The organism is Flavobacterium sp. RHBU_24 (genome assembly GCF_046613695.1).
In the GTDB taxonomy this organism is placed as follows: Bacteria; Bacteroidota; Bacteroidia; order Flavobacteriales; family Flavobacteriaceae; genus Flavobacterium.
On the sequence record NZ_JBKJHD010000004.1, the window covers coordinates 114,728 to 230,070 of the forward strand.

At 44.3% G+C, this 115,343-nt stretch carries 91 protein-coding genes, 3 tRNA genes, 1 other RNA gene, 1 pseudogene and 1 riboswitch (2 of these 97 running past the window's edge); of the genes and pseudogenes, 57 read left to right on the forward strand and 39 right to left on the reverse strand.

What is annotated here, in order from left to right:
- The 3 genes from secA to ACLI09_RS06245 all read left to right on the forward strand — a co-directional run.
- A protein-coding gene (gene secA, locus ACLI09_RS06235) for a preprotein translocase subunit SecA (protein ID WP_411418738.1) crosses the window boundary here: on the forward strand, window positions 1–2,383 show its 3' portion. 1,001 nt of this gene lie to the left of the window's left edge; the window shows 2,383 of its 3,384 coding nt (coding positions 1,002–3,384); its start codon lies off the left edge, out of view; its stop codon occupies window positions 2,381–2,383.
- 213 nt (window positions 2,384–2,596) lie between these two features.
- A complete protein-coding gene (locus tag ACLI09_RS06240; protein WP_411418739.1) occupies window positions 2,597–2,809 on the forward strand; it encodes a hypothetical protein in 213 nt (70 codons plus the stop codon).
- 8 nt (window positions 2,810–2,817) lie between these two features.
- A complete protein-coding gene (locus tag ACLI09_RS06245) occupies window positions 2,818–3,231 on the forward strand; it encodes a hypothetical protein (protein WP_411418740.1) in 414 nt (137 codons plus the stop codon).
- Window positions 3,232–3,375: 144 nt separating this feature from the next.
- Here the strand turns inward: ACLI09_RS06245 and ACLI09_RS06250 are convergent, their stop codons facing one another.
- The 4 genes from ACLI09_RS06250 to ACLI09_RS06265 all read right to left on the reverse strand — a co-directional run bounded on the left by ACLI09_RS06250 (window position 3,376) and on the right by ACLI09_RS06265 (window position 7,332).
- Window positions 3,376–4,467 carry a YncE family protein gene (locus ACLI09_RS06250; RefSeq protein ID WP_411418741.1) on the reverse strand — a complete coding sequence of 364 codons (1,092 nt, stop codon included), beginning with the start codon at window positions 4,465–4,467 and terminating at the stop codon, window positions 3,376–3,378.
- Window positions 4,468–4,486: 19 nt separating this feature from the next.
- Window positions 4,487–6,310, reverse strand: coding sequence for a TonB-dependent receptor plug domain-containing protein (locus ACLI09_RS06255; protein ID WP_411418742.1), 1,824 nt, complete (start codon window positions 6,308–6,310; stop codon window positions 4,487–4,489).
- Window positions 6,311–6,337: 27 nt separating this feature from the next.
- Window positions 6,338–6,549: riboswitch (cobalamin riboswitch) on the reverse strand.
- A gap of 94 nt (window positions 6,550–6,643) precedes the next feature.
- Window positions 6,644–7,069, reverse strand: coding sequence for a hypothetical protein (locus tag ACLI09_RS06260; RefSeq protein WP_411418743.1), 426 nt, complete (start codon window positions 7,067–7,069; stop codon window positions 6,644–6,646).
- Window positions 7,066–7,332, reverse strand: a complete 267-nt coding sequence (locus tag ACLI09_RS06265) for a hypothetical protein (RefSeq protein ID WP_411418744.1) — start codon at window positions 7,330–7,332, stop codon at window positions 7,066–7,068. Before ACLI09_RS06265 ends, ACLI09_RS06260 begins: the two co-directional genes overlap by 4 nt.
- 113 nt (window positions 7,333–7,445) lie before the next feature.
- Here ACLI09_RS06265 and ACLI09_RS06270 point away from each other — a divergent pair, with 113 nt between their 5' ends.
- The 3 genes from ACLI09_RS06270 (at window position 7,446) to ACLI09_RS06280 (ending at window position 10,649) form a co-directional block, all read left to right on the forward strand.
- Window positions 7,446–8,591, forward strand: coding sequence for an ABC transporter substrate-binding protein (locus ACLI09_RS06270; RefSeq protein ID WP_411418745.1), 1,146 nt, complete (start codon window positions 7,446–7,448; stop codon window positions 8,589–8,591).
- A gap of 244 nt (window positions 8,592–8,835) precedes the next feature.
- A complete protein-coding gene (locus ACLI09_RS06275) occupies window positions 8,836–9,867 on the forward strand; it encodes an iron chelate uptake ABC transporter family permease subunit (RefSeq protein WP_411418746.1) in 1,032 nt (343 codons plus the stop codon).
- Window positions 9,867–10,649, forward strand: a complete 783-nt coding sequence (locus ACLI09_RS06280; protein WP_411418747.1) for an ABC transporter ATP-binding protein — start codon at window positions 9,867–9,869, stop codon at window positions 10,647–10,649. Before ACLI09_RS06275 ends, ACLI09_RS06280 begins: the two co-directional genes overlap by 1 nt.
- 105 nt (window positions 10,650–10,754) lie before the next feature.
- On the opposite strand, the gene ACLI09_RS06285 is transcribed toward ACLI09_RS06280, so the two are convergent.
- Complete coding sequence (locus tag ACLI09_RS06285; protein WP_411418748.1) at window positions 10,755–11,519, reverse strand: LuxR C-terminal-related transcriptional regulator; 765 nt, start codon at window positions 11,517–11,519, stop codon at window positions 10,755–10,757.
- 196 nt (window positions 11,520–11,715) lie between these two features.
- Here ACLI09_RS06285 and ACLI09_RS06290 point away from each other — a divergent pair, with 196 nt between their 5' ends.
- Genes ACLI09_RS06290 through ACLI09_RS06300 form a run of 3 tightly spaced genes read left to right on the forward strand, consistent with a single transcriptional unit; the run spans window position 11,716 to window position 12,904 of the window.
- Window positions 11,716–11,976: a hypothetical protein gene (locus ACLI09_RS06290; protein ID WP_411418749.1), complete on the forward strand. Its 261-nt coding sequence runs from the start codon at window positions 11,716–11,718 to the stop codon at window positions 11,974–11,976.
- Window positions 11,977–11,978: 2 nt separating this feature from the next.
- Window positions 11,979–12,491 carry a hypothetical protein gene (locus tag ACLI09_RS06295; RefSeq protein ID WP_411418750.1) on the forward strand — a complete coding sequence of 171 codons (513 nt, stop codon included), beginning with the start codon at window positions 11,979–11,981 and terminating at the stop codon, window positions 12,489–12,491.
- Between the two features lie 8 nt (window positions 12,492–12,499).
- Window positions 12,500–12,904, forward strand: coding sequence for a hypothetical protein (locus ACLI09_RS06300; RefSeq protein ID WP_411418751.1), 405 nt, complete (start codon window positions 12,500–12,502; stop codon window positions 12,902–12,904).
- A gap of 117 nt (window positions 12,905–13,021) precedes the next feature.
- Here the strand turns inward: ACLI09_RS06300 and ACLI09_RS06305 are convergent, their stop codons facing one another.
- The gene (locus tag ACLI09_RS06305) at window positions 13,022–13,561 is read right to left on the reverse strand and encodes a YceI family protein (RefSeq protein ID WP_411418752.1); all 540 of its coding nucleotides are present in this window, start codon (window positions 13,559–13,561) and stop codon (window positions 13,022–13,024) included.
- 302 nt (window positions 13,562–13,863) lie between these two features.
- On the opposite strand from ACLI09_RS06305, the gene ACLI09_RS06310 reads away from it, so the two are divergent.
- Together ACLI09_RS06310 and ACLI09_RS06315 are read left to right on the forward strand one after the other, a co-directional pair.
- Window positions 13,864–14,058 (forward strand): hypothetical protein, encoded by a 195-nt coding sequence (locus ACLI09_RS06310; RefSeq protein WP_411418753.1) that lies wholly within the window; start codon window positions 13,864–13,866, stop codon window positions 14,056–14,058.
- An 18-nt stretch (window positions 14,059–14,076) separates the two neighbouring features.
- Entirely contained in the window at window positions 14,077–14,397 is a 321-nt protein-coding gene (locus ACLI09_RS06315; RefSeq protein WP_411418754.1) for a hypothetical protein, read from the forward strand.
- Window positions 14,398–14,592: 195 nt separating this feature from the next.
- Here ACLI09_RS06315 and ACLI09_RS06320 read toward each other — a convergent pair whose 3' ends face one another.
- The gene (locus ACLI09_RS06320) at window positions 14,593–16,746 is read right to left on the reverse strand and encodes a carboxypeptidase-like regulatory domain-containing protein (RefSeq protein ID WP_411418755.1); all 2,154 of its coding nucleotides are present in this window, start codon (window positions 16,744–16,746) and stop codon (window positions 14,593–14,595) included.
- A gap of 199 nt (window positions 16,747–16,945) precedes the next feature.
- On the opposite strand from ACLI09_RS06320, the gene ACLI09_RS06325 reads away from it, so the two are divergent.
- The 13 genes and pseudogenes from ACLI09_RS06325 (at window position 16,946) to ACLI09_RS06385 (ending at window position 30,545) form a co-directional block, all read left to right on the forward strand.
- Window positions 16,946–17,347 (forward strand): hypothetical protein, encoded by a 402-nt coding sequence (locus tag ACLI09_RS06325; RefSeq protein ID WP_411418756.1) that lies wholly within the window; start codon window positions 16,946–16,948, stop codon window positions 17,345–17,347.
- A 100-nt stretch (window positions 17,348–17,447) separates the two neighbouring features.
- Window positions 17,448–17,825: a VOC family protein gene (locus ACLI09_RS06330; protein ID WP_411418757.1), complete on the forward strand. Its 378-nt coding sequence runs from the start codon at window positions 17,448–17,450 to the stop codon at window positions 17,823–17,825.
- A 9-nt stretch (window positions 17,826–17,834) separates the two neighbouring features.
- Window positions 17,835–18,227, forward strand: a complete 393-nt coding sequence (locus tag ACLI09_RS06335; protein ID WP_411418758.1) for a VOC family protein — start codon at window positions 17,835–17,837, stop codon at window positions 18,225–18,227.
- Complete coding sequence (locus tag ACLI09_RS06340) at window positions 18,224–19,141, forward strand: hypothetical protein (RefSeq protein ID WP_411418759.1); 918 nt, start codon at window positions 18,224–18,226, stop codon at window positions 19,139–19,141. The genes ACLI09_RS06335 and ACLI09_RS06340 overlap by 4 nt, the downstream gene beginning before the upstream one ends.
- Before the next feature lie 84 nt (window positions 19,142–19,225).
- The gene (locus ACLI09_RS06345; RefSeq protein ID WP_411418832.1) at window positions 19,226–19,771 is read left to right on the forward strand and encodes an IS1096 element passenger TnpR family protein; all 546 of its coding nucleotides are present in this window, start codon (window positions 19,226–19,228) and stop codon (window positions 19,769–19,771) included.
- Between the two features lie 121 nt (window positions 19,772–19,892).
- Window positions 19,893–20,203: pseudogene (locus tag ACLI09_RS06350) on the forward strand (four helix bundle protein).
- A 64-nt stretch (window positions 20,204–20,267) separates the two neighbouring features.
- Window positions 20,268–21,326: a nucleoid-associated protein gene (locus ACLI09_RS06355; protein ID WP_411418760.1), complete on the forward strand. Its 1,059-nt coding sequence runs from the start codon at window positions 20,268–20,270 to the stop codon at window positions 21,324–21,326.
- Between the two features lie 152 nt (window positions 21,327–21,478).
- Window positions 21,479–23,341, forward strand: a complete 1,863-nt coding sequence (locus tag ACLI09_RS06360; protein WP_411418761.1) for a hypothetical protein — start codon at window positions 21,479–21,481, stop codon at window positions 23,339–23,341.
- A gap of 111 nt (window positions 23,342–23,452) precedes the next feature.
- The gene (locus ACLI09_RS06365; protein ID WP_411418762.1) at window positions 23,453–23,818 is read left to right on the forward strand and encodes a glyoxalase; all 366 of its coding nucleotides are present in this window, start codon (window positions 23,453–23,455) and stop codon (window positions 23,816–23,818) included.
- A 148-nt stretch (window positions 23,819–23,966) separates the two neighbouring features.
- Window positions 23,967–24,866, forward strand: coding sequence for an ABC transporter ATP-binding protein (locus ACLI09_RS06370; protein ID WP_411418763.1), 900 nt, complete (start codon window positions 23,967–23,969; stop codon window positions 24,864–24,866).
- An 11-nt stretch (window positions 24,867–24,877) separates the two neighbouring features.
- Window positions 24,878–25,717: an ABC transporter permease gene (locus ACLI09_RS06375; protein WP_411418764.1), complete on the forward strand. Its 840-nt coding sequence runs from the start codon at window positions 24,878–24,880 to the stop codon at window positions 25,715–25,717.
- A 151-nt stretch (window positions 25,718–25,868) separates the two neighbouring features.
- Entirely contained in the window at window positions 25,869–28,169 is a 2,301-nt protein-coding gene (locus ACLI09_RS06380; protein WP_411418765.1) for a choice-of-anchor L domain-containing protein, read from the forward strand.
- Window positions 28,170–28,271: 102 nt separating this feature from the next.
- Window positions 28,272–30,545, forward strand: a complete 2,274-nt coding sequence (locus tag ACLI09_RS06385) for a choice-of-anchor L domain-containing protein (protein ID WP_411418766.1) — start codon at window positions 28,272–28,274, stop codon at window positions 30,543–30,545.
- 40 nt (window positions 30,546–30,585) lie between these two features.
- Here ACLI09_RS06385 and ACLI09_RS06390 read toward each other — a convergent pair whose 3' ends face one another.
- The gene (locus ACLI09_RS06390) at window positions 30,586–31,929 is read right to left on the reverse strand and encodes a T9SS type A sorting domain-containing protein (protein ID WP_411418767.1); all 1,344 of its coding nucleotides are present in this window, start codon (window positions 31,927–31,929) and stop codon (window positions 30,586–30,588) included.
- A gap of 412 nt (window positions 31,930–32,341) precedes the next feature.
- On the reverse strand, window positions 32,342–32,884 hold the full coding sequence (locus ACLI09_RS06395; protein ID WP_411418768.1) for a DUF2892 domain-containing protein: 543 nt from the start codon (window positions 32,882–32,884) through the stop codon (window positions 32,342–32,344).
- 169 nt (window positions 32,885–33,053) lie between these two features.
- On the opposite strand from ACLI09_RS06395, the gene rpmH reads away from it, so the two are divergent.
- The 3 genes from rpmH (at window position 33,054) to ACLI09_RS06410 (ending at window position 37,592) form a co-directional block, all read left to right on the forward strand.
- A complete protein-coding gene (rpmH, locus tag ACLI09_RS06400) occupies window positions 33,054–33,215 on the forward strand; it encodes a 50S ribosomal protein L34 (RefSeq protein ID WP_008464848.1) in 162 nt (53 codons plus the stop codon).
- Between the two features lie 312 nt (window positions 33,216–33,527).
- A complete protein-coding gene (carB, locus tag ACLI09_RS06405) occupies window positions 33,528–36,380 on the forward strand; it encodes a carbamoyl-phosphate synthase large subunit (RefSeq protein ID WP_411418769.1) in 2,853 nt (950 codons plus the stop codon).
- Between the two features lie 183 nt (window positions 36,381–36,563).
- A complete protein-coding gene (locus tag ACLI09_RS06410; protein ID WP_411418770.1) occupies window positions 36,564–37,592 on the forward strand; it encodes a hypothetical protein in 1,029 nt (342 codons plus the stop codon).
- A 50-nt stretch (window positions 37,593–37,642) separates the two neighbouring features.
- Here the strand turns inward: ACLI09_RS06410 and ACLI09_RS06415 are convergent, their stop codons facing one another.
- Window positions 37,643–38,080 carry a response regulator gene (locus tag ACLI09_RS06415; RefSeq protein ID WP_411418771.1) on the reverse strand — a complete coding sequence of 146 codons (438 nt, stop codon included), beginning with the start codon at window positions 38,078–38,080 and terminating at the stop codon, window positions 37,643–37,645.
- A gap of 238 nt (window positions 38,081–38,318) precedes the next feature.
- Between ACLI09_RS06415 and ACLI09_RS06420 the strand changes: the two genes are divergently transcribed.
- Entirely contained in the window at window positions 38,319–40,367 is a 2,049-nt protein-coding gene (locus tag ACLI09_RS06420) for a CotH kinase family protein (protein WP_411418772.1), read from the forward strand.
- Between the two features lie 106 nt (window positions 40,368–40,473).
- Here ACLI09_RS06420 and typA read toward each other — a convergent pair whose 3' ends face one another.
- A complete protein-coding gene (typA, locus tag ACLI09_RS06425) occupies window positions 40,474–42,273 on the reverse strand; it encodes a translational GTPase TypA (RefSeq protein WP_411418773.1) in 1,800 nt (599 codons plus the stop codon).
- Window positions 42,274–42,542: 269 nt separating this feature from the next.
- On the opposite strand from typA, the gene ACLI09_RS06430 reads away from it, so the two are divergent.
- The 5 genes from ACLI09_RS06430 to ACLI09_RS06450 are packed head-to-tail and all read left to right on the forward strand — an operon-like array spanning window position 42,543 to window position 46,941.
- Window positions 42,543–43,442, forward strand: a complete 900-nt coding sequence (locus ACLI09_RS06430; protein ID WP_411418774.1) for a MerR family transcriptional regulator — start codon at window positions 42,543–42,545, stop codon at window positions 43,440–43,442.
- Between the two features lie 60 nt (window positions 43,443–43,502).
- On the forward strand, window positions 43,503–44,999 hold the full coding sequence (locus ACLI09_RS06435) for a phytoene desaturase family protein (protein WP_411418775.1): 1,497 nt from the start codon (window positions 43,503–43,505) through the stop codon (window positions 44,997–44,999).
- Window positions 44,996–45,835, forward strand: a complete 840-nt coding sequence (locus ACLI09_RS06440) for a phytoene/squalene synthase family protein (RefSeq protein ID WP_411418776.1) — start codon at window positions 44,996–44,998, stop codon at window positions 45,833–45,835. Before ACLI09_RS06435 ends, ACLI09_RS06440 begins: the two co-directional genes overlap by 4 nt.
- A 9-nt stretch (window positions 45,836–45,844) precedes the next feature.
- Window positions 45,845–46,294, forward strand: coding sequence for a beta-carotene hydroxylase (locus tag ACLI09_RS06445; RefSeq protein ID WP_411418777.1), 450 nt, complete (start codon window positions 45,845–45,847; stop codon window positions 46,292–46,294).
- Window positions 46,295–46,341: 47 nt separating this feature from the next.
- A complete protein-coding gene (locus ACLI09_RS06450) occupies window positions 46,342–46,941 on the forward strand; it encodes a hypothetical protein (protein WP_411418778.1) in 600 nt (199 codons plus the stop codon).
- An 83-nt stretch (window positions 46,942–47,024) separates the two neighbouring features.
- On the opposite strand, the gene ACLI09_RS06455 is transcribed toward ACLI09_RS06450, so the two are convergent.
- Entirely contained in the window at window positions 47,025–47,993 is a 969-nt protein-coding gene (locus tag ACLI09_RS06455; protein ID WP_411418779.1) for an ion channel, read from the reverse strand.
- A gap of 450 nt (window positions 47,994–48,443) precedes the next feature.
- Between ACLI09_RS06455 and ACLI09_RS06460 the strand changes: the two genes are divergently transcribed.
- Genes ACLI09_RS06460 through ACLI09_RS06470 form a run of 3 tightly spaced genes read left to right on the forward strand, consistent with a single transcriptional unit; the run spans window position 48,444 to window position 50,265 of the window.
- Window positions 48,444–49,142, forward strand: a complete 699-nt coding sequence (locus tag ACLI09_RS06460) for a TlpA family protein disulfide reductase (protein ID WP_411418780.1) — start codon at window positions 48,444–48,446, stop codon at window positions 49,140–49,142.
- Between the two features lie 41 nt (window positions 49,143–49,183).
- Window positions 49,184–49,936: a hypothetical protein gene (locus ACLI09_RS06465; RefSeq protein ID WP_411418781.1), complete on the forward strand. Its 753-nt coding sequence runs from the start codon at window positions 49,184–49,186 to the stop codon at window positions 49,934–49,936.
- Window positions 49,937–49,983: 47 nt separating this feature from the next.
- Window positions 49,984–50,265 carry a hypothetical protein gene (locus ACLI09_RS06470; RefSeq protein WP_411418782.1) on the forward strand — a complete coding sequence of 94 codons (282 nt, stop codon included), beginning with the start codon at window positions 49,984–49,986 and terminating at the stop codon, window positions 50,263–50,265.
- A gap of 46 nt (window positions 50,266–50,311) precedes the next feature.
- On the opposite strand, the gene ilvA is transcribed toward ACLI09_RS06470, so the two are convergent.
- The 8 genes from ilvA to ACLI09_RS06510 form a co-directional block, all read right to left on the reverse strand.
- Entirely contained in the window at window positions 50,312–51,574 is a 1,263-nt protein-coding gene (gene ilvA, locus ACLI09_RS06475; protein ID WP_411418783.1) for a threonine ammonia-lyase IlvA, read from the reverse strand.
- A gap of 135 nt (window positions 51,575–51,709) precedes the next feature.
- Window positions 51,710–52,756 carry a ketol-acid reductoisomerase gene (gene ilvC, locus ACLI09_RS06480; protein ID WP_411418784.1) on the reverse strand — a complete coding sequence of 349 codons (1,047 nt, stop codon included), beginning with the start codon at window positions 52,754–52,756 and terminating at the stop codon, window positions 51,710–51,712.
- Window positions 52,757–52,971: 215 nt separating this feature from the next.
- A complete protein-coding gene (gene ilvN, locus ACLI09_RS06485; RefSeq protein ID WP_411418785.1) occupies window positions 52,972–53,559 on the reverse strand; it encodes an acetolactate synthase small subunit in 588 nt (195 codons plus the stop codon).
- 171 nt (window positions 53,560–53,730) lie between these two features.
- Entirely contained in the window at window positions 53,731–55,491 is a 1,761-nt protein-coding gene (gene ilvB, locus ACLI09_RS06490) for a biosynthetic-type acetolactate synthase large subunit (protein WP_411418786.1), read from the reverse strand.
- Between the two features lie 185 nt (window positions 55,492–55,676).
- Window positions 55,677–57,356, reverse strand: a complete 1,680-nt coding sequence (ilvD, locus tag ACLI09_RS06495) for a dihydroxy-acid dehydratase (RefSeq protein WP_411418787.1) — start codon at window positions 57,354–57,356, stop codon at window positions 55,677–55,679.
- A 195-nt stretch (window positions 57,357–57,551) separates the two neighbouring features.
- Entirely contained in the window at window positions 57,552–58,463 is a 912-nt protein-coding gene (locus ACLI09_RS06500) for a branched-chain amino acid transaminase (RefSeq protein ID WP_411418788.1), read from the reverse strand.
- Between the two features lie 476 nt (window positions 58,464–58,939).
- Complete coding sequence (locus tag ACLI09_RS06505; protein ID WP_411418789.1) at window positions 58,940–59,839, reverse strand: lytic transglycosylase domain-containing protein; 900 nt, start codon at window positions 59,837–59,839, stop codon at window positions 58,940–58,942.
- 159 nt (window positions 59,840–59,998) lie between these two features.
- Entirely contained in the window at window positions 59,999–60,664 is a 666-nt protein-coding gene (locus ACLI09_RS06510) for an alpha/beta fold hydrolase (protein WP_411418790.1), read from the reverse strand.
- Window positions 60,665–60,785: 121 nt separating this feature from the next.
- Here ACLI09_RS06510 and ACLI09_RS06515 point away from each other — a divergent pair, with 121 nt between their 5' ends.
- The 5 genes from ACLI09_RS06515 (at window position 60,786) to ACLI09_RS06535 (ending at window position 63,543) form a co-directional block, all read left to right on the forward strand.
- On the forward strand, window positions 60,786–61,511 hold the full coding sequence (locus ACLI09_RS06515; RefSeq protein WP_411418791.1) for a pirin family protein: 726 nt from the start codon (window positions 60,786–60,788) through the stop codon (window positions 61,509–61,511).
- A 2-nt stretch (window positions 61,512–61,513) separates the two neighbouring features.
- Entirely contained in the window at window positions 61,514–61,801 is a 288-nt protein-coding gene (locus ACLI09_RS06520; protein WP_411418792.1) for a GNAT family N-acetyltransferase, read from the forward strand.
- A gap of 114 nt (window positions 61,802–61,915) precedes the next feature.
- Window positions 61,916–62,632 carry a 3-ketoacyl-ACP reductase gene (locus tag ACLI09_RS06525; protein ID WP_411418793.1) on the forward strand — a complete coding sequence of 239 codons (717 nt, stop codon included), beginning with the start codon at window positions 61,916–61,918 and terminating at the stop codon, window positions 62,630–62,632.
- Between the two features lie 6 nt (window positions 62,633–62,638).
- A complete protein-coding gene (locus ACLI09_RS06530) occupies window positions 62,639–63,274 on the forward strand; it encodes a class I SAM-dependent methyltransferase (protein WP_411418794.1) in 636 nt (211 codons plus the stop codon).
- A gap of 32 nt (window positions 63,275–63,306) precedes the next feature.
- Window positions 63,307–63,543 carry a hypothetical protein gene (locus ACLI09_RS06535; protein ID WP_411418795.1) on the forward strand — a complete coding sequence of 79 codons (237 nt, stop codon included), beginning with the start codon at window positions 63,307–63,309 and terminating at the stop codon, window positions 63,541–63,543.
- 293 nt (window positions 63,544–63,836) lie between these two features.
- Here the strand turns inward: ACLI09_RS06535 and mtaB are convergent, their stop codons facing one another.
- The 4 genes from mtaB to gltB form a co-directional block, all read right to left on the reverse strand.
- A complete protein-coding gene (gene mtaB / locus ACLI09_RS06540; protein WP_411418796.1) occupies window positions 63,837–65,171 on the reverse strand; it encodes a tRNA (N(6)-L-threonylcarbamoyladenosine(37)-C(2))-methylthiotransferase MtaB in 1,335 nt (444 codons plus the stop codon).
- A gap of 188 nt (window positions 65,172–65,359) precedes the next feature.
- On the reverse strand, window positions 65,360–66,877 hold the full coding sequence (locus tag ACLI09_RS06545) for a glutamate synthase subunit beta (RefSeq protein WP_411418797.1): 1,518 nt from the start codon (window positions 66,875–66,877) through the stop codon (window positions 65,360–65,362).
- Window positions 66,874–67,143, reverse strand: a complete 270-nt coding sequence (locus ACLI09_RS06550) for a hypothetical protein (RefSeq protein WP_411418798.1) — start codon at window positions 67,141–67,143, stop codon at window positions 66,874–66,876. The genes ACLI09_RS06545 and ACLI09_RS06550 overlap by 4 nt, the downstream gene beginning before the upstream one ends.
- 85 nt (window positions 67,144–67,228) lie before the next feature.
- Window positions 67,229–71,755, reverse strand: coding sequence for a glutamate synthase large subunit (gene gltB / locus ACLI09_RS06555; RefSeq protein ID WP_411418799.1), 4,527 nt, complete (start codon window positions 71,753–71,755; stop codon window positions 67,229–67,231).
- Between the two features lie 235 nt (window positions 71,756–71,990).
- Here gltB and ACLI09_RS06560 point away from each other — a divergent pair, with 235 nt between their 5' ends.
- Entirely contained in the window at window positions 71,991–73,592 is a 1,602-nt protein-coding gene (locus ACLI09_RS06560) for an ABC transporter substrate-binding protein (RefSeq protein WP_411418800.1), read from the forward strand.
- 198 nt (window positions 73,593–73,790) lie between these two features.
- Here the strand turns inward: ACLI09_RS06560 and ACLI09_RS06565 are convergent, their stop codons facing one another.
- From ACLI09_RS06565 to ACLI09_RS06595, 7 genes are all read right to left on the reverse strand, one after another.
- Window positions 73,791–74,396, reverse strand: coding sequence for a thermonuclease family protein (locus ACLI09_RS06565; RefSeq protein ID WP_411418801.1), 606 nt, complete (start codon window positions 74,394–74,396; stop codon window positions 73,791–73,793).
- Between the two features lie 2 nt (window positions 74,397–74,398).
- The gene (locus ACLI09_RS06570; RefSeq protein WP_411418802.1) at window positions 74,399–75,574 is read right to left on the reverse strand and encodes a GlmU family protein; all 1,176 of its coding nucleotides are present in this window, start codon (window positions 75,572–75,574) and stop codon (window positions 74,399–74,401) included.
- Window positions 75,575–75,893: 319 nt separating this feature from the next.
- A tRNA-Arg gene (locus ACLI09_RS06575) sits at window positions 75,894–75,967 on the reverse strand.
- Window positions 75,968–76,544: 577 nt separating this feature from the next.
- Window positions 76,545–77,276, reverse strand: a complete 732-nt coding sequence (locus ACLI09_RS06580; RefSeq protein WP_411418803.1) for a LytR/AlgR family response regulator transcription factor — start codon at window positions 77,274–77,276, stop codon at window positions 76,545–76,547.
- Window positions 77,277–77,285: 9 nt separating this feature from the next.
- Window positions 77,286–78,374 (reverse strand): sensor histidine kinase, encoded by a 1,089-nt coding sequence (locus ACLI09_RS06585; RefSeq protein WP_411418804.1) that lies wholly within the window; start codon window positions 78,372–78,374, stop codon window positions 77,286–77,288.
- 53 nt (window positions 78,375–78,427) lie between these two features.
- Window positions 78,428–79,348, reverse strand: coding sequence for a YybH family protein (locus ACLI09_RS06590; RefSeq protein ID WP_411418805.1), 921 nt, complete (start codon window positions 79,346–79,348; stop codon window positions 78,428–78,430).
- 12 nt (window positions 79,349–79,360) lie between these two features.
- Window positions 79,361–80,419, reverse strand: coding sequence for an alpha/beta hydrolase (locus ACLI09_RS06595; RefSeq protein ID WP_411418806.1), 1,059 nt, complete (start codon window positions 80,417–80,419; stop codon window positions 79,361–79,363).
- An 849-nt stretch (window positions 80,420–81,268) separates the two neighbouring features.
- Between ACLI09_RS06595 and ACLI09_RS06600 the strand changes: the two genes are divergently transcribed.
- From ACLI09_RS06600 to ACLI09_RS06610, 3 genes are all read left to right on the forward strand, one after another.
- Window positions 81,269–84,355, forward strand: coding sequence for a gliding motility-associated C-terminal domain-containing protein (locus tag ACLI09_RS06600; protein WP_411418807.1), 3,087 nt, complete (start codon window positions 81,269–81,271; stop codon window positions 84,353–84,355).
- A gap of 110 nt (window positions 84,356–84,465) precedes the next feature.
- Window positions 84,466–90,546 (forward strand): T9SS type B sorting domain-containing protein, encoded by a 6,081-nt coding sequence (locus ACLI09_RS06605; protein ID WP_411418808.1) that lies wholly within the window; start codon window positions 84,466–84,468, stop codon window positions 90,544–90,546.
- A gap of 197 nt (window positions 90,547–90,743) precedes the next feature.
- Window positions 90,744–95,072, forward strand: coding sequence for a GEVED domain-containing protein (locus ACLI09_RS06610; protein WP_411418809.1), 4,329 nt, complete (start codon window positions 90,744–90,746; stop codon window positions 95,070–95,072).
- Between the two features lie 560 nt (window positions 95,073–95,632).
- Here ACLI09_RS06610 and ACLI09_RS06615 read toward each other — a convergent pair.
- The 3 genes from ACLI09_RS06615 to ACLI09_RS06625 form a co-directional block, all read right to left on the reverse strand.
- Window positions 95,633–95,710, reverse strand: a tRNA-Pro gene (locus ACLI09_RS06615).
- Between the two features lie 7 nt (window positions 95,711–95,717).
- A tRNA-Ser gene (locus ACLI09_RS06620) sits at window positions 95,718–95,801 on the reverse strand.
- Between the two features lie 160 nt (window positions 95,802–95,961).
- Window positions 95,962–96,540 (reverse strand): hypothetical protein, encoded by a 579-nt coding sequence (locus tag ACLI09_RS06625; RefSeq protein ID WP_411418810.1) that lies wholly within the window; start codon window positions 96,538–96,540, stop codon window positions 95,962–95,964.
- Window positions 96,541–96,694: 154 nt separating this feature from the next.
- Between ACLI09_RS06625 and ACLI09_RS06630 the strand changes: the two genes are divergently transcribed.
- The 8 genes from ACLI09_RS06630 (at window position 96,695) to ACLI09_RS06665 (ending at window position 103,091) form a co-directional block, all read left to right on the forward strand.
- Window positions 96,695–98,131, forward strand: a complete 1,437-nt coding sequence (locus tag ACLI09_RS06630; RefSeq protein WP_411418811.1) for a PQQ-dependent sugar dehydrogenase — start codon at window positions 96,695–96,697, stop codon at window positions 98,129–98,131.
- Window positions 98,132–98,492: 361 nt separating this feature from the next.
- On the forward strand, window positions 98,493–99,095 hold the full coding sequence (locus tag ACLI09_RS06635) for a hypothetical protein (RefSeq protein WP_411418812.1): 603 nt from the start codon (window positions 98,493–98,495) through the stop codon (window positions 99,093–99,095).
- Window positions 99,096–99,097: 2 nt separating this feature from the next.
- Window positions 99,098–99,394: a winged helix-turn-helix domain-containing protein gene (locus ACLI09_RS06640; protein WP_411418813.1), complete on the forward strand. Its 297-nt coding sequence runs from the start codon at window positions 99,098–99,100 to the stop codon at window positions 99,392–99,394.
- 55 nt (window positions 99,395–99,449) lie between these two features.
- Window positions 99,450–100,112: a DUF1361 domain-containing protein gene (locus ACLI09_RS06645; RefSeq protein WP_411418814.1), complete on the forward strand. Its 663-nt coding sequence runs from the start codon at window positions 99,450–99,452 to the stop codon at window positions 100,110–100,112.
- Window positions 100,113–100,254: 142 nt separating this feature from the next.
- Window positions 100,255–100,689 carry a hypothetical protein gene (locus ACLI09_RS06650; protein ID WP_411418815.1) on the forward strand — a complete coding sequence of 145 codons (435 nt, stop codon included), beginning with the start codon at window positions 100,255–100,257 and terminating at the stop codon, window positions 100,687–100,689.
- A gap of 9 nt (window positions 100,690–100,698) precedes the next feature.
- Window positions 100,699–101,247, forward strand: a complete 549-nt coding sequence (locus ACLI09_RS06655) for a sugar transferase (protein ID WP_411418816.1) — start codon at window positions 100,699–100,701, stop codon at window positions 101,245–101,247.
- 70 nt (window positions 101,248–101,317) lie between these two features.
- Window positions 101,318–101,644: a hypothetical protein gene (locus ACLI09_RS06660; RefSeq protein ID WP_411418817.1), complete on the forward strand. Its 327-nt coding sequence runs from the start codon at window positions 101,318–101,320 to the stop codon at window positions 101,642–101,644.
- A gap of 25 nt (window positions 101,645–101,669) precedes the next feature.
- The gene (locus ACLI09_RS06665; protein WP_411418818.1) at window positions 101,670–103,091 is read left to right on the forward strand and encodes a B12-binding domain-containing radical SAM protein; all 1,422 of its coding nucleotides are present in this window, start codon (window positions 101,670–101,672) and stop codon (window positions 103,089–103,091) included.
- 525 nt (window positions 103,092–103,616) lie between these two features.
- Here the strand turns inward: ACLI09_RS06665 and ACLI09_RS06670 are convergent.
- Entirely contained in the window at window positions 103,617–104,327 is a 711-nt protein-coding gene (locus ACLI09_RS06670) for a DUF1080 domain-containing protein (RefSeq protein ID WP_411418819.1), read from the reverse strand.
- Window positions 104,328–104,670: 343 nt separating this feature from the next.
- Window positions 104,671–105,070, reverse strand: a transfer-messenger RNA (tmRNA) gene (gene ssrA, locus ACLI09_RS06675).
- Between the two features lie 197 nt (window positions 105,071–105,267).
- On the opposite strand from ssrA, the gene ACLI09_RS06680 reads away from it, so the two are divergent.
- The 4 genes from ACLI09_RS06680 to ACLI09_RS06695 all read left to right on the forward strand — a co-directional run bounded on the left by ACLI09_RS06680 (window position 105,268) and on the right by ACLI09_RS06695 (window position 111,049).
- Window positions 105,268–106,485, forward strand: coding sequence for an NAD(P)-dependent oxidoreductase (locus ACLI09_RS06680; RefSeq protein WP_411418820.1), 1,218 nt, complete (start codon window positions 105,268–105,270; stop codon window positions 106,483–106,485).
- 190 nt (window positions 106,486–106,675) lie between these two features.
- Window positions 106,676–108,772 (forward strand): glycoside hydrolase family 97 protein, encoded by a 2,097-nt coding sequence (locus ACLI09_RS06685; protein ID WP_411418821.1) that lies wholly within the window; start codon window positions 106,676–106,678, stop codon window positions 108,770–108,772.
- 304 nt (window positions 108,773–109,076) lie between these two features.
- Entirely contained in the window at window positions 109,077–110,519 is a 1,443-nt protein-coding gene (locus ACLI09_RS06690; protein WP_411418822.1) for an MFS transporter, read from the forward strand.
- Between the two features lie 122 nt (window positions 110,520–110,641).
- Complete coding sequence (locus tag ACLI09_RS06695; protein WP_411418823.1) at window positions 110,642–111,049, forward strand: OB-fold nucleic acid binding domain-containing protein; 408 nt, start codon at window positions 110,642–110,644, stop codon at window positions 111,047–111,049.
- Between the two features lie 64 nt (window positions 111,050–111,113).
- On the opposite strand, the gene ACLI09_RS06700 is transcribed toward ACLI09_RS06695, so the two are convergent.
- The 3 genes in view from ACLI09_RS06700 to ACLI09_RS06710 are tightly spaced (at most 27 nt apart) and all read right to left on the reverse strand, a layout consistent with a single transcriptional unit that may run on beyond the window.
- Window positions 111,114–111,803: a hypothetical protein gene (locus ACLI09_RS06700; protein WP_411418824.1), complete on the reverse strand. Its 690-nt coding sequence runs from the start codon at window positions 111,801–111,803 to the stop codon at window positions 111,114–111,116.
- Window positions 111,800–115,063, reverse strand: coding sequence for a carbohydrate-binding protein (locus ACLI09_RS06705; protein WP_411418825.1), 3,264 nt, complete (start codon window positions 115,061–115,063; stop codon window positions 111,800–111,802). The genes ACLI09_RS06700 and ACLI09_RS06705 overlap by 4 nt, the downstream gene beginning before the upstream one ends.
- Window positions 115,064–115,090: 27 nt before the next feature.
- Window positions 115,091–115,343 carry the 3' portion of a glycoside hydrolase family 30 protein gene (locus ACLI09_RS06710; RefSeq protein WP_411418826.1) on the reverse strand. It continues 1,196 nt past the right edge of the window, so 253 of the gene's 1,449 nt are visible here — the last part of the coding sequence; its start codon lies beyond the right edge, outside the window; the stop codon is at window positions 115,091–115,093.

The window sequence follows — 115,343 nt, forward strand, 5'->3', positions numbered from 1 at the left end:
GGTAGACAACCTTGTAAACCTGCAACGCACGTTACTAAACGGAGTATTGGCCGAAGCCAAAAAACTGATAAAAGAAGGCAAGACCAAAGAAGGCGGCTTCCTGCTGCTTAGGGTATACCGCGGCCTTCCTAAAAATAAGGCGCTTATTAAATTCCTGAGTGAGGAAGGCGTAAAACAGCTGCTGCAGAAAACCGAAAACCAGTACATGGCGGATAACAACCGCGAAATGCACAAGGTTGATGAGGCACTGTACTTTGTCATCGAAGAAAAAAACAACCAGGTAGAACTTACCGATAACGGTATCAAATTCCTGAGCCAGGATACTACTGACGGCGACTTCTTCGTGCTTCCGGATATCGGGACGGAAATTGCCAATATAGAAAAACTAAAGCTTCCTAAAGAGGAAGAAACTACCAAGAAAGAAGAATTATTTGCTGATTTTTCTATCAAGAGCGAGCGCATCCATACCCTTACGCAGCTGTTAAAGGCCTACACGCTTTTTGAAAAAGACGTGGAGTATGTAATCATGGATAACAAAATTATGATTGTAGACGAGCAAACCGGCCGTATTATGGACGGGCGCCGCTATTCAGACGGGCTCCACCAGGCTATCGAGGCTAAGGAGAACGTTAAGATTGAGGCCGCTACACAAACCTTTGCTACCATTACCCTGCAAAATTACTTCAGGATGTACAGCAAGCTGGGCGGCATGACGGGTACTGCGGTAACCGAAGCCGGCGAGTTCTGGGAAATTTATAAGCTCGATGTGGTAGAGATACCTACTAACAGGCCTATTTCGCGCAAAGACCAGGAAGACCTTATCTACAAAACCACACGCGAAAAATTCAACGCCGTAATAGAAGATACCGTAAAACTTGCAAATGCAGGGAGGCCGGTACTTATAGGTACAACATCGGTAGAAATATCAGAACTGCTGAGCCGTATGCTTAAGATGCGTGGCATTAACCATAATGTACTGAATGCAAAGCTCCATAAAAAAGAGGCCGACATTGTAGCCGAAGCCGGTAAGCCGGGCATTGTTACCATAGCCACCAACATGGCCGGGCGTGGTACCGATATTAAGCTTACACCCGAGGTAAAAGCCGCCGGTGGCCTTGCTATTGTAGGTACAGAGCGCCACGACTCACGCCGTGTAGACCGCCAGCTGCGGGGCCGTGCAGGCCGCCAGGGCGACCCGGGAAGCTCGCAGTTTTATGTGTCGCTGGAAGATAACCTGATGCGCCTTTTTGGTTCAGACAGGGTAGCTAAAGTTATGGACCGTATGGGCCTTAAGGAAGGCGAGGTAATACAGCACTCGATGATGACAAAATCGATAGAGCGTGCGCAGAAAAAAGTAGAGGAAAACAACTTTGGCCAGCGCAAGCGCCTGCTTGAGTATGACGACGTGATGAACAAGCAGCGTGAAAACGTATACAAAAAACGCAGGCACGCCCTCTTTGGCGACAGGCTGAAAGTAGATATTGCCGACATGATGTATGATATGGCCGAGAGCCTTGTAGCAAGCAACAAGCTTACTAACGACTATAAGAACTTTGATTTCGACCTTATCCGCATCTTCTCTATAAGCGCGCCGGTAACAGAGGCGGAGTTTAAAAAACTTGGCGAAAATGAACTTACGGGCAAAATATACAAAGCGGTTTATGAAGCTTATATCGACAAGAACAAGCGCAACAGCGCGGAGGCATTCCTGGTTATAAAAAACGTTTATGAAAACAACAACGGCCAGTATGAGCGTATTGTGGTGCCGTTTACCGACGGTGTAAAAACACTTAACGTGGTTACTAACCTTGAAAAAGCCTACCAGACCGAGGGCGCTACCCTTATAGATGATTTTGAAAAAAACATCACCCTGGCCATAGTAGACGAAGCCTGGAAAAAGCACCTCCGCAAAATGGATGAGCTTAAGCAATCCGTGCAGCTTGCGGTACACGAGCAAAAAGACCCCCTGCTTATTTATAAGGAAGAGGCCTACAAGCTGTTCCGCAAAACGCTGAACGAGATTAATAAGGACGTGCTTTCGTTCCTGTTTAAAGCCGACCTGCCTTCGCAAAACGCGAATACAATACAGGAGGCAAGGCAGCAACAGCGCGCGCCGCAGGAAAAATATACCGAAATTAAGGAAGAGGTACTAAATACGGATGAAATGGCTGCCGCAGCCCGCGAGGTATCGCAGCAAAGCCAGCAGCGCCAGCCGGTAACCGAAACCATTACACGCGATGCTCCTAAAATTAACCGTAACGACAATGTTACCGTTAAGCACGTTATGAGCGGCAAAACCGAAACCATGAAGTATAAAAAGGCCGAAAGCCTGTTGAATACCGGCGAATGGATACTTACCGCAAGTGAGCCAGCCTCTGAATAGTTTGCAGTTTGCAGTGGTCAGTCAGACAATTAGTAGTTAACTGCTTAATATAGCAAAAGCCCGGGCAGTGATGTTCCGGGCTTTTTTGTTATAAACACGAGCAAATATTTTCGCTGTTGTTAGCACTATGCACGTTAAGGGGCGGTCAGTGTTTACCTTTTGTTAATCTTAAAAAAAGATACATCCTGCCGATAATTTAATTATATTTGATATATGCAAGTTGAAAGAACCAATAACGAAATCCTCATCCGGCTGTCTGCTGATACAGATATTAGCGGGCTGCAGCGCATTTTAGATTATTTAAAATTCAGGGAAATAACAGCTAAAAGCCAGGCTACACAAGACAGTATAAATGAGTTAGCTAATGAATCTAAATCAGATTGGTGGCTAAAGAATAAAAGCCGGTTTCTCATAACTAATCCTTAAAAAACATAATGGAAATTACGGGGCTAATCGTCGGTATTATAGGCGTTATTGTTGCTATCGCTACGTATAACAGACAATTCAATCAACCTCCGCCAGTATTTGAAGAACCTGAACCTATAGCTGAAAAAAATAATTTGAAAGTTCACTTCCAAATGACAAAAAAGTTGTCTTTAGAAGTACAAAACTTGATTCAGAAACATATTGATAAAGGTAATGCAAACAGAATGATGTTTGAAGGAATTACATTTCAGCAATATTTAAACATGCAAAAAGCAGAATTTGATAAATGCTTTTCTGATGAGTTATACAATAATATTGATTTACTCCCGTATAGTAAACAAAATATTGAGAGTATGCTAAACTCAATTAACGGGCAATTTGGAGCTTTACAACAAATGAAATATCAAATGGAACTATTGTAGCTTAACATCAGCGTATACATAATGGGAAGAATTACAAATCCACGCTATATCTACTACTTTCCAATAAAAAATTCAAAATAGAAAATCAAAAAACCCCGCCTGTATAATACAAACGGGGTTACCCTAAAATAAAAGAATTACAACTTATTCGTTAAAATAAAAGCCGGATGGTATTACACCTACGGTAAAGGTATTTTCTAAAGTGCCGGTAAGCGAGTAAATATATACCTTTCCGGCAGCGGTATAATTTCCGGCATCGCCTACATAAATGTGGCCCTCATTAACCTCCATGGCATATACGCCATACACACCCTGGGGGGTAGTGCTAAATATAGCATGCGGCGCAGCAGGCAAATCTGCACCCGGCGAAAAACTAAAAATTTCAGAGTCTACCGTGCAATATATCTTGTCGCCCTCAATGTTAAGGTTTTGCGGGTGTACCATACCGTCAAAAGCAACAGTACCCATTATTGTATTTGTATTCAGGTTAATAACGCTAAGGCTACCCGCTGTTTCGTTCAGCAACGGGTCTACCTGGTTTACATAACTCGGTAAGCCCTCATTAAGCACATATAGTTTATTGCCCTCAACCTCAAGCGAACCCGGTACATCGCCCACCGTAATGGTAGTGGTAACTGTATTTTGCTCGCCGTTAATAACCGTTATTTTATTGCCATAACCGTAACCGCCTTTGTGGGCTACATACAGTTTGCCGTTTTCGGCTATAATAGCTTCAGGGCCTTCCGCTACGGGTATGGTAGTGGTTACCGCGTTTGTAGCCAGGTTTATTACCGCCACATAATCATCGGTTGCAACGCCCCCATCGCCCCAGTTCGTCACGTAGGCTTTACCGCCCTCAAAAGCAATATAGCGCGGGTTAACCAGGCCGGTTATAATACTGGCTACATGGGCAAAGGTGTAACGGTTAACCACCTCAATTTTGTTTGAGGCATTAAGCACGATATAGGCATACTGCCCGTGCAGGCCAATGTCCTGTCCGGTATCGCCAAGTACAGCGCCGCCGTTGTTAGCCGCATAAATATTGTTTTGAAGCGACAGCGTATCAGAGATAAACGATACCGATGCGTTGCCCGCGCCAAAACCGCCTTCGTTAAGCACCAGGATACCATTGTCATACGCGCCCTGCGGGCCGTTGTTTGTGTCATCATCATTATTACACGATACCAGCAAAGCCGATCCTGCAAATAAAGCCACCATTAGTTTGTTAAGTTTCATAAGAGTTATTTCTGTGTTATTAAAATTTAAGGGTAAGATATACATTGTAGTTCCTGCCAGGCATGGGGCGCACGGCCACGTTTTGGTAGGCCTCCCCATACAGGTTGTTTACCTGCCCGCCCAGGCTTAGGCCACTAAACAGGTTAAAGCTGTACTGCGCCCCAATACCTGATACGTTATAAGCATCGAGTTCGGCGCTCATATCGGTAGTGGTGTAAACCAAACCGGTAAACAGGTGGCGATAGTATGCCGAAATATTTTTATGAGAATAGGCCACGCTTGCCGTTGCCTTATGCTTAGGCACATACATCATTTGTGCGGTGCTGCCCGCGCGCTGCGAAATGGTGTACGCATACGTACCGCTAAAGGTAAAAGTGCCTATGGCTGTTTTTTTATTCCAGTTCAGCAGCGCTTCCCCGCCGTAGGTTTTTGCCTCATCTACATTTTCCGGCCTCCAGATACCATCGGTACCGGGAATCCAGCGCAGCATATCGGTTAGTTTTATGTAGTAGCCGGTCAGGCTCAGCGTGGCGTTTTTCTGGGTAAACACATTACCCAGCTCTGCCTGGTAGCTGCTCTCGGGCTTCAGGTTAGGGTTGCCGCTGCCCTGCCAGTACAAATCATTAAACGTAGGTGCACGGAAGTTGCGCGACGCATTGGCCTTTACCGTATAAAAGCTACTCACGGCTATTTTGGCCCCGGCCGAAAACAGTAACGGGCTGCTATACGCACTCCCCAACTCTTTACGGATGCCTGCTTCATAGCCAAAGGTAGTTGTAACCTGGTGCTTAAGCAGTAATGCCCCGGAGCCCGTGTTGCGCTTGTGGGAATTAAGGTCGCTGCCTTCGCCTTTGTTTTGCGTAAAGTCAGCTATGGCGTTAAGTTTTATATTCGCATTAAAATCATAGGTAGCATCGTAGCGTGCAATGTAGCTGCGCACCCGCCCCGATGAATAATTATTTGTGGCAAAGTTTTCAAAATACTTATATTTTTCGTTAAGAAATGCGGCTTTAAGGCGTGAGGTAAAGTTACCATACCGGCCCGTCCATTCTATTAAATTACGCGTGTTTAAATCCTGGTACTTACTGCGTGACGGTGCCGCAAGCGTGCGGCTAAAGTGCCGTTCCCCATCAAACAAATAGCTGTAAAAGCGCAGTATATTTTTATCGGAAAGCTTGTAGCCAAAGGCGGCATTAAGGCTGGTATTTTTATACTGGCCGTTATCGTTATAAATATCATATCCGGGAAACCGGAAGTTGTTATCGCTGCTGTTATGGCTTACGGAGGCATTGGCACTGAACTTTTCGGTTCCGGCGGCCAATTTATAATTCGCGCCAAGCGTATTGTAGCTGCCGTAATCGGTACGGAGGGTGTTAGTAAACTGCTTTGCAAAAACAAGCTTATCATCAAGGTGGATGCTTCCCCCGATAGCGCTGCTGCCATAAGCTATACTCCCCCCCCCTGCACGTACCGATATGTCCTGAAAATCCCGGGCGTTAAGGGTATTAAAATCCGTTTGCCCGTTTAACTGTGAATTGATGTTGATGCCGTTCCACACCACGGCGGTTTGCTGGGCGGTGGTACCCCTGAAGGATGGCGACGAAACCATCCCGGGGCCATTTTCCTTAAAATAAATAGTGCTATTGTAAAGTAATAAGGACGTTAATGAGGGTGCGCTGCGGCTGATTACCGAGTCAGAAAGCTGTATAACTGATTGCGTAGCCGAAAAATCGCGCAATTGCGTATCGGCTATCAGCACTTCTTTAAGCGCAATGGTGTCCTGCTGTGCATGGGCAAGGCCGCACAGGAGTAAAATGAGTAAATACTGCTTTCCAAAAGTCATATCCGGTAAGCCTTTTTTCCCGAAGGCCACGTTTTATACACTCTGGGCAGGTCTCCTGGCTTGCGTGCGGTTGTTTACCTTCCCATGCGCCGTGGCGCACAGTGGTTTTGCAGTTAACAACCGCCCCCGCCGTGGCGGGTAAGCGTACAGTTGCGGGAACAGCCCGGGATTTAAACCCGATTCCCTTTTAATGCCGGTGCATGGTGCATGCACAGGCAACCCTGAATGTGGTGCAAAGATAAACGTTTTACTGAAAATATAGGTTAATCAATTTCCATTAGTTATAAATAAAGAAACTATCAAAAATAAACCCATCGTTTGATGGAGCATATGTTATTCATTATCCTTAGCGGTTATGGGTATTTCCGCATTTCCGGGATTTTCCATCAGATAATGGTATATATTTTGGCTACCTGTGGTTATCGCATAAGCATCAACAAAATTCCACCCCAGTGACTTCATGTAATTTAATGCGTCCATTACCGACCGAAAAATTATCTTTTTCCCATTTTTATCTCTTACGGTTTTATCTTCAAAGAATGTAGCATCCTGGCCATAGTCAATTCGTATATCTACTTTATTAGAAAATAGTCGGCCAGTAGCAACAATCAAACAATATGCAGGAGGATAATTTAAGGTATCACGAGTTTGAACTAATCCTTTGCGCTCATTTAATGTCTGTTGACGCTCTTCTTTGGTCTTCTTTTGAGAAAAACATACTATGGGTAGTAATAAGCAAAGTGTTAATAACTTATTCATAGCTTCTTATAAATTTGCCTGATATTTTTTTCATCGCCGACATAATTACCCGTAGGCCGTTCTTCTATAACATCAATTATTTTTTGTATAGAATCGCTGTCAACTCCTTTTAGCTCAGCTATTTTTAAAATAGCGAGAGTTTGAGCTTTTTGATACTTTAAAAACTTGGGGATACTAAATATTGCTCTTGTTATTGCAATACAAATTAGAGAAGCCAAGACGCAACTTGCAATTAGCGGTAAATTTTCTTTTAAATCATTCATAATTTATTGGTGGTTAAATATTAAGGTGATTGTTTGGATTATATATTGGAAAACAAATATATGAAGTAGCAACGATATATAATTTATAACTTTGCATTCACTGAATATTTTTTATGAAGCACCTCATTACCCTTATTTTCATTGCGGTTTTCGCACTCAGCGGATGCAAAAACAAAACCGCCGAAAAAGCTGAAACCGTTGCCACAAACCATCCTGCAACCAACGCCATTAAATATGCCAAAGGCCTCCGGCTTTATAAATATGACGGTTATACCATCGTAAAAGTTACACAGCCTTGGCCGGGCGCCAAGGAGAGCTTTACCTATGTAATGCAGCAAAAGGGCGCGATAGTGCCGGATAGCCTTAAGCAATATCCCCTGATAAACGTACCTGTTAAAAGCATAGTGGTAACCAGCACTACCCACATCCCGTCGCTGGAAATGCTGGGGGTGGAAAATACGCTGGTGGGTTTCCCCGATACTAAATTTGTGTCGTCAGAAAAAACGAGGGCGCTTATTGATGCCGGAAAAGTAAGGGAAGCCGGGCAAAACGAGAGTCTGAACACCGAAGTAATCATCGACCTTGCCCCTGATGCCGTGGTAGCCTTTGGTATAAACAGCACTAACAAAACCCTTGAAAGCCTGCAACAGGCGGGAATTAAAGTACTATATAACGCCGACTGGACCGAGCAATCGCCCTTGGGTAAAGCCGAGTGGATAAAGTTTTTTGGTGCCCTTTACGGGATGGATGAAAAGGCGGATGCCTTGTTTACAAAAATAGAAAATGATTACGCTTCCGCGAAAGCGCTGCTGCAAAATGTAAAAACCAAACCCACAATTGTGGCGGGTGCCATGCTAAACGACCAGTGGTACTTACCACAGGGCGGCAGTTGGGCAGCCCTGTTTATGCAGGATGCGGGTGGCGACTACCTATGGGCCTATAGCGAAGGCACAGGGAGCCTGAGCCTTTCCTTTGAAACGGTTTTTGAAAAAGCACAAAACGCTGAGTTCTGGATTGGCCCCAGCCAATATACCTCATTGGCGGAAATGGAAAAGGTCAACCCGCATTACAAGGAATTTAAGGCATTTAAAAACAGGCAGGTATATTCTTTTAGTACCAAAACAGGTAAAACCGGCGGGCTGATTTATTATGAGTTGGCCAATAACCATCCTGATTTGGTGCTCAAAGACCTCATCGCAATATTGCACCCGGAATTGATGCAGGGGTATAAATTGCAGTTTTTTGAACGGCTGAAATAGAACGGTTTTACTATAAAGATTTTTTACCACAAAGCGCACAAAGACTTTTCACAAGGTTCACTATGAAAACCGCCTTCGGCGGGAGGTACACACCCGAGGGCTATGCCCGAACTGACGAAGTAAAGCTTTGTGCTCTTACCGGTGCTTAAAAGATTTCCATACGGCTTTGTGCACTTAGTGTAAAATCTTTGTGCACCTTGTGGTAAAAATTTCATTTACATTTAAATATCTTTGAAACCACAAAATGCACAACCGCTCCCGAAATACCATCCTCTTTATCATCATGGGCATTGCCCTGGTGGCGTTGTTCCTGGTAAACATCAGCCTGGGCGCGGTTAAAATCCCCACACAGGATGTAGCGAACGCACTCACCGGAAACGCTACCTCAAAACCCGCCTGGGATTACATCATACTCAATTACCGCCTGCCAAAGGCACTCGTAGCGGTATTGTCCGGCATGGGCTTATCCATAGGCGGGCTACTCATGCAAACCCTTTTTCGCAACCCGCTTGCAGGGCCCGACGTGCTGGGGCTTAGCAGCGGATCGAGCCTGGGCGTGGCCTTTGTAATTATGGGCGCGGGCTTTATACCGGGGGCATTTGGTTTATTTTTAATTTCGGGGTATGGCGTGGTGCTGGCATCAGTTGCGGGCAGTTTTGCGGTGCTGTTGCTGGTATTGGCGGTAGCACAACGCCTGCGAGACACCATGGCCATACTCATCACCGGCATTATGTTCGGCAGTTTTACCGGGGCCATTGTGGGGGTACTCTCCTACTTCAGCACCGCCGAGCAACTGCAAAAATATACTTTTTGGGCACTAGGCAGCCTGGGCAATTTACCTTGGGAACACGTCACTCTACTGGCTGTTATAACCTTTATAGGAATAGCACTGGCTATAACCCGCATCAAAGCGCTGGACGGCCTGCTCCTCGGCGAACGCTATGCCATAAGCCTGGGCATCAACATTAACCGCACACGAATAATCATTATACTCGCGGCCAGCCTGCTTACGGGGGTGGTTACCGCCTTTGCCGGACCTATAGCTTTTGTAGGGCTGGTAGTACCTCATATAGCGCGGCTAATTTTAAAGGCAGGAAGCCACCGCATACTCTTTTGGGGTACGCTGCTTACGGGCGGTATCCTCATGCTGCTGTGCGATATATGTACCCAGATACCCGGCAGCGGCGTGGTGCTACCCATAAACGGCATTACATCTATAATTGGCGCGCCGGTAGTAATAGGGCTGTTATTGCAAAAACGAAAATCCGCTTACTAATGGAAAACACACCTGTTATACTAAGCGCTAACATTAGCATTGGCTACGGCGGTAAAAAGCCGGTAACCGTTGCCGACAACCTTTCGCTTGCGCTGAAAAAAGGCACGTTAACCGCATTGATAGGTGCTAACGGCATTGGTAAAAGTACCTTGCTGCGCACACTAAGCGGGCTGCAAAAACCGCTGAAGGGCGAAGTTTTAATCGGCAATAAAAACCTCAGCAGCTATTCCCGATCAGCGTTAGCGCAGCAGCTTTCACTCGTGCTTACTGAAAGCCCCAATGCAGGTAACCTTACGGTGTTTGAGCTTGTATCACTGGGCAGGCAACCGTACACCAACTGGCTGGGCAGCCTCACGCCCAACGATATTGCCAAAATAAACCAGGCGCTTGCGCTGACCCAAACCCAGCACCTGGCAGATAAAAAATACTTTGAAATTAGCGACGGGCAACTGCAAAACGTAATGATAGCCCGTGCCCTGGCGCAGGATACGCCTGTAATAATTTTAGATGAACCTACCACCCACCTGGACCTTCCGCATAAAATACGCTTGATAAAGCTGCTTAAAAAACTGGCTGCCGAAGAGAATAAATGCATCCTGTTCAGCACGCACGACCTTGATTTGGCACTGCAAATGGCAGACGAACTGGTAATTATGAAAAAGGGCTGCCTTGTACAGGGCAGCCCCGAAACACTGATTAACAGTAATGGAGTTAATAATATTTTTGATGACGAAAGCATCGTTTTTGATACTGAAAAAAGGATGTTCGTGGTAAAGGGATAAGTTTATTGCACTAAGTCGGAAAAGGACTAAAAGCCTGAATTGCTAATTATGCCGCAGGTGGTTTTTATTTTTCTCCGTGATATTTTGTGTAGCCACAAAAAACTGTCAAATCCAGCCTTCCCGCAATGCTTTCATTACCAGTTCTGCCGCGCTTGCCGAACCAGTCTTGTTCAGCATATTGCGGCGGTGCGTTACCACGGTTTGCTTGCTTATGCTTATAATATCGGCAATTTCTTTACTCTTATAGCCCTGCACCATATAAGACAGTACCTGTTTTTCGCGGCGGGTAAGTATTTCTTTAGTGGGTTCATATACTTTGTGCACTGCCACATTATGGTAAGACGGCGCGCCGTCACTCCCTATAAACGAGAGTTGCGGCACTCCTTCGGCTTTTAAATAGGTAATATCGGTATGTACCCCCATGGTGCGCAGCACGGCGCCATTGTCGTCGCTCTGTATGGTAATTACCTGTTGCAGCAGCCGTATATAATTGCCGCCCGCTGTTTTTACACGGTAGTCATAACGCACCTTATACTTAAACACGTCTTCGGGTTTAAGTTTCGCGAAAAAATTGACTACCTCGTGTTCAAAATTCATAAAATAGGGCAGGTCATCGGGGTGCATGTTGTGCAGTAGCAGCTCTACGCTAAACTCGTCCGGTTTATACCCCAGCACCTCATGCACATTATCGCTTACCGATTCTATAGTGCCGGTAATACAGTTAAATATATAATGGTAATAACTGCCCACCTGGAAGATATTCAGGAATCTGGCGTGCAATTCTGCATCGGTGGGCATCTCTATATTCTGGTCGGTACGGGCTATCCGCTGCCATATTTTGCGGGCTTCGTTGTAGTGTACAATATCCATAAGGCATATACTCCCGGTAAGGGTTAATTAATCGGCTGGTATGTGTAATGTAAAAATAATAAATATAAGATTACCCATTTATCCCCATCAGTGGGTATTTTTTTAGTAAAACTTTAGCTGCTGCGTTAACATAAGTTAAACACAGTTGCCTGCTTATAATGGGTATCTTTATGCAATAACGCTAAATAATAAAACAATGAGCAGTCAATTCACCGTAAAATATCCCGGCGATAAGCAGGAATTACTCAATAAGATAAGGAATACAGTAGGCAGTAAAGGCACGCTTAATGGTAACGAGCAGCAGGGCAGCTTTGAGGGCAGTACACCCATAGGCAGCTTTGAAGGCTCGTATGTAATTACAGGCGACGAAATTACTGTTACCATAGATAAAAAACCGTTTTTGGTTAGTAACGGCCGTATACAGGAGGAGTTTGAAAAAGCCCTTAAAAAAACGTAACCGTGAAAAAGCTATGGGCCATACTGTTATTATGCCACGCTGTTACGGCACTGGCACAAACACCCGTGCTGCAACTTACACCGCGTGGTTTTGAGCCGGTTACCTACACCCTGCCGCGTATAGAGGGTGGCAAGTTTGTTGACCTTGCCAGGGCATGGGTAACAGAGCAAAAACGCAGGCACGGGCAGTTTGACCTGAGTAATGTGGGCGCTGGCACGCTCACTATAAGCGGAATTGAAAAAAATGCTTTTTTTTACCGCAGCCGTGGCGAAACCTTTCAGCATAAGGCCAAGCTGGTTATGAAGGTTGATTTTACTCCAACAGGATATACCCTTACGCTAACCGTACCTGAAATTTATGCTGAGGGCGACACGCCTACGCAATATACACTGCCCGATTATTTTGACAGCAACGGGAATATTAAGGAGGGTTATGACGGGCTTAAAACATCAATAGAAGCTACAGCTAACGACATTGCCCTTAACTATTATAACTTTATTATAAACTATAAATAAAAATAACTATGGCACCAGGAACCGACGACCCTAAAGACCTTGGCGATAAAAAAATAGGCAATGCCGAAAAACAATCTGACGTAAACGAAGGTTTTAGCGGCGAAAACCTGCCTAAAAACTACAACCCTTCTAAAGATAAGCTGGATATGGAACTTGAAAAGACAAAAAACGGTACTACCGTTACCCAACAGCGCGCCCGGGATGTAGACGAGAAGCAGGCGCCACCCGTAGACAGCCGGGGCGATGACACTACCCGTGCTGATGGTAAAAAAGTAGACAAAAGCCGCGGGACAGCTAACGAAAAGGAAGCGATGGAAACCGCAGAGAACCGGGATTTTAACTCTGATATCGAGAAAGGCCGGGATAATAAAGATGAAACAACGGTACGCGGTAACACACACTTTGGCGGGTAATTACCTGAGTTATTTCATAGAGTGACAACACACAATTTAAATAGGGGCTCACAGGGAAGAATGTACTTCAATGCTGTGGGCCCCTTTACTATAATCCCATTTGCTCTTTTGAAACTCCTACTCTGTTTCGTTAATAAACTGTATACCTGCCTGCAGTTTTATATCTTCCCCCAGCACGAGTATTCCATCCGGCGTAACGCTATCGGCATGTATGCCAAAGTCTTTGCGATTAATAAGCCCGCTTATTTCAAAACCGGCACGCTGTATGCCAAAGCCATCTTTAGCTTCCCCGCCAAAAAGTACATCAAGGGTTACCGTTTTTGTAATCCCTTTTAAGGTAAGTTCTCCGGTAAGGGTATGTTTGTCGCCTTCAATCTTTTTAAATTCAGTACTCAGGAACGTTATTTCAGGAAAAGCGTCGGCATTAAAGAAGTCGGGCGATTTCAGGTGCTCGTCCCGGTCGCGGTTGTTTGTATCAATGCTGTATACATCAATAGTAAGGGTAATATACGCATCCGAAAAATCATCATGCACCGGCGTTACCATCCTTCCGCTAAAAATACGGAAGTGCCCGTTTACGCTTGCGATAAGAAGGTTGCGCACTTTAAATTGTATGTCAGAATGTGCAGGGTCTATAACCCAGTGTCGTGTAGCCATAGGTATAAAATAGGTAGTATTAAACATTATTGTAAACCAGGCTCTGCAGCGGCTGTAAGTAATGCCGTGTTAAGCCCGTACTAATGTAACTAAAAACCCGCCATGCGCGGGCTACGGGGGCGTGAATTGTTTGTTAAACTTTTACGCAGGGTAACTGAAGTAATTTAATAAATAACTAAAAATCAAAACATTAAACATTATTTTTAAAAATTGTAAGAAACGGATGCCGAAAGCTTCGTTAATTGATATACGGATTAGCTAACCTTGTACGTAACTTTACAATACTTCAAAATCAAACAGTTATGTCAAACCGAGATAAGAGCCAGACACCGGCACCTAAGGTGTCTCATGATAAAGACCCAAGTGAAGAAAAAAGCAGTAACCTGCTAAAGCATATTGCCCAGGGTAAAGACGGCGCGGAAACAAATCCGGATGCCACTAAAACGCCCGAAAAAATTAAGGAGGGCAACCTTAGTGAACAAAAGCGAGAATATTAATAACTAAAAGCTATAACTATGAATACTCCATATAACAACACTCTTTTTGCCGGTACTACCGATAAAAACACCCACCCTGATCACTATAAAAATACCGATAAGAACCATGACCCGGACAGCCAGACCTTTAATGAAGATGAGGAGTCATGGAAAAATAAGCAGGGCAACCAGGGTACACCGGGCAACAACTGGGATGCCAATAACCCGGTAGAACGCTCTAATGAAAAAAAGTATGACGAGGAGCAACGTGATGCCACTGATTACATAAACAGCGACCACAGCGACTATAACCGTGGCAACAGCCGCTTCGGCTGGTATGATTCCGAAGAAAATTTTTAAGGCGAAAGTCGTAATTTCATAACGTTTAAAGGTCAGACGTACGAATTTTTATAGTTCAGAACCTGATCTAAAAAGAAGCGGGATAGTTTTTAATAACTGTCCCGCTTTTGTATTTTGGTCCGAAGTCCGATGCCGGAAGTCCGACGCGCCATCGTCACTTCTTAATACTTGATAATTAATACTTTATACCCGACACTACAAATTATCAAGGTTATTCGCTTTCTTGTCATCGCTTATCGTCCAGAAAAAGCCCACAAAAAAGAAACGGCTGGCGGGCTGGGTTATAGCCTGGCGGGCAAACTGCCCATCGTTGCCGGCAGTAGTAGCATAAGTATAGCCAAATACATTATCATAACCCAACACATTTGATACCGAAAAAAAGAGTATTTTCTGCTGGCTTAGCAGGTAGGCCCAGCTAACGCTCAGGTTGTTATAGCTTTTAGTGCGGCCTGCCATAAAGGCGCTTTCGTTGGGGTTGTCATAAGGGCGGCCACTGTTATAGCTGTAGGTAACACCCAGCTGCGAGCGCATGCTGTTTATCCAGTACTTGGTAACAATAGAAAAGTTATGCTTCGCTATATAGGAGGGTGTTACTTTGGCCTCATAATTTTTATAATCGCGCCGGCTGTCTATATACGAATATGATATCCAGTAATCAAGGTTACCTATGCTCCGGCTGTCGCGGTAAAAGAGGTCAATCCCCCGGGCAAACCCGTTTCCGTCATTATTGTAGGCACTGTTATATACCGGGGCGGGTGTATCATATTTTACAAGGTTTGCGTAGTCCTTATAATAGGCCTCGGCCCTAAAGGTTTTACCGGCGCTGTTATACATATAATTAAAGATGTAATGCGCGGTTTTTTCAAACTCAAAATCTTTAAAGTACTTCAGGTAGTCGGCCCTGGGGGTTTGGTGGAAATCCCCATACGCGAGCGAAAACTGCCCTTTTTTTCCCGCTTTGTAGGCCAGCGCCACGCGGGGGTCAATATTGCCCTTAGTGAGCAGGCTGCTGTATGTAGCCCTCACCCCTGCCTTTAATGCAAAACTTTTAGAAAAAACAAAATCAGCTTCGGTATAGGCGGCAGTAATGTTATTGTAGTAGCCACTATTAAAGCTAAGGCCTTCCGGCTCCTTATATTCCTCATTAAAATCGGTTGTAAAATGCTCTGCCCCGGCCGATAGTTTAATCATATTACTAAATGTTTTGGTAAGCTTTACCTTTAGGTGGGCGCTGTGCTCAGCATTATCCACGCTGTTTTGGTCAAGGCCAATGTTGTTGCGGCTGTAACCGTAAGCAACGCCGGTTTGCAGGGTATATTGCGCGCCAAACGACCCTTTATAACTGCTGTTTGCATAAAAATTATCATTGGTTATAGCGGTGCGCACGGGTTCCGGCAGGTTGATGTCTTTGGCATTAATGCTAAAATCGGCATGGTCAAAAGCGGCATAAAACTTAAACAGGCCGTTGTTAAACTTATAGCGGTACACGCTTTCGCCCGATAGCGACTGGTAGGGCTTGTTCCAGCTTACATCCTGCGGTATAAGCCATTGGTAGGGCTGCAGGTTAACGTAAGACGTGTTTACCGTAAGCGAACTTTTACCCCATTTTTGTGTATTGGCAAGGCCCAGGCCCACCGTCATTAACGATATTTCTGTTTTTTCCTGGTCTTCTTCGTCAATGGTATTCAGCAAAAGTACACTGCTCAGCGCTTCGCCAAATTCTGCCGAATAGCCGCCTGTAGAAAATGTCATCCCCTTAAACAAAAAAGGCGAAAAACGTCCCCGTGTAGGCAGGTTGTTTGCGGTAGCACCATAAGGTTGCGCCACACGCAGGCCGTCTACAAAAGTCTGTGTTTCATCGGCCTCGCCGCCACGCACAAACAGCCTTCCGCTTTCGCCCACCGTTTGTGTGCCGGGCAGGGTTTGCAACGCTGCAACAATATTGCCCACGCTGCCTGCCGTGGTAACTATATCCAGCGGTTTCAGCGCGTTTATCTTGGTATTATCCCCCGCGCTGAATGCCCCTGCAGATATTACCACGCCGTCCATTAGGTTTACGTTTTCCTGCAGCTTAAATTGTTTTGGCACGTAAGCCTCTATAATTATGGGTTCCTTAACGTCATCAAAGCCCAGTGCGGTAATTACTAAAACCTGGCTCCCGGTAACATCGGTACTAAAGCTGAAGGTACCGTCTTCGGCGGTTATTGCACCATCATAAGTGCCGTCGATATATACGTTTGCGGCAGCGGCGGGCTTCCCGGTATGGTCGGTTATGGTGCCGCTCAGGGTGGTTTGCGCATGCATGGTAAATGCCACCAGAAAGACTAATAAAGTAAATGTTGATTTCATGCCCTATTGATTTATTGATAGGGCAAAGATGCCCCTGTGGTTACAACTTTGCTAAAAAACATAACCCAACTGTAAAATGGCATGGATGAATTGTTATGGTTAAAATTAGGGGCAAACGTTTTCGTTTTAAGAAAATTTTAATAACTTAGCCATCCTAAAACAACACAATTAACTGAATTTGAACTAAATAACCCCGATTATGAAGCTAAAGGTTTTGTTTTTCGCGTTAACGGCCTGCCTGGCTACAGCGTGTAGCGAAGATCCGGAAGGCAACAGCTACAATGGCACCTGGAAACTTACAAACGCCACGGTTACCGAAGGCCCATCGCTGGAGTATACACCCGGCGAAGTAATATGGACATTTGATGAAGACAGCCACAGGCTCACGGTACATAATAATGTAGTAACCCTGGGGCCTGAAAATATTTATTCGGGGCTCGCATCAGGTGTTTACAGCTACACGGTTCATAAAACTGATGGTATAAATGTGCTGTATGTAGACGGTATAAAGCAGGGCGATATGGCAAATACCAGCGAAAACCTTGTTATAAGCAGCGAAACCCAGATGGATGAAGGGCTCAAAAAAGTATTCAGCAGGTAATATAAAAACGTAATTTTCACAGCCGCTCATTCTGTAAAGTTGGGCGGCTTTTTTTGTAAAAAATTACTACATTTACACCATTACCCAATCAAAAAACATTATGAAAATACCAGAAAATTACCTGCCGGTAATGCCGTACATTATTATTGATGATGCAGCAGCATTTCTTGACTTTACTAAAAAAGTATTTGGCGCCGCCGAGCAGCTTATTGTTCCCGGAGAAGGCGGCAGTATAATGCACGGCGAAATAAAAATAGGCGGTGCCGTACTGATGTTTGCCAACAGTAGCGAAAACTGGGGCAGCAAAACAAGTGGTATGTTTATATATGTGGAAGATGCTGACAAAGTGTATGAAACCGCACTGGAAAGCGGCGCTGCATCATTAATGCAGCCCGTAAAGCAGGACTATGGCTACAGCGGCGGCTTTGAAGACCCTTTTGGCAACCACTGGTGGATATGCCAGGGTGAATACCTGTAATCCTAACGAATGAATATTACTAAAATACACCACACCGCCATAATCTGTTCTGATTATGAGGTATCAAAACAGTTTTATACCGAAATACTGGGCCTAACCGTCATAGCAGAAAACTACCGGGCTGAGCGCGAATCATATAAGCTTGACCTCGCACTAAATGGCGACTATGTTATTGAGCTTTTTTCATTCCCTGATTGCCTTCCACGCCCCTCAAGGCCTGAAGCGCGCGGGCTGCGCCATATGGCATTCCAGGTGCCGGAGATAGATGTTGCCATAGCCTGGCTTAACCAAAATGGCGTGGCCACAGAGCCGGTACGCACAGACGAATTTACCGGCTGCCGCTTTACCTTTTTTGAAGACCCGGACGGATTACCACTGGAATTTTATGAAGTAAGAGAATGAAGAATTTTTTAGCCGTTATAGTACTTGTATCGCTGTGCAGCTGCAACTTTGGCCAGAGCCAGAATAGAAACCTGCAACAGGTAACGCCACGTAAAGAAAACTCATCTTTTAAAAAAGTAGCAGATGAGCTAAACGCCCTTACCGATACCTATGCAGGCATCTACCCGTATCGGCAAGACATAGTACTGCTTAAGGATTATGGCCTAACTTATAAAGATTTCCCCAAAGATACTGAAGAACATATATATTCAGAATCATTTTCGGCCAATAAAGATTCGATAGATGTCTTTTCGCTACAGGAATATTACCAAGGGAAAATTCGACAAAAACTAGCCGAACTCACTTCCTATCCCGATTTTGGCAAAGCCAATAATGAAAAACTGGTGAATATTTTTGCTACAAAATCGGCAGACAATAAAATGTATAATTTTGCGTACGACGAAAATACCGGCGGCAGTTACAAGAGTCGGATATCATATATTTATTATACAGGCCAAAAGGGCGACCAAGACCAGGATATTTACAACCCCGACGGTTATGACACCATAATTCCCCTAAAATCAAAATCCGCTACCCGCTATCTTATGATGGGTGAAATCATAGGCTGCAACAGCTGCATGGGCCATTATGCTAAAGTAGTGCATTATGAAAAAGGGCAACCGGTGGTAGATTTTGAGTATGAGCTGGGCACCGGCATGGGCTATGAAAACGCTATAGAGTATAACCCCGCTACAAAAACTCTTTGGGTACATTACACTACCGACGACCATACGCAATACTGTTACTGCAATAACGGAGACAAAAAAGAGTATACGGATGAAGAAGTGCCTGAACACCACTGTTCCTGCACGTTTAAGTTTAACGGCACTACATTTGAACTGACGGGGCAAAAAGATGAACCGGTAAAACAGTAAGCCCCCTTACCTAAAATTTCTAAAAATCCAAAAGGCAGTTTTTAAAATAATCATTTACCTTTGGCATATTAAAACAGTATTATGATGGTTTATAAATTTAGGGTAATACTCGATGCTGAAGAAGATGTTTTCAGGGATATTGCTATATTAGAAGAAGATACGCTTGAAGACCTGCACAATGCCATAGTAAATGCCTTTGGATTTGACGGGCTTGAGGTGGCTTCGTTTTACACCTGCGACGACGACTGGACGCAGGATGAGGAAATTCCGCTTTTTGATACCGGCGATACACCCGGTGAAATGAAAACGATGTCCGATTATACCCTTCGTACCACCCTTACCGAGGAGGACAACAAAATTATATACGTATACGATTTTTTAAATATGTTTACGTTTTTTGTAGAACTGGCCGCTATTGAAGAAGTGGAAGCGGGCGTAACCTACCCGGACCTGTTGTTCTCTCATGGCGAAACGCCCGCAGGCTCGCAGGACCTTGCCTTTAGCGCAGAGGGTGCTGATGACGACCTGTATGGCGAGTTTGACGACGACTACGATGAAGAAGACCTTGACATGTTTAGCGACGACAGTTTTGAAGACCTGGGCCTTGATGACTCCCATAATTGGAATTAGTGCGTAAGCAACTTAGCTACTAGGCCTCTGAGCTGCTAAGCCCCTAATGGCTGGGAAACTCACAGCTAAAAATAAAAAACCTATGGGAAATTTTAGGAACCTGCTTATCTGGCAAAAGTCGATGGTGCTTGTTACGCACATATATGAAGTAACCAGGACATTCCCTAAAGATGAAGTGTATGGCTTAACATCTCAGATTAGGAGATGCAGTGTATCAATACCCAGTAACATTGCCGAAGGTTATGGCCGTGGTGGTGATGTAGAACTAAAACGGTTTTTAGCATTACCCTCGGGTCACTTTTTGAATTGCAAACCCAAATAGAAATAGCCTACAACATAAAATACCTTAACGAAGATACTTTTAAACAATTATACGAAAACACACGTGAGCTTGAAATAATGCTTACGTCATTTATCAATAAAATAAAATAAAACAAAGTAACTAAGCGGCCCCAGGCTCAGAAGCTAAGCAGCTCAGTAACTCAGAAGCTCTAAAATGATCAACTTATTCAATACCAATATCGACAGCCTTTCGGTACACCGTGTAGGCAACAAAAGCCGTAGTGAGGCCCTGTTTTTATCTGAAGCGCCCTATAAGCCAAACGACGAGATAATGCCGTTACTTAAAGAGTACTTCTTTCGCCCGTTCAGGGAAAAGGAAGAAAACTACTTTCAGTTTGCGCATGATGTGCATTTAGATTACCACGACATGTACAACTATGCCACCGAGATTTTTACCAATCCCGGCAGCGCGCATGAGGTTTCTAAAAAGATAACCAAACACCTTTTTGAGCAGAGCAACCACCCCCACATTAAAAACGGCGAGGTATATGTGGCTTACCTTACACATCTTACCATAGACAACAACCCGGTTGATGCCGTAGGTATTTTTAAAAGCGAGATAAAAACCGACTTCCTTCAGTTTGAAGAAAAAGAAAGCAATATAGAGGTATTATTGCAGCAGGGCATTAACCTGAACAAGCTCGATAAAGGCTGCATTATCTTTAATTATAAGAAGGAAGAAGGCTATAAGATACTCACTGTAGACCATAACCGCTATGATGCCCGCTACTGGCTGGAGCATTTCCTATCGGTAGACGCGTTTCAGGATGAAAACTTTATGACCAAAAAGTACATGAAGTTTGTGCAGGATTTCGCCAAAGACGTGGTGCTGCCCGCCGAAGATAAAAAGGAGGAAGTAATGTTTATGAACCGCTCTGTAAACTACTTTGCCAAGAACGACGAGTTTGAAGAAACGGCGTTCCTTAATGAGGTGCTTGACAACCCTGACCTGATACCGGAGTTTAAAAACTACAAAGTAGAAAAAGCGCCTAAGTACAGTATAGAGGATGTTACCTCATTCCCCATTGCGAATGCAGCGGTGACAGACGCGCGTAAAAAGATAAAAAACGTTATAAACCTGGATACCAACATACAGATAAAACTGGATTTTGTAAACCCCGAAAGTGCCGAAAAGTTTGTAGAAAAAGGCTGGGATGAAGAAAAACAGATGTATTACTACCTTGTTTACTTTAATAAAGAAGAGAAGAGCTAATACGTTCTGTATATCATATTCTTATCGGGGCATTACGCCCCGATTTTTTTTTCGTTAAAACTTTGGTAAATCCCAATCCTGAATCTCCTTTTTAAGATTTATTTGGGTTTAAAACTTTAATTTCCCACATTATAAAAATTGCACACAAAAAAATGAACTTCGTTTACAGGCTGCTTATCATTATGGCACTATGTGCCATTGCCCCGGCATGGGGGCAGGTAAAACCTGTAAACCGCGATTCAATAAAAGAGCATAATGACTCTATTTACCAAAAAATACAGGATTACAGCCGTAAGCGCAAGTTTACAAAAATGGTGCATAAGTTAATGTTCCGGCCTGTGCAGCCCAAAAAGCCATCGCAGGCCCGGCGGAAGGTTAAAGAGCGTACACCCGAAATGCAAAATACCTTTAACAATTATGAAGGTAAAATAGTGCGCCGCATTGTGGTACAAACCTTAGACCCGTTTGGCTATTCCATTACCGATACACTACGTAAACCGAACAACTGGGTCCAGAATTTTGGTAACCGGGTACACTTAAAAACAAAAGAGTTTACCATTAAAAACCTCCTGCTCTTTAAGCGGAATGAACCGCTGGATTCATTATTGGTTAAAGACTCTGAACGCTTAATAAGGGCACAGCGGTATGTGCGCAGGGTAGCCATTACGCCTCAGCGCATAAGTGCGAAGAGCGACTCTGTAGATGTGTACATAAGGGTGCTCGACTCGTGGAGCCTTTTACCTAACGGAAGCGCGTCTGGCTCAGGCACCTCGTTTACCCTTACCGAGCGGAATTTTATGGGGCTTGGGCACCAGTTTGAAAACGATTTTGATAAACGTTTTAACACCGGGGAAACGGCTTACCTTGCACGCTATACGGTACCTAACATTATGAATACCTATATTAACTCCACCATTACCTACCAGATATGGAGGAGCGAAAACTCGCTTAAAAGCTTTGGCGCCGAGCGCGACTTTTACAGTGCTTTTACAAAACTGGCCGGGGGCATTTACGTAGAGTCACGCTTTCAGCGGGATACGCTTCCTAATGCACAGCAGGAATGGGACTGGCAAAACTTTAAATCGAGCGCGCAGGACTACTGGGCAGGCTATGCCTTTAAATTTTATAACGGTAACGATGAAGAGGCGCGCACTACAAGGCTCATAACCAGCCTGCGGTACTTTAACCGAAAATATACAGAAACCCCTACTATTGAGTATGACTCGATAGGTTTTTACAGCAGCGAAAAGCTATACCTGGCAAGCGTGGGTATTACCTCCCGGAAATTTGTGCAGGACAAATTCCTTTTTAATTATGACATTGTAGAAGATATACCCATAGGCAAGCTGTATTCGGTAACCTTTGGCATGCAGGACAAAAACAACCGGCACCGCGCTTACGTGGGCGGGCGCTACGCCTTTGGTAATTACTACAAGTGGGGCTTCCTGAGTACTAACCTTGAGCTGGGTTCTTATTTTTATCGCGACCTTACCCAGCAAACCACCCTAAGGGTAGATGCCCTTTATTTTACCAATATAAAAACGCTGGGCAGCTGGCGCCTGCGGCATTTTATAAAGCCTGTGCTCGTTTTTGGCGACAACCGCCTGCCTATATATACTGACCAGCTTAACATTAATAACGAAAATGGTATAGACGGCTTTAGCAGCCGCGACCTGAGGGGTACAAAAAAACTGCTCCTTACGCTGCAGACACAAAGCTTTTCACCGTGGAATTTAGCCGGTTTCCGCATTAACCCGTTCGCTAACCTTACACTGGGGGTAATAGGCAACGAGCAGCACAAGTTGTATGACGGCCCTGTTTATGCTAAAATTGGGATGGGCATATTACTGTATAACGATTACCTTGTGTTTAACAGTTTTCAGCTGTCGCTGGCCTACTACCCTAACATACCGGATAATGGCTATAATATATTTAAAACAAACGGTACCCAAAATAACGACATAACGCTGCCCGACTTCCAGGTGGGCGAACCCATGGTGGTGCCTTATCAGTAGTAGTGGTTGTTGGTTTTTTAGTTGTCGGCACTAAGAATGCCCACTGACCAATGAGCAGTGATAACCGAACACTGAATAATTTTCCTTAACTTCGCTTAAAACAAATAACCTATGGAACTCAACGCCAAATCCATCCGACCTTTTATAGGCTCAAAAGATTTTGAAGTATCCCGCAGTTTTTACCGCGACCTGGGGTTTACAGAAACAGTGCTTAGCACCCAGCTTTCGGTTTTCAAAACGCCGTCGATAGCCTTTTACCTGCAAAATGCCTATATGGAAGAGTGGATAGCCAACACCATGGTTTTTGTAGAAGTAGGTAACACCCAGGACTATTATGATGCGCTTGCCGCGCTCAACCTGCCTTCAAAATATGAAGGCGTAAAGCTAGTGCCCATACGCGATAACGACTGGGGCCGCGAATGCTTTCTGCACGACCCAAGCGGTATACTGTGGCATTTTGGTGAATTTTATAAGTAATTTCAAATTAGAAGTTACGAATTACGAATTGTAGATTATAAATGTAATTCGTAATTCGTAATTCGTAATTCGTAATTCTTAAATTTTCCTCGTAACAAAACACATTGCTTGTCGTCTAACCTTTAGAACCACGTAAAGCAATACGATTTTGGATACAATTCTTTCTATCAGCAACCTGCACAAAAAGTTTAAAAAAGTACACGCTGTAAACGACGTTACTTTTGAAATACAAAAAGGCAATGTATATGGCATCCTTGGGCCTAACGGCAGTGGCAAGAGTACCACACTGGGCATTATACTTAATGTGGTAAACCGCACATCGGGCAGCTACAGCTGGTTTGGCGGTACTATAGAAACCCACGAAGCCCTTAAAAAAGTAGGCGCCATTATAGAGCGGCCAAACTTTTACCCCTACATGACGGCCTATGACAACCTTAAGCTGGTATGCAAAATAAAGGGTACCCCCTATTCTAAAATTGACGAAAAGCTGGAGCTTACCGGCCTGCTGGAGCGTAAAGACAGTAAGTTCAAAACCTTTTCACTGGGTATGAAGCAGCGACTTGCCATAGCATCGGCCATGCTTAACGACCCGGAGATATTGATACTTGATGAACCTACAAACGGCCTTGACCCTCAGGGCATACACAAAATACGCGAACTCATAACAAATATTGCCGCGCAGGGCACCACCATACTACTGGCCAGCCACCTGCTGGATGAAGTAGAAAAAGTATGCAGCCATGCTGTAGTGCTGCGCAAGGGCCTGATATTATATTCAGGCACGGTGCAGGGGATGCTGAGCAACGAAGGCTTTTTTGAGCTTGATGCAGATGATACTGATAAATTAACCGAACTGTTAATGGCACACGCATCGGTAGATAAGGTAGAACAGGGCAAAGGCAGGCTTACGGTTTATTTAAAAGCGCCGCTGGAGCCGGCAGAACTCAACAAGTACCTGTTTACAAACGGCATATCGCTTAGCCACCTTGTAAAACGTACTAACAGCCTCGAAGAACAATTTATCAAGCTAACCGGTAAAACACAATAATCGCCTTACCCATGAAACGACTACTTAGCATAGAACTGCAAAAATTATGGCTTAACCGCAGCAGCCGCATCCTTATCATATCATATTTTGTAATCTTGTCTTTTATCGCCTTTATGGCATCTATAGAAATCCCGCTTTTTGGGCAAAAAATAAAACTGGCCGACCAGGGTATATTTAACTTTCCGTTTATCTGGCATTTTAACAGCTACATCGCGGTACTGCTTAAAGGTTTCCTGGGTATTGTAATTGTGTCTATGATGGCTAACGAATATACCTACGGCACCCTCAAGCAAAACCTTATAGACGGGCTTAGCAAAAAAGAATTTATAGCTTCTAAAATACTTACTGTAGCACTCTTTGCAGCGGCATCAACAGCATTTATTTTTGTTATGACGCTAATACTCGGCTACTGCCACTCATCATTTACAGAGGCTTCTATAGTATTTTCAGACCTGCATTTTATAGTCGCTTACTTTTTTAACCTGCTGGGCTTCTTTTCGCTTTGCCTTTTTGCAGGAATACTCATTAAAAGATCGGCATTCGCGCTTGGGTTCATTATTGTGCTGTTTATTGTAGAATGGCTTTTGTGGCTATTGATGCGTTTTGGGATAGGGCTGGATGAAGAAACTACCTGGAACATATTCCAGTTCTTCCCAATGGAATCGTTCAGTGAGCTACTGGTAATGCCGTGGGAACGTTTAAGCGCCATACGTACATTAAACACGATTGCAGGAGGCGAAAGCCTTAGCGACAACTACAGCATACAGTGGTATACCTTTGCCATTGCCATAACCTGGACAGCCGTTTTCATGTATTTGTCATACAAGACGCTTAAAAAACGCGATTTGTAACAGGGTGGTTTTTTGCTATGCTTTAAAAAACAATACGCCTCAATAATATAACGATTGAGTCAAATAGTATTTATTTTATTAAATAAACGTTAAGGTTTTAACACTTTAATACATCATTAAAGCAGTAACTTGTAGTATCTTTGGCGCACTTATGAAAAGAAGCGCCCTTTATACCCTTGCTCTGCTGCTGATTACCCTTTCGGCAAACGCCCAGTATATACAGGTAGACAATACCTATACCGCGCAAGAACTGGTAGACGCGCTTATGGCCAACTCCTGCACACAGGTAAGTAATGCAACAGTTAACGGCGCTCCTTCCAGTGTGGCCAGCTACGGCTATTTTAACGCTGGTTCTTCCACCTTTCCGTTTACCGGTGGGGTGGTTTTAACTTCCGGTTTTGCAAATTCTGCACCCGGGCCCAATTTAACTACATTAAGCGAGGGCTTAAACAACTGGGGGGGCGATAACGACCTTGAAAATGCTATTAATACCACGGCCACTAAAAACGCAACCGTGCTGGAGTTTGATTTTATTCCCCTTACAAACAACATCAGCTTTGATTATATTTTCACATCAGAAGAATACCTGCAAAACGCGCCGGAGGGCTGGTGCAACTACAGCGATGGCTTTGCGTTCCTGATAAGGCCGGTGGGCAGTAGCGCCCCCTATGAAAACCTTGCCGTAATACCGGGCACAAACACACCCATAAAAGTTACCAGCGTGCGTGGCCCCGGCTCCTGCCCTACCGCAAACGCAGAGTATTTTGGCAGCTACAATACCGTTGCAAGCCCTATAAATTTTAACGGGCAAACGGTAGCGCTAACCGCCGCTACCACCGTAGTGGCAGGTACCGCCTACCATATAAAGCTGGTAATTGCAGACCAGGACGATACCCAGTTTGATTCGGCAATATTTTTAGGCGAAGGCAGTTTTAACGCCGGAACCGATATTGGCGAAGACAGGCTGCTTACAGCGGGCAACCCACTGTGCGCCGGGGAAACGTTAGTGCTTGACGGAACCGTTTCAAACGCTGTATCCTACCAGTGGTTTAAAAATAATGCCGCTATAGCCGGCGCTGTAAACGCGCAATATACCGTAAACACAGCAGGCGATTACCGTGTAGAAATAACCCTTGCAGGCGGCTGTTCAAGCTCCGGTACCATAACTATTGAATATGCACCTGTACCCAATACCGCCACCATTAGAGCCTATCAGTGTGACGACGACAGCGATGGCATAACCGATTATTATTTTTCGCAAATCTCGGCGCAGGTAGCAGCCCGGCCTGATAATTACACCGTGCTTTCTTACCACACCACCCAGCCCGATGCCGCCGCCGATGTTAATCCTATACTACTTGCAACCCCCGATGCACCTTACCGCAACCTCACCCCCGGGCAGCTTATTTATGCACGTGCGCAAAATACCTACGGCTGTGCCTTTACCATACCTGTAGTGCTTGATGTACCCGTACCTGTTACCGCCACATGGGGTATTGTAGGGCGTTGTGACAGTACCGATGGCGCAGATGATGGCTTTGTGCAGTTTAACCTAAACGATATCGCGGCAGGCATGCAGGCGGCTTACCCCACTACAGCCTCAGTAAAATTTTATGCATCTTATGATGAGGCTTTAAAGCTGGGCGCCACATTACCCCTGCAATATACAAATACCATTGCCCTGGCCGAAACCATTTATGCCCGCTTAGACGATGCTGCCGGTTGTAACACGGTAGTAGCGGTACCATTGCGTGTATACAGCTTTGGCGATGCCCTTGCCCCGCAAGAAGATTTTGTATGTGATGGCCATACCCTTACCTTTGATGCGGGCACCGGCTATGCAGCTTACTCATGGAATACTACGCCGGTACAAACAACGCAAACGCTAACCGTAACGCAGGGCGGTACCTATACCGTAACCCTTACCACAAATGAAGGCTGCGTGGGTACAAAAACCTTTACGGCAGTACGCTCCGGTGCCGCTACCGGCGCAACATATCAAATTAACGATTTTAGGGGTAGCAGCAATTCCGTTACCATTATGGCAGAAGGGAGCGGCAGGTACCACTACTCTTTAGATGGCCAAACCTACCAGGAGAGCCCTGAATTTGTTAACCTGCCCTCTGGCCTGTATACCTATTACATTATGGATGTAAACGGGTGTAGCCCCGTATATTCAAAATCATTTTATATACTGGATTACCCCAAATTCTTTACGCCTAACAGCGACGGCTATAAAGACACCTGGCGTATACCGTATATGAGCACACGGCCCACTATTGCAGTAACCATATTCGACCGTTTCGGGCAGCTCATTACCGGGTTTACCGGCGCATCATCCGGATGGGATGGAACGCTTAACGGCCATCCTTTGCCTGCAGGAGACTATTGGTTTGCCATAAACCTTGAAAACGGGGAAGTGGTAAAAGGGCATTTTTCGCTCATCAGGTAGTTAACATTTAACACATGTTAACGGGAGGGTTGCCGCATATTTTGCAGTATCTTTGCACCCGCCATGATCTTCAGGAAATTACATTTCGCATTTGTTATATTCATGCTGGTAATCACATCAGCATCAGCCCAGTATATATTGGTAAATGATAGCTTTACCCCCCATGACCTTGTTAATACTATATTAGTTAATAACACCTGCGTATCGGTAAGCAATGTTACGGTTTCCGGCTTGTCGGATGATTTTTCGGGTGAGCAGAGTTATGGCAGTTTTAATGCCAATGGCGGCAGCTTCCCTTTCCAGGATGGTATTATACTGAGCACCGGCAGGGCGGTCTTGGCCCAGGGGCCTAATACCTCACTGCTTGATGACGGCAACCTGCCCGGGTGGGGTGGCGATAACGACCTTGAGGCGGCATTAGGCATTAACAACTCTGTAAATGCCACCCTGTTAGAATTTGATTTTATCCCTATAGCCAATACCATCAGTTTTGAGTATATGCTTTCCAGCGAAGAATACCACGACAATGCCCCCTGCCGCTATTCAGATGGTTTTGCCTTTTTACTGAAGGAAGCCGGCACTAACAATCCGTACACTAACCTTGCAGTAATTCCGGGTACCGATATACCGGTAAAAGTTACATCCGTACATCCGTTAATAGGTGGTAATAACGGATGCCCCGCTCAAAATGAAGCCTACTTTGATGCCTTTAACGGTACCCAACACCCCACAAACTTTAACGGGCAAACCAAGGTACTTACCGCTTTTTCTTACGTTACACCCGGCACCCAATACCATATAAAGCTGGTAATTGCCGATGAGGGCAATTACCGGTACGATTCCGCCATCTTTTTGGGTGGAGGCAGTTTTACCGCTAAGGTAGACCTGGGCCCGGACAGGGTTTTTGCCAATAACAGCCCACTATGCAGCGGCGAGGCCTATCCGCTTGATGCTACTGTACCGGGCGCCACAGGGTACCAGTGGTACAAAAATGGCAGCGCCCTTACCGGGGAGACCACAGCGGCTTACACTGCTACGTCGGCGGGGGATTATAGCGTTACAGTGCAGTTTACGGCAGGTTGCACCGCTGAGGGCGATGTAACCCTGGAGTATGACGCCCCGTTAAACTTTGGCAGCTTTACATTGCTGCAATGCGATGAAGACGGCGATGGGCTCACACAGTATAACCTGGCGCTGGCCGGTGTATTGGCACAAAACGGCAATGCAAACCTGCAGGCCACTGCCTATTACCTTAGCCCTGCCGATGCCGCAAACGACGTACCGATACCTAATGCTGATAATTTTGCCAATACAACGCCCAACCAGCCCATATATGTAAAGCTGGAAAACCAGTACCGATGCAGTGGTATTGCCACGGTAGTGATTTCTACGTCTGCTAATACGGTTACCAGCCCCGCCCCTTTTGAAGTGTGCGATACCGATGGTAGTGACGACGGCCTTTTTACATTCAGCATTACCCCGCTCGACGCGGAGATAACAAGCGGCCTGCCCACAGGTTTGCAGATAAAGTATTATACTACATACCAGGATGCCCTTTTGTATGATAACCCTGTTACAAACCCCGCAGCATTTACTAATACTATACCTTATAGCCAGACTATCTATGCCCGTATAAACCAGGGCGGCGACTGTTATGGCATTGCCGAAGTACCGCTTGTAATACATAGCTTTGGCGATGCCCAAAACGATGAAACCGTATACCTGTGCGAGGGCAGCCCTTTAACCCTTGACGCGGGAGATTATAAAAGTTATACCTGGGCTACTGTACCCGTGCAAACCACACGTGAAGTAGTGGTAAATGATGTAGGCGCCTATAGCGTAACCGTAACCAATAATTTTGACTGTACCGGTACCAAAACCTTTAACGTAGTACTAAGCGGGCCGGTTACCGCACTTAGCGTAGAAACCGCCGACTTTAAAAACGGGCAAAACACCATTACTGCTATAGCCAGCGGCGCGGGCAATTTTGAATACTCCCTGGATGGTATTAATTTCCAGGGCAGCCCTGTCTTTGAACACCTTGAAGCGGGTGCCTATACCGTTTATGCACGCGACAGCAACGGTTGCGGAAATACGGTAACTAAAAAAGCCTACGTACTGGATTACCCAAAATACTTTACCCCTAATGGCGATGCATGGCACGAAACCTGGCGCATTCCCTACCTGGGTAACAGGCAGGGCGTATCGGTAGTTGTGTACGACCGTTTCGGCAAGCTCATTACCGCCTTTAGGGGAAATTCACCCGGATGGGACGGCACGCTTGACGGTAACAAACTACCCGCTACAGATTACTGGTTTATCATTACGCTTGAAGACGGCAGCGAGGTAAAAGGGCATTTTGCCCTGATACGGTAATTCAGGAACGCTAACCTATAAGTATTTGAGTGTAAAAAGTTTAGTCCTTAATAAACTTTTCTGTCCACTGCTGTGTACCTGCGTTAATTTTAATAAAATAAACCCCGTTGATAAGGCGTTCCACGTTTATTTGCGCAGTGTTTTGTGTTTGTTCCAATATTACCTTACCTGATATATCTGTTATCGTTACCTTATCGGCAACTATGTTTTCGGGGTACTGTATGTTTAAAGCCGTTGATGCCGGGTTAGGATACACTTTTATACCTAACAACCCATTACCTGCAACAGCTAGTGTTGTACGTTGGTACACCCTTACATAATCTATGAGCGTAGTGCAGGGGAAAACAGCCTGGGGTACGATAGCGCCACCATAACTCATGTTATCATTACCGCCTACACCTGCCGAGAGTATCATGTAAAATTCATGGTCAAAAGGTTTCCACTGGTTAAAATGGTGCGAGTACTCCGACTTGAATGTCCTTTTGCCGTTAACCATAACCTTAGTATCATAGTCCTGGCCGTCGGGAGCATTGCCTAAAACTCCACCGTCATTAAAGTAGTGTATGTGGTATATGTGTTCATCAATACTAAACTCTATTCGGTTATCAAACCAGTCGATGCGGTACAGGTGGTAGCCGCTGCTCCCTGCCTGGATTTCAGAGTCGGCTACAGGCCAGTTGCCATAGCCGGGGTTTGTTGCGGGCACCTCCTGCTGCTCATAGTTATAATAGCCACCTTTATGGCCGTGGTTCCAGGCCTGGTACTGGTTGTTTTCCCAACTCCAGGCATAGTGCACGCTGCCCAGGTTATAAAACGGTATAGCCCCTACAAATTCGGTAATGTCTATTTCGCCGCCCTGAGGCCACATAATATAAGCTTGGTCGGCAGGCTTTTCGGCGGGCATCATCCAGAAGGCAAAACCCTGGCCTTTATATTTTACATCGCGCGGCCATATGCGGGCCTCTATGCGTGTACCCGGCCCTGCAGAAAACTTGCCGCTGGTGTTTATGCGACCACTAGTATAATTTCGGTCGATATACCATTCATGGCGGGTGGTTATGGCAAGTGCTCCATCGCCAGGGTTATTTGTGCTGGGCAGTATGCTTACATTTTCAGTACGGGCCCGATCGAGCTGTCCGGTGCCAAAGTCGCCGTTAACGCCGGTGCCCGTTTCATACACCCAATTGCTAGTATTTAAAGAAGTACCGTTAAACTCATCGTTCCATAGCAGCGTGTAGCCGGCATATGAGGCTACAGAAGCATCGGTATCATTATCAAGGGTTTCGGTAACTGAGATAGGTGCCGTGTCAGGATTGGTTGCTGTTTGTCCGTTGCAAATTACAGGCATAATTGCCGGCAGCAATAGTAAAATGATCTTTTTCATAACGTTAAGAACTAAAAATAGATGTTTGGATATTTTGGATACCACAAATATATAGAAAAATTATAACGATGTAGTAATTGAAGTAAAAACAAAAAGCCGCTTTTGGATGGATATGTTTTTAGATTGTAACACAGAGATTCGCAGAGGAGCACAGAGATACACTGAGAGAAAGAGCTAATGCCTTCGGCAGAGAACACAAAACTGTACTGTTAACTGTTACCATACAGCTCTGTGTTCTCGTGCTGTAAGCACAATCTTTTTAAAACTCCGTGTATCTCTGTGCTCCTCTGCGAATCTCTGTGCTAAAGCTTAATCTTAGAAAAACTGTTTTAAAGCTTTGCAACCCTCAACTCTTTATGAGTACTTTGTTTACTTTATCCCATAAAAAAACCGCCCTAAGGCGGTTCTCATATTAATATCTTCTCATCTGTTGCTGCACGGGGCCTTTCTTAAGGTTAGCCTTCATCATGGCTATCTGGTCTTTCAGCATACCCTGTTTGTCCAGCTTCTTGCTTTCGCTAAGCCATTTTTCGGCTTCTATCTTTCGCCCTTTGCTTATGGCTATACCGGCAAGGTTAAGTTTTGCCATGGCAAGGTCCTGGTCCATATTTAGGCCCAGTTCTACGGCTTTCTTCAGGTACTTCTCTGCCTGGTTAAGGTTGGTCTGGCTCAGCATCAATCCTTTAAGGTAGTTGTAGTAGCCTTCCTGCTTGCGTACCAAGGCAGTGTGCGGGTTTTTTATCTTGTCGAGCAGCTTGTTAGCGCCGTCAAAATCCTGTTTGCGCAGTTTAAGAAAGGCCATGATAATTATCTCATTTTTAAAGTACGTAAGCACTACTAAAAGCGCTATTAATATGAGGAAAATACCGTTACCTATATTATTTTCTGTAAATTGCCAGATGGCCGTTGCAAAGATAGCTGCGGCAAGCCCCAGCTTTATATTTTTGTTAATCATAATGCCTTGTATAAAATTGCGGTTGCAAAGGTAATAATTTTGCCGCGAAATATTTTTTTATAAAAGCACTTGTGCATAAAAAAAAGCTTTGTATATTTGCACTCGGTTTTTCGGGGTAGTTCCTGTAGCCGTACTAAAGCGATATATAAAGATTTAAAGATACAAAGCAATGAGCAAAAGAACTTTTCAACCATCAAAGAGAAAAAGGAGAAACAAGCACGGTTTTATGGACAGGATGGCCTCTGCCAACGGTAGGAAAGTGCTTGCTCGCAGAAGGGCTAAAGGCCGCCACAAACTAACTGTTAGTAGCGAACCACGCCACAAGAAATAATGTTTTTATAAAACATACATAAAGGTGTTACTTATTTTTAGTAACGCCTTTTTTTATACCCAAGCCTCACTCGCCAAAAGGCCTCACTCCCTCCCGATAGCTATCGGGACTCTCCGAAGGAGAGGGGGAACAGCTGCATTCAGGTACTGTCAGAGCTGAGTAATTCAGGAGACAACCGTACACGACTCCCCTCTCTTTTGGAGAGGGGTTGGAGTGAGGTCTTAAGTAGTATAAAAGACTTAAAATAATATTGTAAATTTGCACAGCCCGATGGAGGGCCTTATATACTAAACACACAACTACAACAACACAATGCCAAAAGACACTTCCATTAAATCTGTACTGATTATCGGCTCGGGCCCCATAGTTATAGGCCAGGCCTGCGAGTTTGACTACGCCGGTTCGCAGGCGGCGCGCTCCATAAGGGAAGAGGGGATAGAAGTTATCCTTATCAACTCTAACCCGGCTACCATCATGACCGACCCTTCTATGGCAGACCACGTGTACCTGAAGCCGCTTAATACAAAGTCGATAATAGAAATACTTAAAGCACACCCTAATATCGACGCCGTACTGCCTACCATGGGCGGGCAAACGGCGCTTAACCTGTGCCTTGAGGCCGAGGAAAAGGGCATTTGGGCCGACTTTAACGTTCGCCTTATAGGGGTTGATGTTAACGCCATAAATATTACCGAAGACCGCGAGCAGTTTAAGCAATTACTGGAGCGCATAGGCATACCTGCCGCGCCGGCTAAAACGGCAAACTCGTTCCTTAAAGGGAAAGAAATAGCGCAGGAGTTTGGGTTTCCGTTGGTGATACGCCCGTCGTTTACACTGGGTGGTACAGGGGCTGCTTTTGTACACAAAAAAGAAGATTTTGACAACCTGCTTACCTATGGCCTTGAGATGTCGCCCATACATGAGGTGCTTATCGACAAAGCCCTTTTAGGCTGGAAAGAATATGAATTAGAATTACTTCGCGATAAGAACGATAATGTGGTTATTATCTGTTCTATCGAAAATATGGACCCTATGGGCATCCACACCGGTGATAGTATCACCGTAGCGCCTGCCATGACGCTTAGCGATACTACGTTCCAGAAAATGAGGGACATGGCCATACTGATGATGCGCAGCATAGGCAACTTTGCCGGCGGCTGTAACGTGCAGTTTGCCGTAAGCCCTGATGAAAAAGAAGATATCGTAGCCATCGAAATAAACCCAAGGGTATCACGCTCATCGGCACTGGCCAGTAAAGCTACCGGTTACCCTATTGCAAAAATAGCCTCTAAACTGGCATTAGGTTACCACCTTGACGAACTACAGAATCAAATTACAAAATCTACGTCGGCTTTATTTGAGCCAACGCTTGACTATGTAATCGTTAAAATACCGCGCTGGAACTTTGATAAATTTGAAGGAGCCGACCGTACCCTGGGCCTCCAGATGAAATCAGTAGGGGAAGTTATGGGCATAGGCCGCTCGTTTCAGGAGGCGCTGCACAAGGCCACCCAGTCGCTTGAAATTAAGCGCAACGGGCTGGGTGCCGATGGCAAGGGTTATACCAACTACGACCAGATTATTGATAAGCTTACCCACGCCAGCTGGGACCGTGTGTTTGTGATTTACGATGCCATACAAATGGGCATCCCGCTGAGCCGCATCCACGAAATTACTAAAATAGACATGTGGTTCCTTAAGCAATATGAGGAACTGTATTCACTTGAAAAAGAAATTTCTACCTTTAATATTGATACGCTTCCTAAAGAATTGCTTCTTGAGGCTAAACAGAAAGGCTTTGCCGACAGGCAGCTGGCCCACATGATGGGCTGCAAAGAAAGCGATGTATACAGCAAACGTGAAGAAATGGGCGTTAAGCGCGTGTACAAGCTGGTTGATACCTGCGCCGCAGAGTTTGAAGCTAAAACGCCATACTACTACTCAACGTTTGAGGCGGAGATAGAAAAAGCGGATGGTACTAAATATGTACATAACGAGAGTATAGTATCTGACCGTAAAAAGGTTGTAGTACTGGGCTCAGGGCCTAACCGTATAGGCCAGGGTATTGAGTTTGACTATTCGTGTGTACATGGCGTACTGGCTGCCGCCGAATGCGGTTACGAAACCATCATGATAAACTGTAACCCTGAAACCGTATCAACAGATTTTGATACCGCTGATAAGCTGTACTTTGAGCCGGTGTTCTGGGAGCATATATACGACATTATCCGCCATGAAAAGCCCGAAGGCGTTATCGTACAGCTGGGTGGGCAAACCGCCCTTAAGCTGGCCGAGAAGCTTGACCGCTATGGCATAAAAATATTAGGCACCAGCTTTGACGCGCTGGACTTAGCCGAAGACAGAGGCCGCTTCTCAGACCTGCTGACGGAGTTGGGTATACCATTCCCCCAGTTTGGTATCGCGGAGAGTGCAGACGAGGCCAGTGTGCTTGCCGAGACGCTTGACTTCCCGCTACTGGTAAGGCCAAGTTATGTACTGGGCGGCCAGGGCATGAAGATTGTTATCAACAAGCAGGAGCTTGAAGAGCATGTTATCGACCTGCTAAAGAGCATACCGGGCAACAAACTGCTACTTGACCACTACCTTGATGGCGCCATAGAGGCCGAAGCCGATGCCATTTGCGACGGTGAAGATGTATACATTATAGGCATCATGGAGCACATAGAGCCGTGTGGGGTACACTCTGGCGACAGTAATGCCACCCTGCCCCCATTCAACCTGGGTGAGTTTGTAATGCAGCAGATAAAAGACCACACTAAAAAGATAGCGCTTGCGCTTAAAACGGTAGGGCTTATCAACATACAGTTTGCTATTAAAGATGATATCGTATACATTATAGAGGCCAACCCAAGGGCGAGCCGCACGGTGCCGTTTATTGCAAAAGCCTATGGCGAGCCGTATGTAAACTATGCTACTAAGGTAATGCTGGGCGCTAAAAAGATAAAAGACTTTACCTTTAACCCGCAGCTTAAGGGCTTTGCCATCAAGCAGCCGGTGTTCTCGTTCAGCAAGTTCCCTGGCGTGAATAAAAAACTGGGGCCTGAGATGAAGTCAACCGGCGAGAGCATCCTCTTTATAGACGACCTGAAGGACGACCAGTTCTATGAGCTGTACAGCCGCAGGAAAATGTACCTTAGCAAATAGCCACATTTTTTGTGACTTCTATAAATAATAAAGCCTCTATGTAGAGGCTTTTGTTATTTAAAAATCGAAAATTAAATCATTATTATAATGCTGATATACAATTAAATTATTAGATTTAAAAAAAATATTTATTCTATGAGTTCGCAGAGGGACACTTTAACTGATCAACTAAAAAGTTTTTACATGACATTTGAAGAGATAAGTTCTGAAGCTTTTCTTAGAACTGATAGGTTAGCAAGTCAATCTTTAAGTGAATACAAAAATGACCATCTAGATATTCTAAAAAAATTGAATATAATTTGTGATAATTTGGATGAACTAAGCATAACTGTTTTAATTTCTCTTTCAACTTATTTTACTAATTATTATGCTTTTATAAATACTTTATGTAGAATTGATGATAAGGAGTTTATTAGGCAAAAAGAAATCAACGAAAATTTATTTGAGAAGCATGTCGAGGATTTTAAAGAAATTTGGTCTAAAATAGCCGGTCTGGTTATTCATAAAGGGCAAATTAAAGATATGAATATCTTATCAAATGATCTTAAAAATAAAGTAGATTCATTGGGTAATCAAGCATCTTTATTAGAAAAAAATATAAGGGAGTCGCAAAGCCTTAAAAATTCTTTAGAAGCTCAATTAGAGGAGCAAAAGAAAAGATACGAAACAACCAATACTAATCAAGAGTTAGAAAAACAAAGTGATGTTTATAAAACAATCGCTGAAAAATATAAAAGCAACGCAAAGGCATGGCTTGTAGGCGTAATTCTGTCTGGATTGCTTTTAATTATCGTTTTGTTTTGCATGAAATCAAATTTCTGTTTTGACCTCGGATGTTACAGTACAACAAAATTATTAGATTATAATGAAGTATGTCAAGAATGTGGTGAACATGTATTGTGGCTCGAAATGTTTAAATCTATATTTTTTCGATTAATAATTATTTCGATTAATATCTATATACTTACTTTTTGTGTAAAAAATTATAACGCCTGTATGCACAACAAGATAACTAATGAGGTTAGACAGAACTCGTTTACTTCTGCTTTACATTTTTATAATACTACAACAGGTGATAAAAAAGATGAAATTTTATTGAGGGCAACTGAGGCTATTTTTAGCCATCGAAATACTGGCTACAATGGTAAAGGAAGTGAGCCTGTAAGCCCATCAATAGTTCAAAATATAATTGATAAGGTTAACCCCAGTTAAACAGAAAATGCCCCCTATAGGGCATTTTCTGTTTTATAAAAAGATAAGAATTATATCCTGTTTGCTATCTTAGCCACTTTCCAGTAGCGTACGATGTCTGTAAGTAACTGCTCATAATCCGCATAATCATTTGGCTTGGTAAAGTAACCCTGTACCGAGAGTTCGTATGATTTTTTCATAAACTCGGTATTATCTCCCGATGTGGTAAGGAACACATAGGGTACGCACTTGTCGCGTAATACGGGGTTGTCAAATATTATACGCCTTATTTCAAACCCGTTAAGCCTGGGCATATTGATATCGGATACAATTAGAAAGGGCGAGTCCGGCGTGTCAGTCAAAAACTTTAGCGCGTCTTCGCCGTTATTAAAAGTAAGTACTTCATTAGTATAATCATTTTTCCGGATGACTATATCAAATACTTCCTGTATCACCTCCAGGTCTTCCCTATCGTCATCAATAACTATAATTTTTCCGTTTAAATTCATCTTACTAATATTACTTCTTACAAAAATAAGGTTTTTGCCACAAGTGGCAAAATTATACAATAAAGTGTATCGCGTGTTATGTTTTAAGTCCGGAAAACCACTTAAGGCTATTTTGCGTTAAAAAGCCCATAGAGCAATTATATATTTGTTAAATAATTACATAAATATAACATTTAATTAACATACTCTTTAATTAATGAAAAATGCCTCTATATTTGCACAAACGCTACACTAACAAATGAACACACAATTACTTAATCGCTTTAACGGCAGTAAGCTGTTTTTGCTGCTCCTTTTATTACAGGCAATAGGCTATGCCCAGGTAAACTTTACCCAAAGTAACCTGCCTATTGTAATTATTACCACCGATAACAACGCCGAGATTCCGGACGACCCTAAAATACCGGCGAGTATGAAGATTATTTACCATACCGATGGCAGTACCAATTATGTAAGTGACCAGGATACTCCATCATTGTTAAATTACAGCGGGCGTATAAAGATAGAGCTGCGTGGCTCAAGTTCGCAGGATTTACCCAAGAAACAATACAGCTGGACCACGTATGAAAATAATGACACCACCAAGAAAAAGGTAAGCATTATGGGCATGCCAAAGCAAAACGACTGGATTTTAAACGGCCTCGCTTTCGACCCGTCGCTCATCCGTGATTACCTTTCGTACAACCTTTCGCGCCAAATGGGCTACTATACCACGCGCACCCAGTGGTGTGAAGTAATAATAAACGGCGATTACCGCGGGCTGTACATCCTCCAGGAAAAACTGAAACAGGATGAAAACCGCATTAATATTGAAGAGATAGCCGAAGATGCCTCAGAAGGTATGCCCCTTACCGGCGGCTATATTACTAAGGCAGACAAAACAACAGGCGGCGACCCGGTGGCCTGGAGCATGCAATCGTATGTAGGGTGGACGGATTTTATACATGAATTGCCAAAGCCGGAAGATGTTACCCCAGCCCAGGATGATTATATACACGGGCAGTTTAATAGCCTTGCCAGCACATCAGATGCTCATAATAACGACTTTGCAACGGGATATCCATCTATTATCGATATACCCACTTTTGTAGATTTTATGGTAATGTCTGAAATTTCGGGCAATGTAGATACCTACCAGATAAGCACCTATTTCCATAAGGATATTGGTGGAAAACTGCGTGCCGGCCCTATTTGGGATTATAACCTTACCTACGGCAACGACCTTTTTATATATGGTTTTGACCGCAGCCACTACAACGTTTGGCAATTTGATAATGGCGATAACGAAGGACCTAAATTTTGGAAAGACCTGTATAATACTCCGCTGTTTAAATGTTATTTTTCACGCAGGTGGCATGAGGTTACACAGGCGGGGCAGCCGCTTAATGTGCAAAGCATTAATGCCTTTATAGATGAAACAACCGCACTTATAGCTGATGCGGCAGTACGCGAACAGGAACGCTGGGGCACAGTACCGGATTTTGCCGGAGAAGTGCAAACCATGAAAAACTGGATAGCGCAGCGCATCGCATGGATTAATAACCACATAGGCAGTTACTCGGCGTGCGAAAACCCTGTGCTTCCCTCACTGGTAATTACCAAAATAAATTACAACCCGGGAGAATCTCCCGAGTTCCCGGAATCTGATGATCAGGAGTTTTTCGCCATAAAAAACACCGGTAACACGGCTGTAGACCTTACCGGCATCTACCTGCGTGAGCTTGGCATATCCTACCAGTTTCCGGCAGGCAGCTCTATTGCAGCAGGCGAAACGTATTTTATAGCCGGTAACCCTGAGGTATTTGAGCAAAAGTATGGTTACGCACCGTTTGGCGAATTTCAGCGCACGCTGCCAAACAGCACGCTGAATTTAGTGCTTGCCGATGGTATGGGTAATATTATAGATGCCGTAGCATATGATGATGATGCTCCCTGGCCTAGTGCCGATGGTAACGGAATGTACCTAACGCTGACTGACGAAAGCCTTGACAACAGCCTGCCTGGAAGCTGGGCAGCAGTGCCCGATGCTACGCTGGGAATTAAAGGTATAAAAGCCGATGCCAAAGTGTCGTTGTACCCAAATCCGGTGACGAACGTGCTTAACATACAGGCGAACGAAATTATTGATACTTTCGAGGTGTATAATATCTATGGCAAACAGTTGCAAAAAGGATATACCGGCGGGCTTACTGTACAGGCCAACTTTAGCGGCTATGCATCAGGGGTTTATTTTATAAAAATAAAAACTACCTCTGGCACTACGACTAAAAAAGTTGTGAAACAGTAATTTCCACATCATTATATGCATAAAGAAAAACAAAAGCCTCCGCGATTGCGGAGGCTTTTACTATTTATAAAATACAGTTGCCAGCAAGCCGACAGCCATAAACTAATTACGCTATTTTAAAACGCTTACGGTCATTCTCAGTAAGGTAAATTTTGCGAAGGCGCAGGCTCTTAGGCGTTACCTCTACATATTCATCTTTCTGGATGTACTCAAGGGCTTCCTCAAGGGAGAATTTAACCGCAGGTATAATCCTCGCTTTATCATCCGCACCTGAAGAACGTACGTTACTAAGTTTTTTGGTTTTGGTAACGTTAACCGTCATATCATCACCACGGCTGTTTTCACCTATAACCTGGCCTTCGTAAATGTCCTCGTTAGGGTCTACAAAGAACTTGCCACGGTCTTGCAGCTTATCAATAGAGTAAGGTATCGCCTTACCGTTTTCCATAGAAATAAGCGATCCGCTCAAACGGCCCGGTATTTCACCTTTGTACGGCTGGTATTCAAGGAAACGGTGCGCCATGATGGCCTCACCCGCAGTTGCGGTAAGCAGCTGGTTCCTAAGCCCGATAATACCACGAGATGGTATAAGGAACTTAACAATCATACGCTCTCCTTTTGGCTCCATACTCAGCATTTCGCCTTTACGCATGGTTACAAACTCTACCGCACGGCCACTTAGGTTTTCCGGTAAGTCGATGGTAAGCTCTTCGATAGGCTCACATTTGCGGCCATCAATTTCTTTAATGATAACCTGCGGCTGGCCTATTTGCAACTCGTAGCCTTCCCTCCTCATCGTCTCAATAAGAACCGACAAGTGAAGTACGCCACGGCCAAATACCATAAATTTATCGGCACTATCGGTATCGGCTACGCGAAGTGCAAGGTTTTTTTCAAGCTCTTTGGCTAACCTGTCTTTAATGTGGCGCGAGGTAACAAATTTACCTTCTTTGCCAAAGAAAGGAGAGTCGTTAATGGTGAAAAGCATACTCATGGTAGGCTCATCAATAGCTATTGATGTAAGCGCTTCAGGGTTTTCAAAATCGGCAACGGTATCGCCTATCTCAAAACCTTCCAGGCCTACTATGGCACAAATATCTCCGGCTACCACTTCGCTTACTTTTAAGCGGCCAAGGCCCTCAAAAGTATGAAGCTCCTTAATTTTTGATTTGCTTATTTTACCGTCGCGTTTTACAAGAGATACGTTCATACCTTCTTTAAGTACGCCCCTTTCAAGGCGGCCTATGGCAATACGGCCGGTAAAGCTGCTAAAGTCAAGAGATGTAATAAGCATTTGCGGTGTACCTTCAGATACTTTAGGTGCAGGCACGTGCTCTATAACCATGTCAAGAAGCGGCTCTATATTGGTTGTAACATTCTCCCAATGGTCGCTCATCCAGTTGTTTTTTGCACTACCATATACAGTAGGGAAATCAAGCTGCCACTCTTCGGCGCCAAGCTCAAACATCAGGTCAAACACCTTTTCGTGCACTTCCTCAGGGGTACAGTTTTCTTTATCTACTTTGTTGATAACCACACATGGTTTAAGGCCAAGGTCTAACGCTTTTTGAAGTACAAAACGTGTTTGTGGCATAGGGCCTTCAAAAGCATCCACCAGCAGGCAAACACCATCGGCCATGTTAAGTACGCGCTCTACTTCGCCACCAAAGTCGGCGTGGCCCGGGGTATCAATAATATTGATCTTGGTACCTTTATATACAACCGAAACGTTTTTTGAGGTAATGGTAATACCACGCTCACGCTCAAGGTCGTTGTTGTCCAGTATCAGGTCGCCGGTATTCTCGTTTTCACGGAATAATTGGCAGTGGTACATAATTTTGTCTACCAGGGTAGTTTTACCGTGGTCTACGTGGGCAATAATTGCAATGTTTCTAATAGCAGCCATCTGTCTTTTTTTGAAGCTGCAAAGGTACATTTTATTTTGACAAAAAAAACTTTAGCTATGAGCATGTTAGGTATTAAAGCAAAAAAATGACACCAACTAAATGTTATTGTAACATTAACCGTGTTAAAACGGGTGTAAACTGCATTTAACTGCTGCCCTATCCTGAAATGCTATAGATGCTAAAAAACACAGCGCTACTATTTTAAGGTAACTTTATACTATTAGTATTACAAAATTGTTTACTTTTGTTCAATCTTTACACGAAAAGAATGAACAATATTAAAAACACCTTTACCATTAAGGACCTTGAAAACCTCACCGGCATTAAGGCCCACACCATACGCATATGGGAAAAAAGGTATAATATATTAACACCATTGCGTACCGATACCAATATAAGGGTATACGACGCGCACAGCCTTCAAAAGCTTTTAAATATAAATACCCTTAATACCTTTGGGTACAAAATAAGTACGATTTCTAAAGTTGCCGAGGAAAAGCTGCCCGCAATGGTTAAAGAGATACTGAGCGGCAAAACCATTAACAACCACGTGTTGAGTAACTTTAAGCTGTCGATGATGAATTTTGACGTGCAACTGTTTCTACGTACTTATGAGGCCGTGGCTAAAACAAATACGTTTAGCTATATTTTTCATAACTGCTTTATGCAGCTCCTTGAAGAGATAGGCAACCTGTGGCAGACGGGCACCATAACGCCCGCGCACGAACATTTTATAAGCAACCTGATAAAGCAAAAGATAGCAGTAAATACCGAAGCGCAGCAGCTGGCCGAAGTAGTGCGCACAGACCGTGTATTTGTGCTGTACCTGCCGGAGGGCGAAATACACGAAATAGGCCTTATGCTACTTAACTATGAACTGCTGCTGGCAGGCTTCCGCACGGTATACCTGGGCGAGAGCGTGCCCCTGGCTAACATACGCGATATTAAAAAAACGTTTGATAATATTACATTTATTACCTACCTTACTGTAGAACCCGCCATTGCGGAAATACCCCACTTTATTAGCCAGATGAAGGAAAGTGTGGTTAACGACAGCACTACGCAGCTACTGATTTTTGGCCGCCATGCAGAGGTAATAAACCCGCTTACTGTGGGTACGCCCATCAAAACCTTTTCGTCTATAAAAAGTTTTACAGATACTTTATAGATAAGATTTTAACAACTGTTATAGGGTATTTTAAAGTTATAAGAGATAATTTAGGAGGCAATGAAAAAAGATATTAAAATTATAGGCTCAGGATTTTCATCATTGGCGGCTGCGTGCTACCTGGCGCAACAGGGGCATACTGTTACCGTTTATGAAAAAAATGCCACACCGGGGGGCAGGGCAAGGCGCTTGCAAAAAGACGGCTTTACCTTTGATATGGGGCCTACCTGGTACTGGATGCCTGATGTTTTTGAACGCTTTTTTGCCGATTTTGGTAAGCAACCCTCCCACTATTATTCCCTTAAAAAACTGTCGCCTGCCTATCGGGTTTACTTTGGCGAGGCCGATTATATGGATATTGCCGATAACCCGGATGATATTATAAAAACTTTTGAAAGTGTTGAAGCAGGCAGCGGTACCGCCTTGCAATCTTTTATGGCAGAAGCCCATGACAATTATGAAATAGCCATAAAAAACCTAGTGTACCGTCCGGGAGAATCCCCTCTGGAGTTGGTTACGCCCCAAACCATTACCCGCCTGGGTCAGTTTATGGGCAATATAAGCCGCGACATCCGTAAAAAGTTTAAGAACAGCAAGCTGGTGCAGGTGCTGGAGTTTCCGGTACTGTTCCTTGGCGCTAAGCCCAGCGATACGCCCAGCTTTTACAGCTTTATGAACCACGCCGACTTTGGCCTGGGTACCTGGCATCCTAAAAATGGTATGTACAGCGTGGTAGAAGGTATGGTGAGGCTGGCTGAAGATTTGGGCGTAAACATCATTACCGATGCGCCTGTTGCTAAAATTAATGTAGCAAACGGGGCAGTGGCTTCGCTAAATATAAATAATGAAACCATTACTGCCGACCTTATTGTGTGCGGCGCCGATTACCACCACGGCGAAAGCCTGCTCGACCCGCAATACCGCCAGTATTCTGAAAAGTACTGGGAAGCCAAAACATTTGCGCCTTCCTCCCTCCTGTTTTATGTAGGCTTTGATAAAAAACTGGAGAACCTGGAGCACCACACACTGTTTTTTGACACCGACTTTGATGTGCACGCGAAGGATATTTATGACAATCCCCGCTGGCCCGATGAACCTTTGTTTTACGCCAGCTTTCCCTCTAAAACCGATGAAAATGCCGCACCACAAGGACAGGAGGCAGCAACCTTCCTTATTCCTCTTGCCCCTGGTATAGAAGACACGCCTGAATTGCGCGAAAAGTACTTCGGTATCATCATTAACAGGCTTGAAAAACTAACCGGACAGGAGGTGCAAAGCCACATACTGTTTAAAGAATCGTACTGCCTTAACGACTTTATTAACGATTATAACTCATACAAAGGAAATGCCTATGGCCTTGCCAATACGTTGTGGCAAACGGCGTTCCTTCGCCCCAAATTACGCAGCCCAAAAGTTAAGGGCCTGTATTTTACAGGGCAGCTTACCGTACCCGGGCCGGGCGTACCCCCCGCCCTCATCTCGGGCAAGCTGGTAGCCGACCTTATACAAAAACAACTTGCTAAATCCTCAAAAACACCTATAACTGCAACCGTATGAAATCGATTTTTGACACCATATCCTTTGCCTGCAGCCGTAGCATTACGCGTGCCTACAGCACTTCGTTTGCCTCGGCTGTAAAAATGCTGGCACCCTCTATAAGGCAGGATATTTATAACATATACGGCTTTGTGCGCTGTGCCGACGAAATTGTAGACAGCTTTCACGATTATGACAAGGAACAGTTGTTTAGCATGTTTGAGGCTGAGCTTGCCAGCGCGATACACCATGGCATAAGCCTTAACCCGGTACTGAACGCGTTTCAGCACACGGTAAAAAAATATAACATTCCACAGGAACTTATCGATGCTTTTATGAAAAGCATGAAGCTTGATTTGTACAAAAAAGAATACACCAGCTTTGCAGAGTATAACGAGTATATTTATGGCAGCGCCGATGTTGTAGGGCTTATGTGCCTTAAAGTATTTGTAAATAATGACGATGTCCGCTACAATCAATTAAAAGACGCTGCCATGAGGCTGGGCTCTGCGTTCCAGAAGGTTAATTTTCTGCGCGACCTTAAGGCAGATATGGAAGGGCTTGACCGCATCTACTTCCCTACCCTTAACCTGGAAGAGATGAACGATCAAACTAAGCACGCAATTGTTGAGGAGATTGAGGCCGACCTTCATGAAGGCTATAAAGGAATCCTGCAGTTGCCCACCGAGGCAAAGTTTGGTGTATATACTGCCTATGTATATTACAAAGCACTGCTTACAAAGCTTAAGAATACGCCCCCGCTGGAGATTAAAAACCGCCGCATCCGCGTACCGGATTACCAGAAAGTTACACTGCTTGCCAAATGTTACCTTGACTACCGTTTTAATTTTATATAAATTTGCCTTATGCCCGTCTGGATACACATACTCGTTTTTTTTGGTGCCTTTTTCATGATGGAATTTATGGCGTGGTTTACCCATAAGTATGTAATGCATGGCTTTTTGTGGAGCCTGCACCGCGACCACCACCTTAAAGACCACGACTCGTGGTTTGAGCGCAACGATACTTTTTTTATATTTTATGCCATTATAAGCATTGTTTTTTTCCTGCTGTGGCGCTACGATATTTTAGAAATCGGCCTTGCCATAGGCATGGGTATTTTTGCCTACGGGTTTACCTATTTTATGGTACACGACATTTTCATCCACCAGAGGTTTAAGATTTTTCGCAATGCAAACAGCCGCTACGGCAAAGCCGTGCGCCGCGCCCACAAAATGCACCATAAGCATATTAATAAAGAGCACGGCGAGTGCTTTGGGATGCTGCTGTTCCCATATAAATACTGGAAGAAATAGCAAAATTTAAAACTGATTAGTATATTTGGGCAACCAAATTAACCAATATGTTAGAACTCCCCATAACCATCAGGACGCCAAGGCCCGATGAAGTATCATCAGATTATCTCTCAAAAATAAATTTGGCCAAATCGGCTAATATAGTTGAAGGCTACACCTTGTATACTGTTGATGACCCGTCGCTTTCATATAACTTTTATGCCGAGATTAATGTAGACAACTCACGGTTTTGGAGCTTGTTTACAACATTCCTGCTTTCTTATAATACTGAAGTTTCGTTGCTCTTTGGGCATGTTGATACTGAGCCGTTCTTAGGCAGGTATTCGGATAAGTTTGAAATATTAAATGCGATATCAGAATATAGCTATGAACTTAGTGTTGATCCTTTTTTAGAATTTGGAATAGTTTACAGCCACAATGGTATAACCAAAGAAGCCTATGTAAAAAAACCAAAGTACATACAGTACTGGGGTGTTGATTTTGAAGAGTTTGACCAGATAATGCAAAAATTTTCAATTTACAAAAGTGATGATTTAAACTTTATAGATGAGTATCCGATGGTAAGCGAAAGTGTACGGATGCATAATGATGCCGCGACAGATACCGGCGTGATAATAGAAAAACTTACAGCAATTTTTACGGAATAAAAATAGCATGGAGATCAGTAAAATTTCACAGTAATATAACGCAAAAAATAAAACAGCTGCACTTTCATGCAGCCCGTTTACTATTATATTTCTACCCTTTTAAAGGTGTTTATCTTATCCAGTTCCAGTATGGTTTTGGTCTGGTCGTTATTTTCGGCATACATCATTTCAAATTTGGCGCCATATACAATTTCATCAAAGGTGTAGCTGGTACTAATAGCCACGGTAGTACTAAAAAGGTCGTCAAACGCTTTCACAGCAACAATAACCTCTCCTTCCATATTGGCAAAATCCTCCGCAGTAAAACCATACAGGGGGCTTTCTTCGGTTATGGGGTGCACAAGTGTCCAGCTTAGCGAAAGTGAGTTAATATAACTCATCTCCAGTGGCAACTGGTAAAATTTGTTTACCGGGTTGCCGTGTTCGTCTTTAATTACCATACCCAGGGTAACGCGCGCCTCGGCATCCATAAGGTTGGTATTTTTGGGCGATGCCATACGCATCATTAGTCCGCGGCCATCCTTGTAAGGCGATATCAGTGCATTATGCGAAAAAATAACAAACGCCTGGGGCTTGCTAAAGCGCCCGTAAAACAAACCCGTAGCTATGGCAAAACTAAGCAGGCCTGTCAATGCTTCGGTGGCGGCCAGGGCACTGGTGGCAATGCCATTGGGGCTTATGTGGCCATAGCCTACTGTGGTAAACGTCTGTGCACTAAAAAAATAGGCTTTCCCAAACTGAATCCACTTACTTTCTATACTGCCTATACCATCAAGGTTTTCTACGCCAATGGCATAATACAGCGAAGCAAACACGAAATTAATACTCGCGTAAAAGGATACAATAATACCCAAAAACTTCCATCCGGGCATAGTTAACATGGTGTGGTACCAACTAATACGCTCAAAAAAAGTCAGCCCGCGTTTGATAACATTGGCCGAACCATCTTTATTGATAAACCGCCCCCCATAACTCGAGGGGTTGGTACCAAAACCGGTGGTAGTTACGCTTTCTGCCTTGCTGTTAACTTTTTTTACCGAATCTTTAGCCATATAAATTTGTCTAAAATTACTGCTTCACAACACTTTAATCATGGCGCATGAGGTGGTTCCATCTTATAAATAAACACCCGGTGCGTAACTTGTAAAGTCCGCCGGCAGAGTGAGCGCACCGGCTTAACCTTATAATTGCTTACTATGATGTTTTAAACCCCAAAAGTATCAATAATTTATTTAAATCGTACAATACTTCAGCGGTTATAGGGCCATGGAAAGTGCGAACTTCTGCACTAACCGTAAAGTTTCATTTATGGTACTCTCGCGGTTCAGGTGCTGTAAAAGTTATCTAATTTAGAATGTTAAAGAGCCATCCGTCTGGGCAGCTTATTTTCAACTTATCATAATATATAGCTGAAAATCAACACATATTTATACCCTAAAATAATTTTGTATCTATTATTTAACTAATTTTACAATACCATGCCAAACCATTAACTAATAACTATGCAACGTTTATTAGTACATATCGCTCTGTTATTGTTTCCGCTCTTACTATTCAGCCAGGGCGACAGCCTCTTTTTTTCAGATGCCATCAAAATAAAATACAAAACCTATAAGGCACAATCAGAGCGTGCTTTTCGCAACGGCGATATAGAAAAAGGGAAATTGTTGTTTGATTCGCTGGTATCGCATCGCCTTAAAGGCACTACGTTTGACGACTTTACCTTTAAAAAAGCAGGCGGGGCAAAACTTGAACTCAGCAGCATACATAAGCCTATTGTACTGGTAACGTTTGCCTCATGGTGCGTACCGGCCACCGGTGAAATCCCGGCGCTGAACCGCCTTGCACAAAAATACCGTAAAGATGTGCAGTTTGTAGTGTTGTTTTGGGACCGTAAGCATAACATGAAGAAGATAGCCCATAAGTTTAACCATAGCATTATTGTATGCTACGCGCACGAATCGTATAAAAACGATGCTCCTGTAGTTGCGGCTGTAAAGCACACCCTGGGCTTTCCTACCGCTTTTTACCTTGATGAAAACCGTAAGGTTATCGATATAAAACGATGTGGCCTAAACCAGGTTTTCAAGAAAACCCAATACCAGAAAGCCTACGCCCTCAATTATAATGCCTACCTTACTAATATGGCGCCGCTGGTTATGAACATGGAACTTAAAAAAGAAGTTTTGGCGGTAAAATAACGGCATTCTTTTTGCTGGTTCAGAGCAAAACCAATGACGACATGAAACTATTTATCAGCAGTTTAGCCATATTACTTATACCAATATGTTTATTTGGGCAAGAGGCAAAATTTACACCGCCCTCGCCAAAGTATAAAATTAACGGCCAGGCGGTAATATACGAAGGTTACATCATAAGCCGCGATGGGGCAAAAGCCTATACCGAGAAACGCGAACCTGTCGGTTTTTGCTTTAACTACGAGGCGCGGCTTCCGGTAATAAAGGAAGTAGATAGCCTGGTTATGGTAGCCTTTAGCAAGGAAAACAGAAATGACGATTACGAGTTTTTATACGTCAGCAAAAAGAGTATTGGTAATGAAACTGATATTCCTTTAGATAATTATGACCTTAACGAGCGTTATGTTTATAACGAATCATGGCGCTATGAGAACGTTTCATCTGCTGAAGACTGTGGGGAAAGCAACGAAACTCCAATTGAGAAAGATGCTTTTAACCCTGATGATTACCCCGACGCTCTAGTTGAGTTAGTTAGTGAAAAAGATTTTTTTAATGCGGAACTTAAGGCAATTGATTACCTCACAATAGATAAATCAATCAAAAAAGTGGACGAGACCATAACTATAGGTGGGCAAAAATTTACCGATGATGTAAGTGAAGAAGGCGCAATGCTTATCAACGCATTTACCTATGTAGGTGACTATAAAGCCGTAATGCCTCTTTGCTTGAATACATGTGTTCTGTCTGTGAAGAGTATAGCTACCTACTTATTAATAAACAGACAGGTAAAGAAATAGCAATCTCTACAAATATTCCGGTTTTCTCTAAAGACTATAAATACGTGATGGATTTAGGCCAGCTTTTTAGCAGTAACCCCACAATACTGTCCTGCTACAAATGGAAAGATAAAAACAAAACCGAAGTACCAAGTACCTATAAAGAATTTGCCAACTGGTCGCCCGTAGGCAAAGGCTTTTGGGGGAATGACGATTGTTTTTATACGCCTGTAGTGCCTACAATAACAATAGATAACCACAATGCCGAAGAAAAGGAACGCACTGTAGACGCTTTTAACTTCAGGTATGTAAAGATAACCATTAAAGGGCCTACGCCAAAACATGAATAATCAGGTTAAAGAATTTCTCAGTCTTTAAATTATCCAAATCTTTCAATCAAACCAATAAATTCAGCAAATGCGGCTGGTTGTTAAGGTAGTCTACATAAAAGCCGCGCTCCTTCATATTAGCCAGTAGCACATCATATTCCGATGCATTTTTAAGCTCAATACCCACAACCGCGGTACCTTTTTCTTTGCTGTTCTTCTTGGTATATTCAAAATGGGTAATATCATCCGTAGGGCCTAAAACGTTCATTACAAATTCGCGCAGGGCACCGGGCCGTTGCGGGAATTTTACCAGGAAATAATGCTTGAGCCCCGCATACAGCAGCGCCCCCTCCTTAATTTCCTCCATACGGGTAATGTCGTTGTTACTGCCGGAAATGATGCACACCACGTTCTTGCCTTTAATTTCATCGGCAAACTGGTATAATGCCGCTACCGATAGCGCCCCGGCTGGCTCGGCAACAATGGCATCCTTATTATACATGCTCAGTATCACCTGGCAAATTCGGCCCTCTTCTACCGTACGCATGTCGTGCAGGGTCTGTTTACAAATATCAAAGGTATACTCGCCCACCTTTTGTACAGCGGCGCCATCTACAAATTTATTAATACGGTCCAGGTGAACCGTTTCGCCCTTTTCAAGCGCTTTTTTCATACTGGGTGCTCCCGTAGGCTCCACCCCTATTATCTTCGTATCGGGCGAAAGCTGCTGAAATACCGAGCTCAGCCCCGCTGCAAGCCCACCTCCGCCTATAGGCACGAAAATGTAGTCTATGGGTTGCGGCAGCTGCTCCAGTATTTCCAGTGCTATGGTGGCCTGCCCTTCAATAATCTTAGGGTCGTCAAAAGGGTGTATGAACACCGCCCCGCGCGATTCGCAAAAATCAGTCGCGGCATACTTGGCTTCATCAAAGGTATCGCCAGCCAAAACCACATCTACATAATCACCTCCAAACATTTTTACCTGCTCCAGCTTTTGCCCCGGTGTGGGTGTGGGCATAAAAATGGTGCCGTGCACCTGCATTTTATTACAGGCAAAAGCCACACCCTGCGCATGGTTGCCGGCGCTGGCGCATACCACGCCTTTAGCCAGGTCGGTAACGCTAAGGGTAGCCATTTTGTTATAGGCGCCACGAAGCTTGTAGGAACGTACCGGCTGCAGGTCTTCCCGCTTGAAATAAATGTGCGCGCCATACATTTCGCTGGCCGTACGGTTTAGCGTAAGCGGCGTGCGGTTAATGATGCCTTTTAGCCTGTCGGCTGCCTGTTGCACATCGTTTAAAGCCGGGAAATATGTTGTTTTGGTATTCATGTTTTCTGTCTCCTGCAAGGTTTTAAAAACCTTGTAGGTATTTTGTAACGGTAAATATAAAACCTACAAGGTCAAAGACCTTGCAGGTTGTGAGTTAAATATGCTAAAGAATAGCTTCGCTGTCGCCGTGCGACCTTAGTTGTTCTCAGGCCTGAGGCTGCGCACCGTTTTACCCGCCTGCCACATTTCGCTGTCGCGAAGCTCGGCAAGTTCGGCTTCCAATTTTACACGGTAGTCCGGCTTGCTGTTGCTGCTTATCGAATACCCTGCCTCTTTACCTGTTTCTACACTATCATACAGTTCTTCAAATACAGGCTTGGTAGCATCTTTAAATTTTTTCCACCAGTCAAGCGCGCCACGCTGTGCAGTGGTAGAACAATTGGCATACATCCAGTCCATACCGTTCTCTGCCACAAGCGGCATAAGCGATTGCGTAAGCTCTTCCACGGTTTCATTAAACGCCTCAGAGGGTGTATGGCCTTTAGAACGAAGCACCTCATACTGGGCCGCGAAAATACCCTGAATAGCGCCCATAAGCGTACCACGCTCTCCGGTAAGGTCAGAGTATACCTCTTTTTGGAAGTTTGTTTCAAATAAATAACCCGAACCTATGGCAATACCAAGGGCCACTACCCTGTCCCAAGCCTTGCCGGTAGCATCCTGAAAGATGGCGAAACTGCTGTTAAGCCCACGGTTTTGCAGGAACATACGGCGTAGCGATGTACCTGAGCCTTTAGGTGCAACAAGGAACACGTCTACATTTTCCGGCGGAACGATACCCGTTTGTTCATTAAAGGTTACGCCAAAGCCATGTGAGAAATAAAGCGCCTTACCGGCAGTAAGGTTTTCTTTAACCAATGGCCAATACTCTATCTGGGCGGCATCACTAAGCAGGTAGCAAATGATAGTGCCTTTTTGCAGGGCTTCTTCAATTTCAAAAAGGGTTTCGCCCGGTACAAAGCCATCGGCAACAGCCTTATCCCATGAAGCCGAATTTTTACGCTGGCCCACAATTACGTTGATGCCGTTATCTTTCTGGTTAAGCGCCTGGCCGGGGCCCTGTACGCCGTAGCCTATTACCGCTACTACCTCATCTTTTAATACTTCCTGTGCTTTTTGTAACGGGAATTCATCGCGGGTTACCACGTTTTCTTCAACCCCGCCAAAATTTAATTTTGCCATTTGTTTTGTTTTTAAGTTTCTTAGTTTCTGAGCGGCTTAGCTTCTTAGCAAGCTTTACTCAAAAGTATTTGTTAGTTTTATATTCTAGTTACTGAGGTGCTGAGTTTCTTAGGTTTTTGGGCCGCTTCACTCATACGTCTTTTCCGGCTGAGTGAAGTTCCTCCCTCTGAGAGGGGCTGGGGGTGTGTCAACTTTAAACCTTAAACGCCGAAGGCTTACATCGTAAACACCCCATCCCGCTGGTCTAAAAACTCGTTCTCAATAGCAGGTTCGCTGGGCTTGGCAGCTTCAAATTCCATTACGGCTTTGTGTATGCCTTCGCTGGCTTTAATAACTGCTATGCGTGCGCTGCGCACAAACTCTATCAGTCCCCACGGTTGTAATGCCTCTACTAGAGCATCTATTTCCTCACGATGGCCGGTGGTTTCAAACACGGTATAGTCGTTACGTATCACTACCGTATTGGCACCGTACTGGCGCAGCAGGCGTTCTACCTTTACCTGTTCGGCTATTACTTTAGTCGGCACCTTGTACATGGCCATTTCCTGCCAAACAATCTCGTCGTCGGTATTAAAAAATACCTTTAGTACCTCAACCTGTTTTTCTATCTGTTTTACAACCTTCTCTACTACATCCCTGCTCTCATTGATAAGGATGGTAAAGCGGCTGATGCCCTCAACCTCAGCAGGGCAAACATTCATGGTTTCGATGTTTATTTTCCTGCGCGAAAACACTATGGCAATGCGGCCCATAAGCCCCACATGGTTTTCAGTATATACTGTTATGGTGAATTCCTGTTTCATAATCTTTAAGTTTCTTAGCGGGTGAGCTGCTTAATTTCTTAGGTAAGCTTCACTCGGTTTTTTTCCCTACACACCCTGACAGGTTTTGAAAACCTATCAGGTGTAGTTTACAGCATTAGGTTGTAGCACCAAGGAATGAACTATAAACAAATTAACTGCGGGCTTCGCCCGCTATATCTCCTCCCTGCTCAATACGATATCGCTCACGCTCCTGCCCTGAGGTACCATAGGGAATACGTTATTTTCCTTGCCCACCATTACTTCCAGCAGGTAACTGCCGTCGTGCTCCAGCATGGTTTTAAGGGCTTCGGTTAGCTTATCACGTTCGCTTACGCTGCTGCCTGGAATACCGTAGCCTTTAGCTACCTGCACAAAATCAGGGCTTTGTATATCTACAAACGAGTAGCGCTTTTCATGAAACAGCTGTTGCCACTGGCGTACCATACCCAGGAAGCAGTTGTTTAATATCAGTATTTTTACGTTTGGCTTAAATTGCATTATGGTACCCAGTTCCTGTATGGTCATCTGGAAACCACCATCTCCAATGATTGCCACAGTAGTACGGCTTGGGTCGCCATACGCCGCCCCTATAGCCGCCGGAAGCGCGTAGCCCATAGTACCCAGGCCGCCGCTGGTAATATTGCTGCGGGATTTGTTGTACTCCGCATAACGGCAGGCAACCATTTGGTGCTGGCCCACATCGGTAACTATAATGGCATCGCCACCTGTAAGCTCATTCAGTATACGCACTACCTCACCCATTGTAAGGACATCCGTTTGCGGGTACACCTCATCTTTAATTACTTTTTCTTCCTCAAGCACTTTACAGTCGGTAAACCTGCGGTGCCATGCCCCATGTTTTTTCTGTTCTACCAGTTCAGTTAGCAGCGGTAATGTTTCTTTACAGTCGCCCCATACCGGCACATCGGCCTTAACGTTCTTGTCTATCTCTGCCGGGTCAATATCCAGGTGGATAATCTTTGCCTGTTTGGCATACATATCGAGCCTTCCGGTAACGCGGTCGTCAAAACGCATCCCTATGGCAATCAGCAAATCGCATTCATTAGTTAGCTTGTTAGGGCCGTAATTGCCGTGCATGCCCACCATGCCCACACCCAGCGGGTGGTCTGTAGGTATGCCACTCATACCCAGTATCGTCCACGCCGTTGGGATGCCTGACTTCTCAACAAAAGCTTTAAATTCTTCTTCGGCTTTGCCAAGGATAACGCCCTGTCCAAATACAATGAACGGCCTTTCGGCAGCATTGATAAGCGCGGCAGCCTGTGCTATATATTCCGGACGCACTACGGGCGCGGGCCTGTAGCTGCGTATAAAGTTGCATTTTTTGTACCCTTTAAAGGCTATTTTTTGCAGCTGTGCATTCTTTGTAATATCAATAAGTACCGGGCCCGGCCTGCCTGAAGCCGCTATAAAAAATGCCTTCGCAATCACTGCCGGAAGTTCCTCGGCATCGGTAACCTGGTAATTCCATTTGGTAACCGGTGTGGTAATGTTTATCACATCGGTTTCCTGAAAGGCATCGGTGCCTAACAGGTGGGCAAATACCTGTCCGGTAATGCATACAAGCGGTGTACTGTCTATCATGGCATCGGCAAGGCCGGTAACCAGGTTAGTGGCGCCGGGGCCACTGGTGGCAAACACAATACCCGTTTTACCCGATACCCGTGCAAACCCCTGCGCCGCGTGTATGCCGCCCTGCTCGTGGCGCACCAATATATGTTGCAGCTTATCGTTATAGTCATACAACGCATCATATATTGGCATTATCGCCCCCCCCGGATAACCAAATATTGTGGTTACTCCTTCTTTTATAAACGCCTCAAGCAGTACCTGCCCGCCGGTGTGTGTTTTCGGTTCTTCAACAGGTACTTCCTGCGGAGTTGTTGCTGCTTTTTCAATCGTCTTTTCCATACAACTTAATTTTTTTGCCAATGCGTATTGGCTTATTTTTTGTCCCACGGCGTTGCCGCAGGCTTATAGGTTTGACCCTTACAGGGTCGTTTGTTTTAAATCAAGGCGTGAGCCACCCCGCCCTGCGGGCACCCCTCAAAAGGGGAATAGCTTCACTCAGACTTGAAATGCCAGTCCGGCTCGGACTAAAACTCGTCGGTTACACAGCCTTCCGCGGCTGATGATACTGTACGGGCATATTTATAAAGCAATCCGCTTTTTACTTTCAGTTCCGGTTGTTGCCAGGCTGCTTTACGGGCGGCCAGCTCTTCGTCGCTTAGCAGCACATTTATAGTGTTGTTTACAGCATCCAGTTCAATAATATCTCCATCCTGCACCAGGCCTATCACGCCACCGTCATACGATTCGGGCGTTATATGCCCTACCACAAAGCCGTGGGTACCGCCACTAAAACGGCCATCAGTTATCAGGGCTACGCTTTTGCCCAGGCCCGCGCCAATAAGAGCACTCGTAGGCTTAAGCATTTCCGGCATTCCGGGCGCGCCTTTTGGTCCTTCATTTTTTATCACAATCACGTCGCCGTGTTGAACCCTGCCGCCGCTAATGCCGGCTATAAGGTCTTTCTCGCCATCAAAAACACGGGCCGGGCCGGTAAACTTCTCGCCTTCCTTACCTGTAATCTTGGCTACGCTGCCGCCTGTTGCAAGGTTGCCGTACAATATACGCAGGTGGCCATCGGCCTTTATAGGGTCGGTAAGCGGGCGGATTATTTTTTGGGTTTCAAAATCAAGGGTAGGAACATCGGCCAGGTTTTCGGCAACGGTTTTTCCGGTTACGGTAAGGCAGTCGCCATGCAGCAGTCCCTGCTCCAGCATATACTTCATAACGGCAGGAATACCGCCATGATTGTGCAAGTCCTGCATTAAATACTTACCGCTTGGCTTCAGGTCGGCCAACACCGGCGTTATGTCGCTCATTTTCTGGAAGTCATCCTGGGTAAGCGAAACGCCCACACTCTTGGCAATGGCCACAAAATGCAGTACCGCATTGGTGCTTCCGCCCAATATACCGATGATACGCAGCGCATTCTCAAACGCTTTACGCGTCATGATGTCGCTGGGTTTTATGTCTTGTTCAAGTAATATTTTAATGTATTTACCGGCATCAAGGCACTCCTGCTGCTTGTCGGGGCTTAATGCTGGATTGCTGGACGAATACGGCAAACTCATGCCCAGCGCCTCTATAGCCGATGCCATGGTATTAGCCGTATACATACCACCACAGGCCCCCGCTCCGGGGCAGGCATTGCGTATCACACCCTGGTAATCAGTCTCGTTCATGGTACCGGCTATCTTCTGGCCCAATGCCTCAAACGCCGAAACGATGTTAAGGTCTTCGCCCTTGTAGCAGCCGGGGGCTATGGTACCGCCGTACACCATAAGGCTCGGCCTGTTGAGCCTTCCCATGGCCATAATACTCCCGGGCATATTTTTATCGCAGCCGGGTATGGTAATGAGTGCATCATAGTACTGCCCGCCGCAAATGGCCTCGATACTATCGGCAATTACGTCGCGGCTTACAAGGCTGTAACGCATACCATCGGTACCGTTGCTCATACCATCGCTTACGCCTATGGTGTTAAAAATAAGGCCGGCAAGGTTACTGTCCCAAGTGCCTTGTTTTACTACTTTGGCAAGGTCATTAAGGTGCATGTTGCAGGTGTTTCCGTCATAGCCCATACTGGCTATGCCCACCTGCGCCTTATCCATATCATCATCGGTAAAGCCTATGCCGTATAACATGGCTTTGGCGGCAGGCTGTGTATCGTCCTGCGTGAAAATACGCGAATATTTGTTTAATTTCATTAAGTTTTTTTTTCAGGTTTCAGGTTTCAAGTTTTGGTTACTTGTCACTGACAACCTTTGTATTTTAGTTTGTTTGTGTTTTGTCTGGTTTTAAGGAACCACCCCGCCCTTCGGGCACCCCTCAAGAGGGGAATAGCTTCACTCCTGCCGGATCAGCAGCGGCTGAAAACTGCGACTGCGACTGAAAACTTACTGTTAACTGTTAACCGAAAACTGTAAGCTTCCTTTAAACTCCTCCAATGTCTTCCCCAACACCAAATTAGAATAGCCTTTTTGTATGATGGCACACACGCTGCTGTCCCAGTCTTTTATAAAAGGCACATTGTCCAGCGACTCCAGCGGGACAATCTCGGCGGCCGTACCACAAAAGAAGGCCGCATCGGCACCACGCATCTCGTCCGGCGTAAAAAATTTCTCAACTACCGGGATGTCAAGTTCGGCACACATATCAATAACCGTGGCGCGGGTAATACCCGGAAGGATACTGCCCAGTGCCGGTGTATACAGTGTACCGTCTTTTTCAAAGAACACGTTAGCGCCGCTGCTTTCAGCAACATTTCCATTCGCATCGAGCACCAGGGCTTCGTCAAAACCTTTATCTTTAGCTTCCTGGCAGGCCAGTATAGAGTTTACATAGTGGCCGCTAACCTTGGCTTCTATTTTAAACGCCTTAGGGTTAGGGCGCTCAAAGCCTGAGGTCATGATGCGCAGCTTACCGCTAAGGTAGCCTTTGCTCCACTCCCATGCCTCTATAGTAAGGTAGCTTTCCCTGCCTTTGCTCAGCGACATATTAGGCGAGCAAAAAACCAGCGGGCGGATGTAAGCATCGCTAAAGCCGTTGCGCTCCAGCACTTCATAGGTAAGGGCGGTTAGCTCCTCTGTAGTGTAGTTAAACGGGATGTGCATCAGTTCAGCACTGCGGCGCAGGCGGTCATAATGCTCTTTTGCCTTAAAAATCTTAGTGCCACCTTCGGTCTTATAAGATTTAATGCCTTCAAAAACGGCATAACCATAGTGTAATGACTGCCCGTATAAATCGGTAGTGGCTTCGGCAGCTTTTACAAACTTGCCGTTGTAATAAATTACTGTATCGCTGTTGTAATACATATTATAATGATCGTTAAATCGGATTTTATATTGTTACTGCCCTTGCAGATAATACATGCATTGATTTATAGAGACAAAAAAGCCGTTCCTTTTTATGAGGGAACGGCTGAATATGACTTGTTATATCTATATATAGTACCCTCTTACGCTTTACAGCGAATGACAAAAATGCCAATAAGGACTACTATGTTATCTACTGCTTTCATTACTGTAACGAAAGTAGAAATTATATTTCAATAACAAAAAAAATTAACTGATAATTATTGAATAATAAACGATTTGGAAACATAGTATTTGCACTAATAGTGTAAAATAATTATCAAAAAAATACCATTTATCTCATTTCTATAGAAAAAGCAAACTTAAACCTCCTATCCGGGCATTATTTTTTTTGATATAATAAAAATTCGGCCTTGCGTATTAAAAACTACTATTAAAACCAATGCTTATTATTAATTCCTCTGCGTAACTACGTTTTAATACCCCGAGAGCGGTATCTCTACCTCATATTGTTTGCCTGCCGCAACGGTAAGGCTGCGGTCGCGCAGCCATGGGTTGTGTATCTTTAATATCTTATAGTTAATACCCTGCTCTTTGGCAAACGCCGACAAATCTGGTAGTGTAGTTGTTACTGCAACTTTTTTTACGGGTATCTGGGCATACAGTTCGGCAGGTGTGGCGGTAAAGCCGTATTGTGCCGGATGCTGCATAATCTCCTTAAACGCCAGTATACGGAATACGTAGCGGCTGGTTTCGTCGTTTAGAAGCAGGTCATAATAACTCTCTACCCCCTGAAAGGTTATCTGCTTATTAACCCCGCCTACACCGGCATTATATGAGGCCGCGGCAAGTGTCCACGAGCCAAATTTAGATTTTGCCGCCAAAAGGTATTTGCAGGCGGCCTCAGTGCTTTTAGCAAGGTGGTAGCGCTCATCTACAAGATCGGTAACCTCAAGGCCGTATTGCTTGCCGGTGTCGGGCATAAACTGCCAGTAACCCCTTGCCCCCGCCGGAGAAACTACATTTACCAGCCCGCTTTCGCACACGGCGAGGTATTTAAAATCATCGGGGATGCCGTACTGTTTTAATATCGGTTCTATAACCGGAAACACCCTGTTAGCCCGTTTTATGATAAGCAGCGTGCTGGCATCAAGGTTGGCGTTAACTAACAGTTCCCTATCCAGGCGTTCGCGCACATCACTTACATTAAGCGGCGTTTTCTCCCCTGCAAAATCTATCTGCGTGGGGAAATAATTTTTCTTTTCTGTCTTTATCTCTGTATACGCTTCGTGTTTATTATCATAAGTTGTGTGGACTAAAAGTCCGCCCAAACACACTAACGATGCTGCTATACTTGTATTCTTTATCCATTCCATATTGATGTTCTGTATTTTTATTGGCCTCACCCCAACCCCTCTCCAAAAGGAAAAAGGAGCGGGCTTCACTCGATTGTTATTTACTATTGTCTTCTCTATCTGTCCCCTCCCCCGGCCCCTCTCCGAAGGAGAGGGGAGCGAGCTGCAAACTGCCTACTGCTACTCAACACTGCCTTCAATCAATTCCGGCAGGTGCTCGCTCAGCCATTTCCCTTTTGTAAGCACCGTTACATGGGTTCCACCAGGTACAGGTATAAAACTTTTTAAATACCTTGGCGGAAACACCTCGTCTGCATCACCGTGAATGTGTACCACATCCATATCAGGGTCGCACCTGTCCCAGTTGATTATAGTTTTAAACGCCCAGTCGAGGTATTTCTTATCCCGCACCGACATAAATTTATCATATAAATTGAGCCTGCGCGTTACAGCATTATTGCCCACAAACATTTGCGCAAGCAACCCCATTTCCTGCATGAGCCGCGTGGGGAACAGGTGGTAGGCACGAATGCGCTTTGCAAACCGCATCCGCCGCGGAAACTCTGCATTGCAACGCACGCTAGATATGATAACAACCTTGCGGGCCTTTATAATTTTTGCCATTTCCTGTACTATAAGCCCGCCAAATGATACACCTATCAATACCGGGTTTTCCTCAATGCCTTTTGTCAGCCGTTTTGCATACTGTGCTATCGGTTCATTTTTTTCCGGCGGCAGCCAGGTAAGGTAATGGCAGGCAAACCTGTCTTCCGGCAAGTTTATGTTTTCAAAAATAGCGGGGCTCGCGGCCAGCCCCGGCATAAAATATACCGGTATCTTGTGCATCTGTGTGGTTTTAACACGCATAAAAGCGTTAACAATCAAATTTTATTCCGAAATTTGTATAAAATTAAAGTTTTGCGGTAAACGACTGCTGTTAAATTTTCGATTTACCCATAATAATTCTATGAAAACAAGACTATTTCCTAAGGCCCAGCGCGGTACGGCTAACCATGGCTGGCTTGAGGCCAATTTTTCATTTTCCTTTGGTAATTTTTATAATCCCGATATGGTGCAGTTTGGAATGCTGCGCGTACTAAATGATGACACCATAGCGGCGGGCACGGGTTTTGGCACCCATCCGCACGATAATATGGAAATTGTTACCATTCCGCTTGAGGGTGGCCTTACCCACCGCGATAGTATGGGCAACCAGGCTACAGTGCGCTTTGGCGAAGTACAGGTAATGAGTGCGGGCACCGGGATAACGCACAGCGAAATGAACGCCAGCCCGACTGACAGGGCAAAAACGCTACAGTTGTGGATTTTTCCGGAAAAACAGGATGTAACACCCCGTTACGACCAAAAAGGATTTGACCTGGAGGCCAACCGTAATAGCCTTGTAATGGTAGTGTCGCCAAATGATAAGAACGACGGTAATGCCCTGTGGATATACCAGCAGGCATGGCTGCACCTGGGTGTTTTTGACACGGCACAGCAAATTACATACCCTGTACATGGCGCCGGTAATGGCGTATATCTTTTCCTTATAGAAGGTTCCCTTGAAATAAACGGGCAAACTGTACATGAGCGCGACGCATACGGCGCTATTGAACTTGACACACTGATTATTACCACCACATCCCCGGCCAAAATACTGATTATTGAAGTGCCAATGCAATTTAAAGACTAATTATGGAAATTAAAGACAATGCATTCAACCGCCAGTTTGAGTCTACAGTAAATGGCAAACCTTATGTAATAGAATACAGCATACAGGAACGCAAGCTGTTTTTAACCAAGATACACCAGCCCGAAGAAATACCCGAAGACGACGAAGTTATTAATAATATGATAAAGCAGATACTCTCTGACGCCGAAGATAAAAGGTGGCGTGTAATGCCCATACATCCTAAAGCGGTAACGTTTTTCAGGAAAAACCCGGCATATAAGGGTATGCTCCCTCCGGGGATACGGTTATAGCGATTTGCGTTTAAGCCTTTATTGGCAAATGATCTCTATTAAACACCGGACTGTAATCATGTAACTTTAGAAATTTTGACTAATTAATATCCTAATAAATACAATACAACAAGAATGCAAAGCTTACAAGGAAAAACAGCGCTGATAACCGGCGCCGGAAAAGGCATAGGCAAAGCCGTAGCACTTGCCCTTGCGGAAGAAGGAGTTAACATAATACTAATAGCCCGCACCACTGTAGACGTAGAAGCTGTGGCAAAAGAAGTAGAAGCCAAAGGTGTGAAAGCACTGGCGCTTACCGCAGACGTGGCTGAACTCGTATCTGTAACCACAGCAGTAGAAAAAGCAGTAGCAGAATTTGGCACTATAGATATATTGATAAACAATGCAGGAATAGGCAAATTTGGAAAATTCCTTGACCTCAGCCCCGAGGAATTTGAACATATAATTAAGGTAAACCTAATGGGTGTGTATTATGCTACGCGTGCTGTACTTCCCGGCATGATAGAGCAGCAAAGCGGCGATATAGTAAATGTATCGTCTACCGCTGGGCTTAAAGGCGCAGCAGTTACCAGTGCTTACAGCGCAAGCAAATTTGCCGTGATGGGCCTTACCGAATCGTTGATGATGGAAGTACGCAAGCACAATATACGCGTTACCGCAATGGCGCCAAGCACCGTAGCTACTGATATGGCTAAAGACCTTAACCTTACCGATGGCAACCCTGATAAGGTAATGCAGGCAGAAGATTTTGCCGAGCTTATCATTGCGCAACTGAAATTAAACAGGCGAGTGTTTATAAAAGAAAGCAGCATCTGGTCTACAAATCCGTAAATAATTATGAGTAACGTTGCATGCCCGCTGTGCAGCGGAACCTCACAAACCTATTACGTACATAAGGAAAGGGAGTTTTTTAAATGCTCCCTTTGCCTTTCTGTTTTTTTAAACCCAAAGGATTATATTTCGGCTGAAGCCGAGCTGGCGCACTACAACAGGCACAACAACGACCCTGAAGATGTGCGTTACCAGAATTTTGTAATGCCTATCGTCTCACCCATTCTGGAAAATTTTACAAAAGAACATAAGGGGCTTGATTTTGGTTCGGGTAGCGGCTCCCCTATTATGAAATTGCTGAAAGATGCTAATTATAACATCCGCCAATACGACCTTTTTTACCACAATTACCCAGAGGTGCTGCAACAGCAATACGACTACATAGCCTGCAGCGAAACCGCCGAACATTTTAAAGAACCACACAAAGAATTTACACAACTACGCAACCTGCTGAAACCCGGCGGCACGCTTTATATAATGACGCTGCGCTACAACCCGGCGATTGATTTTGGCAATTGGTTTTATAAGACTGACCCTACCCACGTGTTCCTGTACAGCGATGAAGCCTTTGAATGGATTAGACAGGAATTCGGCTTTAAAAGTATGGTATTGGAAGGACGGGTTGCGGTACTGGGGTTGTAAATTTTTATTATCCTTATATAAAATAATGTATTATGGATACCTCAGCAATCAGACAAAATTTGATAGATAAGATAAAAACCAGTTTACCGGATAATGTGGTGATGGATATGGCACGCCTTGTTGAAATTAATGAGGACGAAGATTTAACTGTCGTTTTCACAGATGAACAACAAGCCCGTATAAATAGATCTTTACGGGATTATAAGGAAGGGCGGTATGTAAGCGGTGAAGTCGCTGAAAATGATATTCAGGAATGGCTAAAAGATTAATCTGGACAACCGAAGCGTTGAATGAAAGGAGAGAAATTTTTGAATATTGGAATAATCGAAACCAATCAAAATCCTACAGCAGGAAATTAAACAAATCATTTAACGAGCATATAGCATTAATACTTAAATATCCAGAAATTTGATTAAGAAAGAATAACAAAGATATATTCACTAAAACGGTCAGTAAATATAATATTATATATTTACTGCTTCAGAATTCAATTGTCATATTGAACATTTGGGACACAAGACAAGATTCAAACAAGTTGAAACATAAAGGTATTGACTTATAATTAAGCAAATACCGACTCCTTTACAAACTCAAACCGTACTACACCATCCTCATCAATTTTGGTAAGCGTCACCTCATGCAACGTATTAACCAGTTCAGGGTTCCATGGGGCTTTTACCTTCACATAGTTTTCGGTAAAACCGTGAATATAACCCTCTTTGTTTTCACCTTCAAATAGTACGGTACGGCTCGTGCCCAACTGGCTTTCATAAAATGCCCTGCGTTTTTTAACCGATAATCCCCTTAGCATCTTGCTGCGTTTGGCGCGCACGTTAGCTGGTACAGCGCCGTCCATTTCGGCGGCGGCAGTATTGTCACGCTCGCTGTAGGTAAACACGTGCAGATAGCTTATATCAAGATCATTGAGGTAATTATACGTTTCAAGGAAATGCGCGTCCGTTTCTCCGGGGAAGCCCACAATAACATCAACGCCCACACACGCATGCGGCATCACTTCGCGAATTTTAGCTACGCGCTCGGTATACACATTGCGCAGGTAGCGGCGGCGCATCAGTTTAAGGATATCATCGCTGCCACTTTGCAAAGGGATATGGAAATGTGGTACAAAAGTTCGGCTTTTGCTTACAAACTCTATGGTTTCATTTTTAAGCAGGTTCGGCTCTATCGAAGAGATACGTAGGCGCTCAATGCCCGGCACTTTATCCAACTCCTGCACCAGTTCATAAAAAGTATGCTCATGCTTTTTGTTGCCAAACTCACCCTTGCCATAGTCGCCTATGTTAACGCCGGTAAGTACAATTTCCTTAATGTTTTTTGCCGAAATTTCAGCAGCATTATCAAGCACGTTCTGCAAGGTATCACTACGCGAAATGCCCCGCGCCAACGGAATAGTACAGTAGGTGCATTTATAGTCGCAGCCGTCCTGAACCTTAAGGAATGCGCGCGTACGGTCGCCTATCGAGTAGCTGCCCACATAAAAATCGGCCTCCGATATTTCGCAGGAATGCACCTCGCCCATATCGTTTTTAGAAAGGTCGTTTATATAATCGGTAATCTTAAACTTTTCGGTAGCGCCCAGCACAAGGTCTACGCCATCTACGGCAGCAAGTTCTTCAGGCTTGAGCTGCGCATAGCAGCCCACGGCGGCAACAAAGGCTTTATCGTTGGCTTTCAGGGCCTTTTTTACAATTTGCTTAAACTGTTTATCGGCATTCTCAGTAACCGAACAGGTGTTGATTACATAAATATCCGCCGGGTCTTCAAAATCTACCCTGTCGAAACCTTCATCAGCAAAACTGCGCGCAATAGTACTGGTTTCAGAGAAATTCAGTTTGCAACCCAGTGTGTAAAAAGCGACTTTTTTCCTGTTTTCCATAATCATTAAGCCTAAAGCCTTATAAATAAGCCTGCAAAGTTACAAACAAAAGTTGAGTTATGAAATGGTTATTTCGGAACACTGATGACACTGATTTAATGGATTTTCACTGATAGATTTAAAAAAATCTGTGCACATCATGCTAATCTGTGTCATCAGTGTTCCCTTGATTATGTCATTAGTGTTCCCTACCCGCCAAAAGCCTCCGTCTCTAAACTCGCGTCCCTGTTCTCCAGCACTGAGGCCTCTTTACACAAAAACTCATCAACGTTACGGGCGCATTCACGGCCCTCGCTAATGGCCCATACCACAAGGCTCTGGCCGCGGCGCATATCGCCACAGGCAAAAATCTTGGGGTGCGAGGCTTTATAGTTTACATCATTGGCAAGCACATTGCCGCGTGCATCGGTTTCAAGGTTCAGTTTATCCGACAGATACTTTTCAGCACCTGCAAAACCTATGGCTATCAGCGCCAGGTCGCACGGCAGTATACGCTCGGTACCTTCCTTCTCAACAGAACGGATACGCTTACCGTGTTCAGAGAAATCCCAATGCAGGTCGGCCACTTTTATACCCGCCAGGTTGCCATTGCCATCACTTAAAAACGCTTTGGTAACCGTAGCAAAAAGCCGCTCTGCACCCTCCTCTTGTGATGATGAGGTACGGTATACTTCAGGGTATTCCGGCCACGGGGTATATAGTGGCCTGTTAGTCCCCGGCTGGTGCATTAGGGCAAGCTGGGTAACGCTCTTCGCACCTTGGCGGATGCTCGTACCCACACAGTCGCTGCCCGTATCGCCACTGCCTATGATTATTACGTTCTTGCCCTTAGCCGAAACTTCAGCATTAATAATGTTACTTTCTATTGCAGCATACGCCAATGGGTCCTGCCCGGCCACACGCTTGTTTTGCTGCTTTAAAAAATCCATCGCGTAGTGAATGCCTTTCAACTCACGCCCCGGCAATTCTACATTACGTGGCACCATGGCACCACCGGCAAGCACCACCGCGTCAAAATCGGCCAGTATGTCGCTCATAAAAACATTCACCCCCACATTAGCATGGTATTTAAAGGTGATGCCACTCTTTACCATAAGGTCGATACGGCGGTCTATCACGCTTTTTTCGAGCTTAAAATCGGGTATGCCGTAGCGTAAAAGCCCGCCTGCAGCGTCATCTTTTTCAAAAATGGTAATGCTGTGCCCAGCGGCATTCAGTTGTTCGGCTGCAGCCATACCCGCGGGGCCGCTGCCTACTATGGCGACTTTTTTACCTGTACGGTTTTCTGCCTGAAAAGGCTTAACCAACCCTTTTTCAAACGCTATCTCTATAATGTGTTTCTCTATCGCTTCAATGGCTACAGCCGGGCGGTTAATGTTCAGCACACATGACGATTCGCAAGGCGCGGGGCATATCCTGCCGGTAAACTCCGGGAAATTATTGGTGCTGGAGAGTATCTCGTACGCCTCCTCCCACTGCTCATTAAACACAGCATCGTTAAACTCAGGAATCACATTACCCAGCGGGCAGCCGCTATGGCAAAATGGCACACCGCAGTCCATACACCGTGCCGACTGCTGGTGTAGCTTCTCCTCCGAATACGGCGCTGTAAACTCTTTATAATGCTTGATACGCTGCGCCACGGGCTGCACTTCCGGCAACTCGCGATGGTATTCTTTAAACCCTGTTATTTTTTCCTGTTTCATTTTTCTTCTTTTTTCAAAGCGAATGGCAAGCGCCTTTCAGCTATCCCTGTTCCCGCTGTCTGCTGTAGCCCTCCGCTGCGCTGCGGAGCTGCCGCTCCCATCAGGGCTACGGGGGAATTGTCTTTTCCGTCAGTTATCGTCTCCCAACCTGCAAAGTCTTCACTACCTTGTAGGTTTAAATTAACCCAACCCACCCTACGGGCACCCCTCCAAAGGAGGGGAATCAGCGTACGTGCTACATGCAGTATATCCGTATGAGTGAGCATTCCCCTCCTTCGTAGGGGTGGCTGAAAGCCGGGGTGGTTTTAAACAGTATTAATACTTTGTAATCAATACTTTATACAAAAAACCCTAATTCTTAATCCCCTTTTCCGCCTCCTGCTTTAACAACGCCCTCTTATAATCTTTAGGGAACACCTTTACAAAGCTGCCCACCTGGTTATCAAAATCCTTAAGGATAAAGTTGGCCGTGGCGCTGGCGGTATAGTCGTAATGCTTTTGCAGCAGGCCAAACAGTTCAGCTTTATCTGCATCGTTGCATTGCTCCAGATCAATCATTTCGGGGTTGCAGCGGTCGGCAAAGTCCTTGTAAATATCATATATATAGGCAATACCTCCGCTCATGCCCGCGCCAAAGTTGCGGCCTATCTTGCCCAGTACCACCACGCGCCCACCGGTCATATATTCGCAGCCGTGGTCGCCTATACCCTCTACCACTACCGTAGCGCCGGAGTTGCGCACCGCAAAGCGCTCGCCCGCGCGGCCGTAAATATAGGCTTCGCCACTGGTGGCACCATACAGCGCCACATTGCCGGTAACGCTGTTAAATTCGGGTTTAAAGCCGGCTGTATCCGGCGGGCAGATAATCAGCTTGCCGCCGCTAAGGCCCTTGCCAAAATAATCGTTTGAGTCGCCTTCAATGCGCATGGTGAGTCCTTTGGCCGCAAAAGCGCCAAAGCTTTGGCCCGCGGCCCCGTAAAACTTGAAGTTTATGGTATCTTCAGGCAGGCCTTCACTTTTATACACCTTGGTAATCTCGTTGCTCAGCACGGTACCCGTAGCCCTGTCAGTGTTTTTAATCTTGAATTCGGCTTCCACCTTTTCCGCATTTTGCAGTGCAGGCTGTGCTTTTTCAAGCAGCTGCCAGTCGAGTATATTATCCATCATGTGATCCTGCTCTTCTGTTTTGTAAAGGCTCACATTATCCGGATTTGGCTCTTTGTATAATAGCCTGCCCAGGTCGATGTTCTTATATTTCCAGTAGCCTGCATCTTCACGCTGCTTCAGGTTCTGCACCTGCCCTATCATCTCATTTATAGTGCGGAAACCAAGTTCTGCCATAATTTCGCGCAGCTCCTCGGTTATAAACTTAAACAGGTTTACAACATGGTCTACCTCGCCTGTAAAATGGCTGCGTAGTTCCTTATCCTGCGTGGCAACGCCTACAGGGCAGCTGTTCAGGTGGCATTTGCGCATCAGTATGCAGCCTTCTACCACAAGGGCAGCCGTTGCCACACCCCATTCTTCCGCACCCAGCAATGCCGCTATGGCAATGTCACGCCCGGTACGCATCTGGCCGTCGGCCTGCACGGTAACGCGCGGGCGCAGCTTATTCTTAACCAGGGTTTGGTGGGTTTCGGCAAGGCCAAGTTCCCACGGCAGCCCCGCGTGCTTAATCGAACTAATGGGTGATGCCCCGGTACCGCCATCAAAACCGGAAACCAGCACCACATCGGCCTTAGCCTTTGTAACACCGGACGCTATGGTACCCACACCCGCTTTGCTCACCAGCTTTACGCTGATGCGCGCCGCACGGTTCGCATTCTTAAGGTCGAATATCAATTGGGCTAAATCTTCTATCGAGTAAATATCGTGGTGCGGCGGCGGCGAAATCAGGCCAACACCCGGTGTGGCATGGCGTGTGCGGCCTATCCACTCGTCTACTTTTTCGCCGGGCAGCTGTCCGCCCTCGCCGGGTTTGGCGCCTTGTGCCATTTTTATCTGCAATTCATCGGCTTCGGTAAGGTAGCGGCTGGTAACGCCAAAACGCCCACTCGCCACCTGCTTGATGCCCGAACGCATACTACTGCCATCGCTTAGTGGCTCGTAGCGGGCTTCGTCTTCGCCGCCCTCGCCGGTATTGCTTTTAGCGCCAAGCCGGTTCATGGCCAACGCCAAAGTGGTATGGGCTTCCCACGAAATGGAGCCAAAACTCATGGCACCCGTAGAGAAGCGTTTGTATATGTTTTCGGCAGGTTCTACTTCATCAATAGAAATAGACTTACGCTGTTTGTTGAATTCCAAAAGGCTGCGTAACGTACAGGCTTTTTCGCCCTGCTCGTTTATCAGCCTGCTGTATTTTTTGAATAAGTTATAGTCGCCCATACGGGTGCTGAGTTGCAGCAGGTGGATGGTTTGCGGGTTAAACAGGTGAAACTCGCCCTTGCGCTTCCATTGCAGTTCGCCGCCCACAGGTAGCCTGTCGCTTGGTATCTGCTTGTTGGTAAAGGCAAAGCGGTGCTTTATCAATGCTTCTTCGGCAATATCATCCAGCTTGAGGCCTTCGATATTACTGGTCGTGCCCGTAAAATACGTATCCGTCACCTCACGGCTAAAGCCCAGTATTTCAAATATCTGCGCTCCCTGGTAACTCTGGAAGGTAGAAATACCCATCTTAGAGAATACCTTTAGCAACCCGGCCTTCATTGCCTCTATATAATTGTCTCGCAGTTCTTCAAAGCTCAGCGCGGTATCGCACAGGCCTTCGCTTACACGGTCACGTATGGTGGCAAATGCCATATACGGGTTTATGGCGGTAGCACCGTAAGCGATAAGGCAGGCCGCATGGTGCACCTCCCAAACGTCGCCGGCTTCTACAATAATGCCCACATCGCCTCGCAAACCTTTACGTATCAGGTGGTGGTGTACTGCGGCTACTAACAATATGGATGGAATTGGGGCATGCCTCGAGTCAATAGCCCTGTCCTGAAGCACTATCATCCTAAAGCCGTCTTCCACGGCGTCTACGGCGTAGCGGCATACCCGGTCAATGCCTTTCTTAAGCGCGTCTGCACTGCCATCCGCACGGAAGTACCCTTGTATGGTCTTACTCTGGAAGGTACCTGTATCAAGGCTGCGTATTTTTTCGAGGTAATAATTATCAAGTATCGGATGGCGCATTACTATGGTATGCGCAGCCAACGGATCTTCCACCAAAATGTTTCCGGTAGTGCCGGCAAAACTCGCTAATGACATTACCAATTTTTCGCGTATGGGGTCGATTGGCGGGTTAGTAACCTGCGCAAAGAGTTGCTTAAAATAGTTGGCCATGTGCTGTGGCTCCTTGCTCAACACCGCAATAGGCGTATCACTACCCATAGAACCAATAGGCTCTTTGCCGGTAAGCGCCATAGGCATAATGATGTCTTCAATGGCCTCAGTTGTGTAGCCAAATGCCTTTTGGTACCTAAATACCTGCTGGTGCGCCAGCGGCGTAAAGGTTATGCGCGGCTCGGGCACACTGCCCATGGTAATCTTATATTTTTCGAGCCATTCGCCGTAGGGTGCCTGGCTGCAAATTTGCTTTTTAAGCGGGTCATTAAACAATATTTCCCCTTTTTCAAGGTCAACCACCAGCATCTTGCCGGGGCGCAGGCGCCCTTTTTTCACTACCTCGCTTGCATGCAGGCCAAGCACTCCGGTTTCAGATGCCAGTATCATGCGGCCATCTTTAGTGATGCTGTAACGTATGGGGCGCAGGCCGTTGCGGTCAAGCGTGGCGCCTATCATTTTGCCATCGCTAAAGCACACGGCGGCAGGCCCATCCCAGGGCTCCATAAGGCAGGAGTGGTATTCATAAAATGCTTTTTGCATAGGGTCAAGCGCCTCGTTGTCATCCCAGGCTTCAGGTATCAGCATCATCAGCACATGCGGCAAAGGACGGCCGCTAAGCATGAGCATCTCCACCATATTATCAAGGCTGGCAGAGTCAGACTGTTTGCCCGGTACCAGTGGCAGCAGCATGTGTATTTCCTCCGGCGTGAAATATGGCGAAGCGAAGTTCTTTTCGTTAGAGCGCAGCCAGTTCAGGTTGCCCTGAAGCGTATTAATTTCCCCGTTATGCGCAATGTAGCGGAATGGCTGTGCCAGTGCCCAGCTGGGGAATGTATTAGTAGCAAAACGCGAATGCACTAAGGCATAAGCGCTTACCATACGCTTGTTTTGCAAATCAGGGAAATAATGGCGCACCTGGTCGCTGGTAAGCTGCCCCTTATATATTATAGTCTGTGACGACAGTGAGGCAATGTAAAAGCCCGTTTCATTCTTTTTTATGGTACTGTTTATGGTATGCGAAGCATAGTTGCGCAACACAAACAGCTTGCGCTCAAATTCGATATCGGTAGCCAGGTGGTCAGGGCGCTTTATAAATACCTGCTCAATTTCAGGCTCCACGCTCAGGGCGGTTTCGCCTATGCCGTTACGGTTAACCGGAACCTTGCGGTAGCCTAAAATATCAAGCCCCAACAGGCTGGCGGCCTCTGCGAAAATCTCTTTGCAATCGTTAGACAGCCCTTTAGGAAAAAACACCATGCCCACACCGTAATGCCCGGCTTCAGGGAGTTTTATGCCCAGGGAAACACATTCGGCAACAAAAAAAGCATGTGGCAACTGGAAGCTTATACCCGCACCGTCACCCGTATTGTTTTCGCAGCCACAGGCGCCGCGGTGTTCTAAATTTTCGAGTATTGTAAGCGCGTCGGTTATGTGCTGGTAGCTTTTGTGGCCGTTAATGCTGGCCACGAAGCCTATGCCGCAGGCATCGTGTTCATGCTTCGGGTCATACAATCCTTTATATTCTTTCTCCATTAAAATATTCATTGCTCATTATAATTAGGCAAATTCCGTTTATCTTTATGCCGTGCAGAACTAATGCTGACAGGAAAACGGGGCGGTTAAATTATGAAAATTTTATGTATTTAATGTTAATACGCAAATATGATTAGTAAACAAATGCCCTAATAGCAGCGAAATATTCGGCACTAATTCCTTTATAGTATATAAAATTCAAAATAAAATCACAAAAGCGAACCTTTCGTTACATTATTATTTTTTGATGCGTCAATTTTTAAAATATCCTTATTTCATTGCCTTTTTGTTAATTCTTTCTTCCTGCTCAAAAAAAGCTGAAGAGAATCGCGACAACCTTGTGTTTCGATACAACGAAAACGCAGCGGTAAATTCATTAGACCCGGCTTTTGCCAAAATACGCCCGAGTATATGGGTGTGCAATCAACTCTATAATGGACTGGTGCAATTAGATGACAGCCTGAACATTAAGCCCGATATCGCAAAGCGCTGGGATATTTCACCGGACGGAAAAACCTATACATTTACTTTAAGAAAGGGTGTGTATTTTCATAAAAATGCATTATTTGGCGCCGACAGTACGCGTATCGTAACTGCGCCCGATTTTGCCTATAGCCTTAACCGTCTGAAAGACGAGAAAGTCGCCTCCCCGGGCGGATGGATATTACAAAATGTAGACACGTTTAAAGCCGTTAACGATTCGGTTTTCGAAATAAAACTAAGCAAAACCTTCCCGGCATTTTTAGGGCTGCTTACCATGCGCTATGCCTCGGTAGTACCACATGAGGCGTTTGAGGAGGTGGGCTACGATTTCCGCTCTAATCCCATTGGCACCGGGCCGTTTCAATTCAAGATTTGGGAAGAGAATGTAAAGCTGGTGCTGCGAAAAAACCCACTATATTTTGAGCGTGATGAACAAGGCGTTCAACTGCCCTACCTTGAGGCGGTATCGGTTACATTTTTGCCAGACAAGCAGAGTGGATTTTTACAGTTTGTGCAGGGTAAGCTCGATTTTGTTTCGGGATTAGACCCAAGCTATAAGGATGAGATACTTACACCAAAAGGCGAATTACAGCCAAAATATAAAGATAAGGTAACGATGATAACCGGTCCCTACCTGAACACCGAATATATGGGCTTCAGGATGGATGGCGATAACCCTGCAATTAAAGACAAACGCTTGAGGCAGGCGCTTAATTATGGTTTTGACCGTAACAAGATGATACTCTACCTGCGCAATAATATGGGTATAGGCGCGGTGCACGGCATTATCCCAACCGGGCTGGCCGGCCATGGCGCTAAAGGATATGAATATGACCTGCAAAAAGCGCGCGACCTGGTGGCATCGTATAAAAAAGATACGGGTATTACCAACCCAAAAATACAGATGAGTACCACCGCCAGCTACCTTGACATTGCCGAATACATGCAGCGCGAATGGCAGAAAATAGGCCTGATCGTTGAAGTTGACGTTAACCCGCCCACTACCCTAACGCAAAGTATCTCTACCGGGAAGGCACCTTTTTTTAAAGCCACCTGGATAGCTGATTACCCGGATGCCGAAAATTACCTGTCCTTATTTTACAGCAAGAATTTTACACCCGGCGGGCCGAATTATACGCATTTTAGCAGCTCGGAATTTGACCGCTTGTATGAGGCTGCTTTTTTAGAAACTGACGATATAAAACGTTTTGAATTGTATAAACAAATGGATGCATTGGTAATGGAACAGGCACCTATTATCCCCTTATTCTATGACAAAGCAGCGCGCTTTACGCAGAAGAATGTAAGTGGTTTAGGCATTAACCCCCTGAATGCATTGGTATTGAAGAGGGTGAAGAAAGGGTGATTGTTTATTTTCTATTGTTTATTTTCTATTGAAAGACCGCACTCCCGCAATTATAATTCCTGTCCTTGGAAATCCAAAAACTGACGATATAAACGTGTATTCGATTATGTGATTGCTTCGTTCCTCCCAATGACAGCTCCTGAAGAAAAGGCGTATATCAGCCCAGTGAAGCTACTTCCTACTGCGACTGAACACTGTCTACTTTCTCCTCCTGCTCTTACGCCAGTCCCACGGCGGTGTAGGGTCATTATCCGCCCAGAGGCCCAATTGTTTTTCCCTCGCTTCCCGTTCGTATATACCTATCTGCGCATTATCGCTGTAGTCTTTATAATGCCAGGCAAAACCCGCTTTTACCAGTGCTTCGTTTACATTAGTACCGTCTTCGGTTACCACGGTGCCCACTACCCTGCCGTATCGGTCGCGCTTACCGCCCGAGGAAACAGTAACTGTTTTGCCAAAGCATAGATCAGATGCAAACTGTTTTGCGTTCTTGCCATAGGCCTGGGCTTTTTCGGGGCAGTCTATTTCGGCAAGCCGCACCCGCTCGGGGATGCTGTCAAATAATACTTCAAAGGTATCGCCGTCTTTAATACCTATTACCTTGCCGGTAAAAGTTTTAAGCGCACGAATGTCATCAGTTTTTGGTTTACGGTGCTTTTTAGCCTTAGTTTGTTCTGTGGGGTATTCACGCGGGGCATCAGGCTGTTTTTTCTCTTTATTAAAGCGATAGGCAATGAGCAATACTACCAGCACCAAGAGCGAAATAACTCCGGGCTTTTTAGATCGTGTCTGTCTTCTTGCCATGCTTATTTGCCCCTTAGTTGCTCGGTTTGCTGGTATACTTCGGCTAGTATGGCTTCATCCTGCTCGGTAAATTCCACATCACGGCGGCTCATTACAATACGCGCGGTTTCAAAGGCTTTCTTAACATCGTAGGTTACCATTCCGGCCGCTCCACCCCATGAGAAGCTGGGCACAAAATTACGCGGGAAGCCGCTGCCAAAAATATTGGCACAAACCCCCACTACGGTACCGGTATTAAACATGGTATTAATACCGCTCTTGCTATGGTCGCCCATCATAAGGCCGCAAAATTGAAGCCCGGTTTTTACAAAGCTTTGCTTTTCGTAGCTCCACAATTTTACCTCTTCGTAATTATTTTTAAGGTTAGAATTATTAGTATCGGCACCCAGGTTGCACCATTCACCTAATACAGAGTTACCTAAAAATCCGTCGTGCCCCTTATTGCTATAGCCAAACAGTACCGAGTTGCTCACCTCGCCGCCTATGCGGCATTCGGGCCCTACGGTGGTAGCGCCGTATACCTTTGCACCCATTTTTACCACGGCGCCTTCGCAAAGGGCAAACGGCCCGCGAATGATAGAACCCTCCATAATTTCGGTATTCCTGCCAATATAAATGGGCCCGGTGGAAGCGTTTAGGGTAACATATTCCAGCTTAGCGCCTTCTTCAATAAAAATATTGTGGGCGGCTATGGTATTTACGCTTGCTGGTACATCCTGCGAAACGCGGCCTTCGGTAAGCAGCTCAAAATCTTCACGCAGGGCAGCATCGTTCTTTTTAAAGATGTCCCACACGTGCTCTATCTTAATCACCTCATCTTCATACTCAATAATGTCATAGGTATCAAAATCTACTTCCTCCTGGGTATCTTTAGTGTAAAACGCCACAACCTCATCACCACAAAAAATCGCTTGGTTCTCCTCTAACGAAGTTACCATTTCAGCCAGTACTTCGTTAGGCAGGTACGCACTATTTATAAGCACGTTCTGCTCCATTTCTACCATTGGGTATTTATCCATAAGGTACTCTTCAGTAATGGTTGTAGTGGTATAGCCCAGGTGTTTTTCCCACTTTTCGCGTATTGTAAGTATGCCTATACGGATATCGGCCACGGGGCGGGTAAAGGTAAAGGGCAGCAGGGCGGTGCGCACGGGGCCGTCAAAGAGGATGTAGTTCATCTTAGTTAGAAAATTGCAGGTTATAAAGTCGTAAAGTTAGGAAAAAAGGGGATTAGGTTGCGATGGGGTTGTAAGTTTAAGGGCGATGATTTTATAAAAGTCATCTTGATGCCGGAATTCATTTTCAATCACAAACAGGATTGCCTATGGGCATCCGCCTCTCTATGTTTTAAAGCTAATTGATAACTCATTTTTAATCCGTGAAAAATCCGTGGTTTTTGCTCAAACTTTCCTATTCTACGCGTATAAAACTATAAATTTATTCAAACAGCAATATCTAAAAATAAAAAAAGCCCTGAAATACAGAGCTTTATAAGAGTGATCACATCAGGATTCGAACCTGAGACCGCCTGCTTAGAAGGCAGGTGCTCTATCCAGCTGAGCTATGTGACCTTATGCTGGGTTACAGCAAACATTTTTCAAAAAAAATCCCGCAGTAACGGGATTTTCTGGCCGGGGGCAGTGTTAATCACCACCTCCTTATATTGTTGATTCCCTCTGTTTACAAAGTTATTATACAAAATGAGTAACCAAACAGGCTTCATTTTTCATGAAATCTTTTGTGGCCTCTTTGTATCCCCTGTTACATCCAGTTCAATTAGTCAATGTACTTATAAGGGTGCAAATGTAAGGCTTTTGTATATAATATAAATAATTTATGCTGATTATTATAATACGATTTTAAATATGCCTAATTTCCAAAAAGTTAGGCTAATTATTTACAGATGACGGGAGGGAAATGCATCATAATTTAATGTTTTTTTCGAAAATATCAGTTATTCTATTCCGCTTAATTGCGTACCTCCTTCACGCCAAGGTCTAATATTACTCAAATATGTTTGTTTATCTATCCAACAATCTAAATTATACTGGTAATTAATAGGTATAAGAAAGCAAACTTCCATTTACTTTTTTAGCAGTTTAAGCTTTTATATCTTTACTATACAAACTGTATCTTAACCCGTAAAACTTAATCCTTTTTCCATAAATTATCATGGATTGTTTTAATTAACACATCGCGATAATTTCTGCTAATCGGAATTCTTTTAAGCCCTATAGCAATATGATTATCGTGTATGGATTCAATACGGGCAATAGAGACTATATATGATTTGTGTACCCTTTTGAAATTCAGGTTGTAAAGATAGGTTTCTACAGTTTTTAATGGTAAAAGTGTTATAAATTCACGGTTTTGGGTGTGTATCCTCACATAGTTTTGGAGGGATTCTATGAAAAGTACATCTTCAAATAAAATTTTCTCATATTTATTATCGCACTTTATAAAAAAGTAGCCAATGTTTGGTTTCGCATTATTGACAGAAGCTTCCCGGGAATGCTGAACCATAAAATGATAATCCCTTACCTTAAGTGCCGATTTGTAGAATCGGTCAAAAGTAATAGGTTTTACCAGGTAATCCAACACATCCAGCTGATAGCTTTCCAACGCATATTGAGGATAAGCAGTGGTAAGTATAACCGACGGTAAATTAGTAGAACTCTTAATAAAATCTATTCCATTTATAATAGGCATGTGTATATCCATAAAAACGACTTTTACCTCCTCTTTTTCTAAAACAGCCTGAAGCTCCATGGCATTTTTGGCAACTGCTGCAAGCTTTAGAAAATCTACCTGAGAGATATACTCCTCCATGCAGTCTCGCGCTAACGGTTCATCGTCTACTATTACACAATTTATTTCCATTTTAAATACTTATAATACAGTCAAATTTAACTCCAGATTTACTTTAAAACGATTTTCTTCTATCTTTATTATTAACGCGTGGTTATCAGGATATTGCAGTAATAACCGCCTTTTTACATTAGACAGCCCTATACCCGGATGCGGGCTCTCCTGTAATAGTGTTTTTTTTATTTTTGGTGAAACCGAATTTTCAACATTAAGGGCTAATTTTTTATTATCCGCCCTTAGAGAGATATTGATAACCGATGGAGTTTGCCTGTCAAAATGCTTAAATGCATTTTCAACAAAAGGCATTAATATAAATGGGGCAATAAAGTAGCTATCCTCTTTTAAATCTATATCCAATTGTATTTTAGGGTTGTCAAGGTCATAACGCAAACGTTCCAATAAAATATAATTCTCAAGATAATTGCACTCTGCTCCCAAGGGTATCGAGTTACCACCGCATTCGTAAAGTTGGTATCGAAGTAAATCTGAAAACTGAGAAAGTGCTTCTGAAGCCAGGTTGGGGTTTTTATTAATCAGAACAAAGATAGAATTAAAGGTATTGAATAAAAAATGGGGATTGATCTGGGCTTTTAGAAAATTAAGCTCTGCTTCCAGCTTTTCCTTTTCCAGCAGTCTTTGCCGTTCCTGAGACTCTAACCAATTTTTAGTTAGTTTAATACTCATCCCCAATGTCATACTGCTTACGGAAGCAGGAAATGCTTCAATCTTTAATAAGTTTACAGGATTTTTACCATTAAGCCCATAAAGTTGTTCTACAGGCTTGTCAATTAAATACGCGCCCAGAAAATAACCCGTAGAACTAAGTACAGACATTGCTGCAAGTGTTACTATTAACAAACACATAAACTGTAAATATTTTCCTTTTTTCAAAAAGTTGGGAATCAGCCAGTACAGGCAAAAATAGACTCCGATGGCCTGAAAAATACCAAATGAGAGCAGCTTTGCAAATCCGGGAGCAGTTTGCATATACTCTAAACCGTGACTTGGAGAATCTTTATAGTATACCGTCCATATAAAATGGTATACAAGCCAGAATATGAGATGATGAATCTTATAACGAAAAAACCAATATTTATCTAAGCTATTCATTCTGATTGTTACCTACATTAATAAAATATAGACATACATAGGTACAAAAAAACTTAATCGTAGGCACTAACATGGTAAACTATTTTTAGCGAACAATCATCCTGTCTCTTCCAGATACGCAAATTTTTACCGGTATTTACCCCAGAATATTCGCCTGTCTTCCAGTTGGCTACATGGCTTGCATATTCAAAAACATAAGCCCCTGCCACTTCAACTTTATCATTTCTAATATCGAGTTTTTCAAAAACGGGCAGTTCCTTTACATGGGCCTGAATATATTGATTTACCTGTGTACTCCCTTTACAAGTGTCATTATACTGGGGCATAAGAAAAGTTTTCTCATTGTAAAATTGTGCCCAGCGGGGGCCATCATGTTGGGTTACAGCTAACCCATGTAATAAATTGAGGGCTGCAAGTTCAAACATAAGCGGGTTATCAACGGGTGGCTGCGTTTGAAATGCTGTAATAATTCCGGGCAAACCTTCAAATTTTAAAAGTTTATGGAATTGCCCATAATCCTGGTTAAAATTCCATATAGAGGTAATGAGCTTAGGACGGTTATTTTTTAATTCCCATATATTTAAATATTTACCATTAAGTTCTTTTTGCTCCCCAGTAGTTTTAGTGCCCATTTGCATTTTAAAATTCCCTATTTCAATCGCACGTCTGTCTTCAATTATTTCAATATGTACTGTGCTGCGTTCATATTTTTGTATGTCAAACCTATCGAGGAAGGCTTTATAGTATTTGTCAGCGCCTGCTTTATCCATTATTGTAGGATTAAAAGGAGGCATCAGTCTTATATCATCATCAAAAAAGGATAGACATTCTGCCATATCTCCATCCATCATTGCTTTTATAAACGCTTTATTAAATTGCTCTGTTTGGTTTTCAAAACTATTGGCTGGTTCCTGAGCATTGGAAGCTATTGATAAGATGAAGAATACTATTGAAGAAATTAATTTAGCTCTCATAATTCAGTAAGATTAAAATATTAAATGGCTATTTAAAAAGGGTAAAACACGGGCATAAAAACGCCCATTAGAAATCCAATTCTTATCATATGGGGTTCCTGCATACTCCTCAGCTTCGTGCTCAATCCCCAGATCGGTTAGCATTCTACTAAATTGCCGGTTAGACTCTACATGGGCCCGCGTCTCATCAAACCGTGCCCAATCATAAGCAACTCCTTTTAATTTTTTGAGGTTTTCCCGGTGGTCATTAAGTTTCAAGTCCAATAAGAAACCTTCTTGCATTTTTAGTGTATTTTCTATATCAAAAACCAGTTTTCCACTTTTCATCTCCGTGAAAAAGTCGCAGTAAAATGGCGGCCTGTTTAAATTGGGCAAATAATCCTGGCTAAGTGTTATAAATAATGGGGTCCGGCCATTTGTACCGGATATATCTTCCCATGATTGTGCCTTATGTATGGCTTCCCAGTCAATTCCAATCCCTGACCAGGGTAAGTCTCCCTGGCCCAGTGCAACAGGATGCATAGCATATACTGCTCCAAATATTTCCGGGGATTCCATCGCCAATTTCAAGGCACCATATGCTCCGAAAAAGTCACCGGTAAGCGCCCTGCTTTCAAAATTTTTTAGAGTGCGGTAGTGACTATCAATAAATGAAACCAATTCATTTCTGGTAAAATCCAGCCACTTTCCGCTTACAGGTGAGTTTCCGTACAAACAGCCTGTTTTTGAGGTACTATAATCGGCAGCTACCAGAATAAAAGGCCGGGTAACCCCGTTTGATATTGCCTGATCAAGTAATTCTAACATACGGGTATCCTCAAAAGCCTGTGTTGCACTCCAGTAGTAATTGTGTAAAAAATAGACAACCGGATATGGTTTTTTAGCAGTTTTGTACCCTTCAGGCAGATATACCTTAACCATACGGTGCGTATCTAAATTTATCTTATTTTCTTTCAGGATTTCTGAATCCAGATATAAAGTCTCAACCGTCCCCTTAAGATTTGATGCACCAAGACATGACAAAAGTGGCATCAAAAGAAAAATCACATTAAATAGTCGCATTTTATTCATTTTTAAATATTTACTAACAATGCTACTGCTATTATGTCCTTTTTCAAAAAAGGATTGACTATCGAACGGAATTTATTGACGTAACACTATTTAACCCTGAATTCTTACAGATGCTACATCGCGAAGTGTATGAAACTTCTGTCAATTTTTGATATCCCTCTCCACCACCCTTTTACAGAATTATATATAGCAATTATATATTCGGAAGGAAGGCAGTTCAAAACGACACCTGAGCCGCGACAGGATACCACCTGTACTAGTACTATACCGAATACTAAGCGTACTCCCGCTAATACTAAGCCAAACCCTGCCCTTACTCTTTAATTGAATGTTAGTAGGGTTTATTGTAATTCTTTTGTCATTATAATAAATAGCAACTAAACTAAAAAGCATTATGAAAAACTAAACTTGCCTGCCGCAGTATTTGTAACGCCTGGTCTCAGCACGCAGGCCACCATACGATAAACCGGCACTTTGGGCCGACATCTGAAACTAAGTAACCGTAGTAAATGGTAATTGCAGGATGGATACGCACCGGTACCATGCTCTGTAACAGCAACAAACACAAGGAACTCGTAAACAAGCCTTTATCCCTGAATAATTGTTAAATGTCGCTCTTTTTATTAGGCAATGTCGCCATTTTCTCAATGTTAAATCAATTTATTAACCTTTTGTAATGGTACTTTCGCTACTTAATTTTTATATCTAAAAGGCTTTTCACAGCACATCCACAAGTTATAAGACCCAAAAAAACAGATACGTAAAAACAATACTATTGCCCAACTTACAAAAAAAACATTTACCCCCGTAATTAATAAACTCTATACAATATAATAAACTATCACTAATATGAATTCGCTTTGTATAAAAAAAATCGCAGCCACATTTAATAAATACCTTGTTATAGGTTTGTTAATTGCTACCTCGTCTGTATTTTCCCAAAAGGAAACCGCAATATGGTATTATGGCTTTAACGGAGGGCTAGACTTTAATTCTGGCAACCCTTCATTTTTAACCAATGGGCAATTACAGGGGGGAGAAGGCTGTGCCACAGTTTCAACAAGTGAGGGCAGCCTGTTATTTTATACTGACGGCCAACAGGTTTTTAACCGTAACCATATACAAATGCCGCATGGCAGCGGCCTGTTAGGCACAGGTACGCCAGCCCAGGCCGCCATAATAGTTCAAAAACCGGGTAACCAGAATATTTACTATATCTTCACTGTTTCAGGACAGGAGGATCAGGGCGTAAACGGATTAAATTATTATGAAGTAGACCTTACTTTAGATGGTGGGTTAGGAGACGTAACCTTAAGGAATGGTGTTATCCTTTCTTTACCTTCAAGCCCTTTAGCCACGCCTGTAACCGAAAAACTTACAGCAATAGCACATAGCGATGGTAATAAGATATGGGTTATTTGCCATAGCGCCGATAACAATAATAATTTTCTTGCCTACCTTGTGTCTGAAACCGGCGTAAACACTACACCGGTAGTAAGTTCTGTAGGCATGGTTAATGATTATGCGTTCGACCATAACTGCGTGGGCCATCTTAAAGTTTCGCCTAATGGCAAAAAAATCGCTTCAGGCTCAATGTATATAGGAAGTTTTTTGGTTCCGGTGCCTGTGTTAACGCCTGGGCTTGAATTATTTGACTTTGACGCAGCAACGGGAACAGTATCTAACCCTCAGCTGCTAAATACCGCTAAGAATTACGGTGTTGAATTTTCGGCTAACAGTAAGGTTTTATATGCTACTAATACATTATCTGGCAATGCAAACAGGATTGTACAGTATGATATTACATTACCTACCACACAAGCAATTGTACAGTCAGAACTCATAATACCATCAGCTACTGAGTTGGGCACGGTACAGCTTGCCATTGATGGTAAAATATATGTGGCAAGGGGTGGTATTGACGGCGCTATAGGCGTTATTAATAGTCCGGCTACCTTAGGTACCGGCTGCGGCTACCAGGCAAATGCCATATATTCCGGCACAAATTCACCAGGCCTCGGATTTCCTAATTTCCTGCCGTCGTTATTTGAAGAAAAAATAGTACCTGAGGGGCTATGCGTTAACAGCCCTACACGTTTTACCATTAAGCCATATCTTGATATTGTGTCTCCTGTATGGAATTTTGGAGACCCTGCTTCCAGCACTAACACGTCTACAGAGGTTAGCCCTTTCCATACCTATACCCATCCCGGCGAGTACCAGGTAAATGTCGTTTTTTTTAACACTGCCGGAACGAGTTTTGAAATAACATCTACGGTAACAATTATTGGTGCCCCGGTTGCAAACACTGCGCCAAATCTCACAGCATGTGCAAACACAGTGCCTGCAACATTTAATCTTTTGCAGCAAACTCCCATAATATTGGGAACCCAGCCTGCAACCGATTTTGAAGTTGCATACTACACCAGCCAGGCCGATGCCGAAGCAGGTAGTAACGCCATTACAACACCTGCCGCATTTACCAATACTGTAAACCCGCAAACTGTTTATGTAGCCGTTACCAATGCCTCAGGATGCAGCAGCTACACTTCCTTCCAGGTAAATGTACAGGCGCTACCGGTAGTTACACAGGCACCGGACCTTACTGTTTGCGATACCGACAATAACGGGACATCGGTATTTGACCTAACCCAGCAGGATGCCCTGCTTACAGGAAGCCAAACCGGTATTACCGTTACCTACTACCCTACCCAGGCAGATGCCCAAAATGGCACAAATGCCATAACGGCACCGGCAGCCTATACAAGCACAACGAACCCGCAAACCATTTTTGCCGCGCTTGAAAATGCCGGGGGCTGTATCGCTTATACATCATTCGCGCTTAATACGCCTGCTGTACCTACAGTAGTGTCGCTGCCAAACCTTTCGCTGTGCGACGATAGCACTGCTGACGGGTTTACCGGTTTTAACCTTGCACAGCAGGACGCGCTTTTACAGGCAGGCCAGCCCGGGGTTGCCATTGCATACTACACCAGCCAGGCCGATGCCCAGGCGGGAGCTAATGCCATTGCGGCACCCTCAGCCTTTACCAATACTGTAAATCCGCAAACCATTTACGTAGCTGTTACAAATGCCGCGGGGTGCAGCAACTATACTTCGTTCCAGGTAAATGTACTTGCATTACCGGTGGTTGCCCAGGCTCCTGATTTATCCCTTTGCGATAGCGACAACAATGGCATTGCCGAATTTAACCTTACCATCCAGGATGCCTTGTACCAGCAGGGGCAGCCGGGCGTAACCGTAACCTACTTTGCTACGCCGGCTGATGCTACGGCAAATGCCAATGCTATAGCCAACCCTGCGGCCTATAATAACATAGAGGACGCGCAAACCGTTTATGTACGTGTTGATAACGGCAACTGTTTCGGGATTGGGACCTTTACATTGCAGGTTAACGATGCCCCTGTAATTCCATCAATGCTTGAGGTAACCGGCTGCTCAACTTATGACCTTACTGAAATCGAAGCAGGGCTTGACGCTGGTTTAGACGTGAGTTACTACACCTCTGAAGCCAATGCAGAAGAAGCGATAAACGCCATAGCAAACCCTGCTGAATATACAACGGATGATACCACGGCACATCTTTATGTAAGGGCGGAAAACGCCGATGGCTGTTACTCCGTAGCCGAACTGCACATCAGCCGGGGCGACTGCTTTATACAGCGGGGTATTTCGCCGGGTGGCTCAATAGGCCTGAACGATACCTTTGACCTGAGCAACCTTGATGTAACAAAGCTTACCATTTTTAACCGTTACGGAAAAGAGGTTTTTAGCTTTAGCGGTAATTATACTAACCAATGGGGCGGGCAAACCGACAATGGGCAGGAATTGCCTACAGGAACCTATTTTTATATGTTCCAGCGCAATACGGGCGAAGCGAAAACAGGATGGATTTATATTAACAGGCAAAACTAATACTGATTAAACATAATAGCAACAGAAGCTACATTATAGATATTATAATCCGGTAAACTGGTTATCTATTTTTCTTATTTATTACAAAATTTTTCAAATTATATATAGGCATGCCTCTCAAAAATACTAACATATCTTCTTTCAAGAAAAGTACTTTTAGCTTGCTGGTATTTTTTACCTCTCTTGCCTTTGCACAAAAACAGGCGACTAACTGGTTTTTTGGTGACCATGCAGGCGTAAGTTTCAGCACAGGAAGCCCTGTTGCCAGGACAGATGGAAATTTAAATACAGATGAGGGCTGCGCGACCATATCAGATGAAGACGGCAACCTGATGTTTTATACAGACGGTGTAAAGGTTTGGAACCGTAACCACGGGGTTATGCCAAATGGTACAGGCTTATTAGGAGACCCATCGAGTACGCAGTCTGCCATAATAATTCCTTTTCCGGGTGATATAACAAAATATTACATTTTTACCGTTGCAGCCTTTAACAACCCTAACGGCCTGAATTATGGGGTTGTGGATATGACATTAGACGGCGGATTAGGCGATCTGATACCTTCTCAGAAAATAATACACCTTGAGGGCTCTGTAGCCGAAAAAATCACAGCTGTATACCATGCTAACCAGGAGGATATTTGGGTTATTGCACATAAAATGGGCAATTCAAACTTTTTAGCCTATCGTGTAACCCCTTCGGGAGTTACAACCACTCCGGTTATAAGCAGCGTGGGCATTTCAATGGTAACACTTAACGATCCTGGCGGCGCGGGTGCAATAGGATGTTTAAAGGCTTCACCCGATGGGAAAAAATTAGCTTCGGCCATTACTTACGGTTTATCAAGGGGGCTGCAGTTATTTGACTTTAATAATGAGACAGGGGCAGTTTCTAATCCCATTACATTGCTTAACCAAAGTGAAAGCGACTTGCCCTATGGCGTAGAATTTTCGCCTAACAGTAACATATTATATTGTAGCACAGTATCTGCATCTTCGGCACCTATTTACCAGTATGACCTTTCATCAGGCACACAGGCAGGCATTAAGGCATCAGAATTTATACTTAGTCCCGGCTTTTCCAATTACGGGTCGCTTCAATTAGCGCTCGACGGGAAAATTTATGTGGCAGAAACTTATGTACCTACATTAGGGGTTATAAACAATCCAAATGTACTAGGCGCAGGCTGTAGTTTTGTACAACATAGTGTACCCCTCGACAGTAAAATTTCACACCTCGGGCTTCCGCCATTTATACAGTCTTATTTTAACCAGGAAATAAAAGCAACTGACTTTTGTAGCAACAGCCCAACTAATTTCAGGATTTCTATAAACGCTGATATAGCCAGTGCGACATGGAATTTTGGCGACGGCGCTACAGCAACAGATATAACAACACAGCATACCTACGCAGCCCCCGGCACGTATACGGTATCGGTAGACTTTATTTTAAATTCGGGACCCGAAGTTATTAACCTTCAAAAGGAAGTTACAATCCTACCACCTCCTGTTGCAAACAGGCCCCCGGATATGAATATGTGTGTGGCAACAGGGCAGGCTGCAACATTTAACCTTTTAGCACAAACAAACGCAGTGCTTGGCAGCCAGCCTCCGGCCGATTTTACGGTAAGCTACTATGCATCTCAGGCTGATGCCGAAGCGGGCAATGCCATTACAACACTTACACACAGTACTGTTTCGCAAACAGTTATTGCAAAAATCACGAATAACCAGACAGGCTGTTTTTCATTTACCGACTTTGAGGCTAAAAGGATTATAGAACCTGTAGCAAACCCCGCCCAAAATTTAACATCGTGCAGCACGAGTACTACTGCTGCTTTTGACCTTACCCTTAATACAAGTATTGTATTAGGGCCGCAGGATACATCATCATATAACGTAAGCTACTATACAACACAAGCACTGGCCAATGCCGGATCTTCAGGTACCGCTATTACTGCACCGCAGGCATACGTTTCTTCTAATGCGACCGTTTATGCACGCATATCTAATGTAACTCTTTCTACGTGCTATAGCATCACTCCTTTTTCAATAAGTGTTTTAAAAAGCCCGGCTCTAAACCCTGTTGCCACTCCGTTTCTGCATGTGCTTTGCCCCGATGCCGGCAGCGCTAACAGTGCCGTTGTTACATCTTTAAACACGATAGCCTCCGGTTTATACAACAGCAGCCTGGCAACGATACCGCTTCTTGATCCTGCGGTAGTGCAGGATGCGGACCTGGCTAATTATACTATAAGCTACCATGCTACTGAAAATGATGCCGAGGCTAATACCGGCATACTTGCAAATGGATTTACAGCAACCGATGGCCAGTTAATTTATGTAAGGATACAGCATGCAAGTCTGCCTGACTGTTATAGTGTGGCAGCAATTTCATTTTACATTAAATTGCCACAGGCTGTTACACCAGTACCGCTTCATGTTTGTGGAGATGGCAATACGAGTACAGGAATTTTTAACTTAACAAGTAAAAATGATGAAATAACGAATAATACGGCATGGTATACTGTAACATACTACAATACTGAAACTGCTGCAGAAGCAGGAGGTACTGATAGCCTGTTAGATACAGCCTACACCGGCACGAATGGCGAAACGGTATATGCCCGGGTTAAGGACCTAAGGACAGGGTGTGCCGCTATAGTACCCCTCTTATTAATCGTAGAGTCTGCCCCGGCAGCGGTGGCATTTGCGCCCTTACAGGAATGCGACCCTGATAACGACCTTGTAGTTACCTTTAACTTACAGCCAACCCTTGACGCCATTATAGCAAGCTTTAATGGCACAGTGACAGCTACGGTTCATGAAACAGCTGAAGATGCCGGTTTTGGCAATGGCACAAACCCTATTACAAATCTTACCGACTATACCAATTTGTTATTTTATACTAACAATGGCGTACAGACTCTTTACATACGGATCCAGTCTAACAGTACTGACTGTTTTAGTATAGCAACATTACAACTTATTGTAAACCCCATTCCGGTTGCCACACAACCGTTAGCGCCGTACGCAATGTGCGACAACGGCAATGATGATACAGACGGGATAGCGATTTTTGACCTTACAACGTATGCACCGGAAGTACTAAATACCATGAACCCTGCGCAGTTTATTGTAAGCTATTTTACAAGCCGGGAAGACGCCGTGGCAAATACAAATGCCATACCTAACCCTGCTGCTTACACCAGCGCAGCCACAGCAGAAGGGCACCCTATATTCATTAAAGTAACTAACAATGTTACCGGCTGTTATGATATTGTAACACTGCAACTTATTGTTAACCCGCTTCCAGATGTAGTATTTCCTGTGCCTTACAGTTTATGTGATGATAATAATCCCGGCGATGCGAGGGAAGTATTTGACCTGACCAGTAAGATAAACGAAATTACTGCCGGGATTAACGGGCTGGATGTTACTTTTTACAACAACCTCCAGGATGCGGTGTTGGCAAGCAACGCAATACCGGAAGCAGACACCCATGCCTATACAAATACACAAGAGGCAGTAGAAGCTATTTTTGTGAGGGTTACTAACGCAGAAACAGGATGTTTCAGGATTGTAATACTGGATATAAGGGTGGTACCGCTGCCCCAGCTTACCGCTCCCACATTAGATGACCTTTCGCTATGTGATACAGACGGAAATGGTTTTGCCGCAATAAACCTCCAGGCGCTTATAGCGGGACTTGTTAACAACGGTGTTAACTTAGACGTTAGGTTTTACGAGACCTTCACAAACGCTAGTAATGGCGTTTCTCCCATACAAAATTTAGAATCATACCTTAACCTTAACCCTGCTAACCATACGGTGTGGGCGGTAGCTACTAATACTTTATCGGGCTGTGTTTCTGTACCATTGCAACTTGATTTTGTTGTAAATCCGGCAAGTATAGTCCCTGAACTTGATGAACTTGTGGCTTGTGATGACCGTGATGAAGACGGCCAGGATAAGGTTGCTGCCTTTGACCTTACAGTACAGGATGCCGCCATCAGGCCGGTAGTAGGCGTTAATGATACTATACGGTATTTTGCAAGCGAAACAGCCGCACTGGCGGGGCAGCCCATGATTGTTAACACCACCACGTATAGAGGGCATGATGATGATGTGATATGGGTGCGTGTTGAGAACCCTATTACAGAATGTTTCAGTGTAACGAGTTTTAAACTGGTAGTAAATGCGCCTGCCCGCATTACCGTACCGGCTGTTTATGTATTGTGTAATGAGGCATTGCCTAATGACTCGCGTACAGTGTTTAACCTTACATCCAGGGATACCGAAATATTATCTCCATACAGCCTGGGCCAGGATAATGTTGTAGCATACTTTGAATCTGAGGCAGATTTGCTTGCCAATACACCTATTATAAACCCCGAGGCTTATAGTAACCCTGTGGGAGAGAACCCTAAAACCATCCTGGTAAGGGTAACTACTGCAAAAGGTTGCGTCAGCTACACATCAGTAACACTTTTGGTGTTACCATTACCAAATCCTAACCCTACGCCTGAACCGCTGGAGGTGTGTAGCGATTTAAATAACAATGGTATGGCAACATTTGACCTTACACAGGCCAATGAAGATATCTTACAGCATGCCCTATTCACACAGTTGAAATACTACGTGTTAGAGAGCGATGCCATAGCAGGTACAAACCCAATACCTGATTTTACAAACTATTTTAGTGCAAGCGCTACTATTTATGTCCGTGCTGAGCGTACCGGTAGCGAACCGGGAGGCCCCGTGTGTGCTGTAGTTGTACCATTACAGCTGATAGTTAATCCCTTACCGGCAACAGCTATACCGCCTTACACTATCTGCCAGAATGATTTTACAGGTTTCGCCCGGTTCGACCTTGGTAACTACCGCAGTACCCTACTGCCGGTAGGGGCCATACAAACAGATTATATAGTACGCCACTATAAGTTAGACCCGCGTGTAGTGCCTCCCGGGCCTTCTAACCCTACCCTGCCCTATCTATATACTAACATTACAAATACGCAGGAAATTTGGGTATACGCGCAAAATGTAGCAACCGGGTGCGACGTGGTACTGCCACTGGTCCTTAGTGTAGCACCACAAACCATCGCTAACCCTGTTGACGATACCGTTATCAGGAAATGTGACGACCAGGATGGAGACAACGATGGTATTGCAGAAGTTAACCTGGATGACGCTAAGGCGGTTATTGTAGGCACACAGGGCGCAATAGAAGATTATGAAATTACATACTACCTAACCGAAGCAGACGCACAGGCTGGCCAAAACGCAGTGCCTGCCATACTACGTACAGGCACAACGGTATACTGGGCAAGGATTATAAACCTCACCTATCCTAATGGCTGTCCGGCTTACACTACTGTACCGGTTACCATAGACATGTTGCCACAGCCTGTTATATCAAGTGTAAACGACAGCCATACCAGCTGTGTTGATTTTTTAACAAACACAGTACTTAGGTACGTAGCCCTTAGCACTAACATCGCTACCCCTGGCAGTACATTCCAGTGGCTTAAAGACGGTATAGCTATTCCGGGAGCCACATCGGCAGGCTACAATGCATTCGAAACCGGTACATACAGCGTTTTGGTAACGGGCGCCGGGCCTAATTACTGTGTGGCTGACGTGGTACCCGAATGGGATGTAACAATGTCTGGGCCCGCAAGCTTAATAGGCACCGGTTATGTAGTGAGCAACGCGTTTTCAGACAACCAGGCTATAACCGTGTTAGCGCAAGGATTTGGAGATTATCAATATAGCCTTTCGCCAAACGGGCCCTGGCAGAATTCTAATGTATTTGACAATGTTGCTATAGGGTACCATACGATATACATAAGGGATGTTACAAATAACGATGGTTGCGCCACAGTAAGCATAGAAGATGTGTGCACCATAGATTACCCAAGGTTCTTTACACCAAATGGTGATGGACATAACGATACCTGGAACATTGTGGGCCTTGCTAATCTTCCTTCATCAAGAATCTACATTTTTGACAGGTATGGCAAATTGCTTAAGCAATTAAGCCCTAAGAGCGATATAAGGGCGGGCCAGGGATGGGACGGCACTTTTAACGGATATCCATTGCCATCTGATGATTACTGGTTTACGGTTACCTATCCTGACGGAGGTACGGAACGTGTGTTTAAAGCGCACTTTGCCCTAAAAAGATAAAATCGGGAGGCGGCGCATTTTAATAAACTCAGCTATATTAAACAACTATTAATACTTTATTTATGAATCAGGATTACAAATTTATGAGAAGCCAGGTACTAAAGTTACCGCTGCTGCATCACAAAATCCCCGGTATCGGGTTTTGCATACAAAGCAGTTTTTTGTACTTAGTGCTTTTGTTCTTAACATCAATGCCCATGGCAGCGCAGATTTACTCAGTTTCTGCCTACACGTTTGCGCAAAGTAATACCACATATACGCCCATTACCGGTACAGAAGACACCGCGTCGCCGGCGGACTGGGATAATGGCAACACCTCCTTACCCATAGGGTTTGATTTTGTAATGAACGGTATAACATATACTACGGTTAACCTCAGTTATAATGGCTATATCACTTTTGGCGAAACACTCCCGTCAGAAACAAATTATTCGCCAATTTCAAATTCCGGATTTTATGACAGTGCTATATCAGCTTTTGGGGTAAATTTAAAAGGGTCTGAAGGTATTACTTATACAACAACCGGCAGCGCGCCAGGCCGTACTTTTATTGTTCAATGGAATAATGCTAAAAGGTTCACGTCGCTTGGCCAGGATGTTTTGAATTTCCAGATACAGCTACATGAAACAACAAATGTTGTAGATATAGTATATGGTGCATGTAGTGCTACACTTTCTAACGCCCTTGTACAGGTAGGCCTTCGTGGCAATTTACCATCAGACTATGCTAACCGTACATCATCAGCATCATGGGCTGCAACAACAACAGGAACTTATTCAGGCGCTTCAATTTCAACCTCACCAGTTATTATGCCTGTTAACGGCCTTCAATTTTCATTTACGCCGCCGCCCGCGTGTGTTGCCCCGGCAGCTCCTGCCGCGGCTGTAAGCAATATAACCCCTACCGCAGCTACCGTTGTAATAACGCCCGCCGATACACCCGTTACCGGACATATTGTTATCAGGAGTTCGTCCCCTAACATAGTTATACCACCAGTTACCGGCAATATATATACTGCCGGCACTTCGCTTGGCGGAAATCCGGTACTTTCTGTGGGCAGCCAGGTATCGGTTAATGATACAGGCCTAATGCCTGATACAGGTTTCTATTATTTTATATACGCCTATAACAGCACCACGTGCGGCGGCGGCCCGCTGTACAGCCCTGCCACTATGTTAGCTGCAACAACGTGTGTACCGGCAACGGTAGCTGCCGCTGCGAGTGATATTACAAATACATCGGCAACAATAAACTGGAGCAGTATAATGGGCAGCAATGCAACTTACGACCTTGAGGTTTATACTGATGCTGAATTTACAAACCTGTTTGGCACAGCACACAACGGCCTAACCACAATAAGCTTTAACCTTACCGGCCTTACACAGGGCAGTACATACTACTATAGGGTAAGAGGCATGTCTTCTGCATCATGTACAGAAAGTACTTTTTCAACAGGTAGTTTTACTGCTTTGAGCAACCTGACGCCCTTAAGTATAAACCCTGATGATTTTAATGCAGATGTTATTGCAAACGGCCCAGGCCTTGCAGGCGCATCTACTACACAGCCTGTAGATGATGCTGATTATTCTTATGTTGCACGAGATTACAGGAACAACATAAATGTTTTAGGAAACTCATACGGTCTGCCTGTAAACAGGACAATAACAAGCATGGGCGGAATGCAGTACCTGCTTGCAGACTATTCAGGCAATAATGCGCTTCGTTTAGGCGGAGACATTACCACGGGCACGTTACATCTTGTTTACCCGGTAAAACTGTCCAGCCTGAATATTGCTGCCACGTCAGGTGCAGGGTCATCGGTAGTAAATATACAAATATTGTTTAGTGACAATACTGTACAGGATGTAAACAACGTGCCTATTAACGACTGGTTTGATAATGGAAACTATATTGTATCCGGCATTGGACGCGTTAACAGGAATAACGATGAGCAAAATGCAGATCAGGAAGATTCAAAAATTTTCCAGATTCCCATCAGTATTGATGCCGAAAACCAGGGAAAAATTGTTACCGGCGTGCAGTTTACAAAAGTAGAAGGGCAAATACCAAATATATTTGCATTGTCTGGCCGGATTTTAACTGAGTGCCCGGCGCTAGACTGGATTTCACACACCACAGCTTCTACATCATCCGCTACGCTAAACTGGTCTCTCGCCACACCTGGTGAAGGGGCAACATCTGTAACGTATACCGTAGGTGTTTATACCGACGAAACCTACATTACCCCAGTTGCCGGTTTTCCTGTTCAAAACATTCAGGACACTTCGTATACCCTGACAAACCTTGTTATGGATAGTCCTTATTATGTAAGGGTACAGGCTAATAACGGAACCTGTACATCTGCTTACCTAACAGATGTGGTTACTATAGCATACTGTACACCTGCCGTATTTTCTTTACCTAATATGGGCATAACTAATGTTGTACTGGGGGAAATTAACAATACGCCATCAGAAACCGATGCATATAATAAATATACTAATTACAGTAACCTCATTGCCACTTCGTGGCCCGGTGGATCTGTTAATTTCAGTATTTCCGCAAATCCCGGCGACCCGGGGTACCAGACAAAAATATGGGTAGATTTTAACGATGATACTGATTTTGACGATGAGGGCGAACTTGTAACTGTCATAGACAATAACACAGAATATCCTTTTACGGCAATAGATATGTTTACCATACCATCAGGTGCACCACTGGGCAACCACCGCTTAAGGATAGGTATGGCAAAAAACATTTTTAATGAAAACGGCCCTGAGCCATGTTCTGGAGCTACAGGCGATTATGAAGATTACACCTTAAAAATTGTGTCTGCGGACTGTGCGGTTATCACCGTTACTCCGTCTATAATTACTTCAAGCAGTATAAAACTTGAGTGGATGCTTATTAACCCGGGTACCGGTACAACGCCTACCTACATAGTAGAAGTATACAGTGATGCCGCTTATACAACACCGGTTGCAGGGTCTCCGTTTAATGTTACAGCACAAACGCTTACTGTTACCGGATTAGAAAATGGAACGTATTACTATAAAGTAAGGGCCAGTAATGGCATATGTATATCTGACGATGTAACGGGAAGTATAGCACTTATGCCATGTATCCCAACAAATGACGCCTCTGACTCTCTTGCTAACACCACAAGCAGTATTACAAATGTTACTACTACAAACGGATTTGTAAACATTAGCAACACAAGCGGCCAGGCATCAGGCTATACCGATTATAGCTATATGGCAGTAAAACAAGCCCCGGGAGAGTCTTTTAATTACAGTGTTACGGTTAATGGCTTTACCGCAGTTACCATTTGGGTAGATTGGGATAATGACCTTATTTTTAACAGTACAAATGAACAGTTGGGTAATTTTGCGGCACCGGCAGGCACAATAACCGGAACCATAACAATACCGGCGGGCACTCCCCTTGGCAATTACCGTATGAGGATACGATCACGCAACGGCTCTAACACCAGCCCGTGCGATTTAATTGTGTGGAGCGAGGCAGAAGACTATACGGTTACCGTAGCTAATGCACCTAATTGTTTTGTACCACAAAACCTTACGCTTACCGCTACCGGAACTGCCGGAACGGTAAGCTGGGCGGCTCCCACAACAGGTACAACACCTGTAGGGTTTGAATATGCTGCAACAACATCACAAGTGCCACCGGCGGGCAGCGGAACAGCCACCACCGCACTCTCTGCACCTGTAACTTTAATAGCTGATGCCACAAATTATATATATGTGCGCAGTAATTGTGGTGAGAACAACTACAGCGACTGGGCAGTAGTAATATTTTATGCGGGATATTGTACGCCGAATAGTGCTTCGACATCTAATTTTATAAACAATTTTGCCACAACCGGCGCTACAACCAATATTAGTAACACCGCTTCAGGATATTCTGAAAACGGCTATGGTAATTTTACCGGTGAAATTGTAACACAAAGTAACTTATCCGACGTAAATTTTACCGCATCATTTGGAGAGGGCGTAGCCACTTATGGTTTTTCTGTTTGGGTAGACTGGAATGACGACTATGATTTTGCCGATGCCGGGGAACAGGTTTTTGAATCAACCACATTTTCCGGCAGTGCAAGCGGAACCTTTACCATACCTTCTTTTGCAGCCCTGGGCAGCCACAGGATGAGGATACTGGCAGATTTTAATGATGAGTCGCCAGACAACCCGTGCATCTTTAGTGCCGGGATAGGTGAAGCGGAAGACTATACCCTTGTGGTGAATACAACTTCGGGTACGGTAAACAACACGTTTAAAAACCTTTCATTATATCCAAATCCTGTAATTACCGATATCACGATTACTAACAGCAATGTTATTTCCGGTATCCGTGTAGTTAATTTATTAGGGCAAACGGTCATAGAAAAGGAGTTTGATGCTGCCACTGTAACCGTTAGTGTAGAACAACTACCATCGGCTACATATATCATACAGATTTACTCTGAAAATGAAACCGCTACATTAAAATTTGTGAAGCAATAATGCAACACTTATTACAAGTAATTCTTAACTTTTATGCCTCCCTTAAGCCCAAGGGACGCAGGCTCTGCTAAGAAGCAATTCACCGGCAATAAGTTTTACAGATAAAAAAATGAGGACAGTGTAAAAGCTGTCCTTTTTTCATTGTTTTTCGTCTCATCAGCAACCATGGAACACTCAAAATCAATCAGGAATTATAGTTCAGTTGACATAAGAAAATCATTTCTGGGATATTCTCTTTCAGTAATTTAGTAAGGCTGGTTGGGCTATGGGTAGTTTATATAGCCTGGGGCCGGCTTATAAATTGTGGCCATATTGTCTTTGTCCATAAGGTGTTGTGATATGAGGGGCTTCTCACTCTTCACCGATGGAAAGTTGCTTTACGGCGTCTTATTAATTGCTTTGCCAGATCATATTAGAGTAACCTTTGGCAATTTAAAAGCAAAGTACTCACCTAATAACTCACATTTAGTGATTTATGGTTTATGATGGTATCTGACACAAAATAAAAAAGCCGTAAATACTTGATATTTACGGCTTTTAGTACATTTTGGGATTTGTACTGGTCGGGGTGGCAGGATTCGAACCTGCGACCTCCTGGTCCCAAACCAGGCGCGATGACCGGGCTACGCTACACCCCGAAAGAAGCGGAGAGACAGGGACTCGAACCCTGGCAGCGATTACTCGCTGACAGATTAGCAATCTGCTCCGTTACCACTCCGGCACCTCTCCTCCTTTAATATTGCAACAAAGTTTGACCTTTTTTGCGGTTGCAAATGTAGCTTTTTTATTTAATTAACTGCAACTATTTTTTGAGGTTTTTTTGCTTTTTTTTCACTAAAAATCAAAAGTGTTTAACAATCAGCAAAATGCCTCCATATTTAACCTCAAGCTATTTTATGCATTTAAGATAATCCATAAAATAACGCTCCGGGTTGTAGGCCTTTTTCATGGTTTCGCTGTTCAACTCGCGCTTTATAGAATAATCTACAGATTCTGTAGTATACTTAACCCGTATAAAGCTTATGGGCGATTTTTCGAGTTCTTCTATAGACCCCACCGGGAATAAAAATACTCCCGTAAGTATCCTGATGTTGTTTTTTTCATTAGCGTCATACATCAGGCCGCTGCACTGCTCTTCAGTCGCACTTATCAGTGAAATAATCTTGCCGTTTGCAAGCTGTATGTATATTTTAGAAGCTTTATCAATACAGTAGGCTTTCGCAAAGTCCTTACTCTTGCTCAATAGCTCCATATTTACCAGCGGCATCCCCCGGCTTATAGATAGCGAAAAGAATAAAAACTGCGATGTACCTGCAAATACTTTTTCATACATCAGGTATTCAGGCAGCGATTTTAGCTCCTGCCCTTCCGTTTTATCATCTACTGTGTAGTTACATTCCTGCGCAATGGCGGGTTGTGTTAGCATACACATTGCTGCAAAGGCCAGCGTTAAAACTATTTTTTTCAAGGTAATAGGGTTATTTGTGGGCCAAATATAACTAAAATTATACAGAGCGGGCAACCTGTGCAAAATCATTCTAAATTTTGGTTCCGGCATTTGACTATAGGTAAAAATATGTAGCTTTGAATAATTCCAAAAAATCTGTAAAACCTTATCCTGAATGAAAACATACCTCCTTATCCCCGCCCTTGCCATTACCGCCTTTACAGCGGGTTACAAATATACACAAGGTGCGGTATATACCGAAGTTACCCCTATTACAAAAACCGATGCAAACCGAACACCTGCCGAAAACTATGCCAACTTTTGCGCTGGCTGCCACGGCGAAAAGATGGACGCTTTTACCGACAGGCAATGGAAGCACGGCAACAAGCTTAACGACCTTGTAGTAAGCATAAAAAATGGCTGGCCAGACGAAGGGATGCCTTCTTTTGAAAAAACATTTACCGATGCCGAAACAAAAGAACTTGCACAATATATACTAACGGGAATACAAAAAACTGAAGCCTATAACTTTGATAATGAACCTATAAGCAGCACATTTAAAAGCGAAAGCCTTACTATAACCCTTGATACCATTGCTACCGGGCTCGACATTCCCTGGGGTATGGCGTTTCTACCAGATGGCAGTATCCTTGCAACTGAAAAGGGTGGCAAACTTTACAAAATTAAAAATAAAAAGAAGCAGGAAATAAGCGGCGTGCCCCAGGTAATTGCCGACGGTCAGGGCGGCTTGCTGGATGTACAGTTAAGCCCTAATTTTAAAACAAACAGCACAATATATTTTTCGTATTCAAAGCCGAAACAGGAAGGCAATAAAACCCTGGCCACTACGGCTGTAATGTGTGCCAAACTAAACGGCAATACATTGGCAAACCAAAAAATCATCTTTGAGGCACTGCCCTATGCCCCTACCCGCCACCACTATGGCAGCCGCCTTGTTTTTGATGGCAAAGGGCACTTATTTATCAGCGTGGGAGAGCGCGGTAACGAGCAGGAAAACCCGCAAAAAACGGCTGACAACCAGCTGGGCAAAATCCATAGGGTTAATGAAGATGGCAGCATACCGGCCGACAATCCTTTTAAAGACAAAGACGGCAAAACTAACACGCTGTACTGCTACGGCAACCGTAATGAACAGGGAATGGCGTTTAACCCCTTTACGGGCGACCTGTGGGAAAACGAACACGGCCCGCGCGGTGGCGACGAAATTAACATCGTAAAGCCTAATAATAACTACGGCTGGCCTGTAGCTTCTTACGGAATAAACTATAACGGCCAGATAATAACCGATAAAACCAAGGCACCGGGAATAACAGACCCTATACATTACTGGATACCCAGCATAGCCCCCAGCGGTATGGCCTTTATTACCAGTGATATTTACAAACCCTGGAAGGGCGCGGTACTGGTGGGTTCTCTACGTTTTAAATACCTTAACCTGTGCTATCTTGACGGCAATAAAATTGTGAAGGAAGAAAAACTGCTCAAAAACATAGGACGTGTGCGCGATGTAAGGCAGGGTCCGGACGGCTACATTTATGTAGCGGTAGAAAAACCGGCTGCGGCAATATATAGATTAATTCCGGTGAAGTAATTTGGATGTTCGATTATTCAATTGTTGGATTATTCGACTGTTCGACTGTTCGACTTTTTGATTAGTAATTGCCGCTTTCGCAAAGTCCTGTTTTATACTCCACATTTTACACTTTATCTTTAACGTTTTACACTTTTTAAGATAAAAGTAGCGGAAAATCAACTTTTATAAACTATTGCAATACAGACTATTAAATTTTATACCCGACATCTAGTAATTGGACTGTTAAATAACCGGGTTTTTAGATAATTCTACTGTGCGGCACAGAATTTTTCAATCTCTAAATTTTAAATAAAAAACTGCATTCCGCATTGCTGTTTGAAAAATATTATTTTACTTTGCAATTCAAAGTACTTTAAAAATGGAAGATTACTTAAAGGACATCCGCGACATTAAAAAGATGATGGACCGCTCCTCGCAGTTCATTTCGCTGAGCGGCCTGTCGGGCATACTGGCAGGCATTTTTGCGCTGGGGGGCGCATTTGCGGCAAAAACCCTCGTAAAGGACAGGTACAGCTACATCACGCTCGAAAGTTATGAGTTTAAGCTTATCATAGTTATTTTTGCAACAGTATTGGCACTCTCGGTAGGCACGGCATTAATTATGTCTTATATAAAGGCTAAAAAGCACGGCGAGTCGCTTTGGGACGCCACCAGCCGCAGGCTTGCCGCAAACTTCCTTATCCCGTTGGGTACGGGTGGCATTTTTGCCCTGTTGCTAATAAAAGCACACCACTACGGCCTTATAGCACCTGTAACGCTGATATTTTACGGCCTGGCCTGTGTAAATGCCAGTAAATACACGCTGCGCGATGTGCGCTACTTGGGTATTACAGTTATAATAATCGGCCTTATAGCAACCTATGCCATAGGCTATGGGCTGGAGTTCTGGGCACTGGGCTTCGGCGTATGCCACATACTGTACGGCACCATAATGTACTTTAAATACGACCATAAGCAATAGGTTTGAAAAACATTTTACAGCATATAAACAAGGCGTTTGACCACCGTATACGGCTGGGCATTATGAGCATACTTATGGTAAATGAGTATGCCGACTTTAACACGCTTAAAGAATTGCTGGGCGTAACAGACGGTAACCTCGCCAGCCATGCTAAAGCCCTTGAGTCAGAACAGTATATTATGGTAGAAAAACAGTTTATCGGCAAAAAGCCTAACACCCGCTACATGGCAACTAAAGAAGGCCGAAAGGCATTTAAAGACCATATTAACGCGCTTGAAAAACTGATATCAAAAAACTAATACTATTTTTTTATAACATTACTTTGAATTTCAAAGTACTTTAATAAAATTAAACATGAATACGACAATCAAACTCAAAATGAGCAAACCGGTTAGAGATAACGCTGTTGCACTGGCACTCTCAGCCTTTAGCATCTCGCTGTTGCTGGTACGTGTAACAATTACCCACAGTATTTTTTACCTGTTCCTTGCCTGGAATTTGTTTCTGGCCTATACCCCTCTGGCCATGAGCATACTCATCATCAGTTCGCAACGCATACTATCACGTTGGTACTGGCTCGCCCCTGCCCTAACCGTTTGGCTGTTGTTGCTGCCCAACGCCCCCTACCTGATAACCGATTTTGTGCACCTTAAAAAAGAAACACCGGTACCGGTATGGTATGATGTACTGCTACTGGCGTCGTTTACCTTTAGCGGGCTGCTCATCGGGCTTGCCTCTATGAAAAACATCTATATACTGCTTAGTGCAAAATTCAACCGTAAAATGGCCGGGAGTGCCATGCTCGCCATCTGTTTCCTGAGTGGCTTTGGGCTATACCTGGGACGTTTTTTACGCTATAACAGCTGGGACGTGCTGCACAGGCCCTTATCGCTTGCAGGCGATATCTGGCTGAGCCTGTTTGCCGCCGAAACCTGTAAGCCCGCCTGGGGTATTACAATAGGCTTTGGTATACTTCAGTATTTGCTGTTTGATTTGTATAAGTCGGTTAAGAGATAAGATTGTCGCACAGAGGCACCGGAGGTCCACAGAGATTTGGTGCATGAGTCACTCTGTAAATCTCTGTGACTGCTCTGTGAAACAACTAAAAAAAATTTACCCATCTACTTTGAATTTCAAAGTGAAATAAACCCCTCCCATTATGGAAACAATGAAAAAAAAAATTGAAAAAGTGCGCCTTGAGTTCGAAAGAAACAATCCAAAGCTTACGGCCCTGAACCTTATTAAGTATCCCGAAGGAACACTGGGGCAACAGCTTGGGCGTTTTTTACTGCGTACCAATTACGGACAGAACGTATATGCCAGCCATGATGATGCGCTGCAATTGCTCATAGCGGGCAGCACTAGCTTTACCGATGATATTGCCGTACAGTTTTACCTTTTGGGCAACGGCAGTTTTGGCCTGCGCAGGCTTACCGCCATGGCAGCCGGGGTGTTGCTTAAGCCTCACAAAATAGCCTACTTCCATCAAAAATATAAAGATGGGAAAGCCGCGCTGCGCTTTTATGACGTAGACCACCTGAGGCTGCTGCACCTGCCTATTGACCGTGTACGGGAAACGTTTATGATACGGTAATTAAGCAGTATGAAACGGTTAACAGATATTATTTTTTCCGGGGTAGCACTTATTCTTTTTGCGTTACCCTGCCTTGCTATAGCATTACTGCTAAGGTTCAGGAACCGGCACCCCATATTATTCCGGCAGGAACGCATAGGTATAAGGGGGCGGCCCTTTGTAATATTGAAATTCCAAACGCTCGTTAACGGCGTTCCTACAGCTATAGGCGCTGTTTTACGCAAAAGCGGGCTTGACGAACTGCCACAGTTTATTAATGTGCTGCATGGTGACATGAGCATCGTGGGGCCACGGGCGCTAACACAGCATGATATAAACAGGTTAAGCTGGAATGACAATTATCATGCCTGCCGCTGGCAGCTAAAGCCGGGTATTACCGGCCTGGCCCAGCTTTATGGCGGCCAGCACCGCAAAACGTCGTGGTTTTGGGATTGCCAATATATCAGCAGGCAATCGGTTATCCTTGATACCGCCATCATTGGCCTCTCATTCCTTATGAATGTTTTTGGCAAAACCAGGGTGCGGCGCAGGGTATTTAAGAAGAAGCATTTAAAATGAATTAATACTCCCCGTAGTATGGCACTAGCCAGCAAACATCAACCGATAACCAACAACTAAAAAATTCGCTATGGAAAAACAACGCCTTTTCAAACCAACCTTCCTTTTGTGGCTGCCCGTAGTGGTATGGGCAGCCACTTTTTTTTACGGCACCTGCCTCTTGTTTTACCTGCTCAATACCGAGTGGGACTATTATAACAGCGACTATGTAGTGGGTACTGCAGCCGTTGCCATATTTATAAACATTGTGGCTGTAGTACATACACTGATAATGACCAGTGTACACCCTTTTTATCAAAAAGAATTTGGCTACAGGTTATTGCTTTTGCTTACCAATATCCCCGTAGCTTATGTATATATATACTTAGCGCGCGCCCATGCACCCTTTTTAAACTGATTTCTAACTTAAAAACACAAAAAGTATGAAGGTAAAAATGATTCTCCCCGCGTTGGCTGAAGCCGAAAGCCCCTTTTGGAGGCCTATAAAATACAGCCTCTTCCCTCCCCTGGGGCTGGCTACATTAGCAGCTTACCTTTCCCCGGACGATGAAATAGACCTGCAGGACCAGCATGTGGAAACGCTGAACCTTAATGACAGCCCTGACCTGGTAATCATTCAGGTATACATTACCAATGCCTACCGTGCCTATGCCATAGCCGACCATTACCGTGCAAACGGGGCTTACGTAATTTTAGGCGGGCTGCATGTTACCTCGCTCCCGCAGGAAGCCGCACCTCATGCTGATACTATTTTCCTGGGTCCGGGTGAGGAAACCTTTTCTCAATTTTTAAAGGATTTTAAGGCTGGGCACCCTAAAAAGTCCTACTTTTCAGCCGTGCGCACACTGGATAAGATTCCGCCCATACGGCGCGACCTTATAAAGCGCAGCCGCTACCTGGTACCAAACTCAATAGTAGTTACCCGTGGCTGCCCGCACCACTGCGATTTTTGTTATAAAGATGCTTTTTTTGAAGGAGGCAAAGGCTTTTATACCCAACAGGTAGATGATGCACTGGCAGAGATAGACCGCCTGCCCGGCCGCCACCTCTACTTTCTGGATGACCATTTACTGGGTAACACAAAATTTGGCGCCGCGCTGTTTGAGGGAATGAAAGGCATGAACCGCGTGTTTCAGGGGGCAGCCACGGTAGACAGCATACTGCGCGGCAACCTGATTGAAAAAGCCGCCGATGCAGGGCTTCGTAGTCTGTTTGTAGGTTTCGAAACCTTTTCTGAGGCTAACCTTAAACAGAGTAATAAAAAGCAAAACCTTGAAAAAGATTATGTAAAAGCCGTAAACCGTCTGCATTCATTAGGCATCATGATAAACGGCAGTTTTGTTTTTGGGCTGGATGATGATGATAAAGACGTATTTAAGCGCACTGTAGACTGGGGTGTGCAAAACGCTATAACCACAAGTACCTTCCATATCATGACCCCTTATCCCGGCACAAAACTTTATAACGATATGGACAAACAGGGCCGTATACTTACCCACAATTGGGATTTGTATGACACCCGGAACGTGGTGTACCAAACCACAAAGCTTACCGCGCAGGAGCTAAAAGATGGCTATGACTGGGCGTACAAAGAATTTTACAGTTGGCAAAACATAATTAAGGCGAGTATGAGCCATGAATCACACAAGCACAAGCTAAAGCACCTGTTTTACAGCGGCGGCTGGAAAAAGTTTGAACCCATGTGGAATTTCCTGATCAAAACAAAAAACCTTAACGCCATACTGCCGGTGCTGGAATCGATACTGAGTAAGGTAAATGCTGAAAACAAACAAATTTCAGATATCAAAAATGAAAAACATGTGGTTACCACAGAACTTTTTTAATCCCTAACGCTACTGTGGAAAGCCTCTTACCATCTAAACACTGAAACTACAAACAAAAAAACCTGCAAACGTTCAGATTTGCAGGTTTTCTAGCGTTTAAAGAATTTACTCTGTTTTCCACTGGGTGTTCCCAAGACGCTAAAAACGTCAAAGTGGAGTGAGCGGGATTTCTATCGAACACTTAATACTTATTTTGACTTATTTAGAAACCTTAAAATAGTATAAATTCGAAAACAACAACGCCAGTTGCATAATTCAAGCAATACATCACATTACAAAGGCACCTGCTATATGTAATGCAACTAAAATTTTCTCTTTATTAAAATAGCTGTAGCCCCCAGGGTTGGGTTGAAAAACAGCAGCGGTTTCAAATCAAAGCGCTTAAATTGCTCGCTAAAAATAAACTACTATGCCAAACCATATATCTACATAAAAAATTACAGAAACATCATTCCATATAAGTTAATACCAATTGTTGCATTCATAAATCGAGATTGTTTTTTCGTTACTAGTTTTTTGAAGTAATTAATTACGGCCTGTTGTAGTTTCTATATTTTTCCACTCTTTAATGGAAATGTTGCGATACCATACACTATTACCATGATCCTGTAAAGCAATATGACCTTTCTTGAAAGTCCCAAAACCTGGCCAGGCAGCAAATTTACTTCCTGCAACGAGTGCTTTAAAGTTATCGTCCCAAAGTACGGTTTCAACAATAATAATGCCGTTTAAAACGAAAGTAAGTTTTCCATTTTTACAAACAATTTCAGCCGTATTCCATTCGCCAACAGGCTTAACCGGTTCTGATTTGCTTTGAATTAGATCATATAAATCTCCTGCACGGTGTTTGGTTATTTTTCCATCAGGATGACCATCGTTGTCTAAAACCTGCATTTCAAGACCTGTTTCATAAGTGCTTTTATATTTTTCTGGATTGTCGTTTACATAAAAAATAATACCACTATTCGCATTTGATGCTACTTTCCAGTCTAATTTTAAATGAAAATTTTCATATTCTGCATCGGTTACTAAGTCGCCTCCCTGACCATTTTTTGCGGCTTCGGGGTCAAAATGCAGGACCCCGCCTTCTACTTTCCAGCCCGCACTGGCAGAAGTTTTGCCATACGTATGCCAGCCTGTTGTAGTTTTTCCATCAAAGACAGGCTTAAAACCTCTCTGGGCATTTACGGTTTGTAAAAAAGTGAATAGTAAGGCTGTTGTTATAATTTTTACCATGATTCTTTCTATTTAATTTAATAATTTAAAAGCTTAGACTTTCCAGCCTTCTCTATAATCGTGTTTTACAAATTGATTTACATCATCTACATTGGTTACTTTTAAATATAAAAAACCATTGATTTTCAACACGTTAAAACACATCTGTTTCAGTATGGATGAAATACGATACCGTAATAATTACACACAATTTTTTACAATAGTACGCAAAAACAGAATATTATAAATCAGATTTTAATAAACTGAGATTTATTTTGAGACAATAAAAAATTAGGCTAAGCAATTTCTAAAGCATTTTAACAAAAAATAACGCCCTTGGATTCCAAAGGCGTTATTTGTATTTATGTGGAGTCGCCGGGAATCGAACCCGGGTCCAAACAAGGAAGCAAAGAGCTTTCTACACGCTTAGTTCCTGATTAGTTTTTCGATAGTATGCTTGGCCAGAAACAGCCACATACTACTTATCTCCTGTTTTCTCAGGGCTCCCGCGAAGCAAAGAAACCCCCAGGTTTATATTTACGGTCCCTCTATTCGAAACGCCATAAACCAGGGCTTTTCAGAGGGATCCCGCCTCCCTGCCTTGCAGGGACGTGGCTTTATTCTTACTTTAGTTCAGAATTAAGCAGCAAGAGCGTAGTTATTTTCGCCGTTTAAATGTTCGGAACAAATGATATGCGGGAACAGTTCCATTTCCCGGCGTGCTTACTGTTCACTCCGGCCTGCTGTCAAAACCAGTCGACCCCAGAAAATAATTTGGTATAATGTAAAGCAAACATAATACCAAAAAGCCTGCAAATATAATTATAATAATTAACATTGGTAAATTGTGCTCGTCTTAAATAATTGTTATTTTTGTAATATTATAAATCAATAATGTGATATTAATTAATTTAATCAAACCAAAAATGAATTAATATCACAAAAAGTTATTTATTACGCTATGAAAATCGGAATTTTAAAAGAACGTAAGAACCCACCGGATAAAAGGGTGGTTTTTTCTCCAAAGGAATTACAAAAACTAACACAGCAGTATCCGGGTATTGAAGTTATAATAGAACCGTCTGACATAAGAATATTTAAAGACCGGGAATATGCAGAAGCAGGATTTGAGCTTAGCGATAACCTGGTTGATTGCGATGTGCTCATTGGTGTTAAAGAAGTACCTGTTGATGCACTTATACCCTGCAAAAAATATTTCTTCTTTTCACATACCATAAAAAAGCAGCAGCATAACCAGAAAATGCTGCAGGCGATACTCGATAATGATATAACCTTGTACGACCATGAAACGGTTACCGACGAAACCAACCACCGCCTTATAGGGTTTGGCAGGTATGCCGGGCTGGTGGGTACTTATAATGCATTTAGGGCATTTGGGCTGAAGTATGAGTTGCATAGCCTACCCAAGGCCGAAATACTGGCAGATAAGGCCGCACTTATAGCACGCCTTAAAAGGCTGGTGCTCCCTCCTATTAAAATTGTGCTTACAGGCAAAGGCAAAGTGGGTATGGGCGCTAAGGAAATGCTCGATGCCATGCGGGTAAAAGAGGTAAGCCCCGAAAACTTCCTGGCAAAAAAATACAGCGGGCCGGTATATACCCAGCTTGATGTGCTTAATTATAATTGCAAAAAAGACGGTGCCCCCGCCATAAATAATACTGACTTTTTTAAACATCCTGAAGATTTTGTATCTGATTTTGCCAAGTATGCTAATGCAGCCGATATGTTTATTGCAGGGCATTTTCATGGCAATAACGCGCCTGATATACTTACTGCGGATATGCTGCGCGATGCCAGGTGCAGGCTTAAGGTAGTGGCAGATATATCTTGTGATGTGGGCGGCCCGGTGGCCAGCACTCTACGCGCATCCAGCATTGCAGAGCCATTATATGGCTATAACCCGTCTAACGGGCAGGAAACCGATATACACCACCCTATGGCCATTGTGGTAATGGCGGTAGACAACCTGCCGTGTGAGCTGCCCCGCGATGCCAGCGAGGGCTTTGGCGAAATGTTTGCAAAACATGTAATCCCGGCTTTTTTTAATGGTGATGCAAATGGCATACTTGCCCGTGCTAAAATTGCCGAAGGCGGCAAACTTACAGAACGGTTTAAATACCTGAGCGGATACGTACAAGAAAATACGCATCATATATAGAGACAAATTGAAAGATAAACTACGATTAGGCTGCCTGTTCCCGGGCGGCCTTTTTTGTAATACTTGAAAAGTAGGTTACTATTTAAATTTTTATCTCTAGTTATTTTTATATTAAAAGAAAACCTCAAAAATATAGATATCATATTATAAACAATCTAAATCTGTGTATATTTATGAAATTTTAAAAAACATGAGACCTCGGTTATTACTTCTGTTATTTTTTGTGCTTTCAATTGCTTATGCACAATCCGTACAATCCCCCTCTAAAGAACTCAGTGTTACATTTAAAGTAGATGCGGCGGGCAAGCCTCTTTACTCCGTTAGCTACAAAGGCCAGGCCGTAATTATAGACAGCTACCTGGGCTTTACCTTAAAAAACCTTCCGCCATTTGACGAAAATTTTATAGTTACCACTACTAAAACCACTACTGTTAATGACACCTGGAAACCCGTATTGGGCGAGGTATCAGAAATTAAGGACAACCATAACGAATTAAGGGTATCCCTTGTACAGCAATCAACCAAACGTAACATGGACATCGTCTTCCGTGTGTTTAACGAAGGTGTGGGTTTTAGGTACGAGTTCCCGAAACAGGACAACCTTAATTACTTTATAATAGAAAAAGAGGCAACCCAGTTTAACCTTACGGGTAACCATAAAGCCTTTTGGATTCCCGGCGATTTTGACAGCCAGGAATATGTATATAACGAAACCCGCCTGAATGCTATAGATAACAACAAGCTGAACCTAAACAATGGTATTGCCCTTAAATCGGTTGGTGGCAGGTATACCATACAATCGCCACTGATGCTTAAAGCAGATAACGGGCTGTACATAAATATCTTTGAGGCTGCGGTTATAAATTACCCCATTATGCACCTTGATTTAAATGTTAACAACTTTACACTTAAAGCCCACCTTGTGCCAAATGCCTTGGGCGATGCGGCCTACCTGCAAGCCCCTTTTAACACCCCGTGGCGCACGGTTATGGTAAGCAGTGATGCGCGTACTATCGTGTCCCAAAAAATGATACTCAACCTTAATGAGCCTTCTAAAATTGACGATACCTCGTGGATAAAACCCATGAAGTATGTAGGCATCTGGTGGGAAATGCATGTGGGTAAGTCAACGTGGGATTATTCGGGTTCGCAAAACGCGCAAAACCAGCAATCGGGAGAAGCAATAAAAGTTCCCCATGGTGCTAACACAAAAAACACAAAACGCTATATCGACTTTGCAAAAAAGCATGGCTTTGACGGCGTGCTGGTAGAAGGCTGGAACACCGGCTGGGAAGACTGGAACGGCAACTGGAAAGAAGAAGTATTTGACTTTGTAACCCCCTACCCTGATTTTGACATTAAGGCGATAAGCGACTATGCCAGGCAACAGGGCGTAAAAATGATTATGCACCATGAAACCTCGGGTTCGGTGGCAAGCTATGAACGCCAACTAGACAGGGCATTGGAGAATATGGTACAATACGGTTACCCCGCTGTGAAAACCGGCTATGTGGGCAAGATTATCCCCAGGGGCGAATACCACGACGGGCAAACCATGGTAAACCATTTTAACTACGTGCCAAGGCGTGCTGCTGATTACAGGCTGATGGTAAATTCGCATGAATCTTCACGTCCCACCGGTGTGCATCGCACCTGGCCTAATTACATAGCCGCCGAGGCTGCCCGGGGCAACGAATTTAACGCCTGGAGTACCGGCAACCCTCCGTCCCACGAAACCATATTGCCGTTTACACGATTACTTGGTGGCCCTATGGACTACACGCCGGGCATATTCGAGATAAAGATGAGTGCATACAAACCGGGCGCTACAGAGCAGGTGCAAACTACATTGGCAAAGCAACTGGCGCTTTATGTAACGCTGTACAGCCCACTGCAAATGGCCGCCGACCTGTTAGAAAATTATGAAAAACATCCTGATGCGTTTCAGTTTATTAAAGATGTAGCGGTAAACTGGCAGGATACCAAAGTGCTGGAAGCCGAACCGGGCGATTATATTACCATAGCACGCAAGGCAAAGGGTAGTGAAAACTGGTTTTTAGGTGCTATTACCGATGAGAACGCGCGCGAAAGCAAAATTGCGCTAGACTTTCTTACACCTGGAAAAAGATACAAGGCGGTTATTTACCATGATGGTAAAAATGCCCACTGGAAAAACAACCCTGCCAGCTACGCTATCGACACACAAATGGTAACCTCAAAATCAAGACTTAAGCTACAACTGGCGCCAGGGGGCGGCACAGCGGTAAGTTTTGTTCCCGTTAATTAAATTTATAAATGGGCACAAACACCTTAGGGTGTGCCTCAAACAGGAGTAGCATTACGCCAAATAGGGATATATTTTTTATTTTGGCAAAAAAATGAAAAATTACCGCCCTTAATTATCGTTTATGGAAAAAATGAATATTATTTTAGCAGTCCCTATACTGATGCTGTTTAAATTCGTGCTATAGCTATGTTGCTGTGCAAACACCGGTTTTATGTAGTATTACCGTTAGGAGTGCCGGGAAGGTATGCCGGCAATTTATATTGTAACCCAAACATTTTTAAATATTAACCTTTAATCCAAACCTATGAGTTCATCAAACGCACAAACCAAATGGGGCCAATTTATCCCGCTGGTCACTGTATTCTTTTTCTGGGGCTTTGTCGCTGCCAGCAACGACATCCTTATCCCTGTTTTTAAAAAGGCGTTCAGCCTGGAAGACTGGCAAAGCCAGCTTGTTTCTTTTGCTTTTTACATTGCTTATACGGTAGGCTCAATTATTTACATAGGTATCTCGGCTGCCACCAAAAAAGATATCGTAGAACGCCTTGGATATAAAAATTCGCTTGCCCTGGGGCTTGGTATTTCAGCAATGGGTACGCTTTTATTTTACCCGGCTGCAGAGATGGCTTCATTTCCGTTAATGCTCTCGGGATTGTTTATTGTAGCCCTTGGCTTTTCGTTACAACAAACGGTAGCTAACCCATTAGCGATCGCACTTGGGCCTATACAAACAGGTTCACAGCGCCTTACACTTGCTGGCGGCATCAATAATTTTGGTACAACCATCGGGCCGCTTATTGTAAGCTTTGCCATTTTTGGCTCCGCTACGGGAGCATCTACAGACGTAGACCTTAACAGCGTAAAAGCGCCTTACCTTATACTTGGGGCCGCTTTTCTTCTTGTGGCACTACTGCTAAAATTTTCATCGCTGCCTAACCACCCGGAACTGGAGGAAGAAGTAGTGACTGACGTTGTTGCCGGTAAAGCTAAAACATCTGCGCTGCAATACCCACAGCTTGTTATGGGCATGGTGGCCATATTCCTGTATGTGGGTGTAGAGGTTTCTACCGCCAGTAACCTGCCTGCCTATCTTGAAAACGGCCTTGGCTTTGCAACCAGCGAGGTAGCTCCATATATATCATTATACTGGGCCAGCCTTATGATAGGCCGCTGGGGTGGTGCAGTTGAAGCATTTACCAACGATAAATCGGCACAAACCATACTTAAAATAGTTGCTCCGTACCTTGCTTTTGGCGTTTTCCTGGGTGCTAACTACATTATGGGCCATGACCTTGCACCATTCTATATCTATGCGGCTATTATTGTGGTTCTTATTGGTGCCGACTTTGCTAGTAAAGGTAACCCTGCTACGATGCTGGGCTTATTTTCATTACTGGGCATAACAGCGCTTTTAATAGGTATGTTTACCGAAGGCATTGTAAGCGTTTATGCCTTTACCAGTGTTGGCTTGTTTTGTAGTACGCTCTGGCCGTGCATCTTTACACTGGCTGTTAGCGGGCTTGGCAAAAAAACCACCCAAGGCAGTACCTTCCTTATCATGATGATTATGGGCGGCGGTATTATAAGCCTTTTACAGGGCTGGGTTGCCGGTATTATAGGCATACACAGCAGCTACATAGTAGGTGTTGTATGTTTTGCTTACCTTGCATTCTATGCTTTTACCGTTAAGGGTATCCTTAGCAGGCAGGGCATTAGCTTTGACCGTGTAAGTGCTGGCGGGCACTAACCTGCATTAAAAATAAATTTATAGAAAACCGGTTGCGGCAGCAGCCGGTTTTTTTGTTTTTAATAACATATACAAGTTTTTAAAAGCTGTAACTTTGCCCTTACAAATTAAATTAAACTAATATGAAAAAGAGATTGATGATTGCAGCCGGTGTGGCATTGCTAACGTTAGCGGCGTGTAAGGATAAAGCTGCGGAAGATAATAGTACCCACGAGGCCATTGCTACAGAAGTTGACAACACCACTACTGCCGCCACAGATACTACGGCGCCCGTACAGCCGGAGGATGTAGTTACACAAAATGAAACCATAACTATAAAAGGTGAAGTAACAGCTATAGCCAATGGCAAAGATGGCTATACCGCAACCATTAAAGATATGGATGGCAAACTATATGATGTGGTAATCAGTATTCCGAACATGAAAGACCCTAAAAACTTCAGAAGGGTAAATACGGGCGATAAAATAAAAGTAACCGGCGAACACTATATGGTAGGCGATAGACATACCATAAAAGCCGAAACATTTTAATAAAAACAGGGTAAAAAAAATGCTCCCCTTTCGGGGAGCATCAACTCACAAAAAACGTAGCCTCCTAATATACCTTAAACTGGTATACCGGCGAAGCTGTCTGGTTTCCGGCAGTATCTACCGTAACTACTTTCCAATAGTAAGTACCTCCGGATGTTACCGGTACAGCGGATAATTGCTGTACGGTAACCGTATTCAATATCGTTGCGGGGTTTGCGTTCCCATCCATATAAACATTGTATTCCGCAATATCATTATCAATATCGCTGCCTGCCCAATGCAATGTAATGGTGGGTCCGTTTACAGTGCTGCTCATTACCGGGCTTACTGCCTCGGCGGGGAAAGGCGCATGGGTAGTAACAGGGCTGCCGGCGTTATAAAATTTCCAGGTTTCACTGTTTACATTACCGCTTGATTTTTTGGCACTTACATACCATGAGTAAGGCGTACCTTTTTTAAGGGTTATATCAAGCGAGGTGGCCGTGCCCGCGGGGTACTGCACAAATGCTCCCTGTGCCGCAAGATCCTTAACATACACGAAGTACTTTTCGGTACCGTCTGCCGCTGCCCAGGTAAAGGTAATGCTGCTTTCAGTAGCCGAAACAGTTGTTCCTGTAAGGCACTCAGTATTGTTAGCGGGTGCTGAGAGCACGGCGGCGTTTGTATTATCGGTGCCGCCGCCATCGTTTTTATCGTCTTTACTACAACCCAGCGCTATTGAGGCCGCGGCAAGTATAAAAATTATCTTTTTCATTGTTTTACAAGTTTTGAGTTAGCGGTATAACCTCCGGAAACTACGCGTATCATATATACACCCTGCGAAAGGTTAGAAAGGTCGGCAGTAAGCTCACCATTCTGCGGCTCGTATATGCGGCTGTACACGCTTTCGCCAAGAGTATTAAATACCTGTACCGAAACACTATTTTCCGCCGAATTAGGGGCTGCTATATATACCATATTACCGTTTAGCGGGTTAGGGTAAATAATTGCTGTTGCGTCAAGCAATATAGCTTTCCTGTAAATACCCTGGCATTCTTTATCCGTTGTTACGGTAATATTATTTTCGCCGGGGTTAAGGTTAAGAGTTATTGTATTTTGGTAAGTAACAAAACTTTCGCCGTTAAGATCTATTGTATACTTTTCGCCGCCGTACAGGTCGAGCTCTACCTTACGTTCTGTAGCTGCTACCCGCGATAGCACAGCAAGATCTGTCGGTTCATCAATAAATACATCAAAACATTGCCTGTAGGCCGGAGCTTCGGCAAGTGTAATACACAACTGGTAGTTACCGCTTTGCAGGTTGCTGAATGTTGTATTTACCGTAAAAGGTGCACTCTGGTTATAATTGGTACCGGTAAGGGTAGCCGTATAATTGTGGTTTGCCACAGCTGTTACCGCTATACTACCGTTATTGCTGCTCCTGCACGTTTCAGACGTCACAGCTACAGCAAAGTTATTTTGTGGCAGGGTATAAAGTACGCAGCCGTTAAAATCTACAACACTGCCGTCAGGGGTATTAGGGCAAAGGTCGGCGGTGTCCGGTATGCCGTCAAAATCCGCATCTGCGTCCATATAGGTAAAGCGTATCCAGTTCAGGTTAAATTCCGGAGCCATAATAAGGGCACGCAGGTAATACCTGCCCGCCGGAAGCTGTGCCTGCGAAAGTTTAGTCTGCCATGTTTGCCACCCTCCCGTACCGCCAAAAGTTACTGTTTCTATATCCAGGGTTTCGGCATTTATAAGCTGTAGTTTTAGCTGGCCTTGTGTGTTATTTCCACATGCGTAGCGGTATTCTATTTTATAGTTACCGGTTTGCTGTATGTTTACCAGGTAGTCAAGGTAATCACCGGTACTTGTATAGCCTATGTTCTGACCGCCGCCGGTATCGGTAGTGGCCTCCAGTTCAAGGCCATTGTTGGCATAAAAATCTTCTGCCTGTACGGTTCCGGGTATTTGCTTAACGTTTCCCACGCGGTTGGTAACCGGCTTATCGGTAAAAGGATCGTGTGCCGTGCCATCATTGGCAATAATATTTGTACCCGCGTAAGTAAGGGTTACCACATCGCCATTGCTTACAGGCGTGGCTGTTGTAAACGTAAAACTATTATCGGCATTTTGTGTAAACCCTGAAATTCCTACCACATTTCCATTAATTTTAAAGCTGAGGCCGCTTGCGTTAAAATCAATACCAGTGGCAAGGCTTTTGTTAAATGATACCGTAATTTTATCGCCCAGTGCATTTGTACCGGCATCGATAACTTTAAAAACCGCAGCTGTGGATGCTGTAGGGTTTTTAAGTTCGAAGTAATTAAGGTTAAAGCCTGATGCGTCGATATATAATTTTACCTTATTATCTCCGGCCTTCAGCAGCACATCAGTAAGGGATGCGGTACCCCAGGTATCCCAACCACCCGTGTTAGGCAGGGTAATGGTTTCTGATATCCTGCCTGCAGCATCTTCAAAGTGAATTTTACCGCTTCCCGCATAGCGTATGTCTATATCATAAGCGGTAACATCGGGCGCGGTAAGGGTATACACAAGCCATTCGGCAGGGGCAGTATACCCCACCTGGAAACCGTTTGTGGGCGAATCAGTACTTGCCTGTATATCTACACCGTCGTTACGCATTGCCCAGCCCTGGTTCCATGCGGTATACGTGCCGCCACCGCTATGGTAGGTTGCCACATCGTTATCTTTGTAAGCAAAGCCGTTAGTGCCCAGGTCATATTCGGTAGCATATACTTTGCCCGGTATAGGATGGGGCTTGTATTTTTTAGTGTCATCGGTTTGTACCTGCCGGAACATGGCATCAATAACATCCCGTTTTATGGTAGTATTTTGTAATTTGTAATTTTCGGCAAGCTGCATAAGTGTAGCAGTAGCGGCCTCTACAGATGGTGCCGCACCAGTGCCGCCCCAGTAATCAAGCAGCGCCTGGTAACCGGCAGGTTTTGTAACATCGGCAGGGCCGGCTATGCTTTCTACTTTTTTCATGGGCCACCATGCCCAGCCTATATTAAGGCTTTCTACAAGTTTTATGGCATCGCGGAACCAAACATTACTGTTTTCCCCGCTTTCCCCCAGCCATAACGGTACATTATGCTGGTTGCGGAGGTTAAGCAGACCCTGTATCGCCCCCTGGTCGTTACCGTTCCAGTATTTGTGGAAACTCATAGTCATATTATCGTCCCATAGTGGGAATATGCCATTGTAGTTATTACCCCAGCAGTTGCCTTCTATAATCACCATGTGGTTAGTGTCAACCTCACGGATGCTTTGTGTTATAGCAACCATAAGGTTACGCAGCGGCGTATTAGAGTTTTCGTCGCAGCCGTTTTGGTTGGTTCCTGTAAAGGCCCAGTTGGGCTCGTTTATAAGGTCATAAGCGCCTATCCACGGGCTGTCTTTATATCTGTCGGCAAGCCTACGCCACAGGGCTATCATTTTTGTTTTATTTGCTTCGCTTTCCCATAATGAAGGTTTAGAGGGGTCGTAGTCAGATATGTTTGCATCTTTTCCCTGGCCGCCCGGTGCAGCGTGCATGTCCAGTATCAGGTACATTTGGTTATCGGCACACCATTGCAGCAACGCGTCGGTACGTTCAAAGCCCTCGTCAAGCCAGGTTTGCTGGCCTGCTACAGGCTCCTGCTCTATAGGCAGCGTATATAGGTTGTAGTGCATGGGCAGCCTTACAGAATTAAAGCCCCATGCCTTAAGTGAGTCGATATCCCTTTTTGTAATACCGTTATCGCGGTATTTTTGATAGAACGTTTCGGTATTTGCCGCCCCTATAAGGTCGGTTATTTTTTGCCTTATTTCATGCTGGCTCCCGGCAAACGATGCAGTTTGCAGCATATAGCCCTCCTGCACCATCCAGCCGCCCAGGCCTAATCCCCTAAGTAATATAGGGTTGCCGTTGCCATCTACTATTTGTTGCCCCTGCTGGTGTAAAAATCCCTGGCTAAAAGCAGGAATTGACAGCAGTACCAGCAAAGCGCATAGTATTTTTTTCATAATTATTTTTTTTTACGTTATTATGTATTAATATACCAGCGTTTGTATTCCATGCGCGGGTATAGAGAGATTTACTTTATCTGTACCTATTATAAGGTTGTAAGCAACTGCTTTGTCGCTTGAGTTCATTACTACAGTAGCCATTTTGCCATCTTTGTTGATGAATGAAGCACTTTGCAGCATGCTGCGGCTTACCGCCGAGCTTACACGTTTCGCTTCAGGCTGTATGAATTTAGAAAAATGGCCTATATAGTAATATGATGGCGTATAAATGAGCTGT

Excerpts from the sequence above, each read along its gene's own strand:
- ACLI09_RS06380 (WP_411418765.1), top strand. The coding sequence starts at position 25,869 with ATGAAAAGAAGCGCCCTTTATACCCTTGCTCTGCTGCTGATTACCCTT.
- ACLI09_RS06595 (WP_411418806.1), bottom strand. The coding sequence starts at position 80,419 with ATGAATAAAATGCGACTATTTAATGTGATTTTTCTTTTGATGCCACTT.
- ACLI09_RS06670 (WP_411418819.1), bottom strand. The coding sequence starts at position 104,327 with ATGGTAAAAATTATAACAACAGCCTTACTATTCACTTTTTTACAAACC.
- ACLI09_RS06455 (WP_411418779.1), bottom strand. The coding sequence starts at position 47,993 with ATGGCTAAAGATTCGGTAAAAAAAGTTAACAGCAAGGCAGAAAGCGTA.
- ilvC (WP_411418784.1), bottom strand. The coding sequence starts at position 52,756 with ATGGCAAAATTAAATTTTGGCGGGGTTGAAGAAAACGTGGTAACCCGC.
- ACLI09_RS06465 (WP_411418781.1), top strand. The coding sequence starts at position 49,184 with ATGAAACTATTTATCAGCAGTTTAGCCATATTACTTATACCAATATGT.
- ACLI09_RS06410 (WP_411418770.1), top strand. The coding sequence starts at position 36,564 with ATGACATTTGAAGAGATAAGTTCTGAAGCTTTTCTTAGAACTGATAGG.
- ACLI09_RS06600 (WP_411418807.1), top strand. The coding sequence starts at position 81,269 with ATGAATTCGCTTTGTATAAAAAAAATCGCAGCCACATTTAATAAATAC.
- ACLI09_RS06345 (WP_411418832.1), top strand. The coding sequence starts at position 19,226 with ATGGTTTATAAATTTAGGGTAATACTCGATGCTGAAGAAGATGTTTTC.
- ACLI09_RS06265 (WP_411418744.1), bottom strand. The coding sequence starts at position 7,332 with ATGAATGATTTAAAAGAAAATTTACCGCTAATTGCAAGTTGCGTCTTG.
- ACLI09_RS06440 (WP_411418776.1), top strand. The coding sequence starts at position 44,996 with ATGAAATCGATTTTTGACACCATATCCTTTGCCTGCAGCCGTAGCATT.
- ACLI09_RS06695 (WP_411418823.1), top strand. The coding sequence starts at position 110,642 with ATGAAAAAGAGATTGATGATTGCAGCCGGTGTGGCATTGCTAACGTTA.
- ACLI09_RS06420 (WP_411418772.1), top strand. The coding sequence starts at position 38,319 with ATGAACACACAATTACTTAATCGCTTTAACGGCAGTAAGCTGTTTTTG.
- ACLI09_RS06580 (WP_411418803.1), bottom strand. The coding sequence starts at position 77,276 with ATGGAAATAAATTGTGTAATAGTAGACGATGAACCGTTAGCGCGAGAC.
- ACLI09_RS06630 (WP_411418811.1), top strand. The coding sequence starts at position 96,695 with ATGAAAACATACCTCCTTATCCCCGCCCTTGCCATTACCGCCTTTACA.
- ACLI09_RS06550 (WP_411418798.1), bottom strand. The coding sequence starts at position 67,143 with ATGCTCACTCATACGGATATACTGCATGTAGCACGTACGCTGATTCCC.
- ACLI09_RS06365 (WP_411418762.1), top strand. The coding sequence starts at position 23,453 with ATGGAACTCAACGCCAAATCCATCCGACCTTTTATAGGCTCAAAAGAT.
- ACLI09_RS06390 (WP_411418767.1), bottom strand. The coding sequence starts at position 31,929 with ATGAAAAAGATCATTTTACTATTGCTGCCGGCAATTATGCCTGTAATT.
- ACLI09_RS06340 (WP_411418759.1), top strand. The coding sequence starts at position 18,224 with ATGAAGAATTTTTTAGCCGTTATAGTACTTGTATCGCTGTGCAGCTGC.
- ACLI09_RS06285 (WP_411418748.1), bottom strand. The coding sequence starts at position 11,519 with ATGGATATTGTACACTACAACGAAGCCCGCAAAATATGGCAGCGGATA.
- ACLI09_RS06315 (WP_411418754.1), top strand. The coding sequence starts at position 14,077 with ATGAATACTCCATATAACAACACTCTTTTTGCCGGTACTACCGATAAA.
- ACLI09_RS06375 (WP_411418764.1), top strand. The coding sequence starts at position 24,878 with ATGAAACGACTACTTAGCATAGAACTGCAAAAATTATGGCTTAACCGC.
- ACLI09_RS06300 (WP_411418751.1), top strand. The coding sequence starts at position 12,500 with ATGGCACCAGGAACCGACGACCCTAAAGACCTTGGCGATAAAAAAATA.
- ACLI09_RS06525 (WP_411418793.1), top strand. The coding sequence starts at position 61,916 with ATGCAAAGCTTACAAGGAAAAACAGCGCTGATAACCGGCGCCGGAAAA.
- ACLI09_RS06705 (WP_411418825.1), bottom strand. The coding sequence starts at position 115,063 with ATGAAAAAAATACTATGCGCTTTGCTGGTACTGCTGTCAATTCCTGCT.
- ACLI09_RS06690 (WP_411418822.1), top strand. The coding sequence starts at position 109,077 with ATGAGTTCATCAAACGCACAAACCAAATGGGGCCAATTTATCCCGCTG.
- ACLI09_RS06585 (WP_411418804.1), bottom strand. The coding sequence starts at position 78,374 with ATGAATAGCTTAGATAAATATTGGTTTTTTCGTTATAAGATTCATCAT.
- ACLI09_RS06685 (WP_411418821.1), top strand. The coding sequence starts at position 106,676 with ATGAGACCTCGGTTATTACTTCTGTTATTTTTTGTGCTTTCAATTGCT.
- ACLI09_RS06260 (WP_411418743.1), bottom strand. The coding sequence starts at position 7,069 with ATGAATAAGTTATTAACACTTTGCTTATTACTACCCATAGTATGTTTT.
- ACLI09_RS06635 (WP_411418812.1), top strand. The coding sequence starts at position 98,493 with ATGGAAGATTACTTAAAGGACATCCGCGACATTAAAAAGATGATGGAC.
- ACLI09_RS06330 (WP_411418757.1), top strand. The coding sequence starts at position 17,448 with ATGAAAATACCAGAAAATTACCTGCCGGTAATGCCGTACATTATTATT.
- ACLI09_RS06605 (WP_411418808.1), top strand. The coding sequence starts at position 84,466 with ATGCCTCTCAAAAATACTAACATATCTTCTTTCAAGAAAAGTACTTTT.
- ACLI09_RS06505 (WP_411418789.1), bottom strand. The coding sequence starts at position 59,839 with ATGGAATGGATAAAGAATACAAGTATAGCAGCATCGTTAGTGTGTTTG.
- ACLI09_RS06435 (WP_411418775.1), top strand. The coding sequence starts at position 43,503 with ATGAAAAAAGATATTAAAATTATAGGCTCAGGATTTTCATCATTGGCG.
- ACLI09_RS06510 (WP_411418790.1), bottom strand. The coding sequence starts at position 60,664 with ATGCACAAGATACCGGTATATTTTATGCCGGGGCTGGCCGCGAGCCCC.
- rpmH (WP_008464848.1), top strand. The coding sequence starts at position 33,054 with ATGAGCAAAAGAACTTTTCAACCATCAAAGAGAAAAAGGAGAAACAAG.
- ilvN (WP_411418785.1), bottom strand. The coding sequence starts at position 53,559 with ATGAAACAGGAATTCACCATAACAGTATATACTGAAAACCATGTGGGG.
- ACLI09_RS06665 (WP_411418818.1), top strand. The coding sequence starts at position 101,670 with ATGAAGGTAAAAATGATTCTCCCCGCGTTGGCTGAAGCCGAAAGCCCC.
- ACLI09_RS06590 (WP_411418805.1), bottom strand. The coding sequence starts at position 79,348 with ATGAGAGCTAAATTAATTTCTTCAATAGTATTCTTCATCTTATCAATA.
- ACLI09_RS06655 (WP_411418816.1), top strand. The coding sequence starts at position 100,699 with ATGAAACGGTTAACAGATATTATTTTTTCCGGGGTAGCACTTATTCTT.
- ACLI09_RS06255 (WP_411418742.1), bottom strand. The coding sequence starts at position 6,310 with ATGACTTTTGGAAAGCAGTATTTACTCATTTTACTCCTGTGCGGCCTT.
- ACLI09_RS06240 (WP_411418739.1), top strand. The coding sequence starts at position 2,597 with ATGCAAGTTGAAAGAACCAATAACGAAATCCTCATCCGGCTGTCTGCT.
- ACLI09_RS06700 (WP_411418824.1), bottom strand. The coding sequence starts at position 111,803 with ATGAAAAAGATAATTTTTATACTTGCCGCGGCCTCAATAGCGCTGGGT.
- carB (WP_411418769.1), top strand. The coding sequence starts at position 33,528 with ATGCCAAAAGACACTTCCATTAAATCTGTACTGATTATCGGCTCGGGC.
- ACLI09_RS06280 (WP_411418747.1), top strand. The coding sequence starts at position 9,867 with ATGGAAAACACACCTGTTATACTAAGCGCTAACATTAGCATTGGCTAC.
- ACLI09_RS06660 (WP_411418817.1), top strand. The coding sequence starts at position 101,318 with ATGGAAAAACAACGCCTTTTCAAACCAACCTTCCTTTTGTGGCTGCCC.
- ACLI09_RS06275 (WP_411418746.1), top strand. The coding sequence starts at position 8,836 with ATGCACAACCGCTCCCGAAATACCATCCTCTTTATCATCATGGGCATT.
- ACLI09_RS06530 (WP_411418794.1), top strand. The coding sequence starts at position 62,639 with ATGAGTAACGTTGCATGCCCGCTGTGCAGCGGAACCTCACAAACCTAT.
- ACLI09_RS06545 (WP_411418797.1), bottom strand. The coding sequence starts at position 66,877 with ATGAAACAGGAAAAAATAACAGGGTTTAAAGAATACCATCGCGAGTTG.
- ACLI09_RS06570 (WP_411418802.1), bottom strand. The coding sequence starts at position 75,574 with ATGAACTACATCCTCTTTGACGGCCCCGTGCGCACCGCCCTGCTGCCC.
- ACLI09_RS06395 (WP_411418768.1), bottom strand. The coding sequence starts at position 32,884 with ATGATTAACAAAAATATAAAGCTGGGGCTTGCCGCAGCTATCTTTGCA.
- ACLI09_RS06290 (WP_411418749.1), top strand. The coding sequence starts at position 11,716 with ATGAGCAGTCAATTCACCGTAAAATATCCCGGCGATAAGCAGGAATTA.
- ACLI09_RS06535 (WP_411418795.1), top strand. The coding sequence starts at position 63,307 with ATGGATACCTCAGCAATCAGACAAAATTTGATAGATAAGATAAAAACC.
- ACLI09_RS06335 (WP_411418758.1), top strand. The coding sequence starts at position 17,835 with ATGAATATTACTAAAATACACCACACCGCCATAATCTGTTCTGATTAT.
- ACLI09_RS06515 (WP_411418791.1), top strand. The coding sequence starts at position 60,786 with ATGAAAACAAGACTATTTCCTAAGGCCCAGCGCGGTACGGCTAACCAT.
- ACLI09_RS06320 (WP_411418755.1), bottom strand. The coding sequence starts at position 16,746 with ATGAAATCAACATTTACTTTATTAGTCTTTCTGGTGGCATTTACCATG.
- ACLI09_RS06645 (WP_411418814.1), top strand. The coding sequence starts at position 99,450 with ATGAATACGACAATCAAACTCAAAATGAGCAAACCGGTTAGAGATAAC.
- ACLI09_RS06450 (WP_411418778.1), top strand. The coding sequence starts at position 46,342 with ATGTTAGAACTCCCCATAACCATCAGGACGCCAAGGCCCGATGAAGTA.
- ACLI09_RS06360 (WP_411418761.1), top strand. The coding sequence starts at position 21,479 with ATGAACTTCGTTTACAGGCTGCTTATCATTATGGCACTATGTGCCATT.
- ACLI09_RS06650 (WP_411418815.1), top strand. The coding sequence starts at position 100,255 with ATGGAAACAATGAAAAAAAAAATTGAAAAAGTGCGCCTTGAGTTCGAA.
- typA (WP_411418773.1), bottom strand. The coding sequence starts at position 42,273 with ATGGCTGCTATTAGAAACATTGCAATTATTGCCCACGTAGACCACGGT.
- ACLI09_RS06680 (WP_411418820.1), top strand. The coding sequence starts at position 105,268 with ATGAAAATCGGAATTTTAAAAGAACGTAAGAACCCACCGGATAAAAGG.
- mtaB (WP_411418796.1), bottom strand. The coding sequence starts at position 65,171 with ATGGAAAACAGGAAAAAAGTCGCTTTTTACACACTGGGTTGCAAACTG.
- ACLI09_RS06270 (WP_411418745.1), top strand. The coding sequence starts at position 7,446 with ATGAAGCACCTCATTACCCTTATTTTCATTGCGGTTTTCGCACTCAGC.
- ilvA (WP_411418783.1), bottom strand. The coding sequence starts at position 51,574 with ATGAATACCAAAACAACATATTTCCCGGCTTTAAACGATGTGCAACAG.
- ACLI09_RS06500 (WP_411418788.1), bottom strand. The coding sequence starts at position 58,463 with ATGTATTACAACAGCGATACAGTAATTTATTACAACGGCAAGTTTGTA.
- ACLI09_RS06565 (WP_411418801.1), bottom strand. The coding sequence starts at position 74,396 with ATGGCAAGAAGACAGACACGATCTAAAAAGCCCGGAGTTATTTCGCTC.
- ACLI09_RS06250 (WP_411418741.1), bottom strand. The coding sequence starts at position 4,467 with ATGAAACTTAACAAACTAATGGTGGCTTTATTTGCAGGATCGGCTTTG.
- gltB (WP_411418799.1), bottom strand. The coding sequence starts at position 71,755 with ATGAATATTTTAATGGAGAAAGAATATAAAGGATTGTATGACCCGAAG.
- ACLI09_RS06310 (WP_411418753.1), top strand. The coding sequence starts at position 13,864 with ATGTCAAACCGAGATAAGAGCCAGACACCGGCACCTAAGGTGTCTCAT.
- ACLI09_RS06460 (WP_411418780.1), top strand. The coding sequence starts at position 48,444 with ATGCAACGTTTATTAGTACATATCGCTCTGTTATTGTTTCCGCTCTTA.
- ACLI09_RS06385 (WP_411418766.1), top strand. The coding sequence starts at position 28,272 with ATGCTGGTAATCACATCAGCATCAGCCCAGTATATATTGGTAAATGAT.
- ACLI09_RS06355 (WP_411418760.1), top strand. The coding sequence starts at position 20,268 with ATGATCAACTTATTCAATACCAATATCGACAGCCTTTCGGTACACCGT.
- ACLI09_RS06520 (WP_411418792.1), top strand. The coding sequence starts at position 61,514 with ATGGAAATTAAAGACAATGCATTCAACCGCCAGTTTGAGTCTACAGTA.
- ACLI09_RS06245 (WP_411418740.1), top strand. The coding sequence starts at position 2,818 with ATGGAAATTACGGGGCTAATCGTCGGTATTATAGGCGTTATTGTTGCT.
- ACLI09_RS06610 (WP_411418809.1), top strand. The coding sequence starts at position 90,744 with ATGGCAGCGCAGATTTACTCAGTTTCTGCCTACACGTTTGCGCAAAGT.
- ACLI09_RS06560 (WP_411418800.1), top strand. The coding sequence starts at position 71,991 with ATGCGTCAATTTTTAAAATATCCTTATTTCATTGCCTTTTTGTTAATT.
- ACLI09_RS06430 (WP_411418774.1), top strand. The coding sequence starts at position 42,543 with ATGAACAATATTAAAAACACCTTTACCATTAAGGACCTTGAAAACCTC.
- ACLI09_RS06325 (WP_411418756.1), top strand. The coding sequence starts at position 16,946 with ATGAAGCTAAAGGTTTTGTTTTTCGCGTTAACGGCCTGCCTGGCTACA.
- ACLI09_RS06445 (WP_411418777.1), top strand. The coding sequence starts at position 45,845 with ATGCCCGTCTGGATACACATACTCGTTTTTTTTGGTGCCTTTTTCATG.
- ACLI09_RS06470 (WP_411418782.1), top strand. The coding sequence starts at position 49,984 with ATGGATTTAGGCCAGCTTTTTAGCAGTAACCCCACAATACTGTCCTGC.
- ACLI09_RS06415 (WP_411418771.1), bottom strand. The coding sequence starts at position 38,080 with ATGAATTTAAACGGAAAAATTATAGTTATTGATGACGATAGGGAAGAC.
- ilvD (WP_411418787.1), bottom strand. The coding sequence starts at position 57,356 with ATGAAATTAAACAAATATTCGCGTATTTTCACGCAGGACGATACACAG.
- ACLI09_RS06305 (WP_411418752.1), bottom strand. The coding sequence starts at position 13,561 with ATGGCTACACGACACTGGGTTATAGACCCTGCACATTCTGACATACAA.
- ilvB (WP_411418786.1), bottom strand. The coding sequence starts at position 55,491 with ATGGAAAAGACGATTGAAAAAGCAGCAACAACTCCGCAGGAAGTACCT.